The following is a 114,786-nucleotide window of genomic DNA, read 5'->3' as shown; positions in this document are numbered from 1 at the left end:
AGGCGACCAGCACCCCCGCCGCGCCGGCTTCGCGGCGCAGCGTCGCCTGCAGCTCCACCGTGCGCTCCCACGGCTCCAGCGTGCCGCCCAGCACCACGACGCACGAGGCCTTGACCGGCGGCACCTGCGCCATCAGCACGGCCGCGGCCTCGCGCAGCGAATACGGCAGCACCAGCAGGTCGCACGTTTCGCCGCGGCCGTGGAGGGTTTGAACGGGCGAAAGCGTGTCGCTGTAGCGCGTTTCCCGCAGCTGGCCCATCAGCCGCCGCGACGCGGGATCGTCCAGGCAGCCCACCTGCAGCGGCCACGTCCACCGCACGCGCCCGCGCCGGCCCTGATCCACCGACACCGCGCCCGCTCCGCTCCGCGAGAGCTCGCGCACCACCCATCCCGCGGCGGTGCCGGCGCCTTCAAGGTGCAGCAGCAGCCGCGCCTGGCTGTTCCCCTCGCGATCGAGCGCGGCGCGGCCCAGCGCGCCTCGCCAAGCGGCGGCCAGCGCCCGCACCTGCTCCAGGGGCACCGGCTTGCGCCTGCGGTCCAGCTCGTCCCACGGAAAGCGCCAGCGGGCGGGCTCGTCGCCGGTCCCAAGTTTCGCGGTGAGCAGGTCCTCCGCGTCCGCGGGTGCCGCCAGGCTCGACAGCACGCCGGCGGCCGCGAGCGCATTCCGGAAATCCTCCGCGGAAAGCGCTGTGCCCCAGGTCTGGAATCGTTCGCGGCTCATGGCAGGGAAAGAATCCGTGTAGAGAGAATCCCGGAGCGGATGAGACCCGGCGCCCGTGGCGGGAAGAGGCTGGCGCCCCCCCATACTTTGTTGGTTGGACGCAGGGCGCCGCTTTCGCACCGGGAAGGTCAAGATAACGCGGCGTTTACAGGCCGCAATCATCTGATCGGCGAGGTCGAAAGAGAGAGGAGACCGGGTGTGGCCGGCGGTACGTCTGGAGAGGACCCGGCCGCGTGCGACCTCCGCCGCAGGTGCGTCAAGGATCTCCGTGAGGATTGTAGATTACGCGGAAACGTGGCTTCCCGGGAGGTGTCACCAAACCCTTCGAAGTCACGCGGGAGCTTGGCTTGCTGAGGGAGCGCACCACATGTAACCAGAAGCCACGCTACAGATCGCGCGCGACCCGAAGGGATCTCGTCCGCCTCATTGAGGGGCTGACTTCCGGACATAGAAGCCAGTCCCTCAGCTCTTCCGGCGAGATCCTTCGGTCGACACCCGCCGACACCCTGGATTTACTGCGCGGGCAGGTTCCGCCTCGTGAATGGAAACGCTCCAAGCTCCGGCGGTCTGCGGCGGCCGAAAGGTCACGAGCAGCAGAGAGTAGATTGGGGCTGCTTTCATCCCATAGTGCGCCTAGCGCCGTTGACTCAGGAAGTCAATCTCGCGAGACCGGCAACACCCTCTCAGGCAGCATCCCCCAGCAGCCGCTCCACGATCACCACGTCGCGCCAGGCGCCGTCCAGCCTGGCGTGCCGCAGGTAGGTGCCCACCTCGCGAAATCCGTGGCGCGCGCACAGGCGGCGCGACGCCTGGTTCTCCGGAAAGATGCGCGAGAGCACCTTCCACAGCCCCGCCGCCTCGCACGCCGGCAAGAAGGCGGCGAGCAGCGCGTCGCCCACGCGCCGGCCGCGTGCGTCGCCCGCCACGTAGACAGAGAACTCCGCGATCCCCGCGTAGCAGTCGCGCGGGCGGTAGGTGGAGGCGGCCACCCATCCCACCACCCGCCCGTCCGCCGTCGCCACCAGCACCGGGTGGCGCGGGTCGCCCAGCCACCCCCGCACCTCGTCCGGCGTGCGCTCGCGCGTCTCGAAGGTGGCCGTGCGGCCGCGGATCCCCTCGTTGTAGATGTCCGTGATCGCCGGCACGTCCGCATCGGTCGCGGGGCGGACGGTGACGGTGGAGTTCATGCGCGCGAACCAGGGGGCGGAGATGGGACCGGAAGAGAAAGCGCCACGACGACATACATTCCGTATGCGGCGACGAGCATACCGAGTTGCATGGCACAACGCGCTCCTCTGCGGTCCCGGAGTGTCCGCGCGAGCCGGAACGATCTCCAGGCGAACCTGCCCGCCTGCCACACGAGCCGGGGGCGTGCACGCCATGGTGCATATCGCACGCGCAGCAGCCGCGTGAACGCGAAGTCGCGGTAGCTGCTCACGAAGCCCGCCAGGTCTGCACATTCTGCGTAAAGGCTCAAGATCTCGCCCTCGCGTTCGGTACTCTGCCCGTCGTGAAGCAGGGATTCCAGCAGCAGCTTCATCCGCAGTGCTGTTGCGATCTGCCGAATGAAGTTCACATCCCGCAGGGGGCGACGAGCAAGCAGATCGGCGAGGCCGAGAACGCGCTCCACGGCGGCGTACGTACCCGGAGTCATGGGACTGCGCCACGGACGCTTCAGGTAGGGTGACAGCAGGATTCGACCATGCGTCGACAGGGACGTATACGGATGCCAGTCGAGCGGCCCCGCAACCTGAGCCGCATTCCAGATCTCATCCAGTTGCATCGCTTTTCCACTCGCCGCCAGCAAATCACCCCCGGCGTACGCAGAGCCAAGCGTGTGTCCACCGCTCCGGCTGGCGCGCGGCGTGTGCTCCAATTCCTTTCGCAAGGATCCCCGCTCACGCCCGGTCATCGCCAGCAGGTATCGGTGGCGCTCGGTGTCGAATCCCGGGTTGTGTGCTTCCGCCTCCTGATACGCCTCCGCATCCAGACCATCGACGTTGATGCCGAGCGCGTGCGCGACCGAAAGAATTCTGAGCGCCCGTTGCCCCGCCACACCGGCGCCCGCCAAACGGGCTCGAAACTCGGCTTTCCAGTCGAAGGCGGGTTCCTCGTCGACGGGATGCACACCGCCTGCGGCGGCAGAGAGCAGAAGCCCGGTGTGAGCGGACACCGCCCCCATTTTGCCGAACCCCGTTCCCAGGAGGGGCAGGTGCGTGGGTGCGCTGCCTCCTTCGTGCCTCACGAACAGGAGCGCAGACTTCGACCATCTGCCAGCGGGCTGCTGCTGAAAATACGGATTCACGTCGAATGCGTCGCTCGCGCTGTAGCCCACCATCAACAGCAGCGCTCCGCGGTCCAGCCGCCGCTCGAGCGGCTCGAACGGTTGCGGCAAGCCCTCCTTGATGCGTGCCAACGTGGCGCCCAGATATTCCGGATCGTCGGCAACGCCATGAAAATGCACGATCTCTCCCGCGCCCAGCTCCGGCTTCAGGATGAAGCGGCGTATGGAGCCCGCCACTTCGAGATCGAACGGATCGGGCCGCCCAACCAGGTGGCGAACTGCCGCTTGGAGGCAGAGATCAAAGTTCGCCGTGAACACGGCTGCGCCCTTTAGCACCAGCGAAGCGAGCGTGAAATGGACCGCGTTCGGTGGCGCATCGGCAAAGGAGGTGAAGGCCGGAAGAAACGCCACGGATGGATCTGCCGCGTCGCGCTCCAGTTCACCGAAGCCACCCAGTACGCTTTCCAGACGCGGACGTTGGGAGAATGGCTCCGGGCGGTACCCTGGGGAGCAGATTTCGTTGGCGCGCTCCCACAGGTTGACCAACCTTGCGCGGAAGGCAACGCCACAGGTCTCATCCAGCGCAAAATCGGTGAGAGCAAAGCCCAGCGGCAGACCCGTGGGGTAGCTGTACGAGATTCCGGCGCCCGCCCACACGACGAGCCGCTCGGGCGGGCATGCCGCGATCAACGATTCTGCATCGGCTTCATCGATCAGCATCGATCTGGAAAGAAATCATTGTTCCGGACATCCACTTTTACACACGAGCCGACGGCCTGCGGACTCACGAGCGCGCATGTGTGGGTCGATTCTGTGGATGGCTGCCGGCCAGCAGGACGGCGGCGGCCGCGGCCAGGCAGGCGGCCAGCAGTGCCCACAGCACCGGCCCGTATCCGCCACGGATCGCGTACAGCAGGCTGCCGCCCACGGGGGCGGCGGCGCGGGCCAGGGCCAGGTACATCGCCAGCACGCCGCTGATCCGCCCGTACTCCCGCGGCCCGTAGAACTCCGCCAGCAGCGCGGCGCGGGCGGGGGTGATGGCGCCGAAGCCCGCGCCGAACAGGACCACGCACGCCCACACCCACGCCTCGCCGCCATCCGTCAGCAGCGCGGCGATGCCCAGCGCCTGCATCAGGAAGATGGATGCGGTGACGGCGGCGCGCGGCCACCGGCCGCCCAGCGGCGTAAAGATGAGGCGCCCCGGCAGCGCCATCAACCCGATCGCGCCCAGCGCCGCGCCCGCGAACGCCGGCGTGTAGCCCCGCTCCAGCAGCAGCGGGATCAGGTGCACCGCGACCGCCGTCGTCGCCAGCGACGAGAGCGCGAAGGCGAGGGTGAGCCAGCGAAACGGCGCGCCGCGGATCGCCACGTCCGCGGAAACACTGGGGAGGACGGGGGATGCGCGGCGTCCGTCCCCATCCACCGCCGCGCCGCCGTCCGGCAGCAGCCCCAGGTCCCGCGGGTGGCGGCGGAGGAGGATGGCGTGCGGCAGGATAGTGGTGGCCGCAAGGATGGCGGCGAGCCAGACCAGGGCGCGTCGCCATTCGTACGCCTCCACCAGCCACGTGGCCAGGGGGACGAAGATCACGCTGGCAAAGCCGGCCACGAAGGTCAGCAGCGTAAGCGCGCGGCCCCGCAGGCGGTGGAACCAGCTGGCGACCACCGCGAACGCCGGCTCGTACAGCACCGCCGCCATCGCCACGCCCAATCCCGCCCAGATGGCGTAGAACGCGGCGAGCGAATCCGTCGCGGCCCACGCCAGCAGGAGCAGCGCGGAAAGGAGGGAGCCGGCCGTCATCAGCCCGCGCGCACCGTGCCGGTCCATCCAGCGCCCCGCCGGGACCGCCGTGAAGCCGCTGACCAGCGACGCCAGCGAGAACGCGCCCGTCATCGCCGTGCGCGACCACCCCAGCTCAGCGTGCATCGGCGCCAGGAAGACGGGAAAGGCGTACTGCAGCACGCCGTACGACACCGTCTCCGTCACCGCGAGCACCCCGACCAGCACCCAGCCGTAGTACAGCCGCGCTGGCGCGGCGGAGGAGGGCGGGACGCCGTCCTCTTCCGCCGCGGCCGTCTGCATCAGCAGCAGCCTCCGCCGCCCGCCAGCACCGGCAGCCCCGAGCCGCACCCGCTGGCGATGCCGCACGATCCCGCCACCGGCGCGTGCTCCACGCCCGCCTCGTCCTGCACCGAGCAGCACCCCGAGCCCGCCAGGTCCGACGAGCACACCCCCGTCTCCGGCAGCACCAGCTCCACCGCGCGCGCGGACTCCAGGTCGCCCGCCAGTGCGGCGGCCACGGAGCGCACCTGCTCGTAGCCGGTGAGAAGCAGGAAGGTGGGCGCGCGGCCGTAGCTCTTCATCCCCACCACGTAGAAGTCGCGCTCCGGGTGCGAAAGCTCCTCGTAGCCGTGCGGATACACCGTGCCGCAGGAGTGCTGGTTGGGGTCGATGAGGGGCGCCAGCGCGACCGGCGCCTCCAGCCACGAATCCAGCCCGGTGCGCAACTCGCGCAGCATCTCGACGTTCGGCCGAAAGCCGGTCGCCACCACCAGCTCGTCCACGGGGCCGATCACCCCCTCGCCCTCCCCCTCCACCACGATCCCGCGCTCCGTCCGCACCAGCCGAGAGGTGCGAAAGCCGCTCACCAGCTTTACCGCGCCGCCGTCGACCAGCGTGCGCAGCCGCACGCCCAGACTGCCGCGCGCGGGGAGCCTGTCCTTTTCCGCGCCGCCGAAGAGCAGGCCGGGCTCCGTGCGGCGGATGGCCCAGACGGTCTCCGTCCCCGGCGCCTCGCGGGCCAGCGCGGCCAGGTCCAGAAGCGCGTTGAACGCGGAGTGCCCGCTCCCCACCACCAGCGTGCGCCGGCCCGCGTAGCGCGCGCGGTCGCGGCCCAGCACGTCGGGAATTCCGTAGTGAATGCGGTCCGCCAGCTCCGCCTCGCCCTCCACCGGCAGCCCGCCCGCGCCGATGGGGTTGGGCGACTGGTACGTCCCCGACGCGTCGATCACGGCGCGCGCCAGCAGCCGCTCGGTGCGTCCGTCCGCCGTGCGCACCACCAGCTCGAAGGGCGCCTGCTCGCGGCCGGCGGTCTTCACCTTGTCGAAGCCGCGGCGCGAAACGGCCACCACGCGGCGTCCCGTCCGCAGGTGTGGCGCGATACCGGGCAGCGCGGCCAGCGGCTCCAGGTAGCGCTCCACCAGTTCGCCGCCGGTGGGGAGCGCGTCGCCGTCCGGCTCCGTCCACCCCGCGGCCTGCAGCATCGTGCGCGCGGCCGGGTCCACCAGGTACTTCCAGGGCGAGAACAGCCGCACGTGCGCCCAGCGGCGGATGCTGGCCCCCGCTGCCTCGCCCGCCTCCAGCACCACCGGCCTGATTCCCCGCGCCACCAGGTGCGCCGACGCCGCCAGTCCGACCGGCCCCGCGCCGATCACCGCCACCGGGAGCTCCGCTCCGCCCACGCGCTGCATCTCCATGGCCCCGCTCCTCTTATCAATTTTGGTTGATGGATCGCGGCGAAGAAAAGCGGCCCGCCGGCCGCATCGTCGCCCTCTCGTGCTGAGGGGATAATACATCAGTGGATTTTGATGTGTCAAGGAGGATGATCAGCAGGGAGAGCGAATGGTCTGGGATCGTGGATCGGCGATTGGGGTCGAACTGCGTCCGACGGGGTGCCGCCCCTCCCCCGGCCCCTCCCCGTTCGTTCCTCACGGAGAGGGGAGAATTCGATCCCGCTTCGGAAGGGGCCTGCGCGAGAGGCACGCCCCCTCCGGGCTCGCATTACTCGCCCACCTCCCCCAAAACCCCTGGGGGAGGTCGGACATCGATCCCCGCCCCGTGGCAGGCACTCTCCTGTACCCAGAGGCCGCCAGTCCGCGAAGGCGGCCTTCGTGTGGTTGTTGCAGCGAATTCATTCGCCCTTGCAAGCCCTTGCAAGCCCCTGCAAGCCCTACCCAAGTCCTTGTCCCCTCGGGACCACCCCACCCTTGACATAGGGGGTGGGGGTACACTACACTTGTACTCGCCGGGTAGGGTACGGGGGTATACGGATCCGAGATGGTGCGGAGATCGCGGCCAGCGGAGCGGAGCCACGGAGGAGGCGATGAGCGGAATCGAATGGATGGTGGTCCTGGCGGGGATCGCGGGGATCGCCTGGGTGAACTGGTACTTCTTTCTCTCGCACGGGCCGGCGGCGCAGGCCGCAACGGGCGCGGGCGGGGTGCAGGAGGTGACCATCGCGGTGCAGGGCGGCTACTCGCCTGCGCAGGTGCGGGTCAAGCGCGGGGCGCCGGTGCGGCTGGTGTTCGACCGGCAGGAAACGTCGGGGTGCTCGGAAGAGGTGGTGATCCCCGAGTTCGGCATCCGCCGCTTCCTTCCCGCCTTTCAGAAGACGGCGGTGGAGATCACGCCCACGCGGGCCGGAACGTTCGATTTCACCTGCGGCATGAGCATGCTTCGCGGCAAGCTCACCGTAGAGGATTGAGGGATAAAAACATGTCGACCAGGACGAACACGGGTGAGACGGTCACCCTCCACGTTTCCGGGATGAGCTGCGGCGGCTGCTCGGCAAGAGTTCAGCGGGCGCTGCAGCAGCACCCGGGGGTGAACGCCGCCGCCGTGGACCTGACGCGGAAGAGCGCCACGGTGGAATTCGATCCCGCCTCGACCTCCGCGGAGGCGCTGGTGGGGGCCGTTCGCTCCGCCGGGTACGGCGCGGAGCTGTCGGCGGAGAGGACGGAGGGATAAGCCATGTCTGCCACGACGCACGACCACGCGGCGCACGCGGGGCACGACCACGCCGGCCACGCGGCCGGACCGGCGGCGCCTCAGCCGGGGAGCAAGGTTACCATCCCGGTTTCGGGGATGACCTGTGCGGCCTGCAGCGGCCGCGTGCAGCGGGCGCTGGAAAAGCACCCGGGCGTGAACACGGCCGCGGTGAACCTGATGCTGAAGAACGCCACGGTGGAGTTCGACCCGGCCTCCACCTCGCCCGACGCGCTGGTGCAGGCCATCCGCTCCACCGGCTACGAGGCGGCCCTCCCCGTGCCGGACCAGAGCGCCTTCGACGAGCAGGAGGCGCAGGACCGCGCGCACGACGAGGAGTTCCGCGACCTGCGCCTCAAGGCGGGCGCCAGCTTCGCCGTGGCAATGGTGGCCATGCTGGCCTCCATGCCGCTGATGGCCGGCGGCGCGCACGGGCACGGCGCCACGGTCGATCCATTCATGCGCTGGGCCATGGGGTGGATGAACCCCGCGCTGCAGTCCGCGCTTCCCTGGCTGTACCAGGTGCCGCGCTGGGTGCTGACGTACAGCCTGCTGGCGCTGACGGTGGGGATCATGGGGTGGGCCGGGCGGCACTTCTACACGCGGGCGTGGGCGTCCTTCCGCCACCGCTCGGCGGACATGAACACGCTCATCGCCATCGGCACGGGGGCGGCGTTCGCATACTCCGTAGTGGCGACGGTGGCGCCCGGCTTCTTTCTGGCGCGCGGCATTCAGCCGGACGTGTACTACGAGGCCGTCGTCTTCATCATCGCCCTCATCCTGATGGGGAACGCGATGGAGGCGCGGGCCAAGCGCCAGACCTCCTCCGCCCTGCGCGCCCTGGCGACGCTGCAGCCAAAGACCGCCCGCGTCCTCCGCGGCGGCACCGAGGCGGACGTGCCGGTGGAAGAGGTGCGCCACGGCGACACGGTCGTCGTCCGCCCCGGCGAGCGAGTTCCCGTGGACGGGCAGGTGGTGGGCGGAAGCAGCGCGGTGGACGAGTCGATGCTGACCGGCGAGTCCGTCCCCGTGGCCAAGGGCGTGGGGGACCGGGTCATCGGCGGCACCATCAACCGCACCGGCGCGTTCCGCTACACGGCCACCACGCTGGGCGCGGAAAGCGTGCTGGCGCAGATCGTACGGCTGATGCGCGACGCGCAGGGCTCGCGCGCGCCCATCCAGCGGCTGGCGGACCGCATCAGCGGCATCTTCGTTCCCGTGGTGCTGCAGGTCGCCATCGCCACCTTCGTCCTCTGGTTCGTCATGGCGGATACGGCGCCGGGGGTGCGCGCGTTCGCGGCGGCCGTGGCGGTGCTCATCATCGCCTGCCCGTGCGCCATGGGGCTGGCGGTGCCCACCGCGGTGATGGTGTCGACGGGCAAGGGCGCCGAGGCGGGCGTGCTGATCAAGGGCGGCGAGGCGCTGCAGCGCGCCGGGGGCGTCACCACCGTCGTCCTCGACAAGACGGGGACGGTCACGGAAGGCCGCCCCACGGTCACCGAGCTGGCCCTGGCGCCCGGCGCGCGCGGCAGCGTGGTGGACTCGGAGGAGGACCTGCTGCGGCTGGTCGCCTCCGTGGAGGCCTCGTCCGAGCACCCGCTGGCGGACGCCATCGTCCAGCACGCCAGGTCGCGCGGGATCGCCCTGTCCGATGCGGAAGGGTTCCAGGCGGTGACCGGCCGCGGCGCGGTGGGGGTGGTGGATGGGCGGATGCTGGCCATCGGCAACGCGCTGCTGATGGGCGACTACGGCATCGCCCCCGGCGCGCTGGCGGGCGATGCGGAACGGCTGGCCGCGGCGGGCAAGACGCCGATGTACGTGGCGGTCGATGGAAAGCTGGCCGCCCTGGTCGCCGTCGCCGATCCCATCCGGGCGACGTCGAAGGCCGCCATCCGCCGCCTGCGCGGCATGGGTCTGCGCGTGGTGATGCTGACCGGCGACAACCGCCACACCGCCGGCGCCGTGGCGCGCGAAGCCGGCATCGAGCACGTGGTGGCCGAGGTGCTGCCGGAGGGCAAGGTGGCCGAGGTCAAGCGGCTGCAGGCCGAGGGGCGCACGGTGGCGATGGTGGGCGACGGCATCAACGACGCCCCCGCGCTGGCGCAGGCGGACGTGGGCATCGCCATCGGCACGGGGACCGACGTGGCGATGGAGGCCGCCGACGTCACGCTGATGCGCGGCGACCTGGGCGGCGTGGCCGCGGCCATCCACCTGTCGCGCCGCACCATGCGGACGATGAAGCAGAACCTGTTCTGGGCCTTCGTCTACAACGTGGTGGGGATCCCCATCGCCGCCGGGATCCTGTACCCGGCCACGGGGCTGCTGCTCTCGCCGATCCTGGCGAGCGCCGCCATGGCCTTCAGCTCGGTGAGCGTGGTGGCCAACAGCCTTCGCCTGCGCCGGGTGCGCCTGGCCTGACGGCGGAAAGGCGCGGCGGCGGATAGGGGGTGGACCTATCCCTCCGCCGCGCATAGAATTGAATCAGCAGCCGCGGCGAAGGTCCGCGGCCCACGAGAGAATGGAGCCGACGATGCAGCAGACGACGACGAGCGCCTCGGGCGTGCAGGTGGTGACGGATGCCGACTTCCAGGCCGAGGTCCTGGACGCGGGCGAGCTGGTGCTGGTGGACTTCGGCGCGCCGTGGTGCGGGCCCTGCCGGATGATGGGGCCCACCGTGGAGCAGCTGGCGGGCGAGTACGCCGGCCGCGTGAAGGTGGCCACGCTGGACGTGGACGAGAACCAGGAGACGGCGGCGCGCTACAACGTGCGGTCGCTCCCCACCTTTCTGCTGTTCAAGGGCGGGCAGCCCGTGGACCAGGTGATCGGCGCCGTTCCCCGCCCCATGCTGGAGCGCAAGATCCAGGAGCACCTGTAACCGGATCCTCGCGGAGCCCGCGGAGAGAATGTCTCTCCGCCGGCGCGCGGAATCCATCCACCGTCAAAGCAAGAGAATTCCTGATGGCGACGGACGAGAACGAGACGGGCGGGGTGGCCGCGGCGGCGTGCGGGTGCGGGGTGGACCACGCGGCGGACGCCGAGGGGCGCCACGCCGTGGGGGTGGACGAGGGGGTAAAGGACCGCAACCTCAAGCGCCTGCGCCGCATCGAGGGCCAGATCCGCGGCCTGCAGCGCATGGTCGAGGAAGACCGCTACTGTGCCGACATCCTTACCCAGATCTCGTCCGTGCACGAGGCGCTGCGCTCTGTGGGTCGCGAGCTGGTGCGCAACCACCTGAAGCACTGCGCCGCCGCCGCCATCCGCAGCGACGAGCCCGCCTCCGCCGAAAAGATGTACGACGAGCTGGTGGACATGATGTTCAAGCACGTGCGCTGACGAATTCCGGAAAAGCAACTTCGGGGAGGTACAGAGGGACAGAGAACGGCCAGAGGAACAGAGGACAACCGATCCTCTGTTCCTCTGGCTTTTGTCTGACCCTCTGTACCCCCGCCGTTTTCAGTCCCGTGAATTCACACAAAGAAAATGGGGACGACCAACCTCGTCGTCCCCCGCTTTGCATCTGACCTGTGCTGCGCTCAGCCGCCGCCCGTCACCATGGTGCCACTCTGGGTTTCCCCAATTTCCGGCTCCGTGGGGTTACCGGCGCATGCAGCGAGCATCGCAAGCAGAACGATGGCAAAGAGTCTGCGGACCATGGCGTGCTCCTGTCGGGAGGGGGGCGGTCACGTATGTGTGTGGGGTTGAAGATAAATGATAACAGCGAACACACGTTTACGCAACTCGTCCGAAAAGGATTGATGACTGTTTCGCGGGTCGGGAGCAGGTCCGGAAGCGATGACCGACAGGCCGGCCCTCCGCCAGGCGTGGCTCAGTTGGGGAAGCTGAACAGCGAGGCCGAAAGGGCGCGACGGCTGCTGCGGCGCAGCTGTGGGTCGTCATCGCGCGCGCGGCCGATCGCCTGGCCCACGCCAAAGGTCACCACCACGCCGCGCCCGGAAACGCCGCTCGTCACCGGCATCGCCACGTCCATGCGGTAGGTGCGCCGCGAGCCCGGCGGGAACGCCGCGCGCAGCCCGAACCCCACGCTGGCCTCCAGCGGCGAGGTCACGCCGAAGGTGTCGCCGCCGGCCCACATCTTTCCCGCGTCCACGAACACGGCCGTGCCCAGGTCGAACAGGCGGGCGTACGGCCACCCCAGGTAGGCACGGTGCTCCAGCGACGCCACCACCCGCCGCTCGCCCGGCCATGCGTGCGTGGGCAGCCCCCGCAGCCCCGCGCGGCTCCCCATCGTCAGCTGAAAGGGCACCATCGTCCGCCATCCCCCCACCGCCGACACCGCCGCCACCACCGTGTGGCGCGACTCGTCCGAGGGGCGCCAGTACGCCCACGCGTCGGCCTGCCCGAACAGGTTGCGCCACTCGAACGATCCCGCCCGCGCGCCGAAGTCGCGCCGCCCCTCGCCCCGCGCGCTCACCCCGGCCAGCACCCCCCGGAACGGCGCGCCGGCGACCGAAAAGCCCAGGTCCACCAGCAGGTCGTCGTCGTCCGAAAACGCCTCCAGGCTGCGGCCGATCCCCACCTCGGCCTCCACGCCCAGCCGCACGTCCTCCGTCCCCCGCACCGCGTCCAGCGCGCGCCGCCGCTCGAACCACACGTTGCGCTGTCCGGCCAGGAACACCACGCGCACGCTGGAGATGGTGTCCAGCCCCGTCACCACCGGGATCGGCTCGCCGGGTGCCAGCTGCCGCACGGCACGCTCGTCGCCGCCGCCGTCCTCCGACAGGTAGTCGCGGGGGTATTCCGTCCACTCCCCCGCCACCGCCAGGCCAAAGAGCGTAAGCCGGCCGCGCCGCCCCAGCCGCATCACCGTCCCCACGTCGAACGAGCGGCGCGACTCCTCGAAGTAGCGCCGCCGCACCCCCCCATCCTCTTCGGGCGTGGGGATGTAGATGACGAAGTTGCGCTCCAGGTGCTCGATCTGCTGCCGGAACGCCCAGCGCCCGTTCTCGCCCCGGAAGGGGTACGCCAGCCGCTGCACCACCGACACGCCCACCGGCGTCTTCGCCACGCCGATCTCCGCGTCCAGCCGCGTCCCCGCCAGCTGCCGCGTGCCCACCGAGGCGCCGTACACCCGCTCGCCCTGCTGCTCCTTGAAGTACGCCGAGACGTGCTGCCCCGTGCCCAGCAGGTTGTCCTCGCGCAGCTCTACCCCGGTCAGCTGCACGCTTCCGTCGTCCGAGTCCCACTGGGGCTCCAGCCGCACCGACCACTCGTCGCGCGTCTCCACCACCACGTGCTGGCTGCCGTCCGGCTGCGCCACCGCGAACACGTCCGCGTCGGCGATGAACGACAGGCTGCGCAGGATGCGCTCGGAGTCTTCCAGCAGTTCGAGGTCGTAGCACTCGCCCGTGCGAAACAGCAGCTCGCGGCGGATGACGCTTTCGCGGGTGCGCACGTGCATGCTGTTGGCCGAGCGGTACGCCCAGTTGAAGCGGGCGTCCAGCTCGGCGCCGCCCACGTCGAACACCGAGCGGTTGTCGACGAAGATCTCCGACACCCGCCCCTGCGGGCACACGCCCTCCCCCGCCTGCGCGCCCGCGGGCACGGCGGCCGCCAGCGCCAGCGCCGCCGCAAAGGCGGGCGCCGGACGGCGGAAGCAGGGAGGGATGCGCATACCGCTCAAGCGATTGCCTCGTCGTGACTTTGCGGCCCGCGCCGCGCGCGGAGGGCGCCCGGAAGCGTGGCTTGTACCGCGGGGAGCGGGGCAATGTTCGGGCCGGTCCGCGGGCGGCGCAAAAAACGCGGGCGGGGCTCCCCGCCGGAAGCCCCGCCCGCCCTTGATCCCACGCGCCGCGCCCGCGGCGTTCCGCCTCAGTCCCCGGCCACCGCCAGCGGGTGCTCCGGCTCCTCGGGCTCGATCGCGAAGCCGGCCGGCTGCGCCCGCAGCTCCGCCAGCGCCGCCTCCATGCGGGCCACGTCGCGCACCGCGCCCAGCTCCTGGAACAGCTCCCGGGCCCGCTCCAGGTACGCCTGCGCCTCTTCCGTGCCCCCGAACTGGCGGCGCAGCTCGGCGTAGTCCGCGCGCGTCTCCGCCTCCAGGAAGGGGTACCCCTTCTCGGCCGCGATCTCCAGCGCCTTTTCGAAGAAGATGAAGCCGTCCTCGTCGCCCAGGGCCCGCGCGATGTTGCCGCGCCCTTGGTACATGCGGCCCAGGATGTACGCGCTTCCCGCCGCGATGGCGTGCTCCTCGGCCACCCGGCCCCACTCCTCGGCCTGGCTCACGTGCCCTTCGCGCAGGCACACGTCGGCGATGTCGCTGGCGATGCCGGAAAGCAGGGAGCGCGACACAGGCAGCAAGCGGGCCCGGTCGTAGGCGGAACGCGCCTCTTCCAGCCGTCCCTGCTTGTAGCGCAGGTGGCCCAGGTTCATGTGGCAGATGGCCAGGTCCACCGGCGAGGCGGCGGCCTCGGCGCGGTCGAACGCCCGGGCCAGCCAGTCCTCGGCCTCCTCGAGCCGCTCCATGCGGGTGGCCAGGTGGCCCAGGTTGTACAGGATCTGCGCCAATTCCAGCGTGAAGTCGCCCTCGGACGCGCCCTCCGCCAGCAGCAGCGCGTCGCCGTAGGTGGCCTCGGCGTCCACCCAGCGGCCCTGCCACGCCAGCACGTTCCCCATACCCGTGCGCGCCACCACCTCGCCGCGCAGGTCGTCCGCGTCGCGGGCCAGCTGCGCGCTGCGCTCGTAGTGCTGCGAGGCCTCCTGGAACTCGCCCAGGTGCAGCGCCACGCGGGCAATGCGGCGAAGCGCCAGGATCTGGGGCGCCTTCTCCAGCAGGGGCAGCGAAAGCGTGAGCGCGGCACGGTAGCACTGGCGGGCGCCCTTGAGCCTGCCCTCGCCCTCCATGCGCTCGCCCATCGCGACCAGGTGCCCCGCGGCCTCGTCGCCACGTCCTTCGTAAAAGCTGCGAAAGACGGGACGCAGCCCCTCGTACAGCACCGTGACGTACTGCCGGAACGCTTCCTCTGCGTCGCGCACCGCCCGCTCCACGTCGTCGGCGGAGACGATGCGCTTGTCGACGGTGGCGTACGCGCTGGAGCTGTCCCACGCCCTTCCGGGGTCGGGGATCGCCGCCGCGATCACGCGCAGCCGAAGCAGCTCCATCTCGTCCATCTCGGGGACGAGCGCGAGCAGCTCCTCGACGGTGGCTTCAGTACGAGACACTGGGAAGATCACGAAAGCGCGGTTCAGCCGCCGCCGGTGACGAACGTACCGCCGCGGGCCACATCGGTGGTGCCGTACGTCGAGAAGTGGTCCGTGAGCGTGCGCAGCCGCTGGCCATCGGCGGTCACGCCGCCGCCCACGTCCACCCACACGTCGTCCCACCACACCACGGTGGGGGAGGCGGAGGTCTCGATGCTGGTGCCGCGGAAGGGGAGCTCGATGGCGACGGGCCGGTTGAACTGCACGTTGTGCGGCCCGAACTCGGCGATCACGTGCTCCGCCGCGTTGGGATCCACCGGCAGGCGGATGCTGAACATCGTCACCTTGTCCACCGCGCCGGCGGGCACCTCGATGGCGAAGCCCAGGAAGTCCAGGCGCCCGCCCTCGGGGCCGATCCACTTCTTGGCCCAGGCGATGGTGACCTGGGGCTTCTGACGGAAGCGGGCCAGCGACGCCATGTCGCTGCTGTTGAGCGACGGCCCGGACGGAACCGCCGACAGCGGCGTCTGGCCGGTGTCGGAGCAGCCCGCAACCAGTACTGCGATGAACAGCGCCAGCAGAGAGCCGAGCTTACGGATGATGGGGGCCATGCAAACGTCCTCCGGAACTGTGGGATGGGAGGGGATGCCGTACGCCAGAGCACGGCGCGTACCCGCGCGGCCAAATCACGGGAAAAGACGCCAAGCAGTTGCAATGTAACTACTTATGGCCCGCTTACCAACACCGGGGCCTTTATGCGGCAACGGCACGGACCGCACCGTAGGTGTGCGGAGTGCACATGAACGGTGCAACCGGCGGGCCGGCGCGGGTTCAGCCGTGCTCGATGCCGTAGTCCGTGATCTTGCGCCGCAGGGTGTTGCGGTGAATGCCCAGCCGCTCCGCCGCCACCGTCACGTTGTTGGACGTTTCGCGCAGCGCGCGGCGAATCATCCGCTTCTCCATCTCTTCCAGCGTCACCAGCGGCGGCTCCGTGGGCGCGGGGGCGGCGCCGTTGGCGGCGGCCGGCTCCGGCGGGTTCAGGATGTCGGCGGGAAGGTGCTGCGGCAGCAGGGTCTCGCCGTCCGCCATCACCACGGCGCGCTCGGCGGCGTTGCGCAGCTGGCGCACGTTGCCGGGCCACGGGTGGCGGTGCAGCACGTTGAACACCTCCTCGGCCACGGCGCGCACGGGGCGCCCGTGCTCGCGCGCGTAGTGCGCAAAGAAGTGCATGGAGAGCAGGTCCAGGTCGCTGCCCCGGTCGCGCAGCGGGGGAAGAAGGACGGTGACCACCGCCAGGCGGTAGTACAGGTCCTCGCGAAAGCGCCCTTCGCGCACCGCCTGCGCCAGGTCGCGGTTGGTGGCCGCCACGATGCGCACGTCGATGGACACCGGCGAGCCGCCGCCCACGCGCTCCACCTCGCGCTCCTGGATGGCGCGCAGGATCTTGCTCTGCAGCGCCATCGACATGTCGCCGATCTCGTCCAGGAACAGCGTTCCCCCGTGCGCCCGCTCGAAGCGCCCGATGCGGCGGCCGATGGCGCCGGTGAACGCACCCTTCTCGTGGCCGAACAGCTCGCTTTCCAGCAGGTTCTCGGGGATGGCGGCGCAGTTGATGGCCACGAACGGCCCGCGGGTGCGGCGCGAGCGCGAGTGCAGCACGCGCGCCACCATCTCCTTGCCGGTGCCGCTTTCGCCCAGCACCAGCACGGTGGCGTCGCTGGTGGCGGCACGGGCGATGGACTTGAAGACGCCCATCATCTGCGAGCTGGCGCCCACGATGGTGTCTTCGCCCGGCTTGCCGGCGGGCTCGGGGAGCGGGCGCAGGCGCTTGATCTCCTCCACGCCCAGCAGGATCTCGCGCACACGGCCGCGGGGAAGCGGCTTGGGAAGAACGTCGTGCGCGCCCTGGCGAATGGCCTCCATGGCCAGGTCCATGGTGGGCTGCGAGGTCAGCAGCACCACGGGTGCCATTCCGCCGTCCTCGTGCAGGCGGCCCAGGATCTCCAGCCCGGCGCCCGAAAAGTCCGCGTCCAGCAGGATCAGGTCCCAGCTCCCGGACGCAATCATGCGCAGTCCCTCGGAAAGGGACTGTGCGGAGAACAGCTCCGCGTCGTCCAACTCCGGTTCGAGCGTTCGACCGAGACTCCGGTCCGCGTCGAGGAGAAGAACCTTCAAGAGTGGGGTGTGGCGTATGTTTCGGTCGATTGATGGATAACCGTGACAATATACGGGCGCACACACGGTGGCGCAAAGGCATGGCCCTACGTTTGTATACTTCGCGCGCTTCGCGTCGTCGCGATTGGGCGATCGCAAACAGGCCCGGGTGCATCTTCTGCCTTGGGATGGCGGGTCACGAGTGGGACGGAGACACCACCGTTGATCCACGGCAGCAAGGGCGAATGAATTCGCTGCAACAACCACACGAAGGCCGCCTTCGCGGACTGGCGGCCCTGGGGTGCAGGCAAGTGCCTGCCACGTGGCAGGGATCGATGTTCAACCTCCCCCAGGGGTTTTGGGGGAGGTGGGCGAGTAATGCGAGCCCGGAGGGGGCGTGCCTCTCGCGCAGGTCCCTTCCGAAGCGGGATCGAACTCTCCCCTTTCTCCCGCGCAGCGGGGGAGAGGGACCGGGGGAGAGGGGGCCCGTCGGGCGCCAGCTCGGAGCCTTTCGCCAGCGGACAACTGCTGAATCCTCGCTCTCCGCGCGCAGGAGCCGAAAGCGGCAACACTGTAGATGATGCAGTCCGCCACTCCTGATCCGCGTCAGCGGCGGGCTCCGCAAAAGACGCGCATCAGGTGGAGGCGCAGTCCGGGTTGGGCGGCGGGACGTCGGGGGGGAGGTGCCTTCAAAAAAATTCTCATACACACCGTAAGGCAGCCTTGCGACGGCACGACGGCCGGGACGGTGTGTGATGCGGGCCGCGGCGGGTGTGTTCGCGGCGCGGAGCAAAGCGTGGCACCGCATCTGCCGTACGCGTCTCTTGCCGTCGCGCGGGGCGCGCGCGTAGTTTGCCGCGACCGCTGAGCCGTACGAGAGCCCTCCGTTTCGATACACGCTGGAGCCGGACCGATGAAGTTCGCCATGATTGGCGCCGTCCTGATCACCCTTCCCGCCATTGCCGGCCTGATCTATTCGATGATCGTCGGCAACCATTACCTGATGTACGCGGCGATCGCCAGCTTGGCGCTGAACTCGCTGCCGTTCATCGCGGCGGGGCTGCTGATGCGGCGCAGCGGCGGGGGCGACGACCTGGGGCACTGAGCCCCTTACCGCAGCACCCTGAGCTCCGCCGGCTCCAGCAGGTACAGGCGCCCCCGGACGTCGAACGCGGCGTCCAGGGGCGCCGTGTTCGTCTGGCCCAGCACGCGGCCGGTAAGCGCGTCCAGCACCGCCAGCCGCGCCCCCCGCCCCCGCCCGAACACCGCCACCCGCCGCCCCGAAGGGTCCACGCGCACCTCCATCTCGCCCTGCGGCCCGCGCACGGGCGGCGACTCGGCCCAGATGCGGCGCAGTTCGTCGCCCCCATGGCGCAGCCGCACCACGAGGCCGGTGCCGTGGTAGCCGTACAGGGTGCCGTCGGGCCCCGCCGCCAGCCCGCGCAGCGGCTCGGCCTGGGCGGCGCTGAACAGCACGCGTCCGCTGCCGGCGTCGCGCACCTGCACGGCCGGCGGCACGTCCTCGTTGCGCTCCACCGACACGTACACACGGTCCGCCAGGGGCGAGACGGCCAGCCCCACGGCCTGGCCGCCGGTCTCGGCCCACCCCCAGCGGGGCGTGAGCGTGGCGGCGTCCAGCCCCACCACCCCGCCGCGGCGGTTGGCGGTGAACACCCACCGCCCCCGCGGGTCGCGCGCGGCCACCCGCATCGCCGGGGAGCCCCATCCGCCCGAGGCGCGCCCGCCGGCCGCGTCGGCCCCCATCAGCCGCCGCGCCCCGGCCGCGATCACCAGCCGCCCGCCGCTGCGCCACAGCAGGCGCGGCACGGACTCGCCGGGGACGGTTACGGTGGCCACGGCGCGGCCGGTGGTGTCGATGCCCGTCAGCCGGCCGCGCGCGCCGATCCACGCCACGCCGGCGGAGTCGAACGACAGCGTGGCGCCCTCGGCCGCGGGCTGCGGCAGGGGGATGCGCTGGTCGGCGGGAAGCGCCTCCTGCCCCTTGCACCCGGCCAGCAGCAGGAGCCCGCAGAGCAGCGATGCGGCGCGCGCCCTTGCGGCGGTCATGCGGCGCATGGAATCATTCTCCCTCCGTCTGGAGTACCAGCCGGCGGGTGGACACGAGAGTGCGCCTCGCGGCGTGCACGCAAACCCGGGCGGTGCCCGCCGCGAGCCCGTCCGGAAGGAACGCGCCACGCTCGTGCATCCGACCCGCGAGCGGGTGCAGCGCTCGCCGTTCCTTGGCGCGCTCCCCGCTTGAACCGTTCATCCGCAACACGAACCACCCATCCGCCGCATGTACAGGATTCTCCTTTTCGCCGCGTCGCTGGCCCTGCTGCTTTCCGCCTGCGGCGACCGCGGGCCCACGCCGCAGCAGCGGCAGGTGCGCCAGAACGCCCGGCTGGACGCCTGCATCGCCGAGGCGCTGGCCATGAACGCCCGGTCGCGGCTGGCCACGCTGGACAGCCTGCTGGCGCAGAGCCAGGCGCGCGGCAGCGTGCCCTCGCTGGTGAGCGCGCCGCACAAGTTCGCGCAGGTGTACGCCACCTACGCCGACCTGCGCGCGCACGAGACGGCCTACCGCGACAGCGCGTACAACGCCTCAAGCAAGGAAGACTCCACCCGCTACGAGAAGCAGGCGCTGGAGTTCCGCGTAAACCGCCCGTCGCCCGAGAGCCTGGAGGAGAACGTGATCCGCGACTACGGGCGCGACTTCGTGGGCTCGCGCGCCAACCCCGAGCACGGCTGCAACCACCTGGTGCGCCAGCAGGAGAAGGACGGCGAGGGGTGAGGGCCCGGACGTAGCGCGATTCCCCACCGCGCCCGCCGCCGGGGCGAATGAATTCGCGGCTTGGAAAACGCGATGTCCGCCTTCGCGGACGATTGTTTAGCGATCTGCTCAGCAGGTGCAGCCCCGCGCGGTTTGCGGGGCTTTCCGCGTTTCCAGCCGCAGGTTCACGCGCTCAGGAGAGAACCCGCCCGGCTCCGAATCCGCCGCCGCCGCGTCGGCCAGACTCTTCGCCGCGAGCCGGCAAGGGCGAATGAATTCGCTGCAACGACCACACGAAGTCCGCCTTCGCGGACAGGCGGCCCCGGAGTAGCGGCAGGGCTCCGTGCACGTGGCTGTCTTGTGAGGAGCCGGCCCCACGGAGCCCCGCGCGGTTTGCGGGGCTTTCCGCTTTCCCAGCCGCGGGTTCACCCGCCCGGGATAAAACCCGCCCGGCTCCGAATCCGCCGCCGCCGCGTCGACGGCCAGATTCTCGCCGCCCCCCGGCAAGGGCGAATGAATTCGCTGCAACGACCACACGAAGTCCGCCTTCGCGGACAGGCGGCACCGGAGTAGCGGCAGGGCTCCGTGCACGTGGCTGTCTTGTGAGGAGCCGGCCCCACGAAGCCCCGCGCGGTTTGCGGGGCTTTCCGCTTTTGTTGCGGCGAGTTCACTCGCTCTCGCGGGCGCCATCCGAACCTCGATTCCGCCCCCCGCCTTGCCCCATCCCCCGCCGGCCGCGCATTCTGTCCCGGAAGCGTGGCGCAGCATACAACGCGGAACAGGGGTCAGGCAGATGCCGGTCGTTCATCTTCTGGGCACGGGCGCGGGGGTCAGCGGCCCGGACCGCACCACCACCATGCTGGCCTTCGAAAGCGGCGGCCACAGCGTGGTGGTGGACTGCGGCGGCGATGTCATCCAGCGGCTGATGGCGTCGGGGGTGAACCCCGCCGGCATCGAGGCGCTCATCGTGACGCACGAGCACCCGGACCACGTGAGCGGCTTTCCGCTGTTCATGGAAAAGATCTGGCTGCTGGGGCGCCGGCATCCCATCCCCGTCCACGGAATCCGCCCGGCGCTGGACCAGGCCCGCCGCGTGTGGGAGGCGTTCCGCACCGGGGGATGGGAGGGCGTGCCGGCGATCCAGTGGAACGAGTTTCCGCTGGAGGCCGACGCCCACGTCCTCTCCAACGACCGCTGGCGCATCACCGCGGCGCCGGGGATCCATGGCGTGCCGGTGGTCGGCATCCGGGTAGAGGATGCGCAGGGCTCCGGCGTCTGCGCCTATTCGTGCGACACGGCCAAGTCGGCGGAGATCACGGAGATGGCGCGCGGCGCGGACCTGCTGGTGCACGAAGCAACCGGGACCACGCAGGGCGGCCACACCACCAACGAACAGGCCGCGGAGGTGGCGCGCGACGCCGGCGTCGGGCGCGCGGTGCTGGTTCACCTGCCGCCCGGCGTGACGGACGGCGACCTCGCCGGGGCGCGGACGATCTTCGCGAACATCGAGCTGGGAGAGGACGGGGCGCGATATGACTTCTAGCATCCCGCGCCCGCGCGTGCTGGCCGCCGCACTGGGGCTGGCGCTGGGCGCGTGCGCATCCGCTCCGACTGCGCGCACGGCATCCGCCTCGATGGCGGTCTCCGCCGCCGGCGAGTGCGACCTGGCGCCAGGAACGCTGGTGAACGTGCGCTCCATCGACCGCACCATCCGCACCGACATCCGCTACGCCACCGCCAACAACTTTACCGGCGCGGTGCTCCCCGGCTACGAGCGCCCGGTGGCCATGCTGCGGCCCGAGGCGGCGCGAGCGCTGGCGCGCGTGCACCAGTCGCTGCGCCCGCGGGGACTTGGACTCAAGGTGTTCGATGGATACCGCCCCGTCCGCGCCACCTTGGGGATGGTGGAGTGGGCGGAGCGCACGGGAAACCAGTGGGTGCTGGAGCAGGGCTACGTCGCCCGGCAGAGCGGCCACAACGTGGGGCGCACGGTGGACCTGACGCTGGTGAACCTTCGCACCGGGCGCGAGCTGGAGATGGGGACGGCGTACGACACCTTCTCCCGCGAGGCGCACACCGCCAACGCCACTGGCCAGGTGGCCGCCAACCGCCGCATCCTGGTGGAGGCGATGGCCGCGGAAGGCTTCCAGAACTACGACCAGGAGTGGTGGCACTTCAGCATCCCCGGCCCGCGCGACGCGCTGGACGTGCCCCTGCGCTGCTTCCGCTGAGCCGGGCGATCACCGTCTGACGATCAGTGTCATTCCCGGGAAGGCGCCGCGCGCATCCTGCTGGATGAAGAACAGGATTGTCATTCCGAGGCCCGGCCACGCTGCAGCCGGACGATCACGCCGCAGGTCGCAGGGCCGAGGAATCTACCGTCGGCCCGCGTGAGGCCGGACGCGGCAGCCCGCACCAGACCTGCGGTGGTGAAAACCGCCAGACAGGTCCAGTCCGGGGCGTCGCGAAATGCCACGAGGAAACCGAGAGTAGATTCCTCGGTCGCGCACCTGGCTTCCGTGGTCGAACAAAGTACCGGGTGGGCGCTCCCTCGGAATGACAGATCTGAGTCCGGTCGAAAAAGTCCGGAGCGGCGGCGGATGCCTCGGATTTGGGGGTCCTCCGCAGTATCCCCAAGTCGAGATCGTGCGTCTGAGCGCATCCTCCGAAGTCGACTTCTCCACGCCTATGTGGATCAAGCGGCATTGGGCGACTTCTTGGACTGGACTCAGATCTGGGTGCGACCGGGGGTTTTTGCTTGTCGAGGAGGCGCCGCGCGGACCCGTCCACCCATACGGATCATGGTCCAACTCAAGAGCACTGGGCGCGCGCCTCCTTCAGAATGGCACCATCCGCCGGAGTCATTAGCCTGCCTGCCCACATGACCCGCATCCTCCCGCACCGCCGCAACGTGACGCCGATGCGATCCATCCCCCTCCCGCGCCTGCTGCCCGCCGCGGCCTGCCTGGCGCTCGCCGCCGCCCCCGCCGCCGCCCAGGGCCTGGGAATGGTGGAGGGCGTGTTCGACGAGGTCACCGCCGTCACCGTCTTCTACCAGCGCGGCTGGGTGCCTTCGTCAAGCGAGATCGAAAGCGGCGGATCGCTGCACGGCGGGGGAACGGAGGTGCTCATCAACCTCAAGTCCACCGGGCGCACCAGCTACGAGCTGGGGCTGGGCGCCAGCTACCTCCGCGGCTACCGTGCGGCCGAGCCCACGCTGGACCTGCGCGCCTCCCTGCGCGCCCTGCCCACCGTCTCGCTCTACGCCTCGTGGAACCGGCTGCTGGGCCCCGTCACCGTCTACGGCGGCGCCAGCTTTGGCCTGATCGAGTTGTGGAACGCGCAGGCGTACGACGAGGAGGGCACGCAGTGGGACGTGGAGGCGCGCGCCTTCGAGCAGGGGCTTTCGCTGGGGATGTACCTGGAAGATTCGCCGGTCGCGGGGCTGTTCGCGGAGGGCGGCTACCGCTTCCGCAACTTCCACAGCGTCAAGTGGACCGCGGACGCGGAGCTGCCGGAGGAATGGCCGCGGTCGCTGGACTTCAGCGGTCCGTTCCTTTCCCTGGGCTGGCAGCTGCAGCTGAAGAGCGACGACGAGGATGCGGACGATGCCATCACCCCGCCCGCGCCCGCAGGCACCTGGATGCTGGAGCGGGCGGACGGCGCGGCCCTCCCCGCCCTGCTGGACACGGACGAAGCCGGCCGGCGCGAGGTGCTGCACGCCGTACTCCGGCTTCGGCCCGACGACGAGCGGAAGCCGGGAGAGCCGCACGGCGCGTGGATCCTGGAGATGAACGTTCGCCGCGTCGGCGGACTGTTGCGCGCGGACGAGCCGGAGATCCGCCTGTCGCGGAACGAAGAGTCCGGCACGTACACGGTGGACAAGAACGTGCTGCAGCTGGGCGGATCGGGGCAGGCGCACCGGCTGGAGAGGCTTGCGGGGCGGCTGTACCTGCAGTGGAACGGCCACGTGCTGGTCTTTGCGCCGGGGAGCGCCGAGCCGGCAGACGACGAGTCGTAGCGCCGCAGGCTTGCGGCGGCACGCGGGGCGGGGCATCTTCCGCCCGCTTTCCCCACACGCGGCGCACAACGGGCGGCAGGAGCAATGGCGGCGGTTCCGGTGGTGGTGTTCTCGGACTTCGCCTGTCCGTTCTCGTACGTGACCGAGGCGGCGCTGCGGCGGATGGAGGCGGCCGGCGAGGTGGCCGCGACGCACCTGGCGTGGGAGCTGTACCCCGCCCCCGCCCCGCTGCCACCGGCGGACGCGGGCGAGTGGATGGATGCGCTCCGCCCCCTGGCGGACGAGCTGGGGCTGGCGCTGCGCGTTCCCCCGCCGGCGCGCACGCGCAAGGCGCACGAGGCGGCGGCGTTCGCGGCGACGAAGGGCGTGGGGCCGGCGATGCGCGAGGCGCTGTTCGCCGCGCACTTTGGCGAGGGACGCGACATCGGCCGCATCGACGTGCTGGTGGAGATCGGCGCGGGGCTGGGGCTGGACGCGACGGAGCTCAAGGTGGTGCTGGACGTGGACACGTTCGCGCCGCGCATCGCGGCGGAGCGGGACGCGGCGCTGCGGGCCGGCGTGCAGGGCGTGCCCACGATCGTCGTGGGCACGGGGGATGAAGCGCGGTGGCTGGTGGGCGCGCGTCCGTTCGCGGAATTGCGCGCGGCCATCCTGGGCGGGGATTGATCCGGGGCCGTGCGCCCCTTTCAAAGACGATACGCAATCGCAACGGTGGAGCGGAGATGTCGGACTACGAGCGGATGACGGCCCTTCCGGCGCGCGAGATCTGGGCGCGCGCGGACGAGATCCTCACCACGCGCGGCGAGGTGGCGCTGACCCGTGAAGACCATCACGCGCGCACCTACAGCGGCGGCGAAGGCACGGTGGTGGTCGAGGTGCACCGCCACGGCCCCTCCGCCGTGGTCACGGCGCGCACCGACCGGCTGCGCACGTCCAAGATCGACGGCGTGGTGCGCCACCTGATGAACCAGCTCCCCTACCAGCCCGGCGACCCGCCGCGCGACTGATCACCGGGGATGGGGGATGATGCAGACGGGCCGGCTCCGCGCGATGGAGCCGGCCCGTCGTGTCCCGCCGATCAGGACTGCCGGCGGTCAGGACCAGTCGGCGTAGCCGCCCAGCGTGCCGCAGTGGCGGCAGCGGAACACGTACGCCCAGCCGTCTCGCCCCTCACCGAGCGACGCCAGGATGTCTTCCCAGTCGTCATCCGGAACCAGCAGGTCCTCCCGGATCTCCGCGACGGCCCCCGCCCAGCGACCCGCGAGGTCCTCGTGTCCGCCGTAGCCCAGGAACTCCCCCGCGTCCCTGCAGTGCGTCCACCACCGCGTGTCCTGCCATCCCGTAAACCCGGGGGTCCGGTAGCAGACCTCGTCCGTCACGGCGTCAGGAACCGGGATCCACAGTCCCGACGCCACGCCGGCGGGATCGGTGAATTCCGCGTCGAACCGCGCCGCCGCCGAGCCGTCCGCGATGCACCACGGGCAGAACGCGTTCTCCAGCGCCTCCTCGGCGGCGTAGACCGGCCCGGTGTAGATGTACCCGCGCGCCTGGCCGCAGCACCGGCACGTTTCCGCCGACGCCTCGATGCTGCCCGTGCCGATCGGGTCGGGATGGTACTTGAAATGGGGAAGTGCCGTCATGGGTGGATGCAGGGAAGGGACTCGCCGAGGATTCGCCGCGCACGTTCAAAGCTATCGATCCCGGCGTTCCGCCAACAAGCCGCCGCCACCGCGCATCGCCCCGCGAAACGATGTCCCGATCCGACCCCTCCACGTCCTGAAATCCGCCTGATCCCTTCCCTCCCGGTGCGCTACCTTTTGGCTCGTCGCGGGGTATCGATGCCGCGCGATCCACATAGCACACGGGAAGACGGAGCCATGGCAACCGAAACGCAGCCGATCGAGACGTCGGCGCTGCTGGTGATCGACGTGCAGGAGTCGTTCAGGGCCGACGAGGCGCGCTGGGCCCGCCGCGGCAATCCGGGCTTCGAGGGCAACCTGACGCGGCTGATCGACGCCTATCGCCAGGCGGAGCGGCCGGTGATCTGGGTGGTGCACGAGGACGCGGACGAGCACTTTCTCCCCGGCAGCCCGTACCTGGCGCTGCAGCCGTTCCTGCACCGGCGCCAGGACGAGCCGCTGCTGCACAAGCGCACCCGCAACGCCTTTACCAGCACCGACCTGGCGGAGCGGCTGGCGGCGCTGGGGGTGCGGCGCATCGCCATCACCGGCATTCAGACGGAGCAGTGCTGCGAGACCACCGCGCGCGTGGCCGGCGACCTGGGCTACGACGTGGACTTCGTTACCGAGGCTACGCTGACGTTTCCCATCACCGACCCCGCCACCGGCGACGTGCAGCCGGCCGACGCCATCACCCGCGCGACGGAGTTCTCGCTGCGCGGCCGCTTTGCGCGCATCGCCTCGGTGAGCGCGCTGGCGGCGGAGCTGGAGACCCTGGCCGCATGCAGCGCGTAACCTTCGTCGTTCTGCCCGGCGTGGACCTGCTGGACCTGGCGGGTCCCGTCGAGGTGTTTCACGCCGCCAACCCGCTGGGCGGCGACTACCACGTGCGCATCGCCGGGCCGCAGCCGGCGGTGCGCGCGCGGCAGGGCGTGGCGCTGGCGGAGCTGGAGCCGCTGCCGGACGGCGTGGGCGCGGGCGACCTGGTCGTGGTGCCGGGGATGTCGATGGAGTCGGCGCACCAGGCGCCCGCGTCCGTGCACGCGTGGCTGCGCGGGGCGCACGACGCCGGCGCGCACGTCTGCTCGGTGTGCGTCGGCGCGTTCGTGCTGGCCGACGCGGGGCTGCTGCACGGGCGCCAGTGCACCACGCACTGGTCGTGCATCGCGGGCCTGCGCGAGCGGCATCCGGACGCGCGGGTGCTGGACAATCGCCTGTTCGTGGACGACGGGCGAATCACCACCAGCGCCGGCATCGCGTCCGGCATAGACATGGCGCTGTCGATGGTGGAGCGCCGGCACGGGCCGCTGGTGGCGGCGGCGGTGGCGCGCGAGCTGGTGGTCTACCTGCGCCGCGACGGCGCGCACCAGCAGCAGAGCGTGTACCTGGACTACCGCACGCACCTGCATCCCGGCATTCACCGCGTGCAGGACTGGCTGGTGGCGCACCCGGCGCAAAAGACGACGCTGGAGGCGCTGGGGCGAATGGCGTTCATGAGTCCGCGCCACCTTACCCGCACCTTTCGGCAAGCGACGGGGATCAGCATCAAGGAGTTCACTACGCGGCTGCGCCTGGAACTCGCCCGCAACCTGCTGAACGACCCCGCGCTGACGATCGAGGCCGTGGCCGCGCGCTGCGGATTCGATACGCCGCGCCAGCTGCGCCGCGTGTGGAAGGAAGCCTTCGGCACCACCCCCGGCGCCGCGCGCGCGGAGGTCGCCGCGGGCTGAGCCGCATCCGGGAAAACAACACCTTTATGGGTACAGAGGAACAGAGTCAGACAGAGGAACCAGATGATCTTTCAGTCGCTTTCTCTGTCTGACCCTGTTCCTCTGTACGATTATTCTTTTTCAGGATCTGGTACGAGTATGAGGCAATCGGCTGCTGATCACACCGGGTGTTCAGCCGGCTTCGGTATCCGTGGCCAAAGGGCTACGATGAAAGACGAACGGGCCGGCTCCGTGGATGGGAGCCGGCCCGTTCAGCGTCTGGATACCGATGGCTACGGCGCCGGCCGCCGGGGCGCGCCGCGAAAGCGGGGGCGGTCGGGGCGATTGAGCTGGTAGCGCAGGCCCACGGTCACGTCGGTGTGGCTGCCGCTGAAGCCGCCGGCGAGCCCGCGCACCCGCGCGTCGATCACCACTCCCAGCTGCTCGGCCAGCGCCACGCGCACGCCGGCGCCGCCGGAGAGCACGCCCTGCCACCCTTCATCCAGGTCGCCGCTTCCCGCATTCACGTGGCCAATGCCGGCGCCCGCACCAACGTACGGCGTCAGCACGTCACCCAGGCGGATGGGGATCTGCACCTGCGCCTCGAACACGCTCCGCACGCCGCTGCGGCTTTCGTCGGGCACCTCCGCGATCGAGCTGGCGAACTCGATCAGCGCGCCGGTGCCGATGGGGAACTCCGTGCGCAGGGCGGCCATCGTCGCGCTCTCCCCATCGTCCCCGTCGTACAGCCGCGCGCCGCCCGCCAGGGTGAACGCCTGCGCGTCCGCATCCGCCGCCACTGCCGCGGACGCCAGGAGCGCCGCCAGTACCGCGCGGCGCGAGGAAAATCCGATCATCCAGTCACCTCTGCTTCAGAGTCGGGGAACGCGGTCGCTTGCAGGATACACGCGTCCCCCGCGCAAAGGTCGCTAGCAGGCGAACTCGCCGCTGCCACCGCACCAGCACATCTGCTCGCCGTTCGTCCACGCGTCGGTAGGCTGGCACGGCCGCCAGCCGCTCAGGCATTGCTCTCCGCACTGCGTCTGCGGACAGGTATACCAGGTGGCGTGCCCGTGTACGGTACCCTTCTTGGCCGCGTCGTCGCTCTCCGTCTCGAACGACTCCACCCGCAGCGCGCTCACGTCCAGGCTGATCTTGCGCATGAGAACCCTCTCTTGCTGGGACGCCAGATCTGCAGTCGCTGGAATGAGATACAGATCCATGCGCCGGATTTGTGTCCGGAAATATCCATCGAACTGAGAGATACTGCAAGGCCTTTTCCGAGCGGATCGCGGTCTCGCCCACCGCTCGAGCGTGGCTCGGCGTCAGCAATCAGTGGCCTTCGAACGCATCCCAGCCGAGATCCTCGATCTGCCCTGTGTGCTCGCCCAGCGCGGGCGCCGGATCGCGCAGGGCGGCGGGCGTGCGCGCGAAGCGGAGCGGCGACGCGACGGTGGGCACCGCGCCGTAGGTTGCGCCCTCCATCGGCCAGACGCCGTCCCGCTCCGTCGTCGCCGGGTCCGCCAGCGCCTCGCCCACGCTCTGCACGGGGGCGCAGGGGACGCCGCCGTCCTGCATCATCCCCAGCCACTCCGAGGCCGGGCGAGTGCGGAAGCGGTCCGCCAGCGCGCCCACCACGTCCTCGCGGTTCTCCACGCGGCCGGGGTTCGTGGCGAAGCGCTCGTCCGCCCCCAGGTCGTCCGCGCCGATTGCCGCGCACAGCCGCCGCCACTGCGCGTCGTTGCCCACGGCGACCACGAAGGTGCGGTCCGCCGCCTGGAACGCCTGGTAGGGGACGATGGTGGCGTGCGCGTTCCCCCAGCGCCGCGGCTCCGCGCCGGTCACCAGCGCCGCCTGCGTCACGTTCACCAGCCCCGCGAGCGCGGAATCGAACAGCGACACCTCCACCCGTTGCCCGCGCCCCGACCGCTCGCGCTCCTGCAAGGCGGCGAGCACGGCGATGGCCGCGTTCTGCCCCGTGAGCACGTCCACGATGGCTACGCCGGCCTTGGTGGGCGCGCCCTGCGGATCACCCGTGATGGCCATCCACCCCGCCCGCGCCTGCACCGCGAAGTCGTAGCCCGGCCGCCCCGCCTCCGGCCCATCCGACCCGTATCCCGTGATGGAGCAGAAGACCAGGCGCGGGTTCTCCGCCGAGAGCGCGTCGTATCCCAGCCCCCAGTCCTCCAGCATTCCGGGCGCGAAGTTCTCCACCACCACGTCCGCCTCGCGCGCCAGTCGGCGGACGAGTTCGCGCCCTTCCTCCGCCTTGAGATCCGCCGCCACCGAGCGCTTGTTGCGGTTCACGCTCAGGTAATAGGCGGATTCACGCCCGTCCGGCCCCTGCGCCCAGGGCGGCCCCCAGGTGCGCGTATCATCGCCGGTGCCCGGGCGCTCGATTTTGACCACGTGCGCGCCCAGGTCACCCAGCACCATGGTGCACAGCGGTCCCGCGAGCACGCGGCTCAGGTCCAGCACGCGCACACCGGCCAGCGGGCCGGGAGAGGTCGATCGAGGATCGGGCATCGGCGGAATCACGGGGGGTGAAGGACGGCGGGAGCTTACGACGGAGGGCGGAAGTGCGAAAGTGCGGGAGTGCGTGAGTGCGGAAGTGCGTGAGTGGACGCGACGAACGGGATCGAGTTGCGCCGGCCGGGCCCCTCACCCGCTCGTTTGTGCTCGCACCCTCTCTCGCAAGCGGGAGAGGGGATAAACGTCGCACACGCTCGCGGAGCGTTTCCGCTGCTGCAGTTGAAGCCCCGTTCGGCGAGCGCGAGCGAGCCGAGACGGGGCCTGTCGCTTTCCCAGCGGCGGGTTTACCCGCTCATCCCGGAGGCATCGCACGCTCCGGCAATGGCGAATGAATTTGCTGCAACAACCACACGAAGCCCGCCTTCGCGGGCTGGCGGGGCGGAGCCGAGGCAAGTGCCTGCCACGTAGCATGGATCGCGATTCAACCTCCCCCAGGGGTTTTGGGGGAGGTGGGCGAGTAATGCGAGCCCGGAGGGGGCGCCCGCCCTTCGCGCGGAGCCCTCCGAAGCGCGATCGAATTCTCCCCCTCTCCCGCTTGCGGGAGAGGGGGCCGGGGGGTGAGGGCCCCCGCGGGCGCAGTTCGATCCCGGTCGAAGCGCCGAGTACGTTCCGCCTCTCACTCCCGCACTCCCGCACTCCCGCACTCCCGCACTCCCCGAGCGAAACCGGCACGCATCGTGTAGATTGCCCGTCGCAACTGGCCCTAACGGGAAACCCCATGTCCGAAGCCGCACGCCTGGCCGCCTTCGCCGAAACCGCTCGGCAGATCGCGGATGAGATCGTCGCCCCCAACGCCGAGGCCGAGGACGCCCAGGCGCGGTGGCCCGCCGAGGCCATGGCGGCGCTGGGCCAGGCCGGCCTGCTGGGGCTGCACGTCCCCGAGGCGCAGGGCGGCCACGGCGAAGGGCTCGCCGCGCTGGTCGCCGTCGCCGAGACGCTGGCGGCCGAAAGCGCGTCCACGGCCATGTGCTTCGCCATGCACTGCGTGGGCACCGCCGTCATCGCCGCCAAGGCCACCGACTGGCAGAAGCAGGCGTACCTGGAGCCCATCGCGCAGGGGCGGCACGTCACCACGCTGGCACTCAGCGAGCCCGGGACCGGCGTGCACTTCTACCTCCCCGAGACGACCGTCGAGGTGGAAGGCGACGCGTACCGGCTGAACGGCACCAAGAGCTTCATCACCAACGGCGGGCACGCGGACTCGTACGTGCTCTCCACCCGCGCGGCCGAGGCGGCCGTGGGCGAGGGCACCTTTTCGTGCGTGCTGGTGGACGAGGGGACGCCGGGGATGGAGTGGGCCGACCCCTGGGCGGGGCTGGGGATGCGCGGCAACAGCTCGCGCGGCGTGCGCCTGAACGGCGTGCGCGTGCCGCGAAACCACCTGCTGGGGGCCGAGGGCGACCAGCTGTGGTACATCTTCGAGGTCGTGGCCCCCTACTTCCTGATGGCGATGGCGGGCACGTACAGCGGCCTCGCGCAGGCCGCGCTGGACGTGGCCCGCGAGCACCTGGGCACGCGCCGCCACTCGCACACCGGCGAGCTGCTGGGCGCCGAGCCCGTGCTGGCCCACCGCCTGGGCGAGCTGTACATCGAGACCGAGCGCACCCGCCGCATGGTGCACGCCGCCGCCGCCCGCGCCGACGCCGGCGAGCCCGACGCGCTGGTGGCCGTCCTGGGATGCAAGGCCGCCGCGGGCGACACCGCCGTGCGCGTGGCCAACGAGGCCATGACGCTGTGCGGCGGAATCGCCTACCGCGACAACAGCCGGCTGGCGCGCATCCTTCGCGACGCCCGCGCCTCGCACGTCATGGCGCCCACCACCGAAGTGCTGAAGACGTGGGCCGGGCGCGCGCTGCTCAACCTGCCGCTGCTGTAGGCGAACGATGCCGCGCGCGCTGGTGGTGGCCGCCGAGGGCGCGGCGTGGGCGGACGCCCTGGCCGACGCCGTCGTGCTCGCCCCCGGCGCGGACGACGCGCGGCTGGGCGGCGAGGCGGCGAGGGCGGACGCGGCCTTCGTGGACGGGCGGCTGGACGATCCGCTCCTCCTGGTCCAGCGCCTTCACGCCCTGGACCCCGACCTGCAGCCCGCCGTGGTGGCCGACGACACCCGGCGCGGCGCGCTGGAGCGGGCCGTGCTCTTTGCCCGCGGGCTGGGCGAGCTGTGGATCGTCTCGCCCGAGCAGGTGGACGCCGAGCTGGTGGAGCGCGCGGCCGCCATCACCGCCCAGCGCCGCCGCTACCGGGGGACGCGCCAGGCCATGGAGCGCGACCTGGCCCGCGCCGAGCCGCGCCGGGCCGCCCGCGCCCAGGTCTCCGACGCCTTTCTGGCCGCGCTGCTGGACGTGATCCCCGACCCCGTGGTCTCGCTGGACGCCGCGTCCGCCGTGCTCTCGTGGAACCCCGCCGCCGAGCGCGTGCTGGGCTGGACCCGCGCCGAGGCGCAGGGCCGCCCGCTGGCGGAGCTGGTGCAGGCCTCGCCGCGCGAGGAGTTCCACGCCCTGCTGGAGGACGGGCGCACCGCCACCGTGCGCGGCGAGGTGTCGTTCATCCGCCGCTCGGGCGAAACCGCCATGGCCGAGGTGGCCGTCTCCCCCGCCAGCGCCGCCGGGCACGACGTGCGCGCCGTGGTGCTGCACGACGTCACCCAGCTGCGCGAGACGCAGGCCGAGCTCGAGGCGCAGGCCGCCGAGCTGGAGGCCCAGGCGGCCGAGATGGAGGTGATCAACACCGAGCTGGAGGAGCGCAGCGAGGCGCTGGAGGACGCACAGGCCACGCGCAGCCGCTTCTACGCCGCCATGAGCCACGAGCTGCGCACCCCCATCAACGCCGTCATCGGCTACAACCAGCTCATCCTGGAGGGGATCTACGGCCCCGTGAACCCCGCCCAGGAGCCGCCGCTGCAGCGGGTAAAGCGCGCCGCCGGCCACCTGCTGGAGCTGGTGAACGACGTGCTGGACCTGTCCAAGATCGAGGCCGGGCGCATCGACCTGGAGCCGGAAGAGACCGACGTCCACCTGCTGATCCTGGAGCTGATCGACACCGTGCGCCCGCTGGCCGAGGAGCACGGTTCGCCCGTCGAGGCGCGGCAGCTGGACCCGCCCTGCACCACGGTCGTCACCGATCCGCGGCGGCTGCGGCAGATCCTGCTGAACCTGCTTTCCAACGCCCTCAAGTTCGGCGAGGGCAAGCCGGTGGAGGTCGCCTGCCGCGGCGTGGCGGAGGGCGGCGTGGAGGTGGCGGTGACGGACCGGGGGCGCGGCATCGACCCCCAGCACCAGGAGCGGATCTTCGAGGAGTTCGTGCAGGTGGACGGCGAGTCGGGGACGGGCACCGGGCTGGGGCTTCCCATCTCGCGCCGGCTGGCGCAGCTGCTGGGCGGCTCGCTGCACGTGCGCTCCCGGCCGGGAGAGGGGAGCACCTTCATCGTGCGCCTGCCGTCCCGGCTTCCCCCCGCCCCGCCCCCGCGCGGCACGGAACGACGCCGCCAGTAGATCGGGGGCGGGCAGGAACCTTGCGGGTGCGGCGCAGGTTGCCGCGTTCGCGCAATCGCAATCGGACCAGAGACGGAACGGACGACGTACATGGCTTCATTTCAAGACCTCGGCCTGCGCGAGCCCCTGCTGGCCGCGCTCGAAGACGCGGGGATCGAGCGGCCCACGGCCCTGCAGGCCGCCGCCATCCCGGTGCTGCGCCGCGAGGGCAACCTGGTGGCCCGCGCCGGCAGCGGCAGCGGAAAGACGCTGGCCTACGGGCTGGGCGTGCTGGACCGCATCGAGCCCCGCGCCGGCGCGGACGAGGACGACGAGGGGGATGACGAGAGCGCGGAGGCCGGCGGCACCCGCGTCCTCATCCTTTCCGCCACCCCCGAGGCCGCCGAGCGCGCCGCGCTGGAGCTGGTGCCGTTCGCGCAGGCGGGCGGGCTCACCCTGGCCGCGTCGGGGGGTGGATGGGGGACGCGCTCCGAGGCCGCGGACGTGCTGGTGGCCACGCCGGGCGAGGTGATGGAAGCCGTGCGCACCTCCGCCATCAAGCTCGAGGCGGTGGAGTCGGTGGTGATCGACGGCGCGGCGGAGATCGAGTCGCTGGGTGGATGGGAGGCGCTGGAGACGCTGTTCGACCACGTGCCTCGCGACGCCCAGCGCGTCATCGTGACCTCCGAGGTCACCGACGCGGTGGAAGACCTGGCCGGCCGCCGGGTCAAGCGCGCCATCCGCTATCCCGCCACCCCCGCGGACCCCAAGTCCATGGAGCCCGCCGCCGCGCCGACCGCGACGGTCGGCTACGTGCCGGTGGGCGCGCGCGACAAGGTGGACGTCGTCGCGCGGCTGCTGGGCGGGGGCCGCGGCGACACCGTTCCCGTGCTCTACTGCCGCACGGACGAGCGCGCGGCGCAGCTTTCTGAGGCGCTTACCCTGCGCGGCTTCCTGGTCAGCGACGTGGACGACGAGGACGCCGACGTGGTGGTGCTGGGCTCGGGCTCGGACGACGAGGACGAGGCGGAGACGCCGTCCGGGCAGGTGATCAGCTTCGACGTCCCCGCGGACGAGGAGACGCTGCGCGCCCGCCACGGCGGCGAGGATCCCGGTTTCGTGCTGGTGGAGCCGCGCGAGCTGGCGCACCTGCGCGACATCGCCAAGCGCGCCAACTTCTTTGCCCAGCCCGCGGGGATCGTGGGCGAGGAGTCCGTCTCCGGCAGCGCCGAGCTGCGCGCCTTCCGCGGCGAGCTGCGCCGGGCCCTGCGCGAAGAAGACCTCGCCGCGCAGATGCTGATCCTGGAGCCGCTGTTCGAGGACTTTACCCCCGTGGAGATCGCCGCCGCGGCGTCCGCGCTGCTGCGCCGCAAGCGGTCGACGGTGTCTGCGGCGGACGCCATGCCGGCGGCGGCCGCGGCGGCGCGCGAGGCCCGCGAGCCGCGCACCACGTCGCCGGTGCGGGCGCAGGGCGGGCAGGGCGATGCGGGCGGCGCGCCGCCCTCCGCCTTCACCCGGCTGTTCATCAGCCTGGGCGAGCGCGACGGGGTGCGGGCCAACGACCTGGTGGGCGCCATCGCGGGCGAGGCCAACATCCCCGGCAGCGCCATCGGCAAGATCGAGATCCGCGACACCTTCAGCATCGTCGAGGTGCCGGCGGACGCGGGCGGCCGGGTGATCTCGGCGCTCAACGGCACCACGATCCGCAACCGCAGCGTGCGCGTGGACTACGACCGTCCGCGCACCGCCGGCGGACCGGGCGGCGGCCCCGGCGGAATGCGCCGCATGGACCGCGGCGGCGGCGAGCGCGGGGGTGGAGCCCGCGGCCCGCGCCGTGACGGCCCCGGCGGCCCGCGCGGCGGTCCCCGCTCCGGACCGGGCGGACCTCGCGGCGGTGCGGGTGGACGCGGCGGTCCCGGCGGACGCGGCGGAGCCGGCGGCTCGCGTGACGGGGGCGCGCGCGGCGGCTCCGGCGGCGGCTTCCGCCGTCCCCGCGACGAGTAGAACAGTGCGTTAGTGCGGGAGTGCGTCAGTGCGGAAGTGGTGTGGGGCGTGTCGAGTACACGTCCCACACCATTTTCTTTGCCTCACGCCGAGCCCAGCGGAGTCCCCGCCGTGTAAACCAGAGCCTGACAAACCTGTCATTCTGAGGGAGGCGCCGCACGGTGCTCTGCTTTACCCAGGAGCATGGTGCCGACCGAAGAATCTTTATCCGAAGCGGCAGGATCTTTCCGTCACGCGATGTTCCCGGGCGATGCCCGGGACAGGGTTCCGCGCGAGGGGAGGGAGATTCTTCGGTCGCGCCACTGGCTACGCGGTTTTCCCAAGAGCCCGGGGTGGGCGCTCCCTCAGAATGACAGGTGTTTTCTGGGATTTGTTTAAATCAGACCTGACAAAACCTGTCATTCTGAGGGAGGCGCCGCCGAGTGCTCTCCGTTCGCACGGGAGCATGGCGCCGACCGAAGAATCTTTATCCGAAGCGGCAGGATCTTTCCGTCACGCGATGTTCCCGGGCGTTGCCCGGAAACGGGTTCCGCGCGAGGGGAGGGAGATTCTTCGGTCGCGCCACTGGCTACGTGGATTTTCCGCAGCCTCGGGGTGGGCGCTCGCTCAGAATGACAGGTGTTTCCCCGGACTCGGGATACGGCCTATCCCTTTCCAGCGTTTGCGATCTGGACAAAAGCGAAGGACGCGGAAGGGCCATCCCCCTCCGCGTCCTCTGCGCCTCTGTGTGAGACGATCCTGCGTTACTGCGTGGCGGCGCGGACGCGGTAGATGCGCCCGTCGTGGATCACCGCCACCTGCTCGCCCAGCGCCAGGTACTGCGCCAGCGCCGGGACGCGGCGGATGAGCGCGAAGTACTCCTCGCTCCCGAACGTCACCGCCGTCTCCGGAAGCCGCGTGTCTTCACGGATCTCCGCGTCCGTCCACACGCCGCCGCGCAGGTAGAAGGTGCGCGTGCCCACGCGCTGCACCGTCGACTCGCCCGTCACCGCGATCTCATCGAGCGTCAGCGCATCCTGCTGCTCGCGGCTGCGCTGGCTCTGCGTCACCGCGCCCTGCCCCGTCACCACGGTCGGGGCCGCGGACAGCGGGGCCGTGGGAGGAGGTGGCGGAGGCGGCGGGGGAGGCGGCGACGCGCCGGCCGCCTGCTCGGTCCGCGGACGCGTCGAGGGGCGGACGCGACCCCCCGCCACGGTCCCCGGAACGCCCTGGCCGCTGAAGTCCTGCGCGTTCGCCGCCTGCATCCCCGGCTCCAGCGCCAAGAAGCTGGTGTACGGCGTCACGATGCCAAAGCGCGTGCCCAGGTCCGTCACCTCGTCCACCAGCTCGCGGTTCTCGCCGTGGGTGCGAATCTGCTCCATCAGCCACCCCACCCGGCGCGTGGCCCACAGCCGCGGCAAGAACTCGTGCCGCTCGTCGCGCAGGGGAAAGCGCGCGCCGTCGTAGGTGTAGGTGCGCGTGGGGCTGGCGTTGCCGCTCAGGCGAATGGTGACGTCGCGCAGGTCCTGCTCGTTGCGGTAGCGCCCCACCAGCGCCAGCTGCGTTCCCTTGAACAGGTCCGGCAGCGCGCGCGGATACATCAGCTCCGTGCGCACCGGCCCCAGGTCCAGCCGCAGGTTGGTGAGCACCGGGTGGTTCACCTTGTCGAAGAACCCGCTGACCTTGACCTCGAGGTCCTCCTGCGGCGCCACGTAGTCCGCCGTCCCCCCGTTCTCCGCGGCCACGCGGTCCAGCAGCCGCGTGTTCACGTCGTATCCCACCCCGAATGTGAACAGCCGCAGCCCTTCGCGCCGCGCCCGCGTCACGTTCTGGATGATGCGGTCCACGTTGGTCTCGCTCACCGTCGGCAGGCCGTCGGTCATGAACACCAGCAGCCGCGGGCGCGTGCTCTCGCGCGGAAACTGGCCCATCGCTTCGACCAGCGCGTCGTTGATGTTGGTGCCGCCGCGCGCATCCAGCCCCTCCACGAACGCCACCCCGCGCCACCGCCCCGCCTCGTCCGCGGCGATCAGGCCGCTTTCCATCAGCCGCGTGTCGCCGGAGAACGCGATCACGTTGAAGCGGTCGCCCGCGCGCAGCCCGCGGATTCCGTACAGCAGCGCGCGGCGGGCCTTCTCCATCTTTCCCTCTTCCTCCATCGACCCGCTCACGTCCAGCACGAACACCACGTCCTTGGCGGGATACTCGCGCCGCGCGTCGTCGTCGCTGGGAGAAAGCAGAAGGAGGAAGTAGCCGTCCTTCCCCGGCTCGCGGTAGGTGAACAGCGACATCCCCACCTCGGCCTGCGACAGCGCGTAGAACAGCTGGAAGTCGCGCCGCTCGCTGCGGGGGCCCTGCTCAAGGCTTACCGTGGCCCCGCGGCCGCCGTCGCGCCGCACGTCCACGTCGTGCGTGGGCGAGTAGACGGTGCGCAGCCCGCCGTCCGTGCGCAGCTGCACCCGCCCCGCCAGCCGCTCGATGCGCGACGCGTTGCGGCCGATGCCCAGCGGATAGCGGTAGCCCACGGTGCCGTTCTCGGCCCGCAGCACCTGCGTGTAGGTAAGCTCCAGCTTCTTGGTGCCGTGTCCGGGGATGGGAAAGATGCGCGCCTGGAACAGGTTCTGGCCCGCGTACTCCAGCAGGCCGGGGTCGCGCACGCGCCGGACGATGTCTTCGTAGATGCGCCGCGCCTCGTCGCGGGGGCGCACCTCGCCCTCCAGCCGCCGGTCGCCGTCCCAGATGGCGAACTCGGTGATGGACGCTTCTTCGGGGAGCGGAAAGAAGTAGGTGCCCTCCATCACCTGCGGGTGCGGATTGCGGAACACCTGGGTGACGTGGGTGGTGGCCACCTGCCCCTGGATGGTGGTCTCGAAGGTGACCGATTCCACCGGCAGCCCCGCCGGGTCGCCGGGGGGCGGCCGCCGGCACTCTCTGCACGGCGCGGGGACGATGACGCCCTGCGCCCGCAGTTCCACCCCGGTACAGGCCAACGCCACCAGCGCCGGCAGCAGTCCGCGAAGCAGCTTCATACGTCCTCGGCTCGATGTGAGTGTTTCGTTCGCGGCCGCTTGTACCTGCCCGGCCCCCACTGGTGTTCCCTCCGCCCAATTTCCCGCGCGCCACATTCGGTCCCTCCACCGTCTTCATCCCCCCTCATGATGATCGGAGACGTGTAGAACGCGCCAGCCCGCGCTCCACTGCCCGGTAGCCGGCATCGGCGCGCTCGGGGTCATCCAGTATCCGCCGGCCACCGCCAGATCCACATAGCGCCATCGCAAGAACACCCTGTTCACCTCTCCCGCCGCGACTTGCATTACAATCCGGATGAAGCGATCCACCGCGCGTGGTGAAATGCCCCTCGTGGCGCGCTTTCCTGCCGCCGGCGCCTGAACGTTTTTTCCTGTTCTCAGAGCGCACGTGTACAAAGTGAACGCGGCGGCGTGGATTCTGCGGACGGGCCGAAACGGGCCGAGCCGCGCGTCGGCGGAGCGGCGGAAGCAGACATCACGGAGGTGGCCGGTGAAGCGAGAGCGGCTGGATTCGTCGAGCCTGGCGAGCGTGGGGTACGACCCCGCGGCGCACGTGCTGGAGGTGGAGTTCCGCAACGGGGGCGTGTACCAGTACCTGGACGTGCCCGACGGCGAGTACGAGGAGTTCATCACCGCGCCCAGCAAGGGCCGGTACCTGAACACCGAGATCAAGCCCAACCACCCGTCCCGCAAACTGAGCCCTCCACGCCGCCCGCGGTGAGGTGGCGGCGATTGACGTCCTGAGTCCAGCGGCGCTCCGTCCTGCTGGACACACAGCGGCTGTCATTCCGAGGCCCGGCCGCGCTGCCGCCGGAGGATTGCGCCGCAGGTGGCAGGGCCGAGGAATCTACTGTCGGCCCACGTGAGGCCTGACGCGGCAGCCCGGCCACAGCCGCGGTGACGAAATAGCCGGACAGGGCCAAGTTCGGGGCGGCACGGCGCACCACGAGGAAACGGACAGTAGATTCCTCGGTCGCGCGCTGGGTTCCGTGGTCGGACAGGGTGCGGGGTGTGCGCTCCTCGGAATGACAGATTGGTGCGAAGCCAGTAATCCTCGGAGTTACGGGAGATGCCGCGGATCCGAGGCAGATTAGCCCATCTGCGGGTCGTCTGGCACGCGGGGCCCCGTTCACCCGTTCACCCGTTCACCCGTTCACCCGTTCACCCGTTCACCCGTTCACCCCTACCCCTCCGCCCCCCAACCAGCGACGGCGCCCTTGTCCGCCACCCCCGGGCGTCCTTATCTTGTTTTCTCTCCCACACATCCGTGGACCGGACGGGCCCCCTTTCAGGGCGTCCCTTTCTTCCCATCGCATGAGCAGACGGACCAACCCCGCGTGGCGGCGCGATCCGCCCAGCCTGGCCATCGCCGTGATCGCGGCCCTGGTGCTGGGGCTGGGCTCCGTCGCGGCGTTCGCCGAGCCGCAGCAGGGGCTGCCCGCCGAGGGGCCGCCGGTGCTCGCCGCCGTGCGCGCCACCCCCGCCACCATCGACACGCTGCTGATCGGCGGGTTTGCGCGCGGAACGTTCCGTGAGGCGCTGAACGTGGTGGCCAGCGACCTGAGCGAGGCCGAGCGCGAGATGGTGGGCCGCCACCTGGACCGCATCTTCGTCCCCACCGTGCAGCTTGCCATGCAGAGCGGCGGCCGGCTGAAGGTGGCGTACGAGCGCGTGCGGCGGCCGGACGGCAGCACGCGCTCCATCCAGGTGCTGGCAGCGCAGGCGGCGGTGGGCGGCGGGCTGCACACCCTGTTCTTCTACGAGCACGGGGAGAAGCCCGGCTACTACGACGACCTGGGCCAGTCGCTGGATCCCAGGGCGTGGGCCGGCCCGCTGGCGGTGATGCACGTGACCTCCGGCTTCCGGATGGACCGCATGCACCCCATTCTGCGCCGCGTGCTGCCGCACACCGGCATCGACTACGCGGCGGCGTACGGCACGCCCGTGCGCGCGACGGCGGACGGCAGCGTCTCGTTCGCCTCCGTGCGCGGCGGCTACGGCAACCTGGTCGAGGTGCAGCACCCTAACGGCTACGCCACCCGCTACGCGCACCTGTCGCGCATCGACGTGCGCCCGTACCAGCCCGTGCGCCAGGGCGACGTCATCGGCTACGTGGGCGCCACCGGCCTGGCCACGGGGCCGCACCTGCACTACGAGGTGCGCCGCAAGGGCCAGCCCGTGGACCCCGCGCTGGCCATGGCGTACGAGCAGACCACGGAGAGCGTGGGCTACGACCTGGCCTGGCGCAACGAGCGCCGCGCCCTGGCCCGCCTGATCGCCCGCACCCCCACCGTCATCCGCCGCCAGTAGCGCGGACGACGAGGGACCGCAAACTGAAACGACGAAGCCCGCTGCCGATGCAGCGGGCTTTTTCGTTATACCGAATCCGTGAAAACAACACCTTCATGCGTACAGAGGAACAGAGTCAGACAGAGGAACCAAGATGATATTTCAGCTCGCTTTCTCTGTCTGACTCTGTTCCTCTGTACGATTATTCTTTTTCAAGATTTGGTATTAGGCACCAGGCCATCACTGTCATTCTGAGGAAGGTGCCGCCCGAAGCCCTCCCGCACGTTCCCAGAGCCTGTGCGCCGACCGAAGAATCTCCGTCGGAAACGCGCGGCCCCTCGCGCCGAACCCAGCCGTAGCCGACGCGACCGTGCGCCCATCTGGCAGATTCTTCGGTCGGCGCACGGGCAATGGTGCAATCAGAAGGGGATTGGGCGAGCGCCTTCCTCAGAATGACACCGATCCGCCAGTGGGCGGATAGAAAACGGAGAGGACGCGGATGAAGCCCTCATCCGCGTCCTCTCTTTTATCCTCCGCGAACTCTGCGTCGAGGGATCAGTGGTCGTCCGGCGGCGGAGGCGGCTCGGTCATCCGCACCCGCGTGCGCGCCCGCGACGGCGCCATCTCGCGGTGGATGATGCGCTCGTGGCCATCCCACTCCATCGAAAGCTCGCGGCGGCGGCCCTGGCGCACCACTTCGAGCGACACGCGCCCGTCCTGCGCACGGGTCAGCGCGCGCCGCACGTCCTCGGGGTCGTTCACGTCGCGGCCGCCCGCCCGGACGATCACGTCGCCCGCCTCGAGCCCCGCCCGCGCCGCCGGCGTCTCGGGCGAAACGTCGATCACCAGGGCGCCGTTCTCGACGTTGCCGAAGTAGCGGCTCAGCCCCTCGTTCATCTCGGCCAGCTCGGCGCCCGCCGCGGCGCGCCGGCCCAGCTCCAGGAAGAAGGGACGGTCCTCGCCCGGCCCGACGTTCCAGACCATGGGCGCATCCATCGGCGGCATGCCTTCGAGCGCCTCGAGCCCCTCCAGCGCGCCGTGCAGGCCTTCCACCTCTACCTGCAGGTCATCCAGCTCCTCCAGGTCCTCCAGCTCCTCGAGGTCTTCCAGCCCCTCGACGTGGAACTCCATGGCGGGAAAGCGGCGGATGAAGACGTCGGCGCTGTCGGAGAAGATCCGGACCATGGAATCGACGTTGATCTCCATCAGCTCGCCGTCCAGATCCAGCATGTGCGTCCGCAGGCTGTCGATGCGCATGGTGAGCGCCTGCAGCGGGATCTCCATGCTGTCGCCGTTGATCCACACCATGGGCCGCTCGCCCTGGCCCTGCCCGGTGCGCACGGTGAACCGCTGCGCCTGGCGCGGCACCGCCACCACCACCACCTCGCGCTCCTGGCCGCCGCCTTCGCCGCGAATACGCATGCGAACGCTGTCGCCCGCCTGCAGCCGCGCCGGAAGCTCGTCAAACGCCTCGCCGGCCACGCGGCCGTTCAGCCGCACCACCACGTCGCCCGCCTGCACGCCCGCCTCGTCGGCGGGAGAGCCGCGGCGCACGTCGATGATGCGCACGCCCGGCTCGCCCTCGCGGCGCTCCGTGTCGAAGATCACCCCGATCATCCCCGGCCGGCGGCGGGGGGATTCGTCTTCCTGCGCCCGGACCGCGCCGGGCACCGCCAGGGCCGCCAGCAGCAGGGGCAGCCACATCCCGCGGAACTTCATCGTTGTGTTCTCCGTCGTTGCTATGGGATCAGAACCAGCTTCAGAACCAGGTTGCGTTCGCGTCTTTTTCCATCTCGCGGCGCAGCGCGTCGCGTTCGGCCACGGCGGCCAGGTGGTACCCGTTGATCACCGGGTCGCCCGGCACGCGGTCCAGCGCCTCGGCCGTCAGCTGCACCAGCCGGTCGAGCGCCGCCATCCGCGTTTCGGGCGCGTTCCCCGACGCCGGGTCGGCGATGGCGGCCAGCCGCTGCAGCGCGCCCATGTACGCCGCCTGCGCCTGCATCAGCTCGCGGGCGGCGCGGTCGGCCTCGGCCGCGGTGGCCCGCCGCGGAGCCGTGCGCCGGGGCGCCACCACCCGCGGCGCGGAACGCTCCGCCGCGCCGTTCACCGCCAGCCGGGCGCCGTTCGCGTCCGCCGCCGGCGCGGCGGGCTCCGTCACGTACGTCACCTCGGGCGCGGACATCAGCGACACGGGGCGGCTGGTGGAGCGCGGCGCCTCGGCGGCCACGGCCTGCAGCGACTGGACGGGCTGCGCGCCGGGCGTGCGCCAGAACAGCGCGCCCGCCGCGCCGCCCAGCAGGAACAGCGCGAGCGACGCGGCGATGCGCAGGTGCGGGCGGTGGATCAGCAGGGGCCGCACGCGCGCGGGCTGCCCGATCAGCTTCTCGTCCAGCAGCCGCGCCTCCAGCGCCGCCCAGGCGCCGGCGGGCGGCTCCATCGTGCCCAGCTCTCCCAGCGCCTCCGTCTGCGCCCGCATCCCGGCCAGCTCGCGGCGGCAGACCAGGCAGCCGCGCAGGTGCTCGGCCTCGGCGGGCTCGGCCGGCTCGTCCACCAGGCGGGCGAGCGCCTCCATATCTAGATGCTGCATGCCATCTCCTTTTCTGCGGGCTCGTCCGCGGCGTCTTCCGCGGGCTGCGGCGAAAGCAGCCGGCGCATCCGTGCGCGCGCCTTGAACAGCTGGCTCTTGCACGTCCCCGGGTTCACGCCCAGCATCTGCCCGATCTCTTCGTGCGTGTAGCCTTCCACGTCGTGCAGCACCAGCACCTTGCGCATCCCTTCGGGCAGGCGCTCCATGGCCCGGTCCAGCTTCATCCGCAGGACGGTGTGCTCCGCCGCCGGGCGCACGGAGAAGCTGTCGTCCAGCATGGGCGCCTCGCGGCCGGCCTTGCGCTGGCGCGAGCGGCGGCCGTGCAGCGCGCTGTTGACGGCGATGCGGTGCAGCCACGTGGTGAAGCGCGAGTCGCCGCGAAAGGTGGGCAGGGCGCGAATGGCCCGCACCCATGCCTCCTGGGCCCAGTCCTCGGCAAGCGCGTCGTCGTGGCCGGCCAGGCGTTTTACGACGGCGTACACCCGCCCGGCGTGGCGCTGATACAGCTCGCGCACCGCACCGCCGTCGCCCTGCCTGGCCTGCTGGATCAGATGGTTGTCGTCCATGTGCGTTCACGGGTCCGGCGTGTGTGATGCCGGTGTGCGCGGGAGGGTTGCCTGGGGGGCGAGGGGAGAGGGAATAGGGAACAGGGAACAGGGAATAGGGAATAGGGAATAGGGAATAGCGGGCCCCGGATGGCGGGATTGGGGCGCTGCGACGGGATTCCCGCCGTGCGGAGGGCACCCCCTCTCCCGGCCTCTTCCCAACGGAGAATTCGATCGCGCGCCGACAGTTCTCCGACTACCCCCATGTGTCATTTCCGAAGGAGGCGCCGCGCGGGAGCCAGCCCTCACGCAACCCTCTGGCGCCGACTGAGGAATCTACCGTCCAGCTGCTCGAAATCCGCCGCAGCGCAACGGATTCTGCCGCTTGAAGTTGTGTACCCCGACAAGTGCACAAAGTCGCCGTATCCTTCGGCAACTCTTTGGATTATCGTTAGTTCGGCGCACTGGTTCCGGCGCCATGGCGAACTTCCGCACTCCACGCACTAACGCACTCACGCACTTCGTTCCGTGCCCCCCCGCATCCTCCTCGCCGACTGCGACTCGTACTTCGTCCGGTGCGCCATGCTGGCGGACCCGGAGGGGGCGGGCGCGTCGGAGCTGGTGATCGTGGGCGGACGGGCGGACTCGCGCGGGGTGGTGACGTCGGCGTCGTACGCGGCGCGCAAGTTCGGCGTGCACGCGGGGATGCCCATGGCCACGGCGGTGCGCCTGTGCCCCAACGCGGTCTTCGCGCCCGTACCCGGCGAGATGGTGAACCGCAAGCACCACGAGGTGCGCGCGGTGCTCGACGACTTCTCTCCGGTGGTGGAGGCGGCCAGCGTCGACGAGTTCTACCTGGACCTTACCGGCACCGAGATGCTGTACCGCGGCGAGTCGCTGGAGCAGACGGCGCTGCGAATCCAGCGCGAGGTGATGGACCGCACCGGCATCAGCATCTCCATCGGCGGCGCCACGGGACGAACGCTCGCCAAAATGGCCGCATCCGTCAACAAGCCGTTCGGCGTGCACGTGGTTCCGCCGGGCGGCGAGGCGGCGTTCATGCAGCGCTTCGAGCTGTCCGACATCCCCGGCGTGGGGCCGGCGCTGGCGGAAGCGCTGCGGCGGCGCGGCGCCACGGCGGTGCGCGACCTGGCCGGCATCGACCTGCCCACACTGGTGTCGTGGCTGGGCGATTCGCGCGCGGAGTGGCTGTACCACCTGGCGCGCGGCGAGGACGTGGGCCGGGTGTCGCCGCGCGGGCCGCAGAAGTCCGTATCGCACGAGCGCACCTTTGCCAAAGACGTGCGCGATCCGGAAGAGCTGGAGACGCGGCTGATGATGCTGGCGGTGGATACGGGCGCGTCGCTGCGGGCCGAGGGGCTGCGGGCGCGCACGGTGACCGTCCGCATTCGCTACGGGGACTTCACCGACAAGTCCGCCAGCCGCACCGCGCCGGACCCCATCCAGAGCGACCGCGCCATCTTCGCCATCGCCCGCGACCTGCTGCGCACCCTGCTGGAGCGGCGCAGCGGCGGCGTGCGGCTGCTGGGCGTGGGCGTCTCGAAGCTGGTGGGGGACCAGGAAGACGAGCTGGTGCTGTTCGACGATCCGCCCGGCGGGCCGGAGACGGAGCGCGACCGCATCCTGGCGGAGGCGTCGGACCGGCTGGCGGGCAGGTTCGGCAAGGGAGCGCTGGTCCCCGCGCGCATCGCCAACCGCGGCGTGCGCGACGGCACCCGCGGCCGCGGTGGATCGGAAACATAAGCAACAGCAACACCTGGGGGTACAGAGGAACAGAGTCAGACAGAGGAGGCCTCCCCCTGTCTGACTCTGTTCCTCTGTACCCCCAGGTTTTTTACTGCCTCTGGCTCAGCCGATGACGAACATCACGCCGCGCAGGCGCTTGGGATGGCCGTCCATGGGCGGCACCACGCGCACCACGTCGCGCAGGCGCACCACGCGGCCGTCGGCGGCGCGGGCGCGGTACTCGAAGGCGTGGTCGCGGTCGCACGCCGTCTCCGACGCGCAGTAGCTCACCGCCTGGTCCGCATCCGCCTCGTGCACCACGGTCTTGGCCCAGAAGGTGGTGTCGGTAATCCAGTTCTGCGTGGGGTAGCCCAGCGCCAGCTCGGCGGACGGGCTCACGTACGAGAACACAAAGGTGTTGGCGTCGCACTCCCACACGATCGCGTCCGGCGGCAGCAGCTCGCCGGCGCGCTGCGTCAGGGTCTCCATCGAATCGGCATTGTCGCCGAAAACGGCCTCGGCCTGGTCTTCCAGCGACTGCAGCTCCATCGTGCTCATCAGTCAATCTCCAGGGAGATGTTTTTCAGGTTCTGTCAGGCGATGCGTCCCGCACCGCGATCATCCACAAAGCGGGATTCGGGCCTGCGCCTGGAAATCGCAAACAAAGCGGTGGATCCGGGGAGATGCCGACGATGCAAATTCAAGCGAATCAGCAGCTTGTACAGAATGGAGCCAAATCCCGCACCGGCTGTTTCTGTCACCCCGCAACGAGGAGAAAACGTCTGGTTTGTGGCGCGGGTGGTACATGGGGTGTGGAGCGCGCTCCACAGTCGGAAACGTCCACCCACGACGCCCGCCGAAGTTCCGCACCTCTGAAACACGCCGGCCCCGGGGGACGTAATCCGGCGCGTCCGCAAGCAGTCGGCGGCCGGCGCACACCGCGCCCGTGCCGGCGGACAGACACCGCAATCACAGGTTCCATGGCTTCTCGAACCACATCGGCACCCACGCGGAGCAGCGTCAAGGCAGTGCTCGTGGGCGGCGCCGCGCTCGCCACGCTGCTCGTGCTCCTGGTCATGGTGTCCGGGAGCTTTGCCCGCGTGGACAGCACGGAGCACTGCGTGCTCACCCGCTACGGCACGGTGGTCAAGCGCAAGATGCCGACGGGGCTCAACTTTACCCCGCTCTCGGAGCCCACCTGCTTCGGGATGACGCAGCGCAACTTTCCCGACAACGAGGAGGGCAAGGAGGTCATCCAGGCCACCACGGCGGACCCGGTGACGGTGGAAGGCGACGTGGCGGTCACCTGGAGCTACAACCCGGGCACCATCTACCAGGTGTTTCTGGACAAGCGCACGCCGGAGGCCGCGGAGACCGAGGTGCTGAACGCGGTGCGCGAGGGGTACCGCAACGCGCTGAACGCGTGGACGGTCAACCGCATCTTCTCGGCGGAGCGCGCGCGGCTTTCGGACGACGTGCGGCGGCAGATCCAGGTAAAGCTGGGCAACCGCGCCACCATTCACCAGGTGTTCGTGCGCGACATCCGCATTCCGCCGCAGATCGAGCAGGCGCGCATCGAGGCGGCGCGGCAGGCCCAGGTGCTGGACCGCGCGCTCAAGCAGTTCACCATCGACAGCGTGAACGCGCGCGCCCAGCTGCTCAAGGCCGAGGCCGACGCGCGGGCCAAGGAGCTGGAGGCCCGCTCCTACGCCGCCAACCCGGCGCTGCTGCAGCTGGAAAGCGCCAAGGCCATGAGCCAGGGCCTTTCGCAGGCGTGCCGCGGCGTGCAGACGTGCGTGATCGGCGGCAGCGTGATGGACACCTGGCAGCGGCCGTCGCCGTGACGGGGCTGGCCGTCTTTCTCCTGGTGCTGCTGCTGGCCGGCGGGGCGATCGCGGCGCAGGTGTCGGCCTTCAACCAGATCGCCTCGCTCAGGCAGCAGCTGGCCGCGCTGGAGCGCGAGCGGGCGCAGGACCGGGAGATGCTTGAAGCGGTGCTGCTGGAAGACGCCGGCAAGCTGCGCCGCCTGATGGGCCGCCCGCCCGTTTGAAGGTGCGGCAGGATGATGGAAAACGAAGCAGCCGGGGATTGGATCCCCGGTTGCTTCGCTTTGCTCACGTGAAGGAAGCCATGGCTTCCTGAGTCCAGCGGCACTCCATCGCACCCTGCTGGACAAAACGAGCTGTCATTCCGAGGCCCGGCCACGCTGCACTCGGACGATCACGCGGCAGGCTGCAGGGCCGAGGAATCTACCATCGGCTCGGGCGAGGCCGGACGCGGCAGCCCGCTCCATCCCCGCGGCGGCCAAACAGCCAGACAGGGCCAGTGTGGGGGCATCGCGGCAGGCCACGAGCAGACGGAAAGTAGATTCCTCGGTCGCGCACCTCCCCCGTGGTTGGGCCAGGTGCCGGGCGTGCGCTCCCTCGGAATGACAGCTCGGGTGGGGCCAGAGGTTTCTATCCAAGGAGCCGCCGCACAGATCCCTCCGATGCCCAGGTCTCAGGGCGGCGACCGAAGGACCTCGCTGGTGGAACCGGGGGCTGGATCGCGCCTCAAGTCACCCCGCAGCGTCGGAGAGCAGGTCCTTCGGTCGCGCGCAGCCGGTTGTGGGGCTTCCGGCTGCACGTGGTGCGCTCCTCAGGAAGTCACGATTTCCTGGCGTGCAGGGTTTCCAGAGGAAATCACCCCGTGCATTCCGGATGCAGTCTACGGATGCCAGACCACGCCAAGCTGGACGCGGGTGTGCACGAACGCATCACCCGATTCGAACTCCTCGCGGCGCCCGTCCACCTCCACTTCGGTGAACGCGCCGGAGGTGAACTGCACGCCCGCGTTCAGCGCCCACCCGCGGGTGTAGAAGTACTGCAGCCCCCCGCCCACGGTCACCCCGCCTCCCGAAGTGATGCTCGTTCCGCTCTCCGCGTCTTCGCTGGTGGCCACGCCGGTGATGGCGGCGTCGACGTACGGCCGGACGCGCCGGTACACGCCGCCCAAGCTGACCCGCGCCCCGAGATCCACCGTCACCGACTCGTAGTCCTCTCCGCGCGCCAGGGGATTGTCGGGATCGTACTCCACGTAGCCGGCATCCACCGTGGTGTAGAGGGCGATGTGCTCGCTGAAGCCGTAGCCCAGCGTCAGCCCCAGCCCCATCCCCTCCTCCTCGAACGCCTCGGTCCCCACGCCGTCCAGCCCCATGGGCACGGCGTGCAGCCCCACCATGAAGCCGGTGTTGCCGGATTTCTGCGCGCACAATCCGCCAGCCTGGAGCATCGCGCCAAGCGCGGCCAGGACCATCGTACGGTTCACGGGAGTGTCTCTCTTCCGATGCGGAATGGGGATGGACACCGGCGGATCAGAAGCGCAGCCGCAGGCCCACGTCGGCGCGCAGGTGGCGGACGCGCAGCAGCTCGCCGTCGGCGGCACCGCTTCCGTGCTGGTAGCGCGTCCACAGCACGCCGGGCGTAAGCGACACGCCGCGCGCCAGGGGAAAGCCCAGCCCGGCACCCACCTCCCACCCGCGCCTGCTCTCCTCGTGCAGCCCTTTGCCCTCCAGCTGGTGCGCCACCACGCCGGCGCGAATCCACGGGTCGATGGGGATGAGCGGCGTGGGGATGGCCAGGCGCACGCCTGCCGCAAGGCCGCTGTCCGTCGCGTGGCCGGGCGTGCCGGTCCCGTCCCACGAAAACCGGTTCCGCTGGTACGCGCCGTACACGCCGATGAAGGGCAGCGCGTGCCAGGTGGCGGACACCTCCCCCGCCACGCCTCCGTCCATGCCCCCGAACTCCTCCGCCGGCAGCGCGATGCCTCCGCGCGCCTCCACGGAAATCGGCAGGAGGCCGGTCAGCTGCGCCTGGAGCGGAGTGCAGACCGACGAGGCGGCGCAGGCGACGGCCAGCGTCGCCCCCCGGATGACAGGTTGAATGGATCCCATGAAAGCCGTGGAGCGGGTGCGGTGATGCCGATGCAGCCAGAACGTTCGATGCGGACCTGGACTGGACAGTTGCGAGGGGATTCAACGCAAACGAAGACCGCCGGGCGCGCAAAAGCACGCCCGGCGGTCCCGACCGGCGTCAGCGGCTTAGAGCCGGATGCCGGCGCGAATGCCGAAGGTGGTCTCGTCGCGGACGAGGCCGATGAGGTCCTCGTCGTCGATGAACAGGTGGCGCACCTCGGCACCCACCGTGATCAGGCCGAACCCGATGTTGGCGCCGGCCTTGACGCCGAAGTTGGTCTCCGTCTCGCTGTCCAGGTCCTCGATGGACACGCGGGTGATCACCAGCTGCGGCTGCACGTAGCCCGAAACCGGCACGCCCGGAACGCCCAGGCTGGCGCCAATGCCCAGGCCGATGGGGAACTCGTTGTACGAAACCTCGTCGTCGCTGATGTTGCGGACCTCGCCCACCAGGCACGCCGACACGCGCGGGCCCACCATCAGCCCCAGCGACGGGGTTTCCAGCGCGACGCCGGCAAACAGCTCGTCCTCGCTGTTGTCCTCGTCATCCTCGCCCTCGTCCTCGTCCTCGGCCGAGATGACGTTCAGGCCGCCGTACACGCCCAGCGGGCCCGAGAAGTTGTAGTTGGCCTCTACGCCGTACGAATCCAGGTCTTCCGGAAAGTCGGCGCGGGCGCCGAAGTACATCCCGCGGTCACCCGTGGGGTAGCCGGCGCAGATCTGCGCCTGCGCCGTGCTGGCGAACGCGACGGTGGCCACGGCGGCAAGGAAACCGGCAGTCTTGTTCATCGCTCGTTCTCTGTCTGAACGGGTGGTGTGCGCCAGGCCCGCGCGCACCGCCGGAACTCGGGTTCCGGCCGGGCGCGAATATGCGGGCGGGCGGCACGATACGTCAACCGCATCCACGGATCAGATGCGCGTGGCGCCGCAAAGGTGCACCATCTGCGCCATCGGCGGCATCAGCCGGGCCAAATCCCAGCCGCGGTCAGGAGTTTTCGCCTGCGGGAGGTGCTCCGGGAGCAGCGGACGAGGGGGTCGAACGCCGAGAGCCTGTCCCTCCCGGCGGACATCCGTCCGTGTCAGGGGGACGCATCACACCCGATTCTCGGCTCCTCATGCCAGATCCAGAAAAAGAATGATCGTACAGAGGAACAGAGTCAGACAGAGAAAGCGAGCCAGGATATCCTCTTTGTTCCTCTGTCTGACTCTGTTCCTCTGTACCCATGAAGGTTTTGTTTTCCCCGATTCGGTATCACACCGATTCCTCTCTCCCCGTGCTGAACTGCCAAACAACTCAACGCAGCATACGCAGAGTTGAAAAGGGAGTTCGCGGAGCTGTTCTCCGCGAACTCCCTCGGTTCTCCGCGTACTCTGCGTTGAGTCACCCGGGGAAACGCGTCACACGTCCAGCATCCGCAGGGACGAGCGGCCGGCGGGGCCCAGCTGCGCGTAGGTGCACTGCTCCGGCGCCTTGTCCGGCCGCCAGCGGTAGAAGCGCGTGCCGTGGCGAAAGCGGCCGCCGGTAAAGGCGTCGTATCCCACCTCCACCACCAGCTCCGGCGACAGCGGCTCCCACTCCGTGCTGCGCGGGTTCATGGCACTCCACCGGCTGGGCCCGCCCGGCGCACTGCCGGTAAAGCCGGGCGGCTTGCGCAGCGCCTCCAGCCGCGGCGTCAGCTCCCTCCGCTCTTCCCGGCTGATGCTGGAGCAGAACCCCACGTGGTTCAGCAGCCCGTCGGGCCCGTACAGCCCCAGCAGCAGCGAGCCGACGATGCGCTCCTTCTGCGCGTAGCGGAACCCGCCGACGACGCAGTCCACCGTGCGCACGTTCTTCACCTTCACCATCCCCGTGCGCTCGCCGGTCAGGTAGGGCAGGTCCAGGCGCTTGGCCATCACGCCGTCCAGCCCCCGCTCGCCCTGCTCCAGCCACGCGCGCGCCCGCTCCGCGTCCGCCGTCGCCGGCGACAGCCGCACGCGCTCGCCAAAGAACTGGCCCGCGAACGCCTCCAGCTTCTCCCGGCGCTCCGCCAGCGGGCGGTCCGTCAGCGGCCCGCCGCGCGGGCCCAGCAGCAGGTCGAAGGCAACCACCAGCGCGGGGTGCGCCGCCGCCAGCTTCTGCACCCGGCTGGCGGCGGGGTGCAGGCGCAGCTGCAGTTCCTCGAACGACAGCGCGTCGCCCACCGGGACCACGATCTCGCCGTCCAGCACGAACCGCTTTGCGGTCAGCGACCGGAGCGCATCCACCACGTCGGGAAAGTAGCGGCCCAGCGGCTTGCCCGCCTTGGAGCGCAGGTCCACCTCGTCGCCGTCGCGAAAGGCCAGGCACCGAAAGCCGTCCCACTTGGGCTCGTACTGCCACCCCGCGTCCGTGGGAAGCGCGTCCGCCTGCTCGCTCTCCGCGACGGCGTAGTCCGTGGGGATGGGCAGGTTCACAGCAGGTCCGCCAGGTCGAAGCGTCCGCGCCTGGCCAGCACCGGCTTCCACAGGTCGCCCGTGCGGCGGATGCGCTCGGGTGCGTTCATCAGCGTGAACTCCTCAAGCTCGACCCCGCCCTCCACCTCTTCCCACGTCACCGGCATGGACACGGTGGCGCCGGGCTTGGCGCGCACGGAGTAGATGGACGAAAGCGTGCGCCCCCAGGCGTTCTGGTTGTAGTCCACCAGCACCCGTCCTTTCGGCCGCTTGGCGATGCGATACTCGGCGGTGACCAGCGCCGGGTTGATCTTCTCCATCGCGCGGGCGAACTCCTTGGCAAAGCTCCACACCCGCTTCTGCACCGGCCCGCGGACAATGGGGACGTACACGTGGATGCCGGACGACCCGGTGGTCTTGGCGTACGACTTCATCCCCAGCCGCTGCAGGTTGTCGCGCACCATCAGCGCCGTCTCGCGCACCCGCGCAAAGTCCGCCCCGGGGACGGGGTCCAGGTCGAAGTGCAGAAAGTCGGGCCTGTCGGTGTCGTCGCAGCGGGCGTACCAGGGGTTCAGGTCGATGCACCCCAGGTTCACCACCCACAGCAGCGACGCCAGGTTCTGCACCATGGGAAAGTCGATGACGCTCTTGGACGCGTGCTCGATGGAGCAGGTCTTCAGCCACGGCGGCGCGTTCTCGGGCGTGCGCTTCATGAAGAAGAACGGGCCCTTCCACCCGTTGGGGTACCGCTTCATCACCATGGCCCGGTCAACCAGGTGCGGCAGCAGGTACGGCGCCACGGCCACGTAGTAGCGCAGCAGGTCGCCCTTGGTAATGCCCAGCTCGGGCCAGAACGGCTTGTTGAGGTTGGTCAGGCGCACCGCACGCCCCCCCACCCGCACGTCGCACTGCTTGCCCTTTTCGGGGATGATGTCGGGCGACACGTCCGCGTCGGCCACGTTGGGCGGCGCGGGCTTCCGGGCGGCGGACGCCGGCTTCTTGCGGGCTGGGGATGTGGATGCGGACGAGGCGGATGCGGCGCGTGGCGTCACGTGGAATCCTTCCAGCGTCGGGGTTCGAGCTTGGGCGGACGCTTTCCCTTGCGTACGGCGCCCAGCACGGGGGCGTACTCCAGCTCGGGGCCGTCCTTGGCGGCGCGCAGCATCAGTCCGCCGCGGCTCATGTCGCCGCGGCCCACGAAGTCGGTCGGAAAGAGCAGGCGCTCGCCGTAGATGCGCGTCAGCACGTCGACGTACTTGTCGGATGCAATGCTGCCCAGCAGCACGTAGCAGGTCCCGGGCCCGGCGGCCCCGTCCAGCGCGCGGGCGTGCTCTTCCAGCGGCCGCCGGTAGCGCGGGTTGTCCAGCGCCACGTCCCCCTCCTCGGCAAACTCGCGCAGCAGTTCCAGGGTGATGTGCGACTCCGGCGGCACCAGCCCGCGCGTGGGCGTGATCACCAGCGCCCCCGGCAGCCCCGCCGGCGGACCGGCAAAGGCGCGCACGTACGCCATCTTCCCCCGGAAGTAGAGCCCGCTCAGGAAGCTGAACACGTCGCCCAGCGGCGCGCCGCCCGGCGCGCGCAGCCGCTGCGCCAGCGGGAACGATGCGGCGTCGCGCATCACCATCTGCCCGCGCCTGCCCCCGCAAAACGCGGGCGACAACAGAAAGATCTTCGGAGTATTCATGCTTGCGGACGCGGGCAGAACGCGTGCCGCCCCGTTTACGTCGTTCACATCGTGCCACCGTTGGCATGCGTTATCTGCAAGCCATTGCGCAACCTGCGCGGTCCCGCCAGGATGTCGCCGCCGCCACGCCAGCCCCGCACCTGAGTCTTGCCACGTATAACGTTATCCGTTATAGTCGATCCGTAGCCAGGGATCGGGTGCATGGGCCGGTGGCGAGGAGCAGTCCCACCGCCCACCCCGATCTCCGGACGGCACCATGATCGTCTCGTTCAAGGACGAAGGCACGCGCGACATCTTCGAAAGCCGGGATACACGGCATGCGCGTCGGACTTGTCCATCCACCCTCTGGCGCGCGGCCCGCCTGAAGCTCGAGGTACTGGATCGGGCGGATTCACTGGTCGACCTGGCAATCCCGCAGGGCAATCGTCTCGAGGGACTGCAGGGAAACCGTGCAGGGCAGCACAGCATCCGGATCAATCGCCAGTACCGGATCTGCTTCTGGTGGATAGAAGCGGGTCCGGATCGTGTCGAAATCGTGGATTATCACTGACCCGGCGGAGCCAGAAACCAACGAGGAGGATTCTATGGAGTTCATCAAGCTGGCGGTGCGGCTCCCGGAAAACCGCCGCCCCACTTCTTCCGGGGAGATGCTGCTGGAAGAGTTCCTGAAGCCGCTGGGGATGTCGCAGACGGAGCTCGCGAAGCGCATTGGCGTCTCGTACGTGCGCGTGAACGAGATCGTGAATGGCAAGCGCAGGGTGACGCCGGATACGGCGCTGCGGCTGTCACGGCTCTTTGGCAATTCGGTGGAGTTCTGGCTGAACGGCCAGCTGGCGTGCGACATGTGGGAGGCGCTGCACTCGCCCGCCATGGCCGAGATCGAGAAGATCGAGCCGCTCGTCTACGAACCGTACGAGGATGAGGAGGATGGAAACGAGGAGCAGCCGCTCGCGGCGGACTGATCGATCCACGCTCACCGTCTTCCCCGACCGCGCGCCGCTCCGCTTGTCCGGCGGGGCGGCGCGCTTCTATGTTGCGACGCATCCCCCGCATCCGATCGCGACCGGAGGTGCGCCGATGGCCCGACGCTACGTACGTCCGCAGTCCCCGCGCGGCACCACGCTGGGCGCCGCGGTGCTCCTGTGGACGGTGGGCGCGCTGGAGATGCTCTCGGGGATCGACCTGCCGTACGGCCTGGGGCGGATTGCGCTGCTGCCGTGCGGCGCGCCGCTGATCCTGGGCTGCCTGCCCGAGGGGCTGTGACGCGGGCGCCCCACCTGACGCTGGACCTGTGATGACCTTTCGACGTGCTCTCCTTCTTTCGCTCGCCGTGCGAGCGTGGGCCAGTCCGCTCGCCGCGCAGGCACCGCGGATGACCGACATGGACGAGATGATGTGCCCCGGCGTGTCGCTGGAGCTGGCGCGGCACCGCGCGGCCACGCTGGGCGGCGTGCGCTACCTGCTGGAGCTGGACGTGACGGCGCAGGACAGCGCGCCCGGCCGCGTCGTGGTGACGGTGCAGCGCGCGGCCGGAGCCGGCGACCTGGTGCTGGACTTCCGCGGCCCGTCGCTCGGCATCGTGACGGCCAACGGGGAGATGGTGGCGGACGGGGAGTGGAAGAACGGACACCTGCGCATCCCCGGCCGCTACCTGCGCGACGGGGAGAACACGGTCACCGCCGCGTTCACGGCGAAGATCGCGGCGGCGGGGGCCAGCATCATCCGCTTCAACGACCAGACGGACGGCGGCACCTACCTGTACACGCTGCTGGTGCCCGCCGACGCCAACCAGCTCTTTCCCGCGTTCGACCAGCCGGACCTCAAGGCGCGCTTTCGCTACCGCATCACGGCGCCACGCGACTGGAAGGTGCTGGCCAACGGACCCGGCCGGCGCGAAGAAGCCGACGGAAACGCGCTGTGGACGTTCGAGGAGACGGAGCCCATCAGCACCTACCTGGCGGCGTTCGCGGCGGGGCCGTGGCGCACCTGGACGGGGCGCGAGCCGGGCGACGACCTGCCCATCACGCTGTACGCCCGTGAAAGCCGCGCCGGCGAGGTGGACGCGGACACGCTGATCGCCGTCAACCGGCGCGCGGTGCGCTGGCTGGAGCGCTACTTCGGGGTGGAGTACCCGTTCACCAAGTTCGACATGCTGCTGGCGCCGGCCTTTCCGTTCGGGGGGATGGAGCACGTGGGCGCCGTGTTCTACAACGAGAACCAGTTCATCTTTCGCGAGGCGCCCACGCTGGGGCAGCAGATCGGGCGCAGGGCCACCATCTACCACGAGGTGGCGCACCAGTGGTTCGGCGACCTGGTGACCATGGAGTGGTTCGACGACCTGTGGCTCAAGGAGGGCTTCAGCACCTACATCGCGGCGCGGATGCAGGACGAGCTGGACCCCGACAGCGAGGCCTGGAAGACCTTCTACCTGCGCAACAAGCCGCTGGCCTACGCCACGGACCAGACCAGCGGCACCACGCCGGTGTGGCAGGAGCTGCCCAACCTGGACCTGGCCAAGAGCAACTACGGACCCATCGTCTACAACAAGGCGCCCGCCATCCTGAAGCAGCTGGACTTCATGGTGGGCGACTCGGCGTTCCGCGCGGGGCTCACCCTGTTCCTGCGGCGCCACGCGTACGCCAACGCCACCTGGCGCGACCTGCTGTCGGCGCTGGAAGCGACCTCGGGGATGAACCTGGACGCGTTCGGCGAGCAGTACATCCTGCGCGCGGGAATGCCGGTGGTGGAGACGGCGCTGCAGGTGCGGGATGGGCGGATCGCCGGCCTGGAGCTGCGCCAGCGGCCCGCGCGGACCATGCCGGGCGACCCGGGCGGGTTCTGGCCCCTGCGCACGCAGGTGCGGCTGGCGTACACCGGGCGCGAGGACGTGGTGATCCCCGCCAGCGGTGCCTCGGAGACCATCGAGGTCGCGGAGGCGCGGGGGCTGCCGGCGCCGGACTATGTGTGGAGCAACGAGGGCGACTACGGCTACGGGCTCTTTCTGCTGGACGAGCGCAGCCGCGAGTTCGTGGCGGAGCACGTGGGAGACGAGACGGACGGACTGCGGCGCGCCATGCTGTGGGGCGCGCTGTGGGACGAGGTGCGCGAAGCGCGGATGGACCCGGCGCGCTTTGCCCGCATCGCCATGCGCGAGCTGCCGCGCGAGCGCGACGAGCAGATCGCGGGGCTCAACATGGGGCGCGCGTGGACGGCGCTCTCGTCGTACGCGGCGCGTGACGGCGAGGACGCGCTGTACGGCGCGTGGGAGCGGCTGCTGCTGGCCCGCTCGGCCGATTCAACGCTGACCTACGGGGCGCGCAAGGCGGCGCTGGACATGCTGGTGGGGACGGCGCGGACGGCGGCCGGGCGCGCGCTGCTGCGCGAGTACCTGGCCGGCGCGCGCACCTTCGAGGGCGAGGCGGTGCGGCAGCCCACGCGCTGGAGCATCGTGGAGCGGCTGATCGCGCTGGGCGAGCCGGAGCCGGACGCGCTGATCGCGGCGGAGTCGGCGCGCGACACCACGGCGGACGCGGGGCGGCGCGCGTTCGTGGCGGGCGCGGCCATCCCCGCGGCGGACGTGAAGGCGCAGTACTTCGGACGCTTTCTGGACGACCCGGGGTTGAACGAGGAGTGGGTGACGGCGGCGGCCGGCAACTTCAACGCGCCGCTGCACGCGGACGTCACCCTGCGGCACCTGCGGCCGTCGCTGGACCGGCTGGAGTGGATCCGCGACAACCGCCGCATCTTCTTCCTTCCGCGGTGGATCAGCGCGTTCATCGGCGGACATACCTCCGCGGAGGCGCTGGCGGCGGTGGACCGCTTCCTCGCCGAGAACCCGGCGCTCCCGGCCGACATCCGCCGCAAGGTGCTGCAGTCGCGCGACGAGCTGGAGCGCACCGTCCGCATCCGCGACGCCGCCGCGCAGGGGAGCCGCTGAGATGACCGATCCGCAGCCGATGCCCGCGCACGTGCGGACCATCACGCTGGGGCTGCTGGCCACGGCGATGGTGGCGGCGACGTTCATGATCCTGCGCCCCGCGTCTCCCGTGGCGCCGGTGATGGAGGCGAAGTTGGCTGCGGCGCCGGTGAGGCAGGAGGGGCGGATGGTGGCGATCACCCTCGACGACCTGCCGGCGCTGGCGCAGGGGGACCGCTCGGTGGCCACGTACGAGCGCATCACCGACGGGCTGCTGCGCGCGCTGGCGGAGCACCGCGTGCCGGCCATCGGCTTCGTGAACGAGGAGAAGCTGCTGACGGAGGGGCGCGTGGACCCGCGGCGGGTGGCGACGCTGCGCCGGTGGGTGGACGCGGGGCTGGAACTGGGCAACCACGCGTACTCGCACCCCGACTTTCACACCACGCCGGTGGACGCGTACATCGCCGACGTGGCGCGCGGCGATTCCGTTACGCGGCTGGTGATGCAGGCGGCGGGGCGGCGGCCGCGCTTCTTTCGGCATCCCTTTCTGCACAGCGGGCGCACGCTGGAGGACCGGCGCAAGTTCGAGGCGTTCCTGGCGGAGCGGGGATACCGCGTGGCGCCGGTGACCATCGACAACGGCGACTACCTGTTCGCCGCGGCGTACGACCTGGCGCCGGATGCGGAGACGCGCCGGCGCGTGGCGGACGAGTACATCCGCTACATGGAGGCGGTGGCGGCGTACTACGAGCAGCAGTCCACGGCGCTGTTCGGGCGAGAGATCCGGCAGGTGCTGCTGCTGCACGCCAACAACCTCAACGCCGAGCACTTTGGCCGACTGGCGGGGATGTACCGGCGGCGCGGCTACGCGTTCGTGCCGCTGGAGCAGGCGCTGGAGGACCCCGCCTACGCCTCCGCCGACACCTACACCGGCCCCGCCGGCATCACCTGGCTGCACCGCTGGGCGCTCACGCAGGGCAAGCGCGGCGCCTTCTTCGCCGGTGAACCCGAGGTGCCGGACTGGGTGCAGACGCTGTCGCGGCGGCCAAGCTGATCACCTCATGGATGACATCCTCCCGGACATCTGGATCACTGCGGACGTAGATGGCACCACATTTTTGAAACGCATGCGTAACATCGCGGATGCCACTGGCCGCTTCAGATCAGAAATGCCCTCAGCGCATGGTCTAGCTTCAGGCGAATACCTTCACTTGCATCCTTTGGGAGCGTCACCGCACTCAGAGCTAGGTGCTCAACTGATCACCTATGAGGATGAAGGCCGACGAGTGCGGGTCGAGATGCGCGCGCGTAGATGGAATCCCGATCCCCCGACATATGAAGCCTACGTCACAGCAGCTACTGAGCTGATCAAGCCTTTACTGAGCGACTATAACCACTACTTTGGATCTCGGCGCCGTTTGGGCATTCAGACAAAGCAATCGACAGAACCAGCCATACCCAGAGACGTAAAACCGTACTTCGACCACTTTGTAGGCCGCGCAAACATGCAGAGCCTCCATTCGAACGATTGGAATCGATTCTATCGCTTTATCCGAGTGTGCCACGGGCGGCGCATACAACTGTCCGAAGCAGATGTGACTTGGCTGCTCCGTCAAGCAGGATTCGACGCGGGCTATGCGCATCGAATCGGTATTGTGTACTACCATGGGCGTAGGTTGCTGGCGATGTAAGGTGAGAAGCGTGCCGGATGCATGCGATGGCGCTTCGGACTACATTTTCATAGGCTGACTGCCGTTCGCGGTGGCTCGCCTTCTCTCCTCTTCTGATTGGACGGATGTCCCTTCTCGCGGTATGGCTGGCCACGGCCGGGGTGGCGGTGGCCAGCGCGATCATCCCCGTCATCAACATCGAGATCTACCTGCTGGGTGCGGCGGCGCTGGCGCCGCAGGCCATGGCGGTGCCGCTGGTGCTGGCCGCGACCATCGGCCAGATGATCGGCAAGGTGGTGATGTACTTCGCGGGGACGGGCGCGGTAAAGCTGCCGGGCAAGCGCCTGCAGGCCGCGCTGGACGGCATGCACGTCACGCTGCGCGACCGGCCGCGCTCCGGCGGCGCGCTGGTGTTCGCGAGCGCCGCGTCGGGTTTTCCGCCGTTCTTCATCGTCACCGTGGCCGCGGGCGCCGCGCGGATGAACCTGGCGGCCTTCGTGGTGCTGGGCTTTCTGGGGCGGCTGGTCCGCTTCGCCGTCATCGTCGCGGTGCCGCACCTGGCCCGGGACCTGTTCTGATACCGAATCCCGCAGTTCATTGTGCACGATTGTGCACCCAAACTTCTACTGCCGTCTCACGAAAGGCACGGAGAGCACGGAGGAGAAACCTGTCCTCTTGTCTTCTCCGTGTCCTCGGTGTGACGCCGAATCCGGGAAAACAACAACTGCATGCGTACAGAGGAACAGAGTCAGACAGAGGAACCCGGATAATAGTTTGGCTCGCTTTCTCTGTCTGACTCTGTTCCTCTGTACGATTATTCTTTTTCAGGATCTGGTCTGAGGCTGAGACAGCCTGTGGGAACGCACAATCTGGCTGAGAATCTGGTATGACACGGGTTTTCCGGCAGAGCGAACGCCTCACGCGGACGACGCGGAGGAACGGGGAGAGGACGCGGAGAACGCCTTCATCCGCGTCCTCTCCGTTTTCCTGTGCGTCCTCCGCGTGAAATCCCCGCCTTCCTGTTCCATCCCGCCTTTGCCATCCTCCCCGCCAGCCCCTATAATCCGCCCCGGCTCAACGACAATCGCAAGACAAACGGCCCCAAAGCCCCACGGAGAACGCATGGCAGACGCTGCACGCGGCACCGTCCTTCCCATCCGCCACCAGCCGCCGCTTCCCCGCGAGCGGATGATCGTCACCGACGCGCCGGACGCCGAGGCGATCGAGATGGACGTGGTGATCGTGGGCGCCGGCCCCGCGGGGCTGGCGTGCGCCATCGAGCTGGCGCGCCTCATCCAGAAGGACACGGAAGCCGGCGGCACGCTGGGCGAGACGCAGATCGCCGTGCTGGACAAGGCGTCCGCGCTGGGCGAGCACAACCTGTCGGGCGCGGTGGTGAACCCGCGCGCCTTTCGCGAGCTGTTTCCCGAGCTCAAGGACGCGGACTTTCCCTTCCGCGACGCGGTGGGCAAGGAGTCCGTGTACTGGCTCACAGAGACGGGGCAGGTAAAGATCCCCACCCCGCCGCCCATGCACAACGCGGGGAACTTCACCGCGTCCATCAGCGAAGTCTGCCGCTGGCTGGGCGAAAAGGCCGAGGGGCTGGGGGTCAACGTCTTCCCCGGCTTTCCCGTCGACTCGCTGCTGGTGGAGGGACAGGCCGTGCGCGGCGTGCGGACCACGCCTTCGGGCCAGAGCCGCGACGGCACCGGCGGCGAGCCGCCCACGGACCTCACCGCGCGCGTCACCGTCCTGGCCGAAGGCACCCGCGGCGCCCTGGGGCAGGCGTGGACGCAGTGGCAGGGCGTGAAGAGCGAGAACCCGCAGATCTTTGCGCTGGGCGTAAAGGAGCTGTGGGAGACCAAAGAGCCGCTGGACCGCATCGTCCACACGCTGGGGTGGCCGCTGCCGCGCGACGCGTTCGGCGGCAGCTTCATGTATCCGCTGGAGCCCAACCTGGTGGCCATTGGCCTGGTGGTGGGGCTGGACTACCGGCAGACCACGCTGGACGTGCACCAGATGCTGCAGCGGATGAAGCAGCACCCGTTCTTCCGGAAGTACCTGGAGGGCGGCGAGATGGTGGAGTGGGGCGCCAAGACCATCCCCGAGGGCGGGTACTACGCCCTGTCGCAGCGCAAGAGCGGCGACGGGCTGGTGATGGTGGGCGACACGGCGGGGTTCGTGGACGTGCCCTCGCTCAAGGGCATCCACTACGCCATGCAGAGCGGCATGTTCGCCGCGCGCGCCATCTTCGAGGGGCTCAAGAAGGGCGACGTGTCGGCCGCCTCGCTTTCCGCCTACGACCGGATGGTGGACGGCAGCTACATCCGCGACGACCTGCACAAGAGCCGCAACCAGCGCCTGGCGTTCAAGGACGGCTTTTTCGTGGGCGGCTTCAAGGCGGGGCTCATGACCATCTCGGGCGGCCGGCTGTTCGGCGGGCGCATCGAGATGCACCAGGACGCCGAGGTGCCGCGCCAGGTGACGCCCGCCACGCCGTTCACCCCCGACGGCAGGCTGACGTTCAGCAAGGTGGACGCGGTGTTCAAGAGCGGCAACAAGACCCGCGACGACATCCCCAGCCACCTGGTCGTGGGGCAGGACGTGCCGAAGGAGGTGGCCGAGCTGTACGTGCACATGTGCCCCGCCGGCGTGTACGAGCTCGATGGCGACAAGCTGGTGGTCAATGCGCCCAACTGCATCGACTGCAAGGCCACCGACGTCATCGGCCCGCGCTGGACCCCGCGCGAGGGCGAGAGCGGCCCACGGTACAAGCGGATGTAACGCGGATTCGGTGGATGAGGGACGAGGCCGGGCGCTCCACGCGGGGCGCCCGGTCCCGTCGTGGGGATGGATCGGTGGATGGATGGATGCTCCTCGCGGGCCGACATCCTGCATCTGCCGCCACGCACTCCCTTTGGCGCCGGCAACGATTTCGGGGATACGGATGATGGCATTCGCGACGTCGATCCCCTCTCCCGCGCCGCCTGCGGGCGAGTGCATGACGCCCGGCCGCGGGTGAAGGTCCGGCTGACTTTGCGCCGCCGGATCTTTCCCCGGCGGCGGCGCAGGCTTCGGCCGGTGGAGCTGATCCCGGCCGGCGGCGCTGATCGCGCGCTGCTGGAGGGGCTGGGCCGCGACCTGCGGGCGGAGCTGGGGGTGCAATGGTCCATCGGTGAGGCGATGGAGCTGCGCGACGAGTGGCGGGACGCGGAAAGCGGGGAGTATCGCTCCATCCACCTGATCCACACGCTGATGGACGGGGCGCGGCGCGGGGGGCGCGGGCGGGCGCGGCGGTGGCGGCTGGCAATAGCGGAGGCCGGCCTTTGCGCCGAGGGGGTGGGCGCGGTGTTCGGCGAGGCGGCGGAGGAGGGGTGCTGCGCGGTGGTGGGGCTGGCCCCGCTGCGGGCCGGATCGGGCGCGGACGCTGGGGTTCTGCGGTCGCGGCTGCTCACCGAGGCCGTCCACGAGCTGGGGCACCTGGCGGGGATGCGGCACTGCAGGCGCGCATCGTGCGTCATGTATCCCTCCCGGCACATTGCCGACAGCGACCACAAGCAGCATGCGTTCTGCCCTGAGTGCCGGCCATCGTTGAAGTTGCGTGCGTTACAAGAGACTTGACGCCCGTGCGGCATGGAGCCTAACTTGACGCTCGAGCCAGTGCCGTCCCTATCGCGCCACCTTCCTCACGCCAGTTTGCCGAACACGCAGAACCCGGCCTCGCGCCCTGGAGGAATGCCGATGGGCTCCGAAACGCCCCGCTCGCTGCGACGCGCCTACGTGGAGTGGGTGGAGGAGCAGATCGAGGAGTTCAAGGAGCGGATTCCGCGCTCGCACCTGCTCGCCATTGCGGACGAGGTGGTGAACGAGCTGCGGATGAACCCCGAAGGGCAATACCAGCTCACCGAGCTGCTGCTGTGCAACGCCATGGACCGGCGCATCCTGCGGATGCTCAAGCTGCCGGGCTATCGCGCGTGGTGCGCGCAGCGCACGGCGGCCAGCGCGCCGCAGACGGTGATCAGCTTTCCGCTCCCCGAGCGCTTCGTCAGCACCCCCGTGGCCGCGCCGCGCATTGCGCTGGTGGCCGAAGAGGACGAGCCCGAGCGCCTGGCCTGTGTCGGCTGAACACAAAGGGAGCGCGTCTCACTGACACGGATTGACCGGCGGGACGAGCGGCCGCTCGCGCAAGCTGTTGCGCGGCGGCCGTTTGCGTTCCGTTGCGCGTTCGGTACGAGGGGTGCATCTTTCACCCTGCCCGAACGCGCCAGTGCGCGCGGGGCTTCTCTTATCGGTTGCACTCCCATGTTTCACGAAGAGCACTCCGCCGGCGAGCGTCCGGCGGTTTCCGCGGTAGGGATCGTGGTGCACGACCACGCGCCGGCCACCGGCGCGCCGCGCATTGCGTTCGTGTGGGGCGGCGAACAGGCCGCCACGCCTTCCCTGCCCTTTGGCCGCTGGAAGCCCGGCGCCCGCGCCGCGTAAAAAAACGCGCGGGTCCCGGCCCTGGGGAGCAGACGGCGGGTGAGCTGAACGCGGCTCACCCGCCGTTTTCGTCCGCAACCCTGGATCCTGAAAAAGAAAAAATCGTACAGAGGAACAGGGTCAGACAGAGAAAGCGAGCTGAAACATCATCTTGGTCCTCTGTCTGACTCTGTTCCTCTGTACCCTTGAAGGTTTTGTTTTCCCGGACTCGCTAGCAGAATACCGGGAAGAAGGAAGCGGGCGGACCGCCACCTCGGCGATCCGCCCGCTTTCTATACTCACGACCCGGAACGGCTCAGACCGCGTCGGACAGCGAGCTGAAGGTGAAGTCGCGCACCTTGAGGGCCGGCACCATCACCGCCTGGCCGGCGCCGTCCTCGGAGGCGTTCACCCGCACCGGCTCGCCCATCATGTCGATGTTGTTGAGCATGAAGATGGGCGACTCGTTCCAGCGCAGGTTCTTGACCGCCGACGTGATGCGGCCGTTCTCGACCAGGAACGTGCCGTCGCGGGTAAGGCCCGTGAACAGGATGGTGCGCGGGTCCACCGGACGGATGTACCACAGGCGCGTGACCAGCAGACCGCGGTCGGTGCTGCGGATCATGTCCTCGATGCTGCTGGTGCCGCCGCTCATGTGGTACGCCCCCGGAAAGCCCGTGGGCTGGCGGTTGTTGCGCTGCGCCCAGAACCGGTTGTACACCAGGTCGCTGAGCGTTCCGCCCCGGATCCAGGTGGTGGCGTTGTTGGGCAGCCCTTCGCCGGTAAAGGGAAGGGCGGCCGTGCGCGGGTCGGCCGGGTTGGTGGTGATGGTGACCCGCTCGTCCAGGAACTTTTCGCCGATCTTGTTGCCGCCGCCCTGCTTGCTGAAGAACGAGCGGCCCTCGTCGGCGTTGCGGGCGTTCATGGAGCCCACCATCAGCCCCACCATGCTGGCCACCGCCGTGGGCTCCAGGATCACCGTCCACTCGCCCGGCTCCACCGCGCGCGGGTTGCGCGAAAGCTCGGCCTTGCGGATGGCCCGCTCGCCCAGCTCGGCGAAGTTCAGCTTGCTGAAGTCGTTCTCGCCGCCGCCGGCCCAGCCCGAGCCGGTGCCGTCGGGCGTGCGCACGGTGGTGGTGAAGCTGACCCCCGTGGCGCGCGCGTAGGCGAACAGCCCCTTCTTGGTGGCCACCGCCGTGGACCCCGCGAAGTGCGTCAGGAACCCGGTGCTCATCAGGCTCTGCCGCGCGGCGGGAACGGTGATCTGCATCACGGCCCGCGCGCGCTCTTCGGGCGACAGGTTGGCCGTGGACTCGTAGAACGGCTCCACCGGCAGGTACTGCTGCTGCGACAGCTCGCCCAGGTACTCGGGGTCCTCGGGCACCAGGCGCGCCAGGCGCTCGGAGGTCTGCACCACCTGGCGCAGCGACTCGTCGTCGAAGCGGTTGGTGGTGGCCGACGCCGTCTTCTTGCCGAAGGCGCTGGTCACGGTGACGCTGGCGTCGTACGTGTCGCCTGCCGTCGACACCTGGTTCACCGCGAAGCGGGTGTTCCCCTCGGTGCCGGTGTTCAGGTTCACGCGCGCCTCGTCGGCCGTGCTGAACGAAAGGATCTTCTGGGCCAGCGCCTCGGAGTCCGCGCGCGAAAGGTAACGATTGTCAGGCATCGGTCAGGCTCTCCGGCCGGTGTTGATGACGTTGACGCCGCGGAAGCGCGCCGCGGGGCAGCCGTGCGAGACGGCGTTGCTCTGCGCGGGCTGGCCCTTGCCGTCGTTGAACGATCCGCCCACGAAGTAGGTGCTGGGACCGCCGATCATGTCCATCCCGTTCCAGAACTCGGGCGTGCGCATCTGGTACGCCACGTCCTTCAGGGGGCCGGTGATGCGGCCGTTCCGGATCTCCTTGAACACCTGCCCGCCGAACTGGGCGTTGTAGCGCTGCTGGTCGATGCTGAACGAGCCGTCGCCGTCGATCAGGATGCCGTTCTCGATCCCCGACACCAGCTCCTCGACGCTCACGTCGCGCTCGGCGTTGGGAAGCAGGTTCACGTTGGGCATGCGCTGGAACTGCACCACGTCCCAGCTTTCGGCGTAGCTGTTGCCGTGGCTGCGCACCGGCTTGCCGCTCTGGCGGTACCAGTCGGCCAGCATGGGCGCCTGCTCGCGGGTGGTCTGCAGGTCGTTCAGCACGCCTTCCTTGACGATCAGGTACTCGTCGGGCTTGACCCCCTCGTCGTCCCAGCCGATGGACGACAGGCCGCCCGGCGACGAGCGCTCGCCCTGGATGTTCATGAAGCTCTGCCCGTAGCGGAACTTGCCCAGGAAGTTCTCGATGGGGTAGATGAACGAGGTGCCGGCGTAGTTGGCCTCGTACCCCATGATGCGGTCCAGCTCGGTGGGGTGCGCGATGGACTCGTGGATGGTGAGCCACAGGTGCGTGGGCAGCAGCACCAGGTCGTAGCGGCCCGGCTCCACCGGCTTGGCGCTCAGCTTGGCCACGGCCTCCTCGGCCCAGCGGGGGGCGTTCTCCACCAGCCGCGCGTCGCGCACGTGCTCGTAGCCCATGGCGCGCGGGGCCACGTCGGTGCTCTGCCGGGTCTGGAAGTCGCTGCCGTCCGGCGCCACCGCGGTAATGTTCATCAGCGGGTACGACCGGTAGATGGTCTGCTCGATGTACGAGCCGTCGGTGCTGGCGAAGGTCTTGCCCAGCCGCACCGAGAACATCACCGAGTTCACGAACCGCGCGCCCTGCACGCCCATGGCCGCGGCGTTGGCGCGCAGCAGCAGGTCCACCTTTTCTTCGATGGGAACGTCGAAGGGGTCGATCTCCACCGGCGACGACCACTTGCCGTCGGGAACGCGCTCCACCGGGGCCAGGTCAAGCGGGGCCTGGCGGGCGGCGGCGTTGGCGCGGGCCTGGGCCACGGCCTTCTGCGCCACGCGCACCACCTCGTCGGCGTTCAGGTCGCGGCTGGCGGCAAAGCCCCACGACCCGTTGGCCACCACGCGAATGCCGAAGCCGTACGTCTCGGCGTCGTTGAAAAAGGTGATCTGCCGCTCGCGGGTGCCCAGCGCCTGGCTGCGGTTGGCCGCCAGGCGAAAGTCGGCGTAGGTGGCGCCGGCGCTGCGGGCGGCGTCCAGGGCGCGCATGGCCAGTTCGCGGCTCACCGCGGCGTCCACCGGGTCCATTACCGCGGCACTGGCCAGCCTGGGCAGGATCGCCGAGCCTGCGCTCAGGCCGGCGGTGACCGCCGCGCCCTGCAGGAGGAAGTCTCTGCGCTTCATGGTACTCCGTTATGGAGGGTTGGGATGGGACTGCGGAAACTAGAACGAGCGTTCGTACAGCGCAACTCCGCGTCGGCGCGGCGGTTGCGTGGGGCCGGGCGGCATGAGCGCCCCTGACCTTTCCGTGGCGGTGGCCGGCGCCGGCCCCGCCGGGCTGGCCGCCGCCCTGCGCCTGCACGCCGCCGGCGCGTCCGTCACCGTCCTGGACGCCGCGCCCTTCGTGGGCGGGCGCACGCGCACGGAGCACGTGGACGGCGGGTGGCGCATCGACCCCGGCGTGCAGCTGTACGGATCCAGCTACGCGGCCTTCTTTGGCCTGCTGCGCGCCGCGGAGGCCGAGGCGCTGGCCCAGCGCTCGCCCGGGCGCGACGCGCTGTGGCGAAAGGGCCGCGCGCACGAGGTGGTCTACGGCTCGCCGGCCAGCATGCTGGCCTCCGGCGCGCTCCCCCTGCAGCTCAAGCTGCGGATGGGCGCGCAGTACCTTCCCTACCTGCAGCGCCATTCCGCCGACCTGGACCTGTCTGCGCTGGAGCGCGCGGCCGCCGCGGGGCTGGACGCGGAGAGCATCGCGGCGTGGGGCCGGCGCGAGCTGGGCCGCGACTTCGTGGACCTGCTGGCGGCGCCGCTGCTCTCCACCCTGTACGGCACGCTTCCCGACGAGGCCAGCGCCGGCTTTTACCACGCCCTGGCGCGCCAGGGGCTGAGCCTGGAGGTGCGGGCCCTGCGCGGCGGCGCGGACGGCTTCTGCCGCGCGGCGGCGGACCGGCTGCGCGAAGGCGGCGCGTCCATCCACCTTTCCACCCCCGTGGACGCGGTGGATACGGCGGAGGGCGGGGTCCGGGTTTCGGCCGGCGGCGCGAGCCAGCGCTTCGACGCGGCGGTGGTGGCGCTCCCCGCGCCGGAAGCGCGGCGCGTTGCTAATTTTTTGACACCCGCGGCCGCGGAAACGTTGCACGGCGTGCGCGTTCGCCCGGCCGTCTCGCTGGCGCTGCTGCTGGACCGCCCCGCCGGGGTGCGCTGGTTCGGCCTGTCGTTCGCGCCGGGCGAGTCGCGCGCGGTGGCGGCGGTGTGCGTGCAGGAGAACAAGGTGGCCGGGCTGGTGCCGCCCGGCAAGGGCCTCGTGGTCGCCTTTGCGCAGCCGCACGCGGCCGAGCGGCTGCTGGGCGCCGGCGTGGACGACGCGCTGGCCCTGCTGCTTCCCGACGTGGCCCGCGTGCTGCCGGGCGTGGACCGCGCCGTCCTGCAGGCGCGCGTCTACGACTGGCGCCACGGATGGACAATCTTCGGCCCCGGATCGTTGGGCCGGCTTCCCGTGCTGCGCTCCGCCGCGTTCGAATCCGCCCCCGCCACCGTCCTTGCCGGCGACTGGCTCTACTCGCCCACCGTCGAGGGCGCCGTCACCTCCGGCCTGGCCGCCGCCGACCGCCTTCTCGCGCGCATCCGCTGATCCGTATCGCGTTCTGCCGGGCTGGGCGATGATCCTGAAAAAGAATAATCGTACATGAGGAACAAAGAATGATCGTACAGAGGAACAGAGTCAGACAGAGAAAGCGAGCTGAAATATCATCCTGGTTCCTCTGTCTGACTCTGTTCCTCTGTACGCCTAAAGGTGTCGTTTGCCCGGATTCGGCATGAGACCCTTCATCTCCGTCCGCAAACCGGATATTGAGCGGATCGACAGCATCCCATCCACCCGCGTGGGACGAAGCGTGCGGGCGCGGTTTCGATGCCCCCGCCGCCGGGCTAAGTTGTCGCGCTGACCGACATCACTTTCGCACTCCCGCACTCCCGCACTCCCGCACTTTCGCACTCCCGCACTTTTTTTCGATGGATTTTCCGGAGCTGTTCGACCCCGACCTGTGGTGCCCGCTCTCCGACCGCGCGCGCCGCGACCTGCTGGCCGCCGCGCTGCTGGATGCGCTGCAGGGCTCGCCGGGGGTGCGCGACACCCGCATCGAGGCGGGGACGGTGGACCGGCCGTACGACTACACCGCGGTGGTCGAGGCGGACGTCGGCAATTTGAAGACGCCGCTGTGGTCCGACGCCCGCGCCCGCATCTTCTGCGATCCCTCCATTCATTCGGCCAACCGCAGGCAGCTCGCCCCGGGGCTGGAGCTGCGCAAAGCGGCGGAGCGGCTGCGGACGCGGCTGGACGCGCGCTTTTCGCTGGAAACGCGCGGACTTACGCTGACGATGTCGCCCGAGCCGGGGGTGCAGCGCACCTGGACGGCGGAGCGCGCGCGCTTTCGCGACCGGACGGCGGTCTCGCGCGAAGACGTGATCGAAAAGGCGGCGGACGTGGACCTGCGCGACCTGCTGGCCCACTTCTACACCGGCCCCTCCCTGCGCGCCGTGGCGGACGACGGCACCGCCTTTCTTCTCCCCGCCGCGTCGGAGGAAGAGGGGCGGCTGGTGACGCTGTGCATCGCCTGCCACCGCTGGTCCGAGGGCGCCGAGGCAAAGTGTCCGGAGTGCGGCGGGCCCGTGGAGACGGTGCTCGCCGCGCGCCCCGCACGGAGGTAGGACATGTCACGCATTCGCAAGCTCGTTCGCCTGGCCCGGCTGGCCGCGCTGGAAGGCCCCGCGCCGCTGCGGCTGGCCCGTCGCGCCATCCGTGAGCACGCGGCGCTGCAGCGCACCTGGGAGCTGGCCGCGCTGGTGGCGATGGTGCGCCGGCAGCGGCCGCGGACGGTGCTGGAGATCGGCACGCACCGCGGCGGCACCCTCTTCTGCTGGGCCGCCGTGGCGGCACCGGATGCGCGCCTGGTGAGCGTGGACCTGCCCAACGAGCGCGAGGGGATCGGCACCACGGACCAGGACCGCGCGCGCTTTGCCGAGTTCCTGCGGCCCGGGCAGACGCTGGAGTGCCTCCGGGCCAATTCGCAGCTGCCCGAAACCCGCGACCGCGTGGTGGCCGCGCTGGGCGGCCGGCCGGTCGACTTCCTGTGGATCGACGCGGACCACCGGCTGCCGGGGGCGACGCTCGACTGGGAGCTGTACCGGCCCCTGGTGCGCCCCGGCGGGCTGATCGGCTTTCACGACATCCATCCCAACCCCGGCTTTCCCGACAACCAGGTGGACCGGCTGTGGGCGCAGATCCGGGGCGGGTTCCGCGTCCGGGAGTTCATCGACCAGGACCAGCCCGGCGGTGTGGGAATGGGCATCGGCGTCCTGGTGCAGCCCGGAAGCGACGATCCGGACGGGCGATGAGCGTTGCGCCGCGGCGCCGCGGAAAACGGCGCTGATGGAGACGCTGCGCCGTGGCTGAACCGCGGCGCGCGCCCGGACGCGGAGCAGATGGACGCACAGTTGCACGACACGGTGTGAGGCGGGCATCGCCCGCATGGCGCCAACCCCGGACGAATCCAGAACGATCCCGATGTCCATGGACGATACCCTTCCCGCCGGCGGCGCCACGCACCTGGAGTGCACCCGCTGCGGCGCGCGGTACGACGCCGAGGCGCCGCACCGGCTGTCGCCCTGCTGCGAAAAGCCGCTGTATCCGCGCTACGACCTGGCCGCCATCGGCGCGCGGCTCTCGCGCGGCGACCTGGCCGGGCGCTCGGCCGACCTGTGGCGCTACGCGGAGCTTCTCCCCGTGCGCGACCCCGCCAACGCGGTGCGCCTGGGCGAGGGGTGGACGCCCATGATCGACACGCCGCGGCTGGCGTCGCGCATCGGCGTGGCGCGGTGCTGGGTAAAGGACGAGGGGCAGAACCCCACCGCGTCGTTCAAGGCGCGCGGGCTGTGCATGGCCATCTCCCGCGCAAAGGAGCTGGGGATCACGGAGGTCGCGCTCCCCTCCGCCGGAAACGCGGGGAGCGCCACCGCCGCCTACGCCGCGGCGGCGGGGATGCGCGCGCACGTGGTGGTGCCGCGCGACACGCCGTTCCCCATCCTCGAGGAGATGCGCGCGCTGGGCGCCGACCTGGAGCTGTTCGACGGGCTGATCACCGACTGCGCCGCGCGGGTGGCCGAGGGCGCGCGCGAGCACGGCTGGTTCGACCTGTCGACGCTCAAGGAGCCGTACCGCGTCGAGGGCAAGAAGACGATGGGGTACGAGGTGGCCGAGCAGCTGGGGTGGCGGCTCCCCGACGTGATCGTCTACCCCACCGGCGGGGGCACCGGGCTGGTGGGGATGTGGAAGGCGTTCGACGAGATGGAGCGGCTGGGGTGGATCGGCTCGGCGCGGCCGCGGATGATCTCGGTGCAGGCCAGCGGGTGCGCGCCCATCGTCCGCGCGTGGGAGCAGGGGACGGAGCACGCGGAGCCCTGGGCGGGCGCCCACACGTACGCGTCCGGGCTGCGGGTGCCCAGGGCCGTGGGCGACTTTCTGATCCTGGACGCCGTCCGCCGCTCCGGCGGCGCCGCCATCGCCGTGGACGACGACGAGATGCGCGCGTGGACGCCGCTGGTGGGCGGCGACACGGGCATCTTCTGCGCGCCGGAAGGTGCCGCCACCGCCGTCGCCGCCGCCCGCCTGCGCCAGTCCGGCGCCATCCGCCCCGACGACGAGGTGGTGCTCTTCAACACCGGCAGCGGGCTGAAGTACGTCGTCTGAACGCGAGGGCTTGACGGGAGCGCCGGAATGGATGATCGTAAGGAGTGGCCGGTTTGCTCCAGCGAAAGAGAGGTTGGCATGACCGAGATGCTGCAGCGCGCGTTCGAACTGGCCTCACGGCTGCCTGATGAGGAGCAGGACGCGCTCGCCGTCCATGTGATGGAAGAAATCCAGGCTGCAGGCGAGGATCCCTTCGCCGAGACGCTCGAGACGTTTCTCGGGGATTCTCTGCGCCGGCCTTCTGCCACGCCCGAAGAGATGGCGGAGTTGCGGGAGATGGCGAAGAAGGAGCCCGGCATCGCGGCGGCTCTTCGCCTTGCTGAGCAGGGAGGGCTCGACGTCGAGACGATCCTCGCGGTCCGCAACGCCGGATGATCCTGGCGGATACTTCCATCCTGATCGAATTCGCGCGAAAGCCGACGTTGCCGGTTGCGCGCGTCGTGGTTTCCGGGCGGCCCGCCGTATGTGGTGTGGTGGTGGCCGAGATGTACACGGGAGATCGGGGAGGAGCCCAGCGCGCCGACGTCGAAGCAACGCTGCGGCTGTTCGGGCGCGTTCCCATCGATGAGCCGGTATGGGAGCTCACGGGGCGCATTCTGGGTGCGATGGCCCGCCGGGGAACCAAGATCAAGTTTCCCGATGCCGTGATCGCCGCTACCGCCATCTACCACAAGCTCCCTCTCTGGACTCGCGATGCACATTTCACGTGGGTGCAGGCGGTGTTCCCCGAACTGACCCTCTTCGACGAATCCAGCGCCTGACGGCCGGTCCCGGATTTGCCACGGGAGCGGCGGCGGATCGCTTCGTTATGGATGGACGTTTCGGACTCGGAGGAGAAAGACCGTGACCGAAGTCGCCCGGCCTGGCGGACGCAGGCGGTACGGATTGGCGGGCATTCCCTGGTGGATGCTGGCGCTGCTCCCCGTCATCTTTGCGGGGGGCATTGCCCTGGCGCGCACCTCGTCCAGCGTGCCGGCCAGCTTTGGGCCGCGCGCGGGGGTCCCCGACTCCCTGCGCGAGCTGCGCGTGCCCACCCCCAAGACGCCGCAGCTGCTGAACGCCACCTACCTGCGCCGCGCGGTGGAGAAGGTGGACTCGTCGGAGCTGGTCATCCAGTCGCTGGCCGACCGCTACCACATCACCCGGACCATGGCCCGCATGGTCCACGACGCCGCCGTGGAGGTGGGGCTGGACCCGGAGCTGGGATTCCGCCTGGTGCGGGTGGAGAGCGTGTTCGACCCGGACGCCATCGGCGCGGGGGGCGCCACCGGGCTGGTGCAGATGATGCCCGGCACGGCGCGCGACATCGACCCCAAGATCGACACGCGCAAGGAGCTCATCGACCCGCACACCAACATGCGGCTGGGCTTTGGCTACCTGCGCGAGATGATCGAGCGGTACGAGGAGCACGGCGCCGACGCGGTGCGGCTGGGCGTGATCGCCTACAACCGCGGCGAGATCGCCGTGGACCGCGCCCTGCGCCGCGGCGCCGATCCCGAGAACGGCTACGGCCGCCGCATCCTGGGCCCCCGCGCCCACGGCGGACGCGAATACCAGGGCAAAGGCATCATCCCCCTCCCCCCCGGCGCCGAAAAGGATGGCGACGCGGAGGGCGAAGACGGAAGCTGACGTCCGCCTCAGCGAGTGCCGCTACCCCATCACCGCAATTGACTTCCTGAGTGGGTGTTGACAAACCTCCCAGCGTGATTGACTTCCTGAGGGAGGCGCCGCCCCGCAACTCGCTTGTACACTGCACCCTGGCGCCGACCGAAGGACCTCGCCAGCAGAACGACGGGGCTGGTCCCGCGGCATTGAAGCCGGCCCCGCATCGCCGGAGAGCAGGTCCTTCGGTCGCGCGCAGGCCGTTGTGTGGAATCGGGTTACACGTGGTGCGCTCCCTCAGGAAGTCACCGCTCTGTTGCGATCCGAGATGTCCAGCAAACCTCTGGGCAACGCTGAAAGGGCCGGACGCCATCGCGGCGCCCGGCCTATTCCATCTCTGGGAAATGCCCGCCCATATCCATACTGGATTCCGACAAAATTGTCATTCTGAGGGAGGCGCCGCGCGGTGCTCTCCTTTCGCCCGGTAGCATGGCGCCGACCGAAGAATCTTTGTCCGCAACGGCAGGATCTTTCCGTCACGCGGGGTTCCCGGGCGATGCCCGGGAAGGGTTCCGCGCGAGGGGCGGGAGATTCTTCGGTCGCGCCACTGGCTCCGCGGCTTTTCCGCCAGTGTGGGGCGGGCGCTCTCTCAGAATGACAGGTATTTTTCCGGATTCAGTATCAGCCGTTGCGGCGGGGGCCGGAGGGGGTGGCGCGCTCAATGGCCTGCTTGAGCGAGCTTACCCGTGCCGCCACGTGCGACCGCTCGGGGAGCGCGGCGGAGAGCGCCGTCAGGACGTCCGCGGCGCGGTCGGCGACGGTGCTGGCGCGGCACTCGATGGCCCGCTGCTGGATCTGCCGGGCGAGCGCGCGGGCCCGGCCCTTCTCCGGCTCGGCGACGAACAGGCCGCTGTTCCGCTCCGGCGCGCGAACCAGGTTCTCCAGGCGGTATGCGTCGGATTCCATCTGCAGGCACGCCTCGTCACGGTACGGAGGCGCATCGTCGTAGTCATCCCTGGGGCGGTCGTCCCACCCGCCGCCGGGGCGCCGGCCGGGACGGCCTTCATCGTACCACCCGTCTTCCTCATACGGGTGCACCAGCGCCATGTAGACGATGGCGGTGGCCTGCGCGCGGCTGAGCGTGCGGCGTCCGCCCTGCACGCCCAGAAGCTCGGCCCAGGTGTCCTGAATGGCTTCCACCTGCCGCTGGGTCAGGCGGTTGGGTCGAAAGCCGTAGTGGCGCACGGCCTGGTTGATGAGCTGCTCGCTGCGGCTGCCCTGCCAGCGTGCAACGCCGGCCTGCGCGTGTGCGTCGGCGGCCGTCGAAAGGGCGAGTGCAAGCGCCGCGAAGGCGAGGATCTTTCGGATGCGGATCATGGGTGTGTCTCGTGGCAAGGAGTTTGGCCGATGGGAGATCGCGGAAGATCGTCCGGCGGGTCGCTCCCCAGGATGGCAACCGCGGCGCCTCCGCCGCCGATCCTGCACAAGATGATGTAATCAAATCAGATAGGTGGAATCAACACCGCGACGGCGCGTCCCTCATCGTCCACATAAGGGGACACTTCGAGTGACGCGCCCCGACGCGAGGTTCGCGGGATGGCGCGCATCATCCGTATGTTCCGTGTACCGGCTTTCCGGCTTTGTCGGGGTCTGCGGTAGCCGCGGGGCTGGCGCGGGCTGCCGCGTCGGCGCTCCAGCAGTCAGAAGGTAGATTCCTCGGCCCCGCGGCTGCGGCGCGGGCGGAGGGGCGCGGGGTGGATGGGCCTCGGAATGACAGGGCCCGGAGTGGTATCTACAGACAGAGAGTCGAGATGAGCGAATCATCCACATCGCCGGATGCGGGGCTGCGGGAGCGGCTGGAGCGGGCGGCGGAGGGGCTTACGTACGGCAGCGAGTCGGACCGGCCCTTCGAGTTCTTCTTTCTTCCCGGCGGCGGCGAGCGGGCGCCGGGGGCGGAGGCGTTCGGCCGGCTGATCGGGGCCGAGGGGCGGGTGGAGGAGCGGGACCTGGACGACTTCTTCATGCGGCACGCGGAAACCAGCGATCCGTACGACACGGAGGCACAGGCGCTGCGCCCCCGGTACGAGGCGCTGCGCGAGCTGCTGCGGACGGAGCTGCGGGGCACCACCGTGTATCGAACGGGGCGCATCGAGGTGCAGTGCTACGTGGTGGGCGGCGATGGGCGGGGGAACCTGGCGGGGGTGCGGACGGTGGCCATCGAGACGTGACGGATGGGCGCGTAAGGCACGGTCCCTGCTACACATCCGTGACGCGGCCGACCCCGGAAAGCCTTGACCGCAGGTGTCTGATAAGGTAAGTTTCAGTGTTCTCCCGCGGTACCTGCGCCCTCCCCTGACCCGAGGGCGCGTTCCTTTTTCCGGAACCCTCCCCACATGAACCATATCACGATGCGCGGCCTGGGTGCCGTTGCGCTTGGATTGGTGCTGGCGGCATGCAGCAGCGACCAGGTGACGGACGCGGCCAGCACGGGCGCACGCCTGGACCTGCAGGCCACGGCCGTTTCTCCGCTGGTGATCAACGAGATCATGCCCAACCCCGCCGGGGTCGACGACACCCTGGGTGAGTGGTTCGAAGTCTACAACACCGGTACCGCGGCGATCGACCTGCAGAACTACATCATCGCGTCGAACAACGACGCGGTGCACGTCATCAACCAGAGCGTGGTGGTGCCGGCCGGCGGCTACGCGGTCATCGCCCGCAGCGGCGACGCCACGAAGAACGGCGGCGTCACGGCGAACTACTCGTACGCCCACCAGCAGTTCAACCTGAACAACAGCGCCACCGACTGGCTGGCCCTGCGCGACCCCTCCGGCGCCTCGCTGGACTCGGTGAGCTGGGGCACCGCGTCGCCCCCGACGGGCGCGTCGCGCGGCCTGAAGGACCCGGCGCTGGACAACCTGGTGATGAGCGGCGCCAACTGGGCCACGCAGACCACCGTGTACGGCCTGGGCGACAAGGGCACGCCGGGCGCCGCGAACGACGGCGCCACCGCGCCCCCCCCGCCGCCGCCCCCCGTGGGCGGGACCGGCAACGTGGTGATCAACGAGGTGCTGGCGGACCCCCGCGCGGTGCTCGACGCCGCCGGCGAGTGGTTCGAGGTGCACAACCGCGCCACCACGCCGGTTGACCTGGCGGGCTGGACCATCGCCTCGGGGAACGACGTATCGCACACCATCGCCGGCAGCGTGGTGATCCCGGCCGGCGGCTTTGCGGTGCTGGGGCGCAACGGCGTGACGACCACCAACGGCGGCGTGACGGTGACCTACGTGTACGCCGGCGCCACCACGCTGAACCTGGGCAACGGCACCGACTGGCTGGCGCTGCGCGACGGCGCGGGCGCCACGCTGGACTCGGTGGCGTGGACCAGCGTGACCGCGGGCACCGCGCGGGCGCTGATCGACCCGGCCAGCGACAACGTGAGCATGAACGGCACCGCCTGGACCAACTGCACCGTGCCCTTCGGCGCGGGCGACCTGGGCACGCCGGGCGCGGCGAACAGCGGGTGCACGGGCGGCGGTGGCGGCGGCTCGGTGAGCCTGAGCATCAACGCCCCGCGCCAGATCCCCGTGGGCTACACCAAGCCGGCGTTCCCCACGGCGCGCAACTCGGCGGGGCAGGTGGTCACGGACGTCACCTACACCTGGACCAGCTCCAACCCGTCGGTGGCGGCGGTGGACTCGCTGGGCTACATCAACGGCCTGGGCACGGGCACGGCCACCATCACGGCCACGGCCAGCAACGGCGCCTCGGGAAGCGCGTCCATCGAGATCCTGCCGGCCGACGTGCCGACCCCCTCGGTGTACCGCAACCACGTGGAGTTCGGCACGCCGGACGGCGCCACGGGCGTCCTGGTGAACCGGCGCGAGTACGTCTCGTCGTACAGCGAGACCCGCGGCGCGCCCAGCTGGGTGTCGTGGAACATCAACGCCACGCAGTTCGGCGCGGCGCCGCGCTGCGACTGCTTCACGGCCGACCAGACGCTGCCGTCGAACGTGTACAGGGTGGTGGACTTCAACTACCGCAACGGCGGGTACGACCGCGGCCACATGGTGCAGTCGGAAAGCCGCACGGCGACGTTCCAGGAGAACGCGGCCACCTTCCTGATGACCAACATCGTCCCGCAGGCCGGTGAGAACAACCAGGGCCCGTGGGTGCAGTTCGAGAACCACCTGAACGACCTGGCCCGCCAGCAGGGCAAGGAGATCTACGTGGTGGCCGGCGGCGAGTACACGGCCAGCCCCGCCACGCTCAAGAACGAGGGCCGGGTGCAGATTCCCGCCTTTACCTGGAAGGTGGCGGTGATCGTGGACGGCGGCGAGGGGCTGGACGACGTGCACGGCACGGGCGACCTGCAGGTCATCGCCATCCGCATGCCCAACGACACGGCCACGGCGCGCGGCATTCGCAACAACCCGTGGACGATGTACGAGACCACGGTGGACGACGTCGAGGCGCGCACGGGCTACGACCTGCTGGACGCGCTCCCCAACGGCATCGAGCGCATCGTGGAGAGCAAGGACCGCGCGCCGGTGGCGGCCACGGACGGCCCGTACGTGGGCATCGAGGGCTCGGCGGTGCTGCTGAGCGCCGCGGCGAGCAGCGATCCGGACGGCGACGCGCTGACGTACGCGTGGAGCTTCGGCGACGGCGCCGAGGGGACGGGCGCCACGCCCAGCCACGTGTACGCCGACAACGGCAACTACCAGGTTCGGGTGATCGCCACGGATCCGTACGGCGCGGCCGACACGGCCACCACCACGGTGACGGTGATGAACGCGGCGCCGTCGGTGGCGGCGTTCGCGGGCGGCCAGCTGCTGCAGGGCGAGACGTACGCGTCGGCGGGCACGTTCGCCGACCCGGGCGCCGACGAGTGGACGGCCACGGTGGACTACGGCGACGGGGCCGGCGCGCGCCCGCTGGCGCTGGACGGCAGCGGCTTCGTGCTCTCGCACCGCTACACGTCGGCCGGCACCTTTACGGTGACGGTGCGCGTGACGGACGACGACGGCGCCGAGGGCGTGCGCACGGCGACCGTGACGGTGCAGTCGCCGGCGCAGGCGGTGGGCGGCGTGGCCGGCGCGGTGGACGCGCTGGTGGCCAACGGCTCCATCAGCCGCGGCAACGGCAACTCGCTGAACGCCAAGCTGCGCGCGGCCGAGGCGTCGCTGGGGCGCGGCCAGGGCCACGTGGCGGTGAACCAGCTCAACGCGTTCGTCAACGAGGTCGAGGCGATGGCGGCCTCGGGCCGGCTCTCGGCCACGGACGCGGCGCGGCTGACGGCGGCGGCGCAGCGGGTCATCGGCAGCATCGAAAGCCTCTGATCCACCCCACGGCGGGGTGACGGAGAGCGGGGCCGCATCCACACGGATGCGGCCCCGTTCGCTTTGTTTACGCTGTCCAGCATTGGCGTGTTTTGACGATGCTGAACGCGCCTCTTGTTAAGCCGCCTCCGGGGCCGTAGACTGGAGAGTGTAACAACTATCGATTTATACGGTTTGGACGCTGGCCGGACGGCCGGCGCCATGGGGAGGTGACGCGTGCCTCCGCCTAGCCCGCACGTGCCCCTCGAGGCCATCCGGGAGGCGGCGCGCCGCGCCGTCGCCGAAATCTCCCTGCGGGCGGTGGCGCGCAGCATCCCGATGAGCCCCATGGGCTTGCAGCACTTCGTCAACGGGACGCGGCCGTACCGCTCTACCCTGCGCAAGCTCACAGCGTGGTACGTGAACCGGGGCGCCAGCCGGGGAGAGTTCTCGGAGGAAACAGCGCAGGCCGCGCTCGCCATCCTGCTGGACGGCATCCCCGAGGGTCAGCAGGCCGACGCCCGCGCCGCCCTGCTGGACCGTCTCACCAAGCTGCACGAGGACGCGAACACGGAGGTGCCGGCCTGGCTGGCCCGCCTGCGCGCCGGCGAGCCGCCCGATCCGGGGCCGGGTAGCGCGGGCTGAGCCTCCCTCCGGCGTCCGCTGATTCAGGCGCCGGCGGATCCGCACTCCGCAGACTCCCCGATCGCTCCGGGGCATCCACTCAGGGTGCTCCGGAGCGTTTTCGCGCGCCCACACCCCGCGATCGACTCCGCCTCCGCTTCGTGGGGCCGCTCAGCCTCCCATCTACACAGGCGTCTGGGCAACGGAGAGGATTCTGCACCCGTGGCAGAAGCACCACTCATCTGGGCCCTCGGTTGCGCCCGCCGCCCCCATCCAGCCAGCGTTGGCTCCGCATTGCCCCCAGGCACCTCCACCCCCTTCCGCACACTCCGTTTACTTCATAGCCTTTCGCGTCCACTCCCACGCCACGCCTGTCGATCACGCATTTCTGTAGGGGGGTACGCGTGGGACTTGTGTTCATGTCGAATATGACATAGGTTACCATGCAACCTGAGCGAAAGCCGCTGGTGTGGCTGCACGGAGAGGTAAAGTCGCCACCATTCTCCGCGGCGGCACGGATCGAGGCAGGAGAACTGCTTCAACGCCTTCAACTTGGCAGGATGCTGGGCCTGCCCCACTCACGGCCCATGCCCAGCATTGGACCGCATTGTCATGAACTGCGAATCGTGGACGAGGACAGGAACTGGCGCATCGTCTATCGGATCGATCCCGGTGCGATCCTGATTGCCGAGGTGTTCCGCAAGACGACCGTGGCCACTCCACACCGCGTCATCGACGCCTGCAAGCGTCGTTTTCGCCGGTATGACGAAACCAAACGAGGTGAGCGATGAATGAGAGCGAGCGCAAGCGGCTGGAAGCGGACGGTTGGAAAATTGGAGACACCCAGGAGTTTCTGGGCCTCTCGGACGAAGAGATGGCTTACATCGATCTGCGTATCGCGCTGAGCGACGCAATCCGGGCGCGTCGCACGGAGGGCGGCGTCACGCAGGCGGCGCTGGCGGCCAGGCTGGGGTCCAGCCAGTCACGCGTGGCCAAGATGGAGGCGCGCGATCCGTCCGTGTCGCTGGACCTGCTGGTCCGCGCGCTGCTGGCAACCGGCGCCACCGTGCTCGACATCGCGGAGGCCATCGCGCCGGAGCGCCGTGCCGCCTGATCGGCGGCGCGGGACCGGTCCGCTCCGGGGCCGGGTGGCGACGTGCCTCCGGCCTCACGCACCCTTCTGGATTCGGAATGAGCCACCCCCTGCTGGCTTCGGCCCTCCTGGCCTGCTCCCTGGCGGCGGCCGTGCTGGCGCCCGCCGAGTGCTCGGCCCAGAGCCCCGCCGACACCCTTCCTCCCGACGCCTACGTACAGGACTTCGATGCGCTGTGGCAGGAAGTCCGTGACGGCTACGCCTACCTGGACGGCTCGCGCACGGACTGGGACCGCGTCCGCGCGCTGTACCGGCCGCGCGCGGCGCAGGCGCGCGGCCGGCGGGAGTTCCTGGGCGTGCTGGAGGAGGTTGTTCGTGAGCTGTACGATCCGCACGCCCACGTGGGCGCCAACACCGCGGCGTCGCCGCGGATGGTGCCGAGCGGCACCGACGTCTGGGCCGAGTGGCGGCAGTCGCGCGCCGTCATCACCGACGTCCGCGCGGGGTCGCGGGCCGAGCGGGCCGGCGTGCGGGCGGGACAGGAGGTGACCTCCATCGGCGGCCGGCCCGTGGACGAAGCGGCCGCCGAGTACCTGCCCCGCACCCTCTCCGCGCCCGATCCCGCGGCGAACGACTTTGCGCTGCGGGCGGCGCTGGCGGGCCGGCACGACGCGCCGGTGCGGCTGGAGCTGGCGGACGAGAACGGAGTGCCGGCGACGGCGGAGTTTCAGCCGGGCGTGTACGACCGCCCGGAGGCGCCGCTTACGGCCGAGCGGCTGGACGGCGGGATCGGCTACGTCCGCATCCACAACTCTCTGGGCGACACACGCCTGGTCGCGGCGTGGGACTCGGCGCTCGCGGCGCTGCGCGACACGCGGGGGCTGGTGCTGGACCTGCGCGACACGCCAGGCGGCGGAAACACCACCGTCGCCCGCGGCATCCTGGGGCGGCTGATCGCGGAGGAGCGCCCGTACCAGCGCCACGAGCTCGCGGCGGAAGAACGGCGGCACGGCATCCGCCGCATCTGGGTGGAGCACGCCGCCCCCCGCGGACCCTTTACGTACACGCGGCCGGTGGTGGTGCTGGTGGGCCGATGGACCGCAAGCATGGGCGAGGGGCTGGCGATCGGGCTGGACGGCATGCGCCGGGCGCAGATCGTCGGAACACCGATGGCGCGGCTGCAGGGCGCCCTGTACGACGTGGTCCTGCCGCGCACGCGGTTCACGGTGCGCATTCCGGCGGAGCGGCTGTACCACGTGGACGGCACGCCCCGCGAGGCGTGGTCGCCCGGAATCCGCCCTGACCCACCCCGCCACCCCGGCGACGACCCCGCCCTCGCGGCCGCGCTGGAGATCCTCCGGGCGCGCTGACTTCCTGGTGCCCGGTGCAGAGAAACGGAGGCGCGGGAGCGACGGCGCTTCCGTGCCTCCCCGCGTACGGAGCCGATCCCTGCCGATGCGGCGATCCACGCGGCGCACGGGCGGCGGCCTGCCGCGCGGCGACTTGTGTTTGCACCCGGGCAGTCCTATTCTCAACCCCCGCCATGGACGGCGTCCAGCCCGTGATTTTCATCCGCCAAACCGCGGTTTTCACCATCTCCCGACAATGACCAGAGCCCCACGCTTTCCTGCGCCGCGCCGGCTGGCGTACGCGCTGCTGCTGGCCGCGCTCCCCGTCCGCGCGCAGGAGTTTCGCCCGGCCGCGACGTTCGTGCAGATCAACGACGTGTACCGCATCGATCCCGTGGAGAACGGGGCCGTGGGCGGGCTGGGACGCGTGCTGACGGTGGCGGAGCGCGCGCGACGGGCCACGGGCGCGACGGTGCGCATCCTCCATGCGGGCGACTTCATCGCGCCGTCGCTGGAGAGCCGGTACTTCGAGGGGCAGCAGATGATCGACGCGCTCAACTTCCTCCATGCGCGCGCGCCGGTGATCGCCGTTCCGGGCAACCACGAGTTCGACGAGCGGCGGCCGGGGATGCTGGCCAACGCCATCAAGGCGTCGCGCTTTCCCTGGCTGGCCGGCAACGTCCGCCTGAACACGGGCGACGCAGAGGCCGACCGCCGCCTGGGCACGGACACGGTGATCGAATCCGGCGGCATGCGGATCGGCATCTTTACCCTCACCTTCCTCGACTCTCCCCGCGAGTACGCGGCGTGGGACACGACGTACGTGGCGCTGGCGGAGCGGCAGATCCAGGCGCTGGAGGCGCGGCGCGTGGACGCCATCGTCGGGCTGACGCACCTCGATCTGGGCTACGACCGGCAGATCGCGGCGCTGCGCGCCACCCATCCAAAACTGCTGTGGATCGCGGGCGGGCACGAGCACTTTCTCATCCACCACCCGCTGACGGACAGCACCGCGGCCATCACCAAGGGCGACAGCAACGCGCGGCGCATCTGGCAGGTGGTGGTGGGGCGGCGCGGCGGCCAGCCGGCGCTGCGGGCGGACTCCATCCCCCTGGACGCGTCGGTGGCGGTGGACCCCGCGTACGCGCGCGACGTGCAGCAGAAGTGGGCCGCGCGGATGCGGGAGAAGGTGCCCTTCTTCGACCAGGTGATCGGGCGCAGCACCACGCGGATGGATGCGTCGGAAGAGGCGGTGCGCAACCAGGAGAGCGCCTGGGGCAGCTGGCTGGCGGACCAGATGCGCACCGCCTTTCCCACCATCCCGGCGGACGTGGCGGTGCTGAACGGCGGCGCCATCCGCATCGACGACGCGCTGCAGGGCGAGATTCGCTGGGAGCACCTGGCGCGCACCTTCGGCTTTCCCACGCGGGTGGGCTTGGTATGGCTGCGCGGGCGCGACCTGCGGGAAACGGTGCTGGAGCGCGGCGTGTCGGGCGGGCGCGGCGAGGGGCGCTTTCTACAGGTTTCCGGCCTGCGCTTCGCCTTCGACCGCAGCCGCCCGGCGAATCAGCGCGTGACCAGCGTCGAGATCCAGCGCGGCGCCGCGTGGGAGCCGCTGGACGACAACCGCGTGTACGTCGTGGCCGTGCCGGACTACCTGTTCAGCGGCGGCGACGGCTACCTGTTCCACAACCGCGCGCTGCTGAGCGTGCCCCCGGGCCCGGACGTGCGGCTGATGGCGTTCGACGCACTCTCCGCGGCGTACGCGAATGGACAGGCGATCGGGCCGGCGGCGGAGGGGCGCATCGTGGAGGCGGGCGTGCAGCGGTGAACGGGTGAACGGGTGAACGGGTGAACGGGTGAACGGGTGAACGGGTGAACGGGTGAACGGGTGAACGGGATGATCGAACTTCTGTTTGCTCTGTCAAGTTCCGAGCGAGTCTGAGATCCACGGACACACTTCAGGAGACGCTGCGTTGAGCGAAGCCGCATTCAACACCGCACCGGCGTTCGCGCCCAGCGAGCTGGTCATCCTCTTTGGCGACCGGTTCGTGCCGGAGGCGGGAATGCTGGGATTCAAGGAAGAGGTGCTCACCAGCGGCGTGAAGGTGGGCTCGCAGACGCTGATGGAAGCCGCGATGAAGGCGGCGCTCTACGCGGTGCACCGCTCCGGCGCGGCGCGGCTGGACGTGCGCGCCGGCAAGGCGATGTTCGGGCTGATGAACACGACGAAGGTGTTCCTGCTGCCGGGATCGGGGACGGCGTCGTTCCCGGCGGGGACGCTGGAGTCGGCGCTGGTAGAGGCGGCCGCGCTGGAGCAGGAGGTGGTGGACGTGCTCTCGCACTTCATCGGCGAAGAGGTGAGCAACCCGCCGCAGCGCGCGCTGGGGCTGATGAAGCGCGGGATGTCGGAGCGGGGGCTGCTGGAGGCGCAGATGAAGACGACGATGATGGTGTTCACCACCATCGACTACGTGCTGCCGGCCGCCACCCGCGCCGCGGCGCAGGCGCAGCCGCTTGAGCCGGTGCAGCACCTTCTGCGTGAGGCGGAGCAGCGCGAGCCGGAGCTGGACAGGGCGGTGCAGAAGGCGATCGACGCGGCGCGCGTCCGCATGACGGAAAGCCGCGACTGACGCCGGACCACACATCACACGGGAACCACGCCGGAAGGACGAACGCACATGAAGCAGTATCTGGTGGTTCTGGGAATCGTGGGCGCGATCACGGCGGGAATCGTGTTCTTCGTGCTGAAGGGCAGCGCCGCCGACAGCAAGCGGCAGTCGGCCGAGGCGCCGGCCATCGGGTTCGTGGCCACGCCCACGCGGTGGAACGACGGCGAGGACGACCAGGACGGGCACACGCTCACCTTCTCGTTCGTGGACGCGGCCAACGGCGTGCACGCGCAGACCATGGAGCGGATCTCGTGGTACGACAGCGCCAAGACGTACAAGGTGTGCTACAACCCGCAGGACGCGAAGGACTGGAAGCTGTACCCGGCGGAGCACGTCTGCGGCAGTTGAAGTGGAGTGCGTTAGTGCGGGAGTGCGGGAGTGCGGGAGTGCGGGAGTGCGGGAGTGCGGGAGGAAGTTGAAACAGCGGGCGCGCTTCGCGCGGGGCCCTCACCCGCGGCCTGAAGAGCCGCACCCTCCCGCAAGCGGAGAGGGATACACGGTACGGGCCGCGGTTCGCTTCGATTGGGCGCGAGGGACGGTGCGTCTCGCTGTCCACAAAGCGGCACGAGACTACGCCGCGAACACAGGAGTGTCATTCCGAGGGAGCGCCGCGCTGGACCATCCCGCACATCCGCGCCCAGCGCGCGACTGAGGAATCTACCGTCGGCTGCTCGTGGCGCTTCGACGCACATCGCACGCGCGGTGGCGAGCCCTGGCGACCGGGCATTGTCGGACTTCCTCGTGGCCGCGGCTTGGGTGCGGGCTGCCGCGTCGGAGTTCGAGGAGGCGGAGAGTAGATTCCTCGACCCTGCAATCTGCGGCGCGAGAAGCGGATCTGGAGTGGCCGGGCCTCGGAATGACAGTCCCGGGTGATCACAGGGTGCCGGGCTCGCCCCTTCACCCCTTCACCCCTTCACCCCTTCACCCGCCCCCCGGCGCGCCTCTTGCCTCTGCCGCGCGCGTAAAAACTCAACTCACGACAGAGCCAAACAATGGGCATCCGGCACTGGATCAGGAAACGGATGGCGGAGGACGCGGAGAACGGCGACGAGTCGCCGCCGCACGGCTCCATCATCAACGCCATCTTCGGGCGCGAGCCGCCCACGCTGCACGCGCTGGGCGAGTACGACCAGAAGACGTATCCCGGCGAGCTGGAGGAGCTGCTGCGCCGGCGCGCCGAGGTGGCCAACGAGCTGATGGAGATGGACCTCACCAATCGCACCTCCCGCATCGAGGCCATCCCCCAGCTGCAGCAGCTGCTCCGCACGTACCCGCATCCGCTGGCGTACGAGACGCTGATCAACGCGTACGTGGACGCGGCGCGCTGGGACGAGGCGCGCGGCGCCGCATTCGCCGCCCGCGAGCGGCGGACGCAGGTGGCGCGCTCGCCCTACCTGGAGATCCGCTGCGAGATCGACCGGCTGAACGAGTGGTCGCCGGACGAGATCGAGCTGCTGCGCCAGGAGCGCGAGGGAGCGGCGCCCGCCGCGGGCTGACCACAGCCCGTCCGGCCCCGCTCCATCGAACGATCGAACCCCGCCACGCACGGATGGACGCGCGTGGCGGGGTACGTTTTTTCTCCATATCTGCAAAACCCTTGCATCCGTGCGGTCCGTGGGCGTATCGTGAGCGGCATTCACATTCTGCCGATCCACACTCCGTCCGGATGGCCCGCACGACCGCTCCTCCGTGCCGCGCCACGCCGCGGCGCACCCCGCAGGCTGACCCGTTGCCACCGTACGCGCGCAGGCACCCCCGCCGGCGCGTCCACCCCCATCCGTGAGGAACCCATGCGGCTCCCGTCCGGACGCATCCTGCTGTTTCTGCTGGCACTTCTGCTGGCCCTGCCGGCCCACGCCCAGGGCCAGACGGGCGGCGTGCGCGGCACCATCCGCGACGTGACCTCGTCCGCGCCGCTGGGCGGCATCCGCGTGGAGGCCATCGCCGCGGACGGCCGCACCGCCGGCTCGGACGTGACCGCGCAGAACGGCACCTACGCCATCTCGGGGCTGGCGCCGGGAAGCTACGCGCTGGTCATCTCGGGCACCGACATCCCCGTCCGCCGGCTGGACGTCACCGTGCGCGCCGGGCAGACCTCGCGGGTGGACGCGCAGGTCTCGTTCGGCAACGTACGGCTGGACCCGGTGGTGATCTCGGCCAGCAAGCGGCCCGAGAAGGCGACCGACGCGCCGGCCCGCGTCGAGGTGGTGAGCGAGGCGCAGATCCAGGCGCGCCCCGCCGTGACCCCCGTGGACCACCTGCGCAGCGTGCCCGGCGTGGACGTGGCGTCCACCGGCATCCAGTCCACCAACGTGGTGGCGCGCGGCTTCAACAACATCTTCTCGGGCTCGCTGCACGCCCTCACCGACAACCGCATCGCGGGCGTGCCCTCGCTGCGGGTGAACTTCCTGCACTTCGTCCCCAGCAACAACGAGGACGTGGCCCGCATGGAGGTGGTGCTGGGGCCGGGCGCCGCGCTGTACGGGCCCAACACGGCCAACGGCATCCTGCACATCATCACCCGCTCGCCGCTGGACGACCAGGGCACCACCGTCAGCTTTTCGGGCGGCACCCAGGAGCTGTTCCAGACCGAGTTCCGCACCGCGCACCTGCTGACGGACGACATCGGCTTCAAGCTGAGCGGCCAGTACATGCAGGCCAGCGAGTTCGAGTACACGGACCCCGCCGAGGCGGCGGAGCAGGCCCGCTTTCGCTGCGTGGTCGACGCCACCGGGTGCACCCCGCAGCAGATCGGTGCCGCGCGCTTCGCCCGCACCGACCTGGCCCGCGCGGTGGGGCTGGACAGCCTCTCGGCGCAGGCGCGCATCAACCGCATCGGCACGCGCGACTTCGACGTGCAGCGCTTTGCCGGCGAGGCGCGGCTGGACTGGCGGATGATGCCGTCCATGACCACCGTGTTCTCGGCGGGGATGACCGACGCCGCCAGCGGCATCGAGCTCACCGGCCTGGGCGCCAGCCAGGTAAAGGACTGGAAGAGCAGCTACTACCAGGCGCGCACCACCTGGAACCGCCTGTTCGCGCAGGTCTACCTGAACCGCAGCGACGCCGGCGAGACCTACCTGCTGCGCAACGGCGCCCCCATCGTCGACCGCTCCAGCCTGCTGGTGGGCCAGCTGCAGCACGGCTTCAGCATGTGGAACGAGCGCCAGAACTTCACCTACGGCGCCGACTACCTGCACACCACCCCGGTCACCGAGGGCACCATCAACGGGTGGTACGAGGACAACGACGAGACCACCGAGCTGGGCGCCTACCTGCAGTCCGAGACGGACCTCTCCGAGCGGCTGGAGCTGGTGCTGGCGGGCCGCGTCGACTCGCACTCGGCGCTTCCCAACCCGGTGTTCTCGCCCCGCGCGGCGCTGGTGTTCAAGCCGCGCGAGGGCCACGCGCTGCGGCTGAGCTACAACCGCGCGTTCAGCACGCCCAGCTCGCTGAACCAGTTCCTTGACCTGGGCTCGGCCATCCCCAACGCGGCGCTGGCCGGGCTGGGCTACTCGCTGCGCATCCAGGGGACGGGCGAAGAGGGCTTCCGGTTCCGCGGCGAGGACGGCAGCTACCAGGTGCGCTCGCCCTTCACCCCCACCGCGATGGGCGGGCCGGCGCAGCTGCTTCCCGCCAGGTCCACGGAGCTGTACCCGCTGGCGGTGGGGGTGCTGGCCGCCAACGGCGCGTTCAACGCCAACCCGGCGCTGGGCCAGTACCTGAGCACCCTGCGCCCCACGGCGGCCCAGGTGGGGCTCAACTATCTGGACGTGGTCACCGGCGTGGGCGGCTCGCTGGCGGACCTGGAGCTGAACGACATCGAGCCCATCCGCGAGTCCATCAGCTCCACCATCGAGGCGGGGTACAAGGGGCTTCTGGCCAACCGGCTGCTGATCGCGGCCGACGTGTGGTGGTCGCGCCGCGAGGACCTGGTCACGCCGCTCACCATCCAGACCCCGCTGCTGCTGCTGAACGGTCCGCAGCTGGGCGCGTACCTGGTGCCGCGCTTCATGGCCGACCTGGGGATGAGCCAGGCGCAGGCCACCGCCACCGCCACGGCGCTGCTGGGCCGGCCCGCCACCGAGACCGCCCCCGCCGTCCCGGGACTGGCGACGATCCCGGTGGGCGTCATCTCGTCCGACGACGTGGACGCCCGCGGCGGGCAGCTGCTGGTGACGTACGTCAACGTGGACGAGACCATCGACCTGTGGGGCACCGACGTGTCGGCCACGGCGCTGGTGGGCAACGAGTGGCAGCTGGGCGCGTCGGCCAGCTTCATGAGCGAGGACGTGTTCGAGACGGAGAGCGCCGGCCTGGTCACCCTGAACGCGCCCAAGTGGAAGGGCACGCTCACCGTGGACTACGACAACGACGACACCGGCCTCTTTGGCCAGGTGCGCATGCGCTACAGCGACGCGTTCCCGGTGAACTCGGGCGTCTACGTGGGCACCGCGTGCCTCAACGAGCCCGGCGACCCGGTGCCGGCGCTGCAGGAAGCCTGCGTCGACAGCTACACGCTGTTCGACCTGAACCTGGGCTACCGTCTGCCCATGGTGCGCGGCGCCACGCTCAACGTGCTGGTGAACAACCTGCTCGACGCCGACTACCGCCCCTTCCCGGGCACGCCCACCATCGGCCGCATGCTCATCGCCCGCATCCGCTACGACTTCTGAGGATGCCGGTGTAGGGGTTCCGGGGCTGGACGATGAGGAAGGGGAGCCGCGGGTCGGCTCCCCTTTTTCGTTGTTTCGGACGTGGGAGGGAACGGCGGGGGTGGGCGTGTCCCTCCGCTGCGCTCCGGGCCGGGCTGCGCGCGCCGTAGGCAACGATACAACTGTTGCCAACGGCGCCGAGCCCCCGGCGCGCACCATCCTCCGCGCGTTCCCGCCACTCATGTGCATGCGCGCCGGGTTCTCCGCCCTGCGGGCGCGCATCCCTCACGCGACTGCCTCCCGCGCGCAAAACACCTTCGTCGCGCGATCGAAGTCTCCCCTCTCCGCGCGGAGAGCGACCGGGGGAAGGGCCATCCCCGCGGGCGCAGCGCAATCCCATCTGCCGAGCCTCTGCCCCGGCCCATCCCAACCTCCCCCAGCAGTTTTGGGGGAGGTGGGCGAGTCATGCGAGCCCGGAGGGGGCGCCGGCCGGATGCACCGGCCACCAGCCGAAGCGCGATCGAACTCTCCCCTTTCCGTGCGGAGAGCAACCGGGGGGAGGGACCATCCCCCGGGCGCAGCGCAATCCCGTCTGCCGAGCCTCTGCCCCGGCCCCTCCCAACCTCCCCCAGCTGTTTTGGGGGTGGTGCGAGCCTAAGCGAGCGGAGGGGGCGCCCGCGGACGCAGACCAGACTCTCGCCGCGCCACTGAAGTTCTCCCCTCTCCGCGAGGAACGAGCGGGAAGGGGCCGGGGGAGGGGCCTCCCGCCACGCGCACCGATCCCTGCGGACACACCTCCACGCCCCGATCCCCCACCCTCCCGCTCCCAATCCGCCATCGCTGCTGCTGCTCGCAATTGCGGTACGATTTCTGATTCCTGGATTCGTAACAGCGCCGATCAGACGTCAATCTACGGGTGGATGGAGCGCGCTTCGCGGGGGAGGGGCAGATGTCGGAGATCACGGCCTGGGAAGGTGGCGGCGCGGGCCACGGGGAAGACCCCGTCCTGCACCAGATGGAGCTGGCGGCGCGGACGTACCGCGGCACGCGCGAAGCGTGGCGCCAGCGCGAGGCGGAGCTGTTCGCCGAGCTCAACGAGCAGCGCGTGTCGGCCGAGCGCCAGCGCAAGCGCGCCGAGTGCCTTGACCGCTCCCTGCGCGACATCCACGGCGCGCTGTTCGGCGGCGACGTGTACCAGCTCATTCTGCAGGCCTGCCTTACCATCACCGAGGCCACGCGGGGCGTGTACGTCACCACCCGCCGCCCCGGCGAGCGGCTGCGCGTGCGCGCCGCCATGGGCGTGGGCGAGGTGAACGTGGACGAGCCGTCGCCCTTCCTGGCCGCCATCTGCCGGCAGGTGCTGGACGGCGGCGACACCATGGTCTGCAACACCACCGAGCCCCAGTCACAGCTCCCCGCACCCGGTCCGGGCGAGCGCTTCCGCAACTTCGTGGCGACCCCCGTGGTGCTGATGGCCGACCTGGACGGCGTGATCGTGGCCGCGGACCGCGCGCAGGGCGAGTTCGACCGCCACGACGCCGACTCGCTGCTCAGCGTGGGCGACCAGGCCGCCGTGGCCGTGCGCAACCGGCGGCTGGAGCGCGAGCTTCAGCACGCCTACCTGGCCACGGTGAGCATGCTGGCCGACGCGGTGGAGGCCAAGGACCCCTACACCCACGGCCACTGCGAGATGGCCTCGCGGTACGCGCGAATGGTGGGCGAGCGCATGCGCCTGCCCGAGTACGAGCAGGCCGTGGTGTGCTATTCGGCCCTGCTGCACGACGTGGGCAAGATCGGCGTGAGCGACGGCGTGCTGAACAAGCCCGGCCCGCTGCTGCCGGAAGAGCGGGAGCTGGTGCGGGCGCACGTGCGCGTGGGGCACGACCTGCTGCTTTCCGTCCCCGCGCTGGGGCCCGTGGCCGACGTGGTGCTGCACCACCACGAGTGGTACGACGGCACCGGCTACCCGGACGGCATGCGCGGCGAGCAGATCCCCATGGCGGCGCGCATCGTGGCGGCCGTCGACGCGTACTGCGCCATGATCAGCCGGCGCAGCTACAAGGAGGCGTACACCGACGCGCACGCCCGCTCCGAGCTGGTCCAGGGCGCGGGAACCCAGTTCGACCCGCGGGTGGTCGAGGCGCTGCTCGCCGTCCTCGACGACCCCCGCGGCGCCGACGCGGACGACGACTTCGACGCGGAGTGCGGCCTGCTTCCCGAGTTCCTGGCCCTGAGCACCGGCGCCGGCCCCGTGCAGTTTCCCCCGCCCCCGCGCGCCGTCCAGATCTCGCACGGCTGACCCGGAAAAGGGATGATCGTACAGAGGAACAGAGTCAGACAGAGAAAGCGGGCTGAAATCATCTTGGCTTCCTCTGTCTGACTCTGTTCCTCTGTACCCATCAGGTGTTGATTTCCCGGATCCGGTATCATCATCACGCGGAGGCGCGGAGGAGAACAGGATGGGGGGGTGCAAAAGAAACGGAGCCAGCGGGAGACGTATCGTCCCCCGTTGACTCCGTTTTCTCCGTCCGAACCCGATCTTCCGCTCTGCGCCTCCGCGCGAGGCCCCATTGCCTGGCGGTGACCCGTCAGCTCACCAGCGAGCGGCCTCGGGCCTTGGATTCGTACAGCCGGCGGTCGGCTTCGCGGATCAGCGACTCGGGGGTTTCGTGCTCCGGCGCGTACGCCGCCACCCCCGCGCTGATCCCCACGGCGCCGTCCAGCCGGCGCCGCACCCGCTCCGCCAGCGCGTTGGCGCCGTCTACCGTGGAGCCGGGAAGGATCACCAGGAACTCGTCGCCGCCGTAGCGCACCAGCACGTCGGAGCCGCGCGCCTCCGCGCGCAGGGCGGCGGCCACCTCGCACAGCATCCGGTCGCCGGCGTCGTGGCCGCGGGTGTCGTTCACTTCCTTGAAGCCGTCCAGGTCCAGCGCCATCACCACCAGCGGCTCGCCGCGGCGGGCGGCGGCCCAGGCGTGCGCCATCACCACCTCCATGTGGCGGCGGTTGCCCAGCCCGGTCAGCGGGTCGGTCAGCGAAAGCGAGCGCACGCTGTCGATGAGCCGCACCCGCCGCAGCGCCATCTCGGCCTGCAGGGCCAGCGCACGCAGCACGTCCCAGTCCTCCGGCTCGAAGATGCGCTCCTCGCGCCGCTCGGTCAGCACCAGCACGCCCTCGTCGCTCACCGGCACGTGCGCCAGCAGCGCCGTCGCCGGATCGCCAAAGAGCGGCGCCGCGAACTCGGCGGTGCCGCCGCGGCGGGCGTCTTCGGACAGCAGCAGCCCCGCGGTGGACAGGCGGTCGTCCCACACGATGCAGGGGCGGTGCTCGCCCGGGCGCGCGTCCGGGGCGGCGGGCGCGCGAACGATGCCGCGAGCACGGTCGTGCACCAGCGTAAGCGCCATGTGCGCGCCCACGATGCGCAGCGCGTGCGAGGCCAGCGCGCGCCACACGCCGTCCTCGCAGTCGGCGGCGTTCAGCTCCTCGAAGTAGCCGATCAGCTGGTCGGGAAGCTGCTGCCGCTTTTCGGTGCGCAGCTTTTCGCGCAGGAAGACCGAGGCACCCACCGCCGCGCGGTCCATCAGGTCGGGGTTGTCGCTCCCCTGGGGAACCATTCCCGCCACGGCACCCGTTACCAGCATGCCCTCGCAGCCGGGGCCGTCCAGCAGCAGCACCAGGCTCTCGCCGTGCTGGCACTGCTCGGGGAGCTGGTCCAGCATCTCTGTGCCGAACGGGGCTACGTCCCGGCGGCGCGCGGCGCGCCGCGCCGGAAGCTCGCCCCCCGCAATCCAGCCCGTCGGCCGCGCCAGCACCAGGCGCAACCGACGGTCATCCGCACGCCGCACCATCATGACAGCACTCCCGCTAGAAACGAAAAAAGGCCCGGCGGAATCCCGAACCACGGAGCATCCACCCGGCCCGTATCTGCAAGACCCCAAAAGAGTTATGGAAGATACACCTGTTTCCTCAACAGGTCAATCGCCGTCCTCTGGCGGGGACGGCGGCGAGCGGAAAATGGCCGATGGGGGCGGTACATGTCCGGCTCGGACGGTGAGGGCAGAGGGAACGGCACGAGAAACCATGGGGGCTCTGTGGGATACCACATCCGACAGAACTGTCGTTCTGAGGGAGGCGCCACGCAGTGCTCCCTTTGCGCTCGAGAGCATGGCGCCGACCGAAGAATCTCCATGCCGGGCGGCAGGATCTGTCCGTCAGGGGGCGGGGCGATGCCCGGGAAAGGTTCCGCGCGAGCGGCGGGAGATTCTTCGGTCCCGCCAACCGGCTCCGCGTTTCCCGGCGGATCCGGGATGGGCGCTCCCTCCAGAATGACGGGTGTTTTCGCGGATTCAGCAGGGGCCACATACAAAAAGGTGCGGGGAGACCGAAACTTCCGGCCCCCCCGCGGGGTCCCCCCAGACCCCATCCCCATCCGTGCATCCCCTCTTATACCGGCTCCGGCACCCCTTCGGGCTCCAGCTTCATCAGGCTTTCCTCCACCCTCGCCAGCTCGGGCGCAAAGCCCAGGGCGCGGTACACGTCGCGGGCGGCCTCGAGGTAGCCGCGGCCCTCCTCGGGGCGGTCGCACGCGCAGTGCAGCTGTCCGTATCCGTGCAGGATGGCCGCCTCCGTCTTGCGGGGCAGGGCGCGCTCGTGGCACACCCGCAGCGCCTGCTCGTAAAAAACGAACCCCTCCTCGTCGCACCGCTCGCGCGCAATGGCGCCCAGCAGGGTGTACACGTCGATCAGGTCGGGCACCAGCCGGTGGACGATGGCGATCTCCTCGGCCCGCCGCGCCTCGTCCTCCGCCTCGAGGAGCCGGGCCTGGCCCCGCAGCGCCTCGCCCAGGTTCACGCGCATGGTGAGCTCCCAGTGGCCCTCCGCACCCTCCAGCGCGTCCCGGAAGATCGCCTCGGCGGCGGCGGAGTCGCCGTGCTCCATCAGCAGCAGGCCGCGGTTGTTCAGCCAGTACAGCCGCGCGTCGGGCGCGCCCGACTGCTCCATCCGCTCGCGGGCCCGGTCCAGCAGCCGCTCCGACTCGGCCAGGTCGCCCTCCAGCATGGAGAGCGCGGAGAGGTTGATGTACAGCGGCCACTCCACCGCCGGCTGGCCCAGCCCCTCGGCCAGCTGCAGCCCCTGCTCCCACCAGGTGCGGGCGCGGTCGCGCTCGCCGCGGTCGTGGCACACGTTGCCCAGGCCCTGGCAGGCGATCACCTGCCCCTCCGCGTCCAGCGCGTCGGCCGCCAAGTGAAAGCTCTGCTCGTACCAGTTCCAGGCCTCTTCCAGCCGCCCCGCCGTCCGCGCCGTGCGGCCCAGGCGGCGCAGCGCCACCACGTGCGGCTCCTTTTCGCGCAGGTCCTGCGAGATCCCCAGGGCCATGCGGTAGATGCGGTCCGCCTTGTCCAGCCGCCGCGCCGTCTCTTCCATCTCGCCGGCCTGGATCAGCATCTCGGCCGCCGTGGCCGGGTTGCCGTTCTGCTGCTCGCGGATGGCGCCCAGCACCACGTCGAACAATTCGCGCAGCCGCTGCTGGCTGCGGTCCAGCCGCACGCGCACCAGCTCCTCCACCCGGGCGGGGTCCACCACCCGCTTGCCCACCGTGGCGTACGCGCCCGAGCGCGCCCACAGCTTGTCCGAGTCCACCCGCGAGGCGCCGATCAGGGCGTCGCTCAGCGGCAGAAAGTCCTCGTAGTCGGGCACCAGGGCCAGCGCGCGCTCCACCAGCAGGTGGGGCGGTGCGGACTTGCTCATGGCGGGGGGCACGGGTCGCCGGTCGCGCGCCGCGGTCAGCCGCCGGCCAGGACGATCTTGCCGCCGTAGGTGCTGAAGTGCGGCGTGGTGCTGCTGAGCACCGTCCCCAGCGCGTTCACGCTGCCGCCCAGCGACGTCCATCCGCCGTTCTCCCAGCGGGCCACCTCGATGGGGTCGCCCGTCAGCAGCACGCCCGTCAGCGGAAAGCTCAGGGTGACCGGCGTGCTGAACTGCGTGCCGTGGGGCCCGAACTCCGCGACCAGCCGCTTGCCCAGCACGTTGTCGGTGGGCAGGTCGATGGTGACGGTGGTGTTCTGCGACAGCGCGCCGGCGGGAATGTCTACGCGAAAGCCGTTCAGCTCCACGAAGCCGCCCTGGCTGGCGACGATGTACTTTTCGGCGTGCCGGGTGCCGGACAGGTCCGGCATGGAGACGAACTTCAGCACGCCGTTCAGGTCGATGCTGTTGCCCAGCACGTTCACCGACTGCTCGGGCGTGGCGATGACGGGCTGCGAAACGTCGGAGCACCCGGCCAGCGCGAACAGCGCGGCAACAGCCAGGGCAAGAGAGCGACGAGCGTTCACCGGATGGGCTCCTGGGGGGAGTTGGCAACGGCCGAATGCGGCGTCTGCCTCGACGCCGAATCAGGTTCGGCCTCTCTACCTAGCAGGTGCCATGCCCAGTTCCTCGCGTGCAAATTCCGCGTACTTGCTGGATTTTCTGCGGCCGATGCGGATCGGGCATTCCCCGTTTTCGTGATCTTGCACCTTTTTGGTGAAACAGCGGGTGGTGCACCAGAGCGGGGCGGAGGAGGGCAATGGGGTGGATTGCGGGTGGACGATCGAACTGCGTCGGCGGGGGGCCCCTCCCCCGGCCCCGCCCCCGGCCCCCCCGCTCGTTCCTCACGGAGCGGGGAGAATTCGGGCGCGCTACGGATAGCTTGGAGCGAGGGGCGGGCGCCCCCTCCGGGCTCGCATTACTCGCCCACCTCCCCCAAAACTGCTGGGGGAGGTTGGGGGTGCCGCTGGGCTCCAGGCTCGACGATGGGGATCGAGCTCCGTCCGAGGCGGGCTCCCTCTCCCGGCCTCTCCCCTCGTTCCTCGGGGAGAGGGGGGAATTCGATCCGCTCCGGACAGTCCGGCGAGCACGTCACCTCCCCGCGCGGTTTGCGGGGGAAGGGGCGGGGAGGGGGGGCGGCCCACCATCCCGCACCACATCATCCGAACCGCCCCACACGCATTCGCCGTCTATACCCTCTCCCGGTCGCGGGAGAGGGTGCGAGCCTGAGCGAGCGGGTGAGCGCCCCCGCCGACGCAGCTCGATCCCCGCTCTCCTTCCGCACTCCCGCACTCCCGCACTCCCGCACTTACGCACTTACGCACTTACGCACTTCGCTATCCCCCTACCCCGCCCTCCAGCCCGTACTCCCGGATCTTTCGCGTGAGCGTGTTGCGGTGCACGCCCAGCACCTCCGACGCGCGGCCCAGGTGGCCGCCGACCAGGATGAGCACCTCGCGGATGTGCAGCCGCTCCACGTCGGCCAGCGGCAGGTCGGGGGTGTAGCCCGGCAGCGGAGATCCGCCCGCGGCGGGCTCTCCCGTGTCGGGCGGCCGCAGCTGGTCCAGCGGCAGGTGCTCCGCCAGCAGCACCGGCCCGTGCGCCAGCAGCACCGCGCGCTCCAGCACGTTCTTGAGCTCGCGCACGTTGCCGGGCCACGGGTGCCGGTGCAGCACCTCGAGCACGGGCCGGGCGATGCCGCGGATGGAGCGCCCGTACCGCACCGCGTACTGCGCCACGAAGTGGCGCACCAGCAGGTCCAGGTCGCCGCCGCGGTCCGCCAGCCGCGGCAGGTTCAGCGTCACCACCGCCAGGCGAAAGTACAGGTCCTCGCGAAACGTCCCCTCGCCGATGGCCGCGCGCAGGTCGCGGTTGGTGGCCGCCACCACGCGCACGTCCACGTGAATGCGCCCCTCGCCGCCCAGCCGCTCGATCTCGCGCTCCTGCAGCGCGCGCAGGATCTTGCTCTGCAGCGGCAGCGACATGTCGCCGATCTCGTCCAGGAACAGCGTGCCCCCGTGCGCCCGCTCGAACCGCCCGATCTTGCGGGTGATGGCGCCCGTGAACGCCCCCTTCTCGTGCCCGAACAGCTCGCTTTCCAGCAGGTTCTCGGGGATGGCGGCGCAGTTGATGGCCACGAACGGCCCGGCCGCGCGCGGGCTGTTGCGGTGGATGGCCTTGGCCACCAGCTCCTTGCCCGTTCCGCTCTGCCCCAGGATCAGCACCGTCGCGGGGCTCCCCGCCACCCGGCCCACCATGCGGAACACCTCCAGCATGGCCGGGCTGGCGCCGATGGCCGCCTCCTCGTCGCCGTCCTCGTCGCCCGCGGGGGCCAGCGGCACCACCTCGTCGCCGGCGAACACCTGGCGCAGCATCCCGGCCAGCTCGCGCGCGTCCACCGGCGCCGCCACCAGCCCCAGCACCCCCAGCCGCGACGACTCCACCATCGCCTGCATGGTGGGGCGCGACGCCATCAGCACGATGGACGCCGCCGGCACCCCCGACTCCACCAGCCGCGCCACCAGCGTCATGTCCACCGCGGGCAGGTCCATCGACAGCAGCAGCGCGTCGGGCGCGGCGGCACGCAGCAGCTCAAGCCCCTCGCCCAGCGAGGCCGCCACCCGCACGTTCGCCCGCCCGCCCGTCGCCTCCAGGGCGGCGGCGCGCGTCTCCGGCGCGGGGTCCACGACCAGCACGGACGGAAGCGGCACGGCCCATTCTGCGGATTGGGGAATGTTTCGAATGACGCATTATGGGGGATTCTGCAAAATGGTGCAACGCACCCTCGCCCCACACGCAACGCCGCCCCGCGTCCGGAGTGCCGCGGATGGTTCTGCGCGAGCGGCGGGCGCCCCCCTCCCCGGCCCTCCCCGCAAACTGCGCGGGGGAGGGTGACGCGCTCGAAAAGCTTTCCGCAGCGGGATTGGATTCTCCCCTCTCCCCAAGGAACGAGGGGGAGGGGCCGGGGGAGGGGGCCGTTCCGGACGCAGCTCGATCCCGTTCGCCGAGCCACCACCCGCGGCTTTACCCCAACCTCCCCCAGCAGTTTTGGGGGAGGTGGCGAGCCTGAGCGAGCCGGAGGGGGCGCCCGCTCCTCGCGCCGAACCATCCGCAGCGCGATCGAATTCCCCCTCTCCGCCAGGAACGAGCGGGAGAGCCCCTCCATCCCCCAAAACCCGATCCCCCTCCCCGCTTGTCGCGGAGAGGGGGACCCGGTGCGTGGGTGCGGAGCCCGTTACGTAACCGGCGTGCCGAATGACTCAACAGCGATGGGACTCACCTGCAGGTACGGGAACCTCTGGAGGAAGCGCACGGCGGAGGGCTCCGCCGCACGCCTGCGCACTCCACACCCACGCGCCGTCAGTACGCCCGCGCCGCGCGGGCCGCCGCGTAGGCGTCCGCGTAGCCGGCGCCAACCTCCCACTCCGCGTACCCGGCCAGCGGCCGGGCCGTGGCGCGCAGCACCGCCAGCGTCTGGTCGGGGGTAATGCTTCCGCCCGACGCCTGCTCCATCAGCGCCGCCACCCCCGCGATGTGCGGGCTGGCCATCGACGTTCCCGAGGCGCAGGTGTAGTTGGCCAGGTTCTGGATGCCGATGTTGCACTGCTGCAGGTCCGACGGCGCGTCCAGCCCCGTCATCGCCGAGCCGTACGAGCGCGTGGAGACGATGCGTACCCCCGGCGCCGTGATGTCGGGGTGCCACAGCGCGTCGCCGGGAATGCCGCGCGACGAGAAGTCGGCGACGATGCGGCCGCGGCCGTCGTTGCACTGCGACTGCGAGTTGCTGGGATCCACCAGCACGTTCACCTTGCACGCCGCCGCCACGCTGATCACGTCGGGGTTCACGCTGCGCCGGTTGAGCGTGTTCTCGGCCGGCCCCTCGTTCCCCGCCGCGAACACCACCGTGATCCCCGCGTCGTGCAGCGCCGACATGGCCTCGTTCACCGGGTCGGCCGGATCGAACTCGCCGTTGCTGCCCCACGAGCAGTTCACCACCTGCACGTTGTAGCGCCGCGCGTTCTCGATCAGCCAGTCCGTGGCCTGCAGCACCGAAACGTTCACGATGCTCAGCCCCTCGCCCACCGACAGCCCCACCAGGTGCGCGCCCGGTGCCACCCCGCGGTACGCCCCATGGGTGCTGGCGCCCGTGCCCGCCACGATGCCGGCCACGTGGGTGCCGTGCCCGCTGGTGTTGTCGGTGTTGGCCACGTTCTCCACGAACAGCTCGCCGCCCACCGTGGGCGTGCCGCCGTCCTCGACCACGTCGCCGAAATTGGCCACGAACTTCACGTTGGCCACCGTCTTGGCAGGGTAGCCCACGTCGGCGTTCAGGCCGTTGATGCCGCTGTCCATGATGGCCACGCCCACCCCGGCCCCCGTGTAGCCGGCGGAGTACGCCACGTCGGCGCGGATGGACTGCACGCTCTCCTTCAGCAGCAGCCGCTCCGTCCCGTTGTCGTACACCCCCTGCACCCCCGGCAGGGCCGCGATGGACGCCACCTGCGCCGGCAGCACCGTGGCGGCCACCATCGACAGGTGCTTGAACCGCATGACCCCCGCGCCCATCCCCTGCAGCGCCGAGGACAGCGTGCCCGACGAGGTCCGCGCCGGGTCGAAGTTCACGATCACCACCAGCGGGGTGGCCGCCGGCGTCGAGGCCAGCGCCGCGGTGAGCTCCGGGTCGATGCGCGCCGACACGCCCGAGAGCGCCAGCGATGCGCGGCCCGGCGCCGCGGCGTTGTCGAAGTCCTGGCAGGCGGCCAGCCCCGCCAGCAGCGCGGGTAAAAGGAAAAGGCGCTTCATGGCTCGATGCGGCGATGGTGTCGGTGTGCGGAAGGCTGGCCGCGGCGCGGCCAGCCCGTTTCCGGTTCGTTTCCGTTCAGGCGCTGCTCAGCGGCGGACGTAGCGAGCGGCGGCGTAGGCGTCCAGGAACCCGGCGCCCACCTCCCACTGCGCGTACCCGGAGAGCGGGCGGGCCGTGCGGATGATGCCGTTGTACGCCTGGGCGGGGGTCAGCTGCCCCTTGGAGGCCTCTTCCATCAGGGCGATCACGCCCGCCACGTGGGGCGCCGCCATCGAGGTGCCGCCGGCGCAGGTGTAGTAGGCGAAGTGCTGCGTGCTGATGTTGCAGTCCAGCAGGTCCGAGGGCAGGTCGGCGCCGTTCATCACCGCGCCCATGGCCGCGCGGGTGGAGACGATGTTCACGCCCGGCGCCGTGATGTCGGGGTGCACCAGCGGGTCGCCGTTGATGCCGCGCGACGAGAAGTCGGCCAGGATGCTGTTGCGGCCGTCCGCGCACTGCGCCGCCGAGCTCGTCGGGTCCGGCAGGATTCCCATCTTGCAGCCCGCCGCCACCGAGATCACCCACGGCGCCGCGCTGTACGGGTTCAGCGTGTTCTCGCCCGGGCCGCTGTTGCCGGCCGCGAACACCACCGCGATCCCCGCGTCGTACAGCTTCTTGGTGGCCACGTTGGTGGGGTCGGCCGGGTCGTACGCGCCCTCGGTGCCCCACGAGTGGTTCACCACCTGGACGTTGTACTGCTCGCGGACGTCCAGCAGGTAGTCCATCCCCGCCAGCACCCAGAAGACGAACAGGATGTCGCCCGCGCCGATGCCGATGATCTTGGCGTCGGGCGCCACGCCCTTGTAGTAGCCGTTGGTGCTGCTGCTGCCGTTGCCCGCGGCGATGCCGGCCACGTGCGTGCCGTGCCCCGTGCTGGTCTCGCTGTTGGGCACGTTGTTCACGAACAGCGCGCCGCCCGGCGCCGGCAGGGTGGGGTCAAGCGTCACGATGTCGGCCAGGTCGGCCGCCATCTTCACGTTGTGCACCGTCTTGGTGCCGTACTCCAGCCCCGAGTTGTACAGGCCGTCCACGCCCGAGTCCAGGATGGCGATGCCCACGCCCTTGCCCGTGTAGCCCGTGTTCCAGGCCACGTCGGCGCGGACGGCGCGGGTGCTCTCGGCCAGGTGGTAGCTGAGCTGCTTGTTGCTGTACAGCGAAACGATGCCCGGCTGGGTGCTGATGGAAAGGACCTGCGCCGGGTTGGCCAGCGCGAACACGATCGGCAGGTTCTTGAACTTGACGATCGGCGCGCCCAGGGCGGTGATCGCCGTGGCGACCGCGGTGCTGTTGGTGGCGCTCTCGTCGAAGGTCACCAGCACGCCAAGCTGCTGGGTGGGGCTGGCCAGGTTCACCAGGTTGCGGAGCACCGGGTCGATCTTTACGGTCGTGCCCAGGCCCAGCAGCTGGGCGGGCTGCGCCTGGGGGGCGGCCGCCACGGGGCCCGACTGGTCCTGGCAGGCCGCCACGGTAAGCACACATGCGGCAAGTGCGATCCAACGCTTCATGGTTCCGTCCTCCACGATGTTTTTATGAGCAGATGAGCCTTGCTGGGAGTCGGCCCCGGAAAAGGCAAACAGGGGTCCATTCCCGAACGAACGCTCGGACCACGCGTGCCATGCACCCATAACTCCGGATTTCCGGATGGGCCACACACGCGTGGAACGGCGGCATCCGCGGCGGCGGCGCCCGGCGTAACCGATTGTGGGGGATGATGTTGGACCGGCGGGACCTCACCCCTCGCGCAGCCCCTCAGGCAAAATGCCGGGGAGTGTGATTCAGCGCGTTCGTACGATGGACGGGGAGCGTCCGAAGTGCAGCAGAAGGAGGAGAGCTACACTCCTATTCACCATAATGGTGCAAGCCTCCTTCTCGTTTTGGTGAAGCATCTCACCATAATGAGGAAACAAGGGAGACCATAATGCCTCATACGGAGCGATCTCGCCGCAGAACGCCCACGCGGAGGCTCCGGCGCAACGCGGAGATCCCATGCGGCGTCCTTCGGCCTCCGCATCGAGGATCTTCCGGGACGGGGACTACTCCTCCTCGTCGTCGGCGTCGCTGAACAGGGTGCGCAGGGAGCGCTCGCGGTGGTCCAGGAAGTCACGGGTGACGGTGTAGGCCTCCGTTTCTTCGAACTCCACCTCCTCGATCCCCTCGTCTCCAAAGCGGTAGATGCGCGCGCCGGGGTACGCCAGCAGGATGGGCGAGTGGGTGGCGATCAGCAGCTGCGAGCCGCCGCGCACCAGCCGGTGCATCACCGAAAGCAGCGCCAGCTGGCGCAGGGGCGAAAGGGCCGTCTCCGGCTCGTCCATCAGGTAGATGCCCCCGCCGTGCAGCCGGTTGTTCAGCAGCGCCAGCATGGCCTCGCCGTGCGACTGCTGGTGCAGCGAGCGGCCGCCGCCGTAGCGCACGTTCATGGGCCGGTATCCCGTCATCACCACCCCCGAGCGCTTCTTGACCTCGCGGGCGATGGCCTCCATCTCCTCGTCCTGCCGGTCGATCTCCGTGGCCAGGTTGAACAGCCCCTCCGTCCGCACGAAGAACCCGTCCTCCGCCATCCCGCGCCCCGGCACCAGCTCCACGTAGTCGCTCAGCCCGGAGTGCGCGTCCGATACCGTCGCAAAGCGCAGGTCGTCCGATCCGCCCTCGGGGTTGAACCCCAGCCGCACGGCGACCGCCTCCAGCAGCGTGCTCTTGCCCGTGCCGTTCTCCCCCGCGAAAAAGGTGACGCCGCCCTCCACCAGCTTCAGCTCGTCCAGCTCGCGCACCGCCGGCAGCGAGAACGGATAGCGCCCGAACGAGGGCACGCGGTCGCGCCGCAGCCGCAGCGCGCGGACGAAGGGGATGACGGAGCGTCGCATGGATGGATCGTTCAGGGTGCTTCGCGGTACCACGCCGGCCCGCATCCGGGCGGGCCGCGCAGCGCGCTGGCAGTGCGCCGCGGATCAACATTACCTTGCGCGCGCCCCGCCCGCGACCTCGGGAGCGCACGGACCCGCCGTCGTCCTCCCGCATCCCATCCCCCATCCGGCCCCGACGAATGCGACTGTCTCTCCAGATCGTCCTCATCACCCTTCTGCCGGTGGGGGGCGCGCTCGCCCGCCCCGCCACCGCGCTGGCGCAGCCCGCCGTGCAGATGTGCAGCGGGCAGCCCGTTCCCGCGGGGTACGTGATCGTCGCGACCAGCAGCAGAATCAACTGCCCCAGCGAGTTCGGCGCATCGTACAACACCTTCACCATCCGCATGCCCGGCGACACCATCACCGTATGCAGCGAGCTCAGCCGGCTTTCGGACGGGTACGTGATCACGGAGTACGGCACGCGCCTGGAGTGCCCCAGCGGCTTTGGCAGCGCCAGCAACACGACGACCTACCAGCGGGTCGGCCCGCCTGCCCAGCCGGAGGTTCCGTCGGAAGGCACCCCCGCGGCCGCGTTCACCATGCTGGACCCGTACGACCGCACCGTGTTTCAGCGGCTGGACGAGATGAAGGCGTCGCTGGGGCTGCAGACGCCCACACACCACCTGTGGCTGTCGAAGACGGCGGATGGCACCACCGCGCGCGCTTCGCTGCAACTGGAGGGCGGCCTGCGCTACACCCTGGTGGCCGTGTGCGACGGCGACTGCACGGACCTGAACCTGCGCGTGCTGGATGGCGGCTAGGTGGTCGCGCAGGACCTGCAGCCCGAGGAGTACGCCACGGTGCAGCTGACCCCGTCTCGCGACGGCACGCTCGAAGTGGAGGCGGTGATGGCCACGTGCGCGCAGTCGCCCTGCCACTACGCCGTCGCCGTGTACGAGACGCCGCGCCCCAGCGCCGTTCCGCCGCGCCGCCCGCCCGGCGGCGACGTGCGCGTGAACCCGCGCCCCCGCCCGCGCCCGTAGCCCATCAAGGCGGAACGGTCCTCACGCAAAAGCCCCGGCTCCTCTCGCGAGAAGCCGGGGCTTTTCGGTGTACGAACACCGCAATCGGCGCGGAAGGGCTTTAGCACCAAAGGCTTGCGGGCGCCCGGCAGCGCGCGTGAGCGCCGCTTCTTGCGTGGCGGAACATCCGTGCAGGCGCAACGCCGCACGGAATCGCCAACTTTCCATGGAGCAACACTGAAATGCGTATATTCATCCCTGTACTCGCCGCCGCCATGCTCGCCGGCTGTGCTTCGAACGCCCCGCGTGTGTACTCCTCCCCCGCGCCGGCGGGCGCCCTGGAATGCGCGCTCCGCACGATGGCCGGGCTCGGCTACAACCCGATCCAGGGCGGCGTCGCCGACGGCTACGTCAAGTTCGACCGGTTCCGCGGCACCAACACGGGCCAGCGCGCGGCGGCGATCATTCCGGGCGTGGGGCGCCCGACGGATGGTGACTACATCCTCGTTGCGCACGCCGCGAACACCCTGCGGATCAGCGTGTCGGCGTACAAGATGGTGAACGGCTCCACGCGGACCTTTGGACCGAGCAGCGAGGCCCTGGGCCACGCCGAGGCGCTGGCGGCCACGTGTGCGCCTCCGTCCACGCAGAATTCCGGCAATCCGGGCGGGGCCTGATCCCCAATCCGCGATGAAGACTTGTTTCGCGCAGAGGAGAGGCGGCGGAGTGGTTTTCTCTGCTCCCTCTGCGTGAAACCATTCTTCTGATACTGATACGGGATCCGGGAAAACAACACCTTTATGGGTACAGAGGAACAGAGTCAGACAGAGGAACCAAGACGAGAGTTCAGCTCACTTCCTCTGTCTGACTCTGTTCCTCTGTACGATCATTCTTTTTCAGGATCATATCAGTATGACGGAATCGGCAGGCGCGATGGGAACGGCTTCACCGCCGCGGAGCCGGATACAGGACGAAGAATCCAGCGCGTGGCGGCCCGGAACGAAAAAAGCCCCGGCTCCTCGCGAGAGGAGCCGGGGCTCGTTTCCGAATGGACAACGCAAACGGAGGCGGAGGGACTCGAACCCCCAAAGGCTTGCGCCCGCCGCATTTCGAGTGCGGTGCCTTACCAGTTAGACTACGCCTCCAACGATCTTTCCGACACACAGGTCGGGACGGCCGGATTTGAACCGGCGACCCCTCGCTCCCGAAGCGAGTGCTCTACCGGGCTGAGCCACGTCCCGAAGTACTACCCACGGAGCGGACCGGGTGGGATTCGAACCCACGAGGGCTTTTGACCCCACACGATTTCCAATCGTGCTCCTTAAGCCGCTCGGACACCGGTCCAAGACGGAGCGGAGAGGGCGGGATTCGAACCCGCGTCTGCCTTTTGGGCAGGACGGTTTAGCAAACCGTTGGTTTTAGCCACTCACCCACCTCTCCAAACCGGCGCGCACGCGGTCAGCCCTCCGCGCGCGCCCCTCCATTGCCCCCCCAGGGATCGAACCTGGACTTTCCTGAGTCAGAGTCAGGCGTGTTGCCAATTACACCAGGGGGCACCAACCCGAATTTTCAATTTCCATCCTAGAGCGGGAGACGGGGTTCGAACCCGCGACCCTCAGCTTGGGAAGCTGATGCTCTGCCAACTGAGCTACTCCCGCGCTCCGGACCGGCAAATCTAACGTGACCGCCGCCGTTTGACCAGAGCCACCGGTCGGATTTGAACCGACGACCGCTCGATTACGAATCGAGTGCTCTACCCCTGAGCTACGGTGGCGTCACGGCTTGTGCAAGTGGAGCCGAGGGGAATCGAACCCCTGACCTCTGCAGTGCGATTGCAGCGCTCTCCCAACTGAGCTACGGCCCCAAACCCAGAGGTGACAGGGGACAGGTTACAGGGAACAGCCTGCGCCCCCATCCGTGTCCGCCCGCTGTAACCTAAAACCTGTTCCCTGCTTCCGAGTGGGCGGTACAAGACTCGAACTTGTGACCTCCACGATGTCAACGTGGCGCTCTAACCAACTGAGCTAACCGCCCGTGTCCCGCGAGTGGTGGGGGTAGGATTCGAACCTACGTAGGCATTACGCCGGCAGATTTACAGTCTGCTCCATTTGGCCGCTCTGGTACCCCACCGACAATGGAGCCGAGGGGAATCGAACCCCTGACCTCTTGAATGCCATTCAAGCGCTCTCCCAACTGAGCTACGGCCCCAGACGCCGCGCTGCCCGCGGCGATCACCACCCGTGTTTTCAAAATCCTGCCGCGGTGTCTTGCCGCGAGCGGGGCCGACGGGACTCGAACCCGCGACCTCCGGAGTGACAGTCCGGCACTCTAACCGACTGAGCTACGGCCCCGTGTGCTTTTCGCGCGTGACTTGTACCCCGCAGTCGCGACTGCGGCCCCAGAGAGCGGGCAACCGGGCTCGAACCGGCGACCTCAACCTTGGCAAGGTTGCGCTCTACCAACTGAGCTATGCCCGCGTCATCCTGCCCTGCCCAACGCTCCCACGGGGAGTCGAACCCCGCTCTCCACCTTGAAAGGGTAGCGTCCTAACCGATAGACGATGGGAGCTTCCCAAGCTCGCGATGGGACTCGAACCCATGACCTCTTCCTTACCAAGGAAGTGCTCTGCCGGCTGAGCTACGCGAGCACCGCCTCTCGGTCTGGCGGTCCGGTCTGTTTTCAAAACGCCGCCGCGGTCCGTCCGCGGAAGCAGGCCAGGAGGGAATCGAACCCCCAACCGCCGGTTTTGGAGACCGGTGCTCTACCAATTGAGCTACTGACCTACGTTTTTCAAGGTGGCCAGGGAGGGAATCGAACCCCCGACACCACGATTTTCAGTCGTGTGCTCTACCAACTGAGCTACCTGGCCCTGGCTCCCCCAACAAAAAGCCGCCCGGCTCAGGCGGCGGGGGACGTGCATAGCGGGGGCGGGATTCGAACCCGCGACCTTCGGGTTATGAGCCCGACGAGCTACCAGGCTGCTCCACCCCGCGACAAGGACGCTGAATTTAACGGCACCGGCTCCATCCGTCAACCCCCGCAGCGATGTTTCGCATCGCCACCGGAACCGCCCGCCGCGCGCATCCCCCGCGGCAAGGGCACTAAGATATCCCGATCTTCGATTCTATCAAGCCCTTGACACAAATTTGCAATCCCGTTACCCCGCGCCGCCGTTGCCGCCGCCCCGCACCCGGGGCTATCCTCTTCCGGGCGAGTGCCGCGTGGTTACCGTCAATCCCCTCGTCCCGATGCAGGATCCTTCCCCGCCGCACGTTCCGCCGTGCGCGTCCACGGGCGCGCAGCCCTGGCGCATGGACGAGCCGCTGCACCCGCACCACGCCTTTGCGTCCACGCGCCACGGCTACCTGGTGGAAGGGCGGGTGGAGCCGTGCGAGCGCGGCGAGCTGGCCGCCCATCTGGCGAAGCATCCCTGGACGGAGGGCGTCTACGTCCCCGGCGCCACCGGCCTCGCGCGGCCGGAGGACGTGCCGGGGCTGCTGGACGAGCACCGGCGCGAAGCGGTGCGCATGGCCCGGCGGAGCGCGCTGTGGACCGGCCTGTTCGCGGCGGCCGCCGTGGGGTTCCTGGTGTGGGCGATGGTCGGCTGGGACCTGGGCGTGCGCAGCGTTCCCGGGCTGATGGCCGTGTTTGGCCTGGCGTACCTGGGGCTGGCGCTGCACGGCGTCCGGGCGGCGGCGCGGATACGGCCGGACGTGTTCGTCCAGGCGCGGCAGGCGCGGCGGCACTGGGAGTGGGCGAAGGGCCAGCCCGGGTACTTCACCTGGACGCTCGCGGGCTCGCTGTGCGTCGTCTTTCTCTTCACCATGATGGACGAGGCGATCCCCCGGGCGGCGCTGGTGAAGCAGGCGGTGTGGGACGGCGAGGCGTGGCGGATGCTCACCGGCCCCATGCTGCACGGCGGCCTGTATCACGTGTGGATGAACGTCTCGGCGCTGCTGGTGCTGGGGCGGATCATGGAGGCCCACACCACGCGCCATCACGTCGCGGCCGTGTTTCTCTGCTCCGTCATCGGCGGCAGCGCGCTGAGCGTGCTGCTGAGTCCGCGCACCTCCGTGGGCGCGTCGGGCGGGGTGATGGGGCTGGTGGGGTTCCTGTGGATGATGGCCCGCCTGCGCCCCCGCCAGCTGCCGGACGACTTCGGCGGGCGGATGAACTACGCGATCGGCGCCACGGCGCTGCTGGGGGTGATCGGCTTCGAGTTCATCGACAACTGGGCGCACCTGGGCGGGCTGCTGGCCGGCGCGGGGGCGGGATGGCTGCTGCTGCGCGACGGGCCCTGGGAGCGCCGCGACGGCTGGCTGGCCGCCGTCGCGGGCACGGTGTCGCTGGTCATCCTGCTCTGCGCGATGTTCGGCGCGATCGCCATGGCGTGGGACCCGTCACGCGGATGACGCATGCTGCCCCGCCCCCATGCACCCTGCGCGGCACCGTCCTGCGTCTCTCCATCGTCTGCGTCTGCGCGGGAAGATCCTGAAAAGATTGGTCTCGAGCAGGAGCAGAGGCAGCAGAGGAACCCACCCTGCGTCCTCTGCTCCCTCTGCGTGATACCAGATTCTCAGCCCGATTGTGCATTCCCCACAGGCCGTCTCATCCTCAGACCAGGTCCTGAAAAAGAATAATCGTACAGAGGATACAGAGTCAGACAGAGAAAGCGAGCCAGGATATCATCTTGGTTCCTCTGTCTGACTCTGTTCCTCTGTACGCATGAGGTGTTGTTTTCCCGGATTCGGCGTCACACCGAGGACACGGGGAAGACAAGAGGACAGGTTTCTCCTCCGTGCTCTCCGTGCCTTCCGTGAGACGGCAGTAGAAGTTTGGGTGCACAATGAACTGCGGGATTGGTATGAGAATCATTCTTGTGCCGTGGCTGGGATGCGGCGGAACCGAGGAGCATCATCGCGCACGAGGAGCCGCGGAGAAGGATCTCCGCGGCTCCGCGTCTCGTATCGACCGAAGGTCAGCTCAGGAACCGGCCCTCGTCGGCGAGCTGGCGCAGCAGGGCGCCGCGCTCGTTCTCGGCGCTGGCCAGCTGGCGCAGCTCGGGGGTGGCGGGGCGGCGGGCGCCGCACGCGTCGCAGGCAAGAAAGCGCTCGTCCCACATCCACTCCTCCGTCCACGCGCCCGTGCACTCGGCGCGGACGTGGCGCAGCGGCTCGGGGGGCGGCGCCTGGGCCGGCTCCTGCACCTGCAGCAGGGGCTCGAAGTGGCAGGCCAGGCAGGGCACCGTGTGCGGCAGGCTTATGCGCTCGCCCAGCGGCATGCGCAGGTGGGCGCCGCAGCGCGGGCACTGCCCCACGAACCAGCGCACGCGGTAGCGCCCGGTCCAGAACAGGTGCGCCAGGTAGCCGCCCGTGGCCAGACACAGCACGGGAAACGGGTAGTGCGGGGGAATGATGAAGGTGAACGGCGCGACTCCCCAGAACAGCACGAGCGACACGGCCGTCTTGAGCGCGCGCCCGGGCGCCGGCTGGTACACCAGGCCCACCCGCGCGGGCGCGGGTGGGTAGGCGACCAGGACCATCTGTACCGGCGGGGCCTCGGTGGGCGCGTTCATCATCACCTCCGCGTGCATCGCTTCCTTCTGCATAATACACCCCCCGCACGCGGCGCTCCACCCCCTGGGACACAGGCGCGGCGGCGTCCCTGACCGCCGGTGCGGACTCGGCGACAGGTCACGAGCCTTCCGACGGTAGATTCCTCACTCGCGCGCCTGCACCGGTGATGAGGGCGGTTCTCCGCGGCGCTCCTTCGGAATGACGATCCGTCGCGAGTGCCGGACGCCGCCGCTGATCCCGCCGTGACTCTCGGACGCGGCGGCGACGAGCAGGTGAAGCCCCGTTCAGCGAGCGCAGCGAGCCGAGACGGGGCTTATGGCATTTCCAGCCCCGGGTTTCAACCCGGGGTTTGTTCAACCCGGGGGCGCCGCCCGGGACAAACCCCGCCTGCGATGCACCCGCGGTGCCGAATCGACGATGTCGTCACGCGACGAGCCCCGGCCGGAGATCTCCGGATCGGGGCTCGCCATCCATCAGACCGCTCGTCCGCCGGGTCAGCCGACGACGAGGTTGAGCAGGCGGTCGGGGACGAAGATCGTCTTGCGCACCTGCTTGCCCTCGATCCACCGCTGCACGTGCTCGTCCGCCAAGGCGGCGTCGCGCGCCTCGGCTTCGGGAATGCCGCGCGCCATCTGCATCCGCGCGCGCACCTTGCCGTTCACCTGAACGACGAACTCCACCGTGTCGGCCACCGCCTTCTCCGCGTCGAACGAGGGCCAGCGCGCCTCGTCGAACACGGAGCCGCCGCGGCCCAGCCGCTCCCACAGCTCCTCGGCCATGTGCGGCGCGAAGGGGGCCACCAGCGTCACCAGCGGCTCCACCGCGGCCCGCTCGGGCGTGCGGCCGCCGGCGCGCACCACGTTCAGGTACTCCATCATCGCCGCGACGGCGGTGTTGTAGCTGAGCGCCTCCAGGTCCTCCGTCACCTTCTTGATGGTGGCGTGCATCTTCTGCTCGACCGCGGCGTCCAGCGGACGGTCCACCGAGGTGAGCACCGAGTCCCACAGCCGCGTGAGAAAGTTGTACGGCCCGGTCAGCCCGCTGTCGCGGAAGTCGCCGCCCTCCTGGTACGGGCCCAGGAACATCAGGTACATGCGGAAGGTGTCGGCGCCCCAGTCGGCGATGTACGCGTCGGGCACCACCACGTTGCCGCGCGACTTGCTCATCTTGGAGCCTTCCTTGACGATGAGCCCGTGCGCCCGGAAGCGGGTGAACGGCTCCTCGAAGTGGATGTGCCCCATGTCCTTGAGCGCCATGGTCACGAAGCGCGCGTACAGCAGGTGCAGCACCGCGTGCTCGTTGCCGCCGATGTAGCTGTCCACCGGCAGCCACCGCTTCGTGATCTGCGGATCGAACGGCACCGCGTCGTGGTCCGTGGACGGGTAGCGCAAGAAGTACCACGCGCTGTCCAGGAAGGTGTCGCTCACGTCCGTCTCGCGCCGCGCTTCGCCGCCGCACGAGGGGCACGTCGTCCGGTACCACTCCTCGTGCCGCGCCAGCGGCGAGATGCCGGACGCGTCGGGCTTGTAGTCGTTGATGAAGGGCAGCTCCACGGGAAGCTGGTCCTCGGGCACCGGGACGATGCCGCACGCGTCGCAGTACAGGATGGGGATGGGCGGGCCCCAGTAGCGCTGCCGGCTGATGGTCCAGTCGTGCAGGCGGTAGTTGATGCGCTGCTCGCCCAGCCCCATCTCCGCCAGCCACCCGGTGGCCGCGCGCTTCGCCTCCACCACCTCCATCCCGTCGAACCGCCCGGAGTTCACCAGCCGGCCCGGCCCGGTGTACGCCTGGTCCAGCGGCGTATCTCCATCATCCCCCTCGCCCGCCACCACGCGGACGATGGGAAGGTCGAACTGGCGCGCGAACTCGAAGTCGCGCTCGTCGTGGCCCGGCACGGCCATGATGGCGCCCGTGCCGTACTCCATCAGCACGTAGTCGGCGATCCAGACGGGGACCTCCTGCTTCGTGGCCGGATTGACGGCGTAACCGCCCGTCCACACGCCGGTCTTGGTCTTGTCGGTCTTCTTGCGCGTGACCAGGTCCTGCGCCGACGCCTGGCGGCGGTACTCGTCCACCGCCGCCCGCTGCGCCTCCGTGGTCACCTGCTCCACCAGCGGGTGCTCGGGGGCCAGCACCATGTACGTGGCGCCGAACACGGTGTCGGGCCGCGTAGTGAAGACGCGGATCACCGGCTTTTCCGCCTGGATCTCGACGGAGGCGTGCCGGTCGTCCGCCACCTTTGGCCGGGCGATGGGAAACTGCAGCTCGGCGCCCTCGCTGCGGCCGATCCAGTTTTCCTGCGCCTTGCGGGTGGTGTCGGACCAGTCCAGCGTCTTGAGGTTTTCCAGCAGCCGCCCGGCGTAGTTGGTGATCTTGAAGAACCACTGCGACAGGAAGCGCATCTCCACGGGCGTGTCGCACCGCTCGCACAGCCCGCCGATCACCTGCTCGTTGGCCAGCACCGTGTTGCAGCTGGGGCACCAGTTGACGGGCGCCTCCTTCTTCTCCGCCAGCCCCGCCTTGTACAGCTGCAGGAAGATCCACTGCGTCCACTTGTAGTACTCGGGGCGCGTGGTGTCGACCGTGTGGTCCCAGTCGTACATCAGCCCCACGCGGCGCAGCTGCTTGGTAAAGCGCTCCACGTTGCGGGGGATGAGCTCCATGGGGTTGATGCCCTGCTTGAGCGCGAAGTTCTCGGAATGGATTCCGAACGCGTCGAAGCCGATGGGCTCGAACACCTGGTGCCCCTGCAGGCGCTTGAAGCGGCCGAAGATGTCGGCGCCGGTGAACGCGTAGATGTTCCCCACGTGCAGCCCCTCGGCGCTGGGGTACGGGAACATCATCAGGTTGTAGAAGGGCTTGTCCGCGGACCGAAGCCGCTCGGCGGTCCAGGCGTTGGTGCCCTGCTCATCCCAGCGCTGCTGCCACTTCCGCTCTACTTCGGCGGGGTGGTAGCTGGCGGTGACGTGGGTCGCGTCGGTCGTGCTCATGGAAACGCCAATCGAGTCTGATGATCGGGACGGATCACGGACAGTGACACGCGAGCCGCCGGGCGCGTGACGCGGCCGACGGCTCTACCGGTAAAACTGCCATGTACGACGCGGATTTACAACCCCCGCCACGCCCAGGCCAGGCGCTCCCACCATCGCCGTCTGGGCGGATCGTCGTCCAGCGGCAGCCCGATCCACTTGACGGTGGTGGTCAGGCTGTCCCTGAGCTCGCCCTCCAGCGGGATGATCGTCGTGTGAAGCACCGCGCCCGGTCTGGAAATCACGATGGGCTGGGGCAACGCTCGCCCCTTGGCGGCACCGTCTCCGTTCGTCGCCGGATCGTTCATGGTCAGTATGCCTCCACGATGTAGTCGGCGATCCCGCTGCACGCGTTCATCACCAGCTGCTGTAGCTCGGCGGTAAAGAATCCAGAGACGCTGGAGTCGAGATATACCACCGCCACGGGCACCAGGTCCACACTCAGGATCGGTACACCCATCCACGCATGGCGATCGGCGCTCAACGCCCTCGCCTCTTCTTCCGTGTATGCCCAGCTGCCCACAAGCTCCTTCACAAACTCTGCGTAGTCGGCACTTTTGCGGGAGGTGGCGATTACTCCCTTCTCCCGCACGGCCTTTCCGATGACGCCGCAACGGATGGAGAAGACCCGGTCCGGTGGTCCTCCCTTCCCACCGATATAGGGCAGCAGCTGCTCCAGCAGCTCCGCTGGCGCGCTCTTTTTCTTCGGCGGCACCACCCGGTGGATCGTCACGCGGAGCGTTCCATCGCCCACCTTCTCCAGGCCGGCGGCGTTGCGGATGGCTTCATAAAGTACCCAAAGCGCACCCCGCAGTCCACTGTGCTCCTCCATGCGCTTGCGCTCACGGTCCTGCGCGTGGGCGTGCAGCACCTTGACGACGCTCGCCAGCACGAGCCACGCCGTCGCACCGGCAAGCCACCAGCCGAGGGTGCGTTTGGCCGGATCCGCCAGGTTCACCAGTGCCCCGACCGCCGCGGTGACCAGGGGAGGGAGAACGGCGATCAGCTCGACGATGTGCTTCTTCTCGTAGAACCGCTCCTTCTTGCGGCCGGGGATGTGTCCCATGGCAGGCTCCGGTGCAGAGGTGGATTCCAGACAGCAGAGAGCCGCCGGCGCGGAATGCGCCGGCGGCTCTGATGCATATGGCACCACACTCCCGGTGCGGTGCGCCCTCAACGTGCTGGTGGCGTCTGGGCTTCGGCTAAGATGTACACTCCGGAGCCGCCCCACAACTCATGCGAACGCTTGCCGAATAGGAGCGATCCCCCACCGCCAGCCGCGGATCTCTGCTCGGGGTCAGGCGCCGGTGGTCACGCGCACAGTCCGCCGTCCGCCACGCCGCGGCGGCAGTGCTCGCGGTGGTCCGCGGGTGACGACGACGGTCGGCCATCCGCGCGTCATCCACCTCCCGCGGGGGTGAGCAGGGCCTGCACGGCGGCGTAGGGATCGGCCTTGTTGCTTCGGGCCGCGGCGACGATGTCGTTCATCGCCCGCGTAAAGTCCCGGTCCCGCGACTCGTACACCCGCTCGAACAGCTGCAGCCGGTCGTAGTAGATGTGCCGCGAGATGAGCGTGGCGTTGTTCAGCGGGTCGCGGGTAAAGGAGGCGAAGGTATCCACCCGCAGCCGCGGCCGTACCTCGTCCGCGAAGCGCCGCTGCGCCGCGGTGAAGACGGCCTCGCGCTCCCGCACCTTCTGCCCCGGCGAAAGGTCGGTGCGGGCGTACAGCGTACGCAGGTCATCCACCAGCCCGCCCAGGAACTCGCCGAACAGCAGGTCGTCGTGCCACGCGCCCGTGGCCGCCCGGCACGTCTCGGATTCCACGCCGTCGCGGCGGCAGAAGAACTCGATGGCGCCGCGGCCGCCCACGAAGTTCGCCAGCGTCTCGTTGAAGACGGCCTGCCCGGGGGCGTAAAAGGTGTTGTGGAAGATCTCGTGGACGACGGTGTTGGCCAGCGACACGCGGTCGTAGCGCAGCAGCGTGCTCAGCAGCGGGTCGTTGAACCAGCCCAGGGTGCTGAACGCGGCCGAGGGGCGTAGATACGTGTCGTACCCCTGCGACTCCAGCCGCCGCTGCGCCCTGAGCGCGTCGTCCAGGTCGAAGAAGCCCTTGTACGGCACCCGGCCCACGATGGGGAACCACCAGGTGTGGGGCTCGAAGCGGTCCTTGTAGGCGGCGGAAAGCACCATCACCAGCGTGTCGCTTTCCACGCGCGAGAACAGCGTGTAGCTGTTGCCCGCGTTCAGCCGCAGCGAATCGGCGGCGAACTGCCGGGCCTGCAGCACCAGCAGCAGCTTGTCGCGCGTTTCCCAGTCCGTCGCGGTGTCCTGCACGATGCGCGCGATGGGCTTGCGGGCGTTGAGGATCTTGCCCTCTTCCCACGCGGCCCGCAGCACGTACGTGGGCGAGCAGGCAGATGCCGCCAGTCCCGCCGCGAGCAGGAGCGCGAACGTGCGCCAGGTTCGGATCATCAGGATGAATGCGGAAGATGGAAAACCTGCCGCGCGCGGCGGCGAGCCCGGAATGTAGCCGATGGCGGCCCCGCGGTCACGGCCGGCTTGCGAGCCTGGGCGGACGACCGTGCCCGCCCTGCCTTCAAGAGGGTGTTGCCAACCCTCCCAGCGTGATCGACTTCCTGAGGGAGGCGCCGCCTGGAACCCGCCTGTACACTGCACCCTGGCGCCCTGGAGCCGACCGAAGGACCTCGCTGGCACAAACCGAGGGGCTGGTCCCGCGGCATGAAGCCGGCCCCGTCCCGCCGGAGAGCAGGTCCTTCGGTCGCGCGCGGGCGGTTGTGTGGAATCGGGTCGCACGTGGTGCGCTCCCTCAGGAAATCATCGCTGAGTCCGGTCTAAAAAGTCCGGAGCGGCGGCGGATGCCGCGGATTTGGGGGTCCTCCGCAGTATCCCCACGTCGAGATCGTGCGTCTGAGCGCATCCTCCGAAGTCGACTTCTCCACACCTGTGTGGATCAAGCGGC

The 114,786-nt window shown here is 70.0% G+C and carries 96 protein-coding genes and 18 tRNA genes (1 of these 114 only partly in view); 56 read left to right on the top strand and 58 right to left on the bottom strand.

Annotation, left to right across the window (positions count from 1 at the left end):
- From VGC13_RS13145 to VGC13_RS13125, 5 genes are all read right to left on the bottom strand, one after another.
- A protein-coding gene (locus VGC13_RS13145; RefSeq protein ID WP_331125711.1) for a hypothetical protein crosses the window boundary here: on the bottom strand, positions 1-721 show its beginning. 2,141 nt of this gene lie to the left of the window's left edge; the window shows 721 of its 2,862 coding nt (coding positions 1-721); it begins with the start codon at positions 719-721; its stop codon lies beyond the left edge, outside the window.
- A gap of 683 nt (positions 722-1,404) precedes the next feature.
- The gene (locus VGC13_RS13140; protein ID WP_331125710.1) at positions 1,405-1,908 is read right to left on the bottom strand and encodes an arsinothricin resistance N-acetyltransferase ArsN1 family A; all 504 of its coding nucleotides are present in this window, start codon (positions 1,906-1,908) and stop codon (positions 1,405-1,407) included.
- On the bottom strand, positions 1,905-3,725 hold the full coding sequence (locus VGC13_RS13135) for a hypothetical protein (protein ID WP_331125709.1): 1,821 nt from the start codon (positions 3,723-3,725) through the stop codon (positions 1,905-1,907). The genes VGC13_RS13140 and VGC13_RS13135 overlap by 4 nt, the downstream gene beginning before the upstream one ends.
- 64 nt (positions 3,726-3,789) lie before the next feature.
- Positions 3,790-5,085 carry an MFS transporter gene (locus tag VGC13_RS13130; RefSeq protein WP_331125708.1) on the bottom strand — a complete coding sequence of 432 codons (1,296 nt, stop codon included), beginning with the start codon at positions 5,083-5,085 and terminating at the stop codon, positions 3,790-3,792.
- Complete coding sequence (locus VGC13_RS13125; RefSeq protein ID WP_331125707.1) at positions 5,085-6,479, bottom strand: FAD-dependent oxidoreductase; 1,395 nt, start codon at positions 6,477-6,479, stop codon at positions 5,085-5,087. The genes VGC13_RS13130 and VGC13_RS13125 overlap by 1 nt, the downstream gene beginning before the upstream one ends.
- A gap of 626 nt (positions 6,480-7,105) precedes the next feature.
- Here VGC13_RS13125 and VGC13_RS13120 point away from each other — a divergent pair.
- The 5 genes from VGC13_RS13120 (at position 7,106) to VGC13_RS13100 (ending at position 11,100) form a co-directional block, all read left to right on the top strand.
- Complete coding sequence (locus tag VGC13_RS13120; protein WP_331125706.1) at positions 7,106-7,486, top strand: cupredoxin domain-containing protein; 381 nt, start codon at positions 7,106-7,108, stop codon at positions 7,484-7,486.
- 11 nt (positions 7,487-7,497) lie between these two features.
- The gene (locus tag VGC13_RS13115) at positions 7,498-7,749 is read left to right on the top strand and encodes a heavy metal-associated domain-containing protein (RefSeq protein ID WP_331125705.1); all 252 of its coding nucleotides are present in this window, start codon (positions 7,498-7,500) and stop codon (positions 7,747-7,749) included.
- 117 nt (positions 7,750-7,866) lie between these two features.
- Entirely contained in the window at positions 7,867-10,185 is a 2,319-nt protein-coding gene (locus VGC13_RS13110; RefSeq protein WP_414682992.1) for a heavy metal translocating P-type ATPase, read from the top strand.
- 112 nt (positions 10,186-10,297) lie between these two features.
- Entirely contained in the window at positions 10,298-10,642 is a 345-nt protein-coding gene (gene trxA / locus VGC13_RS13105) for a thioredoxin (protein ID WP_331125703.1), read from the top strand.
- An 83-nt stretch (positions 10,643-10,725) separates the two neighbouring features.
- A complete protein-coding gene (locus tag VGC13_RS13100; RefSeq protein WP_331125702.1) occupies positions 10,726-11,100 on the top strand; it encodes a metal-sensitive transcriptional regulator in 375 nt (124 codons plus the stop codon).
- A gap of 493 nt (positions 11,101-11,593) precedes the next feature.
- Here VGC13_RS13100 and VGC13_RS13095 read toward each other — a convergent pair whose 3' ends face one another.
- The 4 genes from VGC13_RS13095 to VGC13_RS13080 all read right to left on the bottom strand — a co-directional run bounded on the left by VGC13_RS13095 (position 11,594) and on the right by VGC13_RS13080 (position 17,163).
- Entirely contained in the window at positions 11,594-13,399 is a 1,806-nt protein-coding gene (locus VGC13_RS13095) for a BamA/TamA family outer membrane protein (protein ID WP_331125701.1), read from the bottom strand.
- 197 nt (positions 13,400-13,596) lie between these two features.
- On the bottom strand, positions 13,597-14,943 hold the full coding sequence (locus VGC13_RS13090) for a tetratricopeptide repeat protein (protein ID WP_331125700.1): 1,347 nt from the start codon (positions 14,941-14,943) through the stop codon (positions 13,597-13,599).
- 23 nt (positions 14,944-14,966) lie between these two features.
- Complete coding sequence (locus VGC13_RS13085; protein WP_331125699.1) at positions 14,967-15,533, bottom strand: hypothetical protein; 567 nt, start codon at positions 15,531-15,533, stop codon at positions 14,967-14,969.
- 220 nt (positions 15,534-15,753) lie between these two features.
- Entirely contained in the window at positions 15,754-17,163 is a 1,410-nt protein-coding gene (locus VGC13_RS13080; protein ID WP_331125698.1) for a sigma-54 dependent transcriptional regulator, read from the bottom strand.
- A gap of 826 nt (positions 17,164-17,989) precedes the next feature.
- Between VGC13_RS13080 and VGC13_RS13075 the strand changes: the two genes are divergently transcribed.
- Positions 17,990-18,181, top strand: a complete 192-nt coding sequence (locus VGC13_RS13075) for a hypothetical protein (protein WP_331125697.1) — start codon at positions 17,990-17,992, stop codon at positions 18,179-18,181.
- 5 nt (positions 18,182-18,186) lie between these two features.
- Here VGC13_RS13075 and VGC13_RS13070 read toward each other — a convergent pair whose 3' ends face one another.
- A complete protein-coding gene (locus VGC13_RS13070; RefSeq protein WP_331125696.1) occupies positions 18,187-19,152 on the bottom strand; it encodes a hypothetical protein in 966 nt (321 codons plus the stop codon).
- Between the two features lie 220 nt (positions 19,153-19,372).
- Between VGC13_RS13070 and VGC13_RS13065 the strand changes: the two genes are divergently transcribed.
- The 6 genes from VGC13_RS13065 to VGC13_RS13040 all read left to right on the top strand — a co-directional run bounded on the left by VGC13_RS13065 (position 19,373) and on the right by VGC13_RS13040 (position 24,874).
- On the top strand, positions 19,373-19,867 hold the full coding sequence (locus VGC13_RS13065; RefSeq protein ID WP_331125695.1) for a hypothetical protein: 495 nt from the start codon (positions 19,373-19,375) through the stop codon (positions 19,865-19,867).
- Between the two features lie 772 nt (positions 19,868-20,639).
- Positions 20,640-21,389, top strand: a complete 750-nt coding sequence (locus VGC13_RS13060) for an MBL fold metallo-hydrolase (protein ID WP_331125694.1) — start codon at positions 20,640-20,642, stop codon at positions 21,387-21,389.
- Positions 21,379-22,077, top strand: coding sequence for a M15 family metallopeptidase (locus VGC13_RS13055; protein WP_331125693.1), 699 nt, complete (start codon positions 21,379-21,381; stop codon positions 22,075-22,077). The genes VGC13_RS13060 and VGC13_RS13055 overlap by 11 nt, the downstream gene beginning before the upstream one ends.
- Positions 22,078-22,727: 650 nt before the next feature.
- On the top strand, positions 22,728-23,867 hold the full coding sequence (locus tag VGC13_RS13050; protein ID WP_331125692.1) for a hypothetical protein: 1,140 nt from the start codon (positions 22,728-22,730) through the stop codon (positions 23,865-23,867).
- Between the two features lie 84 nt (positions 23,868-23,951).
- Positions 23,952-24,533, top strand: coding sequence for a DsbA family oxidoreductase (locus VGC13_RS13045; protein ID WP_331125691.1), 582 nt, complete (start codon positions 23,952-23,954; stop codon positions 24,531-24,533).
- Positions 24,534-24,589: 56 nt separating this feature from the next.
- A complete protein-coding gene (locus VGC13_RS13040) occupies positions 24,590-24,874 on the top strand; it encodes a hypothetical protein (RefSeq protein WP_331125690.1) in 285 nt (94 codons plus the stop codon).
- An 87-nt stretch (positions 24,875-24,961) separates the two neighbouring features.
- On the opposite strand, the gene VGC13_RS13035 is transcribed toward VGC13_RS13040, so the two are convergent.
- Entirely contained in the window at positions 24,962-25,507 is a 546-nt protein-coding gene (locus VGC13_RS13035) for a CbrC family protein (protein ID WP_331125689.1), read from the bottom strand.
- A gap of 237 nt (positions 25,508-25,744) precedes the next feature.
- On the opposite strand from VGC13_RS13035, the gene VGC13_RS13030 reads away from it, so the two are divergent.
- Together VGC13_RS13030 and VGC13_RS13025 are read left to right on the top strand one after the other, a co-directional pair.
- Positions 25,745-26,341 (top strand): cysteine hydrolase family protein, encoded by a 597-nt coding sequence (locus tag VGC13_RS13030; protein ID WP_331125688.1) that lies wholly within the window; start codon positions 25,745-25,747, stop codon positions 26,339-26,341.
- Positions 26,329-27,276, top strand: coding sequence for a GlxA family transcriptional regulator (locus VGC13_RS13025; RefSeq protein WP_331125687.1), 948 nt, complete (start codon positions 26,329-26,331; stop codon positions 27,274-27,276). Before VGC13_RS13030 ends, VGC13_RS13025 begins: the two co-directional genes overlap by 13 nt.
- Before the next feature lie 272 nt (positions 27,277-27,548).
- On the opposite strand, the gene VGC13_RS13020 is transcribed toward VGC13_RS13025, so the two are convergent.
- The 3 genes from VGC13_RS13020 to VGC13_RS13010 all read right to left on the bottom strand — a co-directional run bounded on the left by VGC13_RS13020 (position 27,549) and on the right by VGC13_RS13010 (position 29,781).
- Entirely contained in the window at positions 27,549-28,112 is a 564-nt protein-coding gene (locus tag VGC13_RS13020) for a hypothetical protein (protein ID WP_331125686.1), read from the bottom strand.
- A 72-nt stretch (positions 28,113-28,184) separates the two neighbouring features.
- Positions 28,185-28,418 (bottom strand): hypothetical protein, encoded by a 234-nt coding sequence (locus VGC13_RS13015; protein WP_331125685.1) that lies wholly within the window; start codon positions 28,416-28,418, stop codon positions 28,185-28,187.
- Positions 28,419-28,587: 169 nt separating this feature from the next.
- The gene (locus tag VGC13_RS13010; protein WP_331125684.1) at positions 28,588-29,781 is read right to left on the bottom strand and encodes a CoA transferase; all 1,194 of its coding nucleotides are present in this window, start codon (positions 29,779-29,781) and stop codon (positions 28,588-28,590) included.
- 724 nt (positions 29,782-30,505) lie between these two features.
- Between VGC13_RS13010 and VGC13_RS13005 the strand changes: the two genes are divergently transcribed.
- The 3 genes from VGC13_RS13005 to VGC13_RS12995 all read left to right on the top strand — a co-directional run bounded on the left by VGC13_RS13005 (position 30,506) and on the right by VGC13_RS12995 (position 35,261).
- Positions 30,506-31,663, top strand: coding sequence for an acyl-CoA dehydrogenase family protein (locus VGC13_RS13005; RefSeq protein ID WP_331125683.1), 1,158 nt, complete (start codon positions 30,506-30,508; stop codon positions 31,661-31,663).
- 7 nt (positions 31,664-31,670) lie between these two features.
- Complete coding sequence (locus tag VGC13_RS13000) at positions 31,671-33,278, top strand: PAS domain-containing sensor histidine kinase (protein ID WP_331125682.1); 1,608 nt, start codon at positions 31,671-31,673, stop codon at positions 33,276-33,278.
- Between the two features lie 90 nt (positions 33,279-33,368).
- A complete protein-coding gene (locus VGC13_RS12995) occupies positions 33,369-35,261 on the top strand; it encodes a DEAD/DEAH box helicase (RefSeq protein ID WP_331125681.1) in 1,893 nt (630 codons plus the stop codon).
- Positions 35,262-36,004: 743 nt separating this feature from the next.
- Here the strand turns inward: VGC13_RS12995 and VGC13_RS12990 are convergent.
- Positions 36,005-38,269 (bottom strand): VIT and VWA domain-containing protein, encoded by a 2,265-nt coding sequence (locus VGC13_RS12990; RefSeq protein ID WP_331125680.1) that lies wholly within the window; start codon positions 38,267-38,269, stop codon positions 36,005-36,007.
- Between the two features lie 490 nt (positions 38,270-38,759).
- Between VGC13_RS12990 and VGC13_RS12985 the strand changes: the two genes are divergently transcribed.
- Both VGC13_RS12985 and VGC13_RS12980 read left to right on the top strand, forming a co-directional pair.
- Positions 38,760-38,990, top strand: a complete 231-nt coding sequence (locus tag VGC13_RS12985) for a KTSC domain-containing protein (RefSeq protein WP_331125679.1) — start codon at positions 38,760-38,762, stop codon at positions 38,988-38,990.
- A gap of 593 nt (positions 38,991-39,583) precedes the next feature.
- Positions 39,584-40,579, top strand: coding sequence for a M23 family metallopeptidase (locus VGC13_RS12980; protein WP_331125678.1), 996 nt, complete (start codon positions 39,584-39,586; stop codon positions 40,577-40,579).
- A 534-nt stretch (positions 40,580-41,113) separates the two neighbouring features.
- Here the strand turns inward: VGC13_RS12980 and VGC13_RS12975 are convergent.
- From VGC13_RS12975 to VGC13_RS12965, 3 genes are read right to left on the bottom strand one after another with little or no spacing between them, the layout of a single operon-like run.
- Positions 41,114-42,277 (bottom strand): PDZ domain-containing protein, encoded by a 1,164-nt coding sequence (locus tag VGC13_RS12975; protein ID WP_331125677.1) that lies wholly within the window; start codon positions 42,275-42,277, stop codon positions 41,114-41,116.
- 40 nt (positions 42,278-42,317) lie between these two features.
- Complete coding sequence (locus tag VGC13_RS12970; RefSeq protein WP_331125676.1) at positions 42,318-43,145, bottom strand: hypothetical protein; 828 nt, start codon at positions 43,143-43,145, stop codon at positions 42,318-42,320.
- Entirely contained in the window at positions 43,133-43,711 is a 579-nt protein-coding gene (locus VGC13_RS12965) for an RNA polymerase sigma factor (RefSeq protein ID WP_331125675.1), read from the bottom strand. Before VGC13_RS12965 ends, VGC13_RS12970 begins: the two co-directional genes overlap by 13 nt.
- 507 nt (positions 43,712-44,218) lie before the next feature.
- On the opposite strand from VGC13_RS12965, the gene VGC13_RS12960 reads away from it, so the two are divergent.
- Positions 44,219-45,454, top strand: a complete 1,236-nt coding sequence (locus tag VGC13_RS12960; protein ID WP_331125674.1) for a DNA polymerase IV — start codon at positions 44,219-44,221, stop codon at positions 45,452-45,454.
- Positions 45,455-45,559: 105 nt separating this feature from the next.
- On the opposite strand, the gene VGC13_RS12955 is transcribed toward VGC13_RS12960, so the two are convergent.
- Positions 45,560-45,994, bottom strand: coding sequence for a PAS domain-containing protein (locus VGC13_RS12955; protein WP_331125673.1), 435 nt, complete (start codon positions 45,992-45,994; stop codon positions 45,560-45,562).
- A gap of 422 nt (positions 45,995-46,416) precedes the next feature.
- Here VGC13_RS12955 and VGC13_RS12950 point away from each other — a divergent pair, with 422 nt between their 5' ends.
- A complete protein-coding gene (locus tag VGC13_RS12950) occupies positions 46,417-47,280 on the top strand; it encodes an SPFH domain-containing protein (protein WP_331125672.1) in 864 nt (287 codons plus the stop codon).
- Positions 47,277-47,486 carry a hypothetical protein gene (locus tag VGC13_RS12945; RefSeq protein WP_331125671.1) on the top strand — a complete coding sequence of 70 codons (210 nt, stop codon included), beginning with the start codon at positions 47,277-47,279 and terminating at the stop codon, positions 47,484-47,486. The genes VGC13_RS12950 and VGC13_RS12945 overlap by 4 nt, the downstream gene beginning before the upstream one ends.
- A gap of 656 nt (positions 47,487-48,142) precedes the next feature.
- Here the strand turns inward: VGC13_RS12945 and VGC13_RS12940 are convergent.
- The 6 genes from VGC13_RS12940 to VGC13_RS12915 all read right to left on the bottom strand — a co-directional run bounded on the left by VGC13_RS12940 (position 48,143) and on the right by VGC13_RS12915 (position 53,418).
- Positions 48,143-48,742 (bottom strand): outer membrane beta-barrel protein, encoded by a 600-nt coding sequence (locus VGC13_RS12940; protein WP_331125670.1) that lies wholly within the window; start codon positions 48,740-48,742, stop codon positions 48,143-48,145.
- Positions 48,743-48,788: 46 nt separating this feature from the next.
- Positions 48,789-49,367, bottom strand: a complete 579-nt coding sequence (locus tag VGC13_RS12935; protein WP_331125669.1) for a hypothetical protein — start codon at positions 49,365-49,367, stop codon at positions 48,789-48,791.
- A 147-nt stretch (positions 49,368-49,514) separates the two neighbouring features.
- Positions 49,515-50,177 carry an outer membrane beta-barrel protein gene (locus VGC13_RS12930; RefSeq protein ID WP_331125668.1) on the bottom strand — a complete coding sequence of 221 codons (663 nt, stop codon included), beginning with the start codon at positions 50,175-50,177 and terminating at the stop codon, positions 49,515-49,517.
- A 609-nt stretch (positions 50,178-50,786) separates the two neighbouring features.
- Positions 50,787-51,872 (bottom strand): ATP-dependent DNA ligase, encoded by a 1,086-nt coding sequence (locus tag VGC13_RS12925; RefSeq protein ID WP_414682991.1) that lies wholly within the window; start codon positions 51,870-51,872, stop codon positions 50,787-50,789.
- A complete protein-coding gene (ligD, locus tag VGC13_RS12920; protein ID WP_331125666.1) occupies positions 51,818-52,852 on the bottom strand; it encodes a non-homologous end-joining DNA ligase in 1,035 nt (344 codons plus the stop codon). The genes VGC13_RS12925 and ligD overlap by 55 nt, the downstream gene beginning before the upstream one ends.
- The gene (locus VGC13_RS12915; RefSeq protein ID WP_331125665.1) at positions 52,849-53,418 is read right to left on the bottom strand and encodes a hypothetical protein; all 570 of its coding nucleotides are present in this window, start codon (positions 53,416-53,418) and stop codon (positions 52,849-52,851) included. The genes ligD and VGC13_RS12915 overlap by 4 nt, the downstream gene beginning before the upstream one ends.
- 322 nt (positions 53,419-53,740) lie before the next feature.
- Between VGC13_RS12915 and VGC13_RS12910 the strand changes: the two genes are divergently transcribed.
- The 11 genes from VGC13_RS12910 to VGC13_RS12860 all read left to right on the top strand — a co-directional run bounded on the left by VGC13_RS12910 (position 53,741) and on the right by VGC13_RS12860 (position 63,552).
- Positions 53,741-54,034, top strand: a complete 294-nt coding sequence (locus VGC13_RS12910) for a type II toxin-antitoxin system RelE/ParE family toxin (RefSeq protein ID WP_331125664.1) — start codon at positions 53,741-53,743, stop codon at positions 54,032-54,034.
- A gap of 34 nt (positions 54,035-54,068) precedes the next feature.
- On the top strand, positions 54,069-54,446 hold the full coding sequence (locus VGC13_RS12905) for a HigA family addiction module antitoxin (protein ID WP_331125663.1): 378 nt from the start codon (positions 54,069-54,071) through the stop codon (positions 54,444-54,446).
- A gap of 115 nt (positions 54,447-54,561) precedes the next feature.
- On the top strand, positions 54,562-54,747 hold the full coding sequence (locus VGC13_RS12900) for a hypothetical protein (RefSeq protein WP_331125662.1): 186 nt from the start codon (positions 54,562-54,564) through the stop codon (positions 54,745-54,747).
- 31 nt (positions 54,748-54,778) lie between these two features.
- Positions 54,779-57,421 carry a M1 family aminopeptidase gene (locus VGC13_RS12895; protein WP_331125661.1) on the top strand — a complete coding sequence of 881 codons (2,643 nt, stop codon included), beginning with the start codon at positions 54,779-54,781 and terminating at the stop codon, positions 57,419-57,421.
- A 1-nt stretch (position 57,422) separates the two neighbouring features.
- A complete protein-coding gene (locus VGC13_RS12890; RefSeq protein ID WP_331125660.1) occupies positions 57,423-58,454 on the top strand; it encodes a polysaccharide deacetylase family protein in 1,032 nt (343 codons plus the stop codon).
- 7 nt (positions 58,455-58,461) lie between these two features.
- Complete coding sequence (locus VGC13_RS12885; protein WP_331125659.1) at positions 58,462-59,091, top strand: hypothetical protein; 630 nt, start codon at positions 58,462-58,464, stop codon at positions 59,089-59,091.
- Positions 59,092-59,195: 104 nt separating this feature from the next.
- Positions 59,196-59,648: a hypothetical protein gene (locus tag VGC13_RS12880; protein ID WP_331125658.1), complete on the top strand. Its 453-nt coding sequence runs from the start codon at positions 59,196-59,198 to the stop codon at positions 59,646-59,648.
- 544 nt (positions 59,649-60,192) lie between these two features.
- Complete coding sequence (locus VGC13_RS12875) at positions 60,193-61,854, top strand: electron-transfer flavoprotein:ubiquinone oxidoreductase (RefSeq protein WP_331125657.1); 1,662 nt, start codon at positions 60,193-60,195, stop codon at positions 61,852-61,854.
- Between the two features lie 297 nt (positions 61,855-62,151).
- Positions 62,152-62,691, top strand: a complete 540-nt coding sequence (locus VGC13_RS12870) for a matrixin family metalloprotease (protein ID WP_331125656.1) — start codon at positions 62,152-62,154, stop codon at positions 62,689-62,691.
- Between the two features lie 120 nt (positions 62,692-62,811).
- Positions 62,812-63,195: a hypothetical protein gene (locus VGC13_RS12865; protein WP_331125655.1), complete on the top strand. Its 384-nt coding sequence runs from the start codon at positions 62,812-62,814 to the stop codon at positions 63,193-63,195.
- A 177-nt stretch (positions 63,196-63,372) separates the two neighbouring features.
- Positions 63,373-63,552 carry a hypothetical protein gene (locus VGC13_RS12860; protein WP_331125654.1) on the top strand — a complete coding sequence of 60 codons (180 nt, stop codon included), beginning with the start codon at positions 63,373-63,375 and terminating at the stop codon, positions 63,550-63,552.
- Positions 63,553-63,847: 295 nt separating this feature from the next.
- Here VGC13_RS12860 and VGC13_RS12855 read toward each other — a convergent pair whose 3' ends face one another.
- On the bottom strand, positions 63,848-65,197 hold the full coding sequence (locus VGC13_RS12855) for a TldD/PmbA family protein (RefSeq protein WP_331125653.1): 1,350 nt from the start codon (positions 65,195-65,197) through the stop codon (positions 63,848-63,850).
- A 3-nt stretch (positions 65,198-65,200) separates the two neighbouring features.
- Positions 65,201-66,814, bottom strand: a complete 1,614-nt coding sequence (locus tag VGC13_RS12850) for a TldD/PmbA family protein (RefSeq protein WP_331125652.1) — start codon at positions 66,812-66,814, stop codon at positions 65,201-65,203.
- Between the two features lie 103 nt (positions 66,815-66,917).
- Between VGC13_RS12850 and VGC13_RS12845 the strand changes: the two genes are divergently transcribed.
- The 7 genes from VGC13_RS12845 (at position 66,918) to VGC13_RS12815 (ending at position 73,004) form a co-directional block, all read left to right on the top strand.
- Positions 66,918-68,261 (top strand): protoporphyrinogen/coproporphyrinogen oxidase, encoded by a 1,344-nt coding sequence (locus tag VGC13_RS12845; RefSeq protein WP_331125651.1) that lies wholly within the window; start codon positions 66,918-66,920, stop codon positions 68,259-68,261.
- Between the two features lie 380 nt (positions 68,262-68,641).
- Positions 68,642-69,337 carry a hypothetical protein gene (locus tag VGC13_RS12840; protein ID WP_331125650.1) on the top strand — a complete coding sequence of 232 codons (696 nt, stop codon included), beginning with the start codon at positions 68,642-68,644 and terminating at the stop codon, positions 69,335-69,337.
- Positions 69,338-69,340: 3 nt separating this feature from the next.
- Positions 69,341-70,024 carry a class I SAM-dependent methyltransferase gene (locus tag VGC13_RS12835; RefSeq protein ID WP_331125649.1) on the top strand — a complete coding sequence of 228 codons (684 nt, stop codon included), beginning with the start codon at positions 69,341-69,343 and terminating at the stop codon, positions 70,022-70,024.
- A 169-nt stretch (positions 70,025-70,193) separates the two neighbouring features.
- Positions 70,194-71,375 (top strand): threonine synthase, encoded by a 1,182-nt coding sequence (locus VGC13_RS12830; RefSeq protein ID WP_331125648.1) that lies wholly within the window; start codon positions 70,194-70,196, stop codon positions 71,373-71,375.
- Positions 71,376-71,453: 78 nt separating this feature from the next.
- On the top strand, positions 71,454-71,750 hold the full coding sequence (locus VGC13_RS12825; RefSeq protein ID WP_331125647.1) for a hypothetical protein: 297 nt from the start codon (positions 71,454-71,456) through the stop codon (positions 71,748-71,750).
- On the top strand, positions 71,747-72,136 hold the full coding sequence (locus VGC13_RS12820) for a type II toxin-antitoxin system VapC family toxin (protein WP_331125646.1): 390 nt from the start codon (positions 71,747-71,749) through the stop codon (positions 72,134-72,136). The genes VGC13_RS12825 and VGC13_RS12820 overlap by 4 nt, the downstream gene beginning before the upstream one ends.
- Positions 72,137-72,218: 82 nt before the next feature.
- Positions 72,219-73,004 carry a transglycosylase SLT domain-containing protein gene (locus VGC13_RS12815; protein ID WP_331125645.1) on the top strand — a complete coding sequence of 262 codons (786 nt, stop codon included), beginning with the start codon at positions 72,219-72,221 and terminating at the stop codon, positions 73,002-73,004.
- A 654-nt stretch (positions 73,005-73,658) separates the two neighbouring features.
- On the opposite strand, the gene VGC13_RS12810 is transcribed toward VGC13_RS12815, so the two are convergent.
- Complete coding sequence (locus VGC13_RS12810; protein ID WP_331125644.1) at positions 73,659-74,354, bottom strand: hypothetical protein; 696 nt, start codon at positions 74,352-74,354, stop codon at positions 73,659-73,661.
- A 434-nt stretch (positions 74,355-74,788) separates the two neighbouring features.
- Here VGC13_RS12810 and VGC13_RS12805 point away from each other — a divergent pair, with 434 nt between their 5' ends.
- The 12 genes from VGC13_RS12805 to VGC13_RS12750 all read left to right on the top strand — a co-directional run bounded on the left by VGC13_RS12805 (position 74,789) and on the right by VGC13_RS12750 (position 90,990).
- The gene (locus tag VGC13_RS12805) at positions 74,789-75,205 is read left to right on the top strand and encodes a nuclease A inhibitor family protein (RefSeq protein WP_331125643.1); all 417 of its coding nucleotides are present in this window, start codon (positions 74,789-74,791) and stop codon (positions 75,203-75,205) included.
- 165 nt (positions 75,206-75,370) lie between these two features.
- Positions 75,371-78,319, top strand: coding sequence for a DNA/RNA non-specific endonuclease (locus VGC13_RS12800; RefSeq protein ID WP_331125642.1), 2,949 nt, complete (start codon positions 75,371-75,373; stop codon positions 78,317-78,319).
- 216 nt (positions 78,320-78,535) lie between these two features.
- Positions 78,536-78,943, top strand: a complete 408-nt coding sequence (locus VGC13_RS12795) for a hypothetical protein (RefSeq protein WP_331125641.1) — start codon at positions 78,536-78,538, stop codon at positions 78,941-78,943.
- Positions 78,944-79,365: 422 nt separating this feature from the next.
- Positions 79,366-79,713, top strand: a complete 348-nt coding sequence (locus VGC13_RS12790) for a type II toxin-antitoxin system RelE/ParE family toxin (protein ID WP_331125640.1) — start codon at positions 79,366-79,368, stop codon at positions 79,711-79,713.
- The gene (locus VGC13_RS12785; protein WP_331125639.1) at positions 79,710-80,036 is read left to right on the top strand and encodes a helix-turn-helix domain-containing protein; all 327 of its coding nucleotides are present in this window, start codon (positions 79,710-79,712) and stop codon (positions 80,034-80,036) included. The genes VGC13_RS12790 and VGC13_RS12785 overlap by 4 nt, the downstream gene beginning before the upstream one ends.
- A gap of 77 nt (positions 80,037-80,113) precedes the next feature.
- Complete coding sequence (locus tag VGC13_RS12780; protein ID WP_331125638.1) at positions 80,114-81,385, top strand: S41 family peptidase; 1,272 nt, start codon at positions 80,114-80,116, stop codon at positions 81,383-81,385.
- A gap of 235 nt (positions 81,386-81,620) precedes the next feature.
- The gene (locus VGC13_RS12775; RefSeq protein WP_331125637.1) at positions 81,621-83,195 is read left to right on the top strand and encodes a bifunctional metallophosphatase/5'-nucleotidase; all 1,575 of its coding nucleotides are present in this window, start codon (positions 81,621-81,623) and stop codon (positions 83,193-83,195) included.
- Between the two features lie 145 nt (positions 83,196-83,340).
- The gene (locus tag VGC13_RS12770) at positions 83,341-83,997 is read left to right on the top strand and encodes a hypothetical protein (protein ID WP_331125636.1); all 657 of its coding nucleotides are present in this window, start codon (positions 83,341-83,343) and stop codon (positions 83,995-83,997) included.
- A 48-nt stretch (positions 83,998-84,045) separates the two neighbouring features.
- A complete protein-coding gene (locus VGC13_RS12765) occupies positions 84,046-84,384 on the top strand; it encodes a hypothetical protein (protein WP_331125635.1) in 339 nt (112 codons plus the stop codon).
- Positions 84,385-85,058: 674 nt separating this feature from the next.
- Positions 85,059-85,532 carry a hypothetical protein gene (locus VGC13_RS12760; protein WP_331125634.1) on the top strand — a complete coding sequence of 158 codons (474 nt, stop codon included), beginning with the start codon at positions 85,059-85,061 and terminating at the stop codon, positions 85,530-85,532.
- 294 nt (positions 85,533-85,826) lie between these two features.
- A complete protein-coding gene (locus tag VGC13_RS12755; protein WP_331125633.1) occupies positions 85,827-88,712 on the top strand; it encodes a TonB-dependent receptor in 2,886 nt (961 codons plus the stop codon).
- A 928-nt stretch (positions 88,713-89,640) separates the two neighbouring features.
- On the top strand, positions 89,641-90,990 hold the full coding sequence (locus VGC13_RS12750) for an HD domain-containing phosphohydrolase (protein WP_331125632.1): 1,350 nt from the start codon (positions 89,641-89,643) through the stop codon (positions 90,988-90,990).
- A gap of 289 nt (positions 90,991-91,279) precedes the next feature.
- On the opposite strand, the gene VGC13_RS12745 is transcribed toward VGC13_RS12750, so the two are convergent.
- The 7 genes from VGC13_RS12745 to VGC13_RS12715 form a co-directional block, all read right to left on the bottom strand.
- Positions 91,280-92,542, bottom strand: a complete 1,263-nt coding sequence (locus VGC13_RS12745; RefSeq protein WP_331125631.1) for a GGDEF domain-containing protein — start codon at positions 92,540-92,542, stop codon at positions 91,280-91,282.
- 592 nt (positions 92,543-93,134) lie between these two features.
- Complete coding sequence (locus VGC13_RS12740) at positions 93,135-94,439, bottom strand: tetratricopeptide repeat protein (protein ID WP_331125630.1); 1,305 nt, start codon at positions 94,437-94,439, stop codon at positions 93,135-93,137.
- Positions 94,440-94,474: 35 nt separating this feature from the next.
- Positions 94,475-95,023, bottom strand: a complete 549-nt coding sequence (locus tag VGC13_RS12735; RefSeq protein WP_331125629.1) for a hypothetical protein — start codon at positions 95,021-95,023, stop codon at positions 94,475-94,477.
- A gap of 810 nt (positions 95,024-95,833) precedes the next feature.
- Complete coding sequence (locus tag VGC13_RS12730) at positions 95,834-97,207, bottom strand: sigma-54 dependent transcriptional regulator (RefSeq protein ID WP_331125628.1); 1,374 nt, start codon at positions 97,205-97,207, stop codon at positions 95,834-95,836.
- Between the two features lie 649 nt (positions 97,208-97,856).
- Positions 97,857-99,299, bottom strand: coding sequence for a S8 family serine peptidase (locus VGC13_RS12725; RefSeq protein WP_331125627.1), 1,443 nt, complete (start codon positions 99,297-99,299; stop codon positions 97,857-97,859).
- An 87-nt stretch (positions 99,300-99,386) separates the two neighbouring features.
- The gene (locus tag VGC13_RS12720; RefSeq protein WP_331125626.1) at positions 99,387-100,844 is read right to left on the bottom strand and encodes a S8 family serine peptidase; all 1,458 of its coding nucleotides are present in this window, start codon (positions 100,842-100,844) and stop codon (positions 99,387-99,389) included.
- 528 nt (positions 100,845-101,372) lie between these two features.
- Positions 101,373-102,200 carry an AAA family ATPase gene (locus tag VGC13_RS12715; protein ID WP_331125625.1) on the bottom strand — a complete coding sequence of 276 codons (828 nt, stop codon included), beginning with the start codon at positions 102,198-102,200 and terminating at the stop codon, positions 101,373-101,375.
- Between the two features lie 179 nt (positions 102,201-102,379).
- Here VGC13_RS12715 and VGC13_RS12710 point away from each other — a divergent pair, with 179 nt between their 5' ends.
- From VGC13_RS12710 to VGC13_RS12700, 3 genes are all read left to right on the top strand, one after another.
- Entirely contained in the window at positions 102,380-103,000 is a 621-nt protein-coding gene (locus tag VGC13_RS12710; RefSeq protein ID WP_331125624.1) for a hypothetical protein, read from the top strand.
- Positions 103,001-103,222: a hypothetical protein gene (locus VGC13_RS12705; protein ID WP_331125623.1), complete on the top strand. Its 222-nt coding sequence runs from the start codon at positions 103,001-103,003 to the stop codon at positions 103,220-103,222.
- A 221-nt stretch (positions 103,223-103,443) separates the two neighbouring features.
- Entirely contained in the window at positions 103,444-103,878 is a 435-nt protein-coding gene (locus VGC13_RS12700) for a hypothetical protein (RefSeq protein ID WP_331125622.1), read from the top strand.
- Positions 103,879-104,263: 385 nt separating this feature from the next.
- On the opposite strand, the gene VGC13_RS12695 is transcribed toward VGC13_RS12700, so the two are convergent.
- The 18 genes from VGC13_RS12695 to VGC13_RS12610 all read right to left on the bottom strand — a co-directional run bounded on the left by VGC13_RS12695 (position 104,264) and on the right by VGC13_RS12610 (position 106,194).
- Positions 104,264-104,346 (bottom strand) — tRNA-Ser (locus VGC13_RS12695).
- A gap of 22 nt (positions 104,347-104,368) precedes the next feature.
- Positions 104,369-104,442 (bottom strand) — tRNA-Pro (locus VGC13_RS12690).
- Between the two features lie 17 nt (positions 104,443-104,459).
- Positions 104,460-104,545 (bottom strand) — tRNA-Ser (locus tag VGC13_RS12685).
- Positions 104,546-104,554: 9 nt separating this feature from the next.
- Positions 104,555-104,641, bottom strand: a tRNA-Ser gene (locus VGC13_RS12680).
- Between the two features lie 43 nt (positions 104,642-104,684).
- Positions 104,685-104,757: transfer RNA gene (locus tag VGC13_RS12675), tRNA-Gln, on the bottom strand.
- A 29-nt stretch (positions 104,758-104,786) separates the two neighbouring features.
- Positions 104,787-104,859, bottom strand: a tRNA-Gly gene (locus VGC13_RS12670).
- Positions 104,860-104,903: 44 nt separating this feature from the next.
- Positions 104,904-104,975: transfer RNA gene (locus VGC13_RS12665), tRNA-Thr, on the bottom strand.
- A 17-nt stretch (positions 104,976-104,992) separates the two neighbouring features.
- Positions 104,993-105,065 (bottom strand) — tRNA-Ala (locus VGC13_RS12660).
- A gap of 96 nt (positions 105,066-105,161) precedes the next feature.
- A tRNA-Val gene (locus VGC13_RS12655) sits at positions 105,162-105,235 on the bottom strand.
- Between the two features lie 12 nt (positions 105,236-105,247).
- Positions 105,248-105,331, bottom strand: a tRNA-Tyr gene (locus VGC13_RS12650).
- Positions 105,332-105,336: 5 nt separating this feature from the next.
- Positions 105,337-105,409 (bottom strand) — tRNA-Ala (locus VGC13_RS12645).
- Positions 105,410-105,478: 69 nt separating this feature from the next.
- A tRNA-Asp gene (locus VGC13_RS12640) sits at positions 105,479-105,552 on the bottom strand.
- A 53-nt stretch (positions 105,553-105,605) separates the two neighbouring features.
- Positions 105,606-105,678 (bottom strand) — tRNA-Gly (locus VGC13_RS12635).
- 19 nt (positions 105,679-105,697) lie between these two features.
- Positions 105,698-105,769 (bottom strand) — tRNA-Glu (locus VGC13_RS12630).
- A gap of 6 nt (positions 105,770-105,775) precedes the next feature.
- Positions 105,776-105,848: transfer RNA gene (locus tag VGC13_RS12625), tRNA-Thr, on the bottom strand.
- A gap of 63 nt (positions 105,849-105,911) precedes the next feature.
- Positions 105,912-105,984 (bottom strand) — tRNA-Trp (locus VGC13_RS12620).
- 13 nt (positions 105,985-105,997) lie between these two features.
- Positions 105,998-106,070: transfer RNA gene (locus VGC13_RS12615), tRNA-Phe, on the bottom strand.
- Positions 106,071-106,120: 50 nt separating this feature from the next.
- Positions 106,121-106,194: transfer RNA gene (locus VGC13_RS12610), tRNA-Met, on the bottom strand.
- 255 nt (positions 106,195-106,449) lie between these two features.
- Here VGC13_RS12610 and VGC13_RS12605 point away from each other — a divergent pair.
- Entirely contained in the window at positions 106,450-107,613 is a 1,164-nt protein-coding gene (locus VGC13_RS12605) for a rhomboid family intramembrane serine protease (protein WP_331125621.1), read from the top strand.
- A gap of 566 nt (positions 107,614-108,179) precedes the next feature.
- Here the strand turns inward: VGC13_RS12605 and VGC13_RS12600 are convergent.
- The 5 genes from VGC13_RS12600 to VGC13_RS12580 all read right to left on the bottom strand — a co-directional run bounded on the left by VGC13_RS12600 (position 108,180) and on the right by VGC13_RS12580 (position 114,278).
- The gene (locus VGC13_RS12600) at positions 108,180-108,809 is read right to left on the bottom strand and encodes a hypothetical protein (protein ID WP_331125620.1); all 630 of its coding nucleotides are present in this window, start codon (positions 108,807-108,809) and stop codon (positions 108,180-108,182) included.
- 462 nt (positions 108,810-109,271) lie between these two features.
- Positions 109,272-111,767: a leucine--tRNA ligase gene (gene leuS / locus VGC13_RS12595; RefSeq protein WP_331125619.1), complete on the bottom strand. Its 2,496-nt coding sequence runs from the start codon at positions 111,765-111,767 to the stop codon at positions 109,272-109,274.
- A 116-nt stretch (positions 111,768-111,883) separates the two neighbouring features.
- Complete coding sequence (locus tag VGC13_RS12590; protein WP_331125618.1) at positions 111,884-112,030, bottom strand: hypothetical protein; 147 nt, start codon at positions 112,028-112,030, stop codon at positions 111,884-111,886.
- Positions 112,031-112,116: 86 nt separating this feature from the next.
- Positions 112,117-112,872: a hypothetical protein gene (locus VGC13_RS12585; RefSeq protein ID WP_331125617.1), complete on the bottom strand. Its 756-nt coding sequence runs from the start codon at positions 112,870-112,872 to the stop codon at positions 112,117-112,119.
- Positions 112,873-113,204: 332 nt separating this feature from the next.
- Positions 113,205-114,278: an aminopeptidase gene (locus tag VGC13_RS12580; protein WP_331125616.1), complete on the bottom strand. Its 1,074-nt coding sequence runs from the start codon at positions 114,276-114,278 to the stop codon at positions 113,205-113,207.
- Between the last annotated feature and the right edge of the window lie 508 nt (positions 114,279-114,786).

The sequence above is a fragment of the Longimicrobium sp. genome, from assembly GCF_036399255.1.
Lineage (GTDB): Bacteria > Gemmatimonadota > Gemmatimonadetes > Longimicrobiales > Longimicrobiaceae > Longimicrobium.
This window is presented reverse-complemented; position numbering and strand designations above follow the sequence as displayed.

Coding starts and splice junctions, on each gene's coding strand:
- VGC13_RS12830 (WP_331125648.1), top strand. CDS start 70,194: ATGTCCATGGACGATACCCTTCCCGCCGGCGGCGCCACGCACCTGGAG.
- VGC13_RS12865 (WP_331125655.1), top strand. CDS start 62,812: ATGGGCTCCGAAACGCCCCGCTCGCTGCGACGCGCCTACGTGGAGTGG.
- VGC13_RS13120 (WP_331125706.1), top strand. CDS start 7,106: ATGAGCGGAATCGAATGGATGGTGGTCCTGGCGGGGATCGCGGGGATC.
- VGC13_RS12835 (WP_331125649.1), top strand. CDS start 69,341: ATGTCACGCATTCGCAAGCTCGTTCGCCTGGCCCGGCTGGCCGCGCTG.
- VGC13_RS12845 (WP_331125651.1), top strand. CDS start 66,918: ATGAGCGCCCCTGACCTTTCCGTGGCGGTGGCCGGCGCCGGCCCCGCC.
- VGC13_RS12965 (WP_331125675.1), bottom strand. CDS start 43,711: ATGGACGACAACCATCTGATCCAGCAGGCCAGGCAGGGCGACGGCGGT.
- VGC13_RS13085 (WP_331125699.1), bottom strand. CDS start 15,533: ATGGCCCCCATCATCCGTAAGCTCGGCTCTCTGCTGGCGCTGTTCATC.
- VGC13_RS12780 (WP_331125638.1), top strand. CDS start 80,114: ATGAGCCACCCCCTGCTGGCTTCGGCCCTCCTGGCCTGCTCCCTGGCG.
- VGC13_RS12975 (WP_331125677.1), bottom strand. CDS start 42,277: ATGAAGTTCCGCGGGATGTGGCTGCCCCTGCTGCTGGCGGCCCTGGCG.
- leuS (WP_331125619.1), bottom strand. CDS start 111,767: ATGAGCACGACCGACGCGACCCACGTCACCGCCAGCTACCACCCCGCC.
- VGC13_RS12765 (WP_331125635.1), top strand. CDS start 84,046: ATGAAGCAGTATCTGGTGGTTCTGGGAATCGTGGGCGCGATCACGGCG.
- VGC13_RS13045 (WP_331125691.1), top strand. CDS start 23,952: ATGGCGGCGGTTCCGGTGGTGGTGTTCTCGGACTTCGCCTGTCCGTTC.
- VGC13_RS12850 (WP_331125652.1), bottom strand. CDS start 66,814: ATGAAGCGCAGAGACTTCCTCCTGCAGGGCGCGGCGGTCACCGCCGGC.
- VGC13_RS12880 (WP_331125658.1), top strand. CDS start 59,196: ATGTCCCTTCTCGCGGTATGGCTGGCCACGGCCGGGGTGGCGGTGGCC.
- VGC13_RS13030 (WP_331125688.1), top strand. CDS start 25,745: ATGGCAACCGAAACGCAGCCGATCGAGACGTCGGCGCTGCTGGTGATC.
- VGC13_RS12970 (WP_331125676.1), bottom strand. CDS start 43,145: ATGCAGCATCTAGATATGGAGGCGCTCGCCCGCCTGGTGGACGAGCCG.
- trxA (WP_331125703.1), top strand. CDS start 10,298: ATGCAGCAGACGACGACGAGCGCCTCGGGCGTGCAGGTGGTGACGGAT.
- VGC13_RS13100 (WP_331125702.1), top strand. CDS start 10,726: ATGGCGACGGACGAGAACGAGACGGGCGGGGTGGCCGCGGCGGCGTGC.
- VGC13_RS13115 (WP_331125705.1), top strand. CDS start 7,498: ATGTCGACCAGGACGAACACGGGTGAGACGGTCACCCTCCACGTTTCC.
- VGC13_RS12950 (WP_331125672.1), top strand. CDS start 46,417: ATGGCTTCTCGAACCACATCGGCACCCACGCGGAGCAGCGTCAAGGCA.
- VGC13_RS13095 (WP_331125701.1), bottom strand. CDS start 13,399: ATGCGCATCCCTCCCTGCTTCCGCCGTCCGGCGCCCGCCTTTGCGGCG.
- VGC13_RS12775 (WP_331125637.1), top strand. CDS start 81,621: ATGACCAGAGCCCCACGCTTTCCTGCGCCGCGCCGGCTGGCGTACGCG.
- VGC13_RS12900 (WP_331125662.1), top strand. CDS start 54,562: ATGGCCCGACGCTACGTACGTCCGCAGTCCCCGCGCGGCACCACGCTG.
- VGC13_RS12905 (WP_331125663.1), top strand. CDS start 54,069: ATGGAGTTCATCAAGCTGGCGGTGCGGCTCCCGGAAAACCGCCGCCCC.
- VGC13_RS12745 (WP_331125631.1), bottom strand. CDS start 92,542: ATGATGGTGCGGCGTGCGGATGACCGTCGGTTGCGCCTGGTGCTGGCG.
- VGC13_RS12895 (WP_331125661.1), top strand. CDS start 54,779: ATGACCTTTCGACGTGCTCTCCTTCTTTCGCTCGCCGTGCGAGCGTGG.
- VGC13_RS12580 (WP_331125616.1), bottom strand. CDS start 114,278: ATGATCCGAACCTGGCGCACGTTCGCGCTCCTGCTCGCGGCGGGACTG.
- VGC13_RS13055 (WP_331125693.1), top strand. CDS start 21,379: ATGACTTCTAGCATCCCGCGCCCGCGCGTGCTGGCCGCCGCACTGGGG.
- VGC13_RS12700 (WP_331125622.1), top strand. CDS start 103,444: ATGCGTATATTCATCCCTGTACTCGCCGCCGCCATGCTCGCCGGCTGT.
- VGC13_RS13000 (WP_331125682.1), top strand. CDS start 31,671: ATGCCGCGCGCGCTGGTGGTGGCCGCCGAGGGCGCGGCGTGGGCGGAC.
- VGC13_RS13015 (WP_331125685.1), bottom strand. CDS start 28,418: ATGCGCAAGATCAGCCTGGACGTGAGCGCGCTGCGGGTGGAGTCGTTC.
- VGC13_RS12605 (WP_331125621.1), top strand. CDS start 106,450: ATGCAGGATCCTTCCCCGCCGCACGTTCCGCCGTGCGCGTCCACGGGC.
- VGC13_RS13005 (WP_331125683.1), top strand. CDS start 30,506: ATGTCCGAAGCCGCACGCCTGGCCGCCTTCGCCGAAACCGCTCGGCAG.
- VGC13_RS12820 (WP_331125646.1), top strand. CDS start 71,747: ATGATCCTGGCGGATACTTCCATCCTGATCGAATTCGCGCGAAAGCCG.
- VGC13_RS12875 (WP_331125657.1), top strand. CDS start 60,193: ATGGCAGACGCTGCACGCGGCACCGTCCTTCCCATCCGCCACCAGCCG.
- VGC13_RS13130 (WP_331125708.1), bottom strand. CDS start 5,085: ATGCAGACGGCCGCGGCGGAAGAGGACGGCGTCCCGCCCTCCTCCGCC.
- VGC13_RS12990 (WP_331125680.1), bottom strand. CDS start 38,269: ATGAAGCTGCTTCGCGGACTGCTGCCGGCGCTGGTGGCGTTGGCCTGT.
- VGC13_RS12755 (WP_331125633.1), top strand. CDS start 85,827: ATGCGGCTCCCGTCCGGACGCATCCTGCTGTTTCTGCTGGCACTTCTG.
- VGC13_RS12720 (WP_331125626.1), bottom strand. CDS start 100,844: ATGAAGCGTTGGATCGCACTTGCCGCATGTGTGCTTACCGTGGCGGCC.
- VGC13_RS12955 (WP_331125673.1), bottom strand. CDS start 45,994: ATGAGCACGATGGAGCTGCAGTCGCTGGAAGACCAGGCCGAGGCCGTT.
- VGC13_RS12715 (WP_331125625.1), bottom strand. CDS start 102,200: ATGCGACGCTCCGTCATCCCCTTCGTCCGCGCGCTGCGGCTGCGGCGC.
- VGC13_RS12790 (WP_331125640.1), top strand. CDS start 79,366: ATGCAACCTGAGCGAAAGCCGCTGGTGTGGCTGCACGGAGAGGTAAAG.
- VGC13_RS12805 (WP_331125643.1), top strand. CDS start 74,789: ATGAGCGAATCATCCACATCGCCGGATGCGGGGCTGCGGGAGCGGCTG.
- VGC13_RS13050 (WP_331125692.1), top strand. CDS start 22,728: ATGACCCGCATCCTCCCGCACCGCCGCAACGTGACGCCGATGCGATCC.
- VGC13_RS13020 (WP_331125686.1), bottom strand. CDS start 28,112: ATGATCGGATTTTCCTCGCGCCGCGCGGTACTGGCGGCGCTCCTGGCG.
- VGC13_RS12855 (WP_331125653.1), bottom strand. CDS start 65,197: ATGCCTGACAATCGTTACCTTTCGCGCGCGGACTCCGAGGCGCTGGCC.
- VGC13_RS13140 (WP_331125710.1), bottom strand. CDS start 1,908: ATGAACTCCACCGTCACCGTCCGCCCCGCGACCGATGCGGACGTGCCG.
- VGC13_RS13125 (WP_331125707.1), bottom strand. CDS start 6,479: ATGGAGATGCAGCGCGTGGGCGGAGCGGAGCTCCCGGTGGCGGTGATC.
- VGC13_RS12740 (WP_331125630.1), bottom strand. CDS start 94,439: ATGAGCAAGTCCGCACCGCCCCACCTGCTGGTGGAGCGCGCGCTGGCC.
- VGC13_RS13010 (WP_331125684.1), bottom strand. CDS start 29,781: ATGCCCGATCCTCGATCGACCTCTCCCGGCCCGCTGGCCGGTGTGCGC.
- VGC13_RS13110 (WP_414682992.1), top strand. CDS start 7,867: ATGACCTGTGCGGCCTGCAGCGGCCGCGTGCAGCGGGCGCTGGAAAAG.
- VGC13_RS12800 (WP_331125642.1), top strand. CDS start 75,371: ATGAACCATATCACGATGCGCGGCCTGGGTGCCGTTGCGCTTGGATTG.
- VGC13_RS12930 (WP_331125668.1), bottom strand. CDS start 50,177: ATGAACAAGACTGCCGGTTTCCTTGCCGCCGTGGCCACCGTCGCGTTC.
- VGC13_RS13065 (WP_331125695.1), top strand. CDS start 19,373: ATGTACAGGATTCTCCTTTTCGCCGCGTCGCTGGCCCTGCTGCTTTCC.
- VGC13_RS13040 (WP_331125690.1), top strand. CDS start 24,590: ATGTCGGACTACGAGCGGATGACGGCCCTTCCGGCGCGCGAGATCTGG.
- VGC13_RS13135 (WP_331125709.1), bottom strand. CDS start 3,725: ATGCTGATCGATGAAGCCGATGCAGAATCGTTGATCGCGGCATGCCCG.
- VGC13_RS12915 (WP_331125665.1), bottom strand. CDS start 53,418: ATGCGCGACGCCGCATCGTTCCCGCTGGCGCAGCGGCTGCGCGCGCCG.
- VGC13_RS13070 (WP_331125696.1), bottom strand. CDS start 19,152: ATGCGCCGCATGACCGCCGCAAGGGCGCGCGCCGCATCGCTGCTCTGC.
- VGC13_RS12995 (WP_331125681.1), top strand. CDS start 33,369: ATGGCTTCATTTCAAGACCTCGGCCTGCGCGAGCCCCTGCTGGCCGCG.
- VGC13_RS12785 (WP_331125639.1), top strand. CDS start 79,710: ATGAATGAGAGCGAGCGCAAGCGGCTGGAAGCGGACGGTTGGAAAATT.
- VGC13_RS12585 (WP_331125617.1), bottom strand. CDS start 112,872: ATGGGACACATCCCCGGCCGCAAGAAGGAGCGGTTCTACGAGAAGAAG.
- VGC13_RS13025 (WP_331125687.1), top strand. CDS start 26,329: ATGCAGCGCGTAACCTTCGTCGTTCTGCCCGGCGTGGACCTGCTGGAC.
- VGC13_RS12825 (WP_331125647.1), top strand. CDS start 71,454: ATGACCGAGATGCTGCAGCGCGCGTTCGAACTGGCCTCACGGCTGCCT.
- VGC13_RS12935 (WP_331125669.1), bottom strand. CDS start 49,367: ATGGGATCCATTCAACCTGTCATCCGGGGGGCGACGCTGGCCGTCGCC.
- VGC13_RS12750 (WP_331125632.1), top strand. CDS start 89,641: ATGTCGGAGATCACGGCCTGGGAAGGTGGCGGCGCGGGCCACGGGGAA.
- VGC13_RS12760 (WP_331125634.1), top strand. CDS start 85,059: ATGGCGGAGGACGCGGAGAACGGCGACGAGTCGCCGCCGCACGGCTCC.
- VGC13_RS12710 (WP_331125624.1), top strand. CDS start 102,380: ATGCGACTGTCTCTCCAGATCGTCCTCATCACCCTTCTGCCGGTGGGG.
- VGC13_RS12840 (WP_331125650.1), top strand. CDS start 68,642: ATGGATTTTCCGGAGCTGTTCGACCCCGACCTGTGGTGCCCGCTCTCC.
- VGC13_RS12910 (WP_331125664.1), top strand. CDS start 53,741: ATGATCGTCTCGTTCAAGGACGAAGGCACGCGCGACATCTTCGAAAGC.
- VGC13_RS12725 (WP_331125627.1), bottom strand. CDS start 99,299: ATGAAGCGCCTTTTCCTTTTACCCGCGCTGCTGGCGGGGCTGGCCGCC.
- VGC13_RS12980 (WP_331125678.1), top strand. CDS start 39,584: ATGAGCAGACGGACCAACCCCGCGTGGCGGCGCGATCCGCCCAGCCTG.
- VGC13_RS13075 (WP_331125697.1), top strand. CDS start 17,990: ATGAAGTTCGCCATGATTGGCGCCGTCCTGATCACCCTTCCCGCCATT.
- VGC13_RS12600 (WP_331125620.1), bottom strand. CDS start 108,809: ATGCAGAAGGAAGCGATGCACGCGGAGGTGATGATGAACGCGCCCACC.
- VGC13_RS12885 (WP_331125659.1), top strand. CDS start 58,462: ATGGATGACATCCTCCCGGACATCTGGATCACTGCGGACGTAGATGGC.
- VGC13_RS12890 (WP_331125660.1), top strand. CDS start 57,423: ATGACCGATCCGCAGCCGATGCCCGCGCACGTGCGGACCATCACGCTG.
- VGC13_RS12860 (WP_331125654.1), top strand. CDS start 63,373: ATGTTTCACGAAGAGCACTCCGCCGGCGAGCGTCCGGCGGTTTCCGCG.
- VGC13_RS13035 (WP_331125689.1), bottom strand. CDS start 25,507: ATGACGGCACTTCCCCATTTCAAGTACCATCCCGACCCGATCGGCACG.
- VGC13_RS12810 (WP_331125644.1), bottom strand. CDS start 74,354: ATGATCCGCATCCGAAAGATCCTCGCCTTCGCGGCGCTTGCACTCGCC.
- VGC13_RS13060 (WP_331125694.1), top strand. CDS start 20,640: ATGCCGGTCGTTCATCTTCTGGGCACGGGCGCGGGGGTCAGCGGCCCG.